We start from the raw sequence: 111,691 nt of genomic DNA on the forward strand, positions 1-111,691 counted from the left end.
TCCTGTGTCATCTTCGCCACCGTCAGTCGAGTCCGGCTGATGGCAGCATACGCCAAGTTAAAGTAAATAATTCAGAATCATCTGTACATCATTGATATTTGTGGGTAATTGCAAGCCGGCCAGTACCGCCTTGCTGGCGGCACGCTAATCCGGACAATAGGTTCCAATCAAAAACAGGTTGGAACCAATGCCCGCCGCACAGATTGACAGTCGTTCATATCGGAACCAGCCTCGTCGCCGGTTTGCTCAGGCCTACAAGGAGCAGGTCGTCGAGCAGCTTCTGGCCGATCAGAGTTTGACGGTCGCGCAGGTGGCCCGCGAGCACGATGTCCATCCCAATCAGTTGTGCCGCTGGCGTCGGGAATACCATGCAGCGAACCCACTCGCGCTGACCAAGCCTGTTCGCGCACGATCAGATGCGTGTTCCGGGGTCGAGCTGGTGCCGGTGAGCATCATCACCGAGGCGCAGGCACCAGAGCAGTCCGTTGTCCGGCCGGTGGCGCCAGATGCCGTGGTGCTACGCATCACCGTGGCCAAGGGTACGATTGAGATCACCCACGCCTGCGACCCGGTGCGGCTGGAGGCCGTTTTGCAGGTGCTGCGGTGATTGGCTTGCCGGTCGGCACACGGGTCTGGCTGGCTGCCGGGGTGACCGACATGCGTCGGGGCTTTGATGGCCTGGCCGCCATCGTGCAAAGCAAGTTGTCCGAGGACCCCTTCAGCGGCCATGTGTTTGTGTTCCGGGGCCGCAAGGGCGATCGCCTCAAGGTGCTGTGGTGGAGTGGCGATGGCATGTGCCTGCTGGCCAAGCGCCTGGAACACGGCCACTTCGTGTGGCCCAACGCCGAGTCGGGCTCGGTGCACTTGAGCCCGGCGCAGCTCTCGATGCTGCTGGAAGGCATTGATTGGCGACGCCCGGCGCGCACCCACCAGCCGACTCAGATTTAACACGTGAAATATGCGCTGGAAGGCGCATATTTATTGGGTTTGCGCTCCAATTGATACTCCACGTTTGGTAAAATAGCGGCTATGCTCAGCCGTGCGCAACTGCCCGACAATATCGACGCCCTGAAGGCGTTGTTGCTCGCGCATTTGAATCAGACGCAGGCCTTGCGCGAGGCGCACGACACGCTCAAGGACGCGCATCGCGCGCTTCGTGTTGAACGGGATTTGCTGCGTGAGGAAAAGCAGTTCGACAAGCAGGAAATCCAGCGCCTGATGCTGCTGTTATTCAAGCTCAAACGTCAGATGTTTGGTCAGCGCTCGGAGAAGCTGCAGTCCCAGATCGATCAGCTCGAGCTTGAACTCGAAGATCTGCATATCAATCAGGGTGAGCGCGCGCAAAAGGTGGAACCGGTCGAGCCGGCACCACGCAAAGCCCCGACGCGCCGGCCTCTGCCCGGGCACTTGCCGCGCGACATTCAAGAACACTGGCCCGAGGCGTCGGCCTGTCCTGACTGTGGTGGCGCCTGGCAGCGTCTTGGCGAGGATGTCAGCGAAGTGTTGGAATACATTCCATCCAGCCTGCGCGTCGTGCGCCACGTACGCCCCCGTTTGAGCTGCCGCTGCTGCGAGCGGATGGCACAGGCCCCGGCGCCCAGTCGCCCGATCGCCCGCAGCTTCGCGGGCCCTGGGCTGCTCAGCCATATCGTGGTCAGCAAGTATCTGGATCATCAGCCGCTATACCGGCAATGCCAGATTCTCGGGCGCGAGGATGTGGACTTGAGTGAAAGCACGATGGGCGATTGGGTAGGCGGCGTGCATCACCTGCTGCGCCCCTTGCTCGATGCGCTGCAATGTTACGTGTTCCAGGCCGAGAAGCTGCATACGGACGACACGCCGATCAAGGTGCTGGCCCCGGGCACTGGCAAAACCCGCCAGGCGCGGCTGTGGGTCTACACCCGTGACGATCGCGCGAGCGGCGATGTCGCCGCGCCGGCGGTGTGGTTCCGCTATTCGCCCGATCGGCGTGGCATTCATCCGCAAACGCATCTGAAAGACTACGCCGGCATCCTGCAGGCTGACGCGTTTGCTGGCTACGATCAGGTCTATGCGAACGGCCAAGTCATCGAGGCTGGGTGCTGGGCACATGCCAGACGCAAGTTCCACGACATCCATGCGAGGCAGGCCACGCCCATCACGACCCATGTGCTCGAAAGCATCGCTGCGCTTTACAGGATCGAGTCTGAAATCCGGGGCAGCCCGCCCGAGGCCAGGCGCGCCGCACGTCAAGAGCGGGCCGTACCCATTGTGACCGCCTTGCACGCGTGGTTACGCGAGCAGTTGCCCAGCGTATCGCGCAAATCCGAGACGGCTGATGCCATCGGCTATGCCATGAACCAGTGGCGGGCGCTTGCGCGCTATCTGGATGATGGGCGCATCGAGATCGACAATAACGCGGCCGAGCGCGCCTTGCGCGGGATAAGCCTGGGTCGAAAGAATTATTTGTTCCTGGGTTCGGATACCGGTGGCGAGCGCGCCGCCACGATGTACAGTCTGCTGGGCTCGGCCAAGCTCAACGGCATCAATCCCGAGGCGTACCTTCGCCATGTATTGACCGTCATCGCCCCGACCATCCGGTCAATCGCGTCGATGAACTGTTGCCCTGGAACGTGACGCTTTAATCGTCGGCTTCACCCACTACCTTGGCAGGCTCGTCAATACGGCCCACACCGGATGCTTACGACTCGCGGGGGCTGTGTGGTGGAGGTGGGGCAGGGCGCTGGACATGAGAAAGCCCTCCGAAGAGGGCTTGGTGGGCTACCTGCCAAGGACTATATAGAGCTAGCGTCCACTGTGTTTTCAGATTCCATCATTGAGTCGTCCGGGTCCAGTCTAGCCAGCACTACGCCCTCAAGCACCACCAGGAGTGCTGGATAGGCCTTTTTTTCGTCCGGTTTATTGGCTGCGATCGCGCCGGTGCCAATCCGCGCATCGACAATCCAGTGACCCTCTTTTATGCCGTAATGCTTGAGCAGAACAATCAATAGGTCTTTCAGCGGAACATCGATATTTGCGGGAGTCTCTGCCGTCTTTAGGGAGGGGCTCTTTCTCGCTGCTGCCCTCTTGGCTGCTGGGGATTTAGAAGCTGTAGACTTCGTCGCCATGATGTTTCCTTACGATTCGATAGTCTGATTTTGGATGGTCCAGGCGAACTTTTGTCGCGCCGAGACTAACTTGGTACATATCGCGCACCAAGCCACCAATCCGCTCGCGCGTCGCCGTTGCTACGGTCGGTTTTGGCGCCGCCTGATAGGCCCCGAACACGCGCTCTGCTAGCGCCTCTGAAATTAACGTATTAAGGCTAACCTCTTCATGCTCTGCCATGAGGGAGGCGCGGTAGTGAAGAGATTTGCTCAGGCGCAATGTGACGCGACCGCTGTGCTCAGGACTGTGCTGCGGCAGCGCCGTAGGAAAACTCTGCCCCTGTTCTTTAGCCAGCGCATACAGCATTTGAATAGCCTCTCTGGCTTCTTCAAAGGCGTCTTGAGCGCAGTCCGCATACGAAGCAATTCCAGGAACCTCCTTGACTTTTGCTTCATACAGCATGCCATCTTCGGTCTCTACGCGTTTGATCTCAATGGTGTAAAGAGACGGATCAAACTCGTCTACGATCTTTTGCATAGAAATCCCTCCAAATCATCCTTGGCCCGCGAAAGTTCCGCTACTACGTTTCTGACATAAGCAGGGAGAACATGAGGATCCTTTCCGTGCCCACAATTGAAGTTTCCACCGCTATAGTTTTTGGTGCCGCTGTGACCGTAAACCTTATGATGAGGGGCCTTCTTCGGCGTCACCGTATACCCTAAAGACTCAAGAGCCTGCACTATGTCTAAGCATCGTAGGCCGGCCGGCCTGGACTTGAGCCTAGCAATGACTTCATCAACTAGACTCATATGACACCATATGTAGTGTCAAACCATGAGAGGATAGCACGCACACCGCTTCCTGTCGACCGCGAGGCTTTGCTCACAACTTCTGTCTGCGACCTGACCATTTGCAGTTGTCCCTCCTCTTTATCGCCGTTCCCGGACCCCACACATGCCCCACACAAAAGGCGTGGGGGCTATCTCACACCCCAATCCCACACCAGAAGGTTCTATCGACGTATCGCTGGCCAGCGTGCGAATGCGAACACCCAAAGCGCAATGATGCCCAGTCCTGGGATCACAAACGGGATCGACCACCATCGACTGTAGCCTGCCTTGTGCGTGATCATCGCCCAAGGGATGACCATTAAAAGCACAAAGACAAGAACGATCAACCAGTGCCAAACACTAAGGTGTCCCATGGTGCCCTCCGTGATCATCGACCGTATGAATTGCCGCGTTTCGTTCCTGGGGCGCCAGTCCTAGGATTGACATTTCCCTTGGTCGACCAGTTGTTATTGATCGATTTGTCAGCCCTTGAACGGGCATAGGGTGCGACGTATGTCCCGTTTCGCGTCGTGTAACCCCTGACGCTCGAGCTGCTTGACTTTGAGCCGGTGCCATAGCTGGGAGTCGAGGCTCTTGAGTGAGTACTGAAGCCGTGGCCGCGTGCCTGCACTGACGTTGTGTTGAACGTAAATGCCAAAGAAACCGTAAGTGCGAGCACCATTGCGAAGGTTTTCATGCGTACTGTCCTTTGTTCACATATCCATACGGTTAATAATGTTTTGTTACTTTCGCTGTTAAAGTAATCCTCGGTGGGCAGGATGTTCAATCAGGGTTTGCCACAATCCGAAGCCGCATCAGGAGCACGCCTCAATTCCCCTCAGCCTCAAGCCTTCTATCCTGCTGGGTCACGTTGAAGGTGTCGTCGGCTTGGGCTTGCCGCCTACGTGTTTGTTGGTGGTTGGTGCCAGGTTCGTCCACTAACGGTGGCTGGACGAAACCCCTTGATCGCTAGCGACGGAATCTTGCTCGCAGCTGATTTTCAGATGCGGGATTTTCCCGTATCTACGTTCCAGGCCGTCCCTGGCTGGTGGGCCTGGTGCCGACCAAGGCGGGGCTGTCGGCGCTGGTCGGTAGGTGACCAAAAAAAGGCAAGTGATGACGTTTGGGTACCATTTTGGGTACTTTAGAAAACGCAATCCTCTGAAAACCTCATAAAAGCTACACGTTCGGGTTTGACCTCGCACCATTTAAAATCAAGGCACTATAGGGCACCTCGATGCCGTGCGGCTTCAGGTAGGGGCGTCCATCTCATTGTTTGTGATGTAGAGCCACCTTCTGTCTCGTGTCAGGCAACAGCATGTTCCCTGAAGGACGTGACGGTGGGCCTAGGCTTTTGCTCGGCCTGCCATAGATCGTACTGGGCCTGCATGTTGACCCACATTTCGGCGCTGGTTCCAAGTGCGTCACGAAGACGCAAGGCCATGTCCGCTGAGATGCCAGCCGATCCGTTGAGGATGCGGGATAGGGCAGTGCGGGTGACGCCTAGACGTTCCGCCGCTTCTGTGACGGTCAGGTCGCCGAGGAATTCGCGCAGTGCCAGGCCTGGATGTGCTGGATTATGCATACGCATGGTGTTCTCCTAGTGATAGTCCTGGTAGTCCACCAGGATGGCATCCACACCCTCGAAGCAGAAGGTAAGGCGCCAGTTGCCGCTGACCGACACGGACCAGTGATCTTGGACTGACTGACCCTTTGGGTTGCTCCCAGAGAGCCTGTGCAGCTTCCATCCAGGAGCGCTCATGTCCTGAGGGTTTGTCGCTGCGTTCAAGGTGGTCAATTGCACATTCAGCCGCACGGCGTGCTTGGGTTGAATACCCGCTTTCGATCCGGTCTCGAAGAAGGCTTGGAGGCCCCTGTGTCGGAAGCTCTTGATCATTTGTGTAGTGTATAGCATCGCTACACGATGGACAAGGGGTGAACCGCCTACGGACGGCTGTTTTTGGGTGCTGGTATTGTTCCGTATTCAGCTCAGACTCGCACCAGAGGACGCACCCTACGTTGCCAGGTCGATCCCGAACATCATCCTGAGGCGATCAGCGAAGGCCGCCCGGTACTCCTCCGGCAACTGATCGCGCATGGCCTTGCATGCCGGCCGAAGATCCACGCCGGCGTCCTTGGCATGCTCCATCAGCCCGTAGACCACAGCTCTGAGCACGAGCACATCCATGGATACGTTGCGGATGTCCGTCCCCATGGAGTTGATGGAGCTACTGTGCCGTCCGAGAAGATCCAGGATCTGGCTGTCTTGGTCGTTTCCTTCCATCTATTCCTCCGGCGGGTTCGATAGGTTCCTTCAGGACCGGGGTCATAAAAGCGATGACCCGCGCTCGGCTGTGGCCCGCTTTGTATGTGACCATTGCTCAAGCGGACCATCGAAAGCACGAAAATAAGGACGGTCAGCCAGTGTCAGATACTGGAGCTTCCCATGATATCGCCTCTATGTTGCGTGTCTGTTGCTGTGTGGCTGACCGGGAGCCACGTTCACGATGGTGGCTTGCATGAGCGCAATCACCTTGTAGGCCGGGTCGCTCCCGGCAAACGCCCGGACTTCACCGGTACACACGGTGAGCGACTTGCCTGCGTTCTGCACCTTTCCGATTGCCAGAAAGCGTTCGCCTATCGCGGGCCGTAGAAAGTTGATCTTGAACTCGGCCGTCACGACTTCGTGGTCGAGCGGTGCTTTCGTCATGGCCGCATAGCCGCAGGCGCTGTCGACGACGCTGGTGATGGCGCCGGCATGCACAAAACCGTGTTGTTGCGAAAGATGCCTGGAAAACGGTAGCGCGATGTGCACTTCTCCGTCCGCGACCCACGCGAGCTCCGCGCCCAAGGTCTCCATCAACCCCTGTGCGGCAAAACTGCCGGCAATCCGTTCTCGGGTGTCACTCATGGTTGGCTCCTTTTGACGCTTGAGATGGCGCTCGCTGGAAACGCCGACCAGTGTACTGTGTGAGCCGAGTGAACACGGGGGAAAAACTTCTCTCATGCTGCGGATTGCTCTAAGCTGTCAGAACAGGTATCGGAGGATCGTAGGTGGCGCTATGGGATCAGGTATCTTGATTGTCGGGGCTAGTGGTTTGGTGGGACAGGGCGTGCTCAAAACGGTCCTGCAGGACGCATCGATCGACCGAATCGTTCTGCTGGTGCGGCGCCCGATCCGGATTGCGGATGGGCGAGTCGCGCTCTTGCAGGCTGACGTATTTTCTGACGATCACCTGCGCCGATTGGACTTGGGAGGGCTGGACGCCTGCTTTTATTGCGCCGGTCCATTGCCTCTGGGTTTGAGCGAGGCGGCCTACCGCGAGGTGACCGTTCAGATGACCGTCCGGGTCGCTGCCGCTTATGCCGCCGCCAAACCTAAGGGCAGATTTCTGTATGTCTCCGGCATGGGTGCCGATGTCAATAGCCGTCTGATGCCGTTCAGGATCAAGGGGGAGGCCGAACAGGCCCTGCGCGAACTGGGGGTTCCGGTGTGTTGCCTGCGCCCAGGCGGCGCCCGGCCGGTGCAAGGGGAAATTTCCCCTTATCCACTCCGCCGATGGGTTTACAGGCTTGGCGACCCGATTCTGGCACTGTTCTGTCGGCTGGCCCCGAAACAGTTCACCACGACCCGGGCAATCGGGCGAGCCATGTTGCAAGCCGCCCGTATGACACCCATGCCCACGGTGGTGGACAATATGACCATCAATGCGGCTGCAGTGGATCGTTTGAATCCCTGAGCCTTGTCACTGGGTTCTCAGTAGCCGTAGAACCCTTCCTCGCGGATGTCGTGATCCGCGATGCCCATTCGTTCGAGCAATTCGTAGGTGGCTCCGACCATGTCGGGAGGGCCCGCCAGATAGAACACCGGATCCGCCATCCCCTTGCGTGCCACTTCGATCTTTTGGGAGTCGATGTGACCGACTGCGCCGTTCCAGGGCCGAGCGGAATCCTGCATGCGCGTCATGGTGGCGATGAGATGGAAGTTTGGGTTATGGGCCTCCAACGCCTGCAGCTCGGGCAGGTAGGCGGCGTCTTCCGGACGACGGTTGACATAAAGAAGAGTCAGCAGGCGTGGGGATCTTTCGTGGGCAGCCTGCGTGGCCATGCTCGTGAAGGGGGTGATGCCGATGCCGCCCGCAATGAGGATGGCGGGGCGCTGGTGCTTCGGCGACAGTGTCAGCATTCCCGCAGGGCCTTCGATCGTGACTGTCGCACCGGGCATCAAGCGTTGCAAGGCCCGTTTGTAGCCGGTGTCGCGTATGCGCGTGGCGACGATCAGCTCTTCCTGGCAGGGCGCACTCGCGAGCGTGAGCGAGTGCAGCTGCGTCTGGGGGCTGTCGCCGGTGTCCGCAACATCGAGGTTTACGTCCACGAACTGGCCCGGCCTGAAGCTGAAGCCCTCGGGTTTTTGGAAGTGGAGCGCCAGTGTCTGGTGGGCGATTTCGGTGCAGCGGCGCAAGGCCACAGTGTGGGTGTATGTGCTCATGGTTGGGGGCTGTTGAGCCGTGTGAACGGACCCTAATGGGCCGCTGATAGCACGGCTTGTCCTGACACAGTAGGCAACCGGGCCGCATTGGCAGCGCGCGCGGCGTCGTATTCCATGACTTCAGCGATGCGGCGAGCGGCTTCGGCCCCATAGCGCCGCTCAATCAGGTAGAGCGTCGTGTCGATGCATAGCGTGACGCCGCCGCCAGTGATGACCTTGCCGTTGTCCACCAGCAGAGCGCGTCTCGACGCAATGGCCGGATTCTGCTTGAGCGTTTCGAGTGGCGAAGTTTCGGAGGCCAACACTCGGCATTTTGTGGTGGCCATCTTACCGTTCAGCACGCCGGCGGCAGCCAGGATCAGCGCCCCTGTGCAAATGGAAACCACTGTTGCGGTAGGGGCCCATCGGCGAATGAAATCCAGCGTGAGTGGATCTTTTGCCGCATTCTCGCAGCCCGAGCCGCCCGGAACCAGTAGCACGTCTACCTCTTGAACCTGGTCGAAGGTACAGTCAGGCAACACTCTGAGCCCATTGGACAACTTCACTGGCTCTAGAGTCGGGGCGACGAGCTGATAACCGAGCGACGGAATGACGCGCTTACCCATGGAACAGACCCCCAGTGGAGCCAGGTCTATGGGTTCTATTTCCGGGTACAGCAGATAAGTGATTTGCATTTCTCTTCATTCATCCAGAACTGGTTGTTTATGTTTTCTACATATTTAGGGGGAAACCCCATGTTTACTAATAGACAACCAGATACTACATTTTACCCATATAACCGTCAAGGTTTTAGGGTCTTTGTTTGGGTTTAGGTCCAGAGCCATGACGTTGTCATTCCGTGAAATCGGAACCTAATTGGAGATCTCTCATGCCCAGTACCGCATCACCCTTCGCCGAGCGTTTGCACGGCCACCTGGAACCGACGAAGAACGGATCCGTCTATGTCAAGCCGCAGGACATGGAGTGGAAGCCTTCGCAGTTCGAGGGCGTCCAGATCAAGGTTCTTTACGAAAACAAAGAAGCGGGTGAGCTCACCTGCCTTCTGAAGTGGGCACCGGGCGCCACGCTGCCGTTTCACAAGCACCCCGAAATCGAACAGTCCTGGGTGCTCGAAGGATCCTTCTCGGATCACGACGGTATCGCGCGGGCGGGTGAATACGTGTATCGCATCCCCGGTTCTTTGCATGAGACTCACAGCGCCGAGGGCTGCGTCATTCTTGCGATTTACCGCAAGCCCAATGTGTTCCGGGACAGCGCGGGGTACGACGCCAATTCGTGATCAGGAGGTGGTGAGTGGCGTGCGCATCGTCGTGCGTCACGGGTGCCGCCATTATCCGGGGCGACGCTCGTCAGGTGGTTGAAGCACAGAGCAGCATTCTCAAAATTATTAATCTCGGCTTCAAGGAGACAAAGTATGGCGACAGTAACACAGGGATCTGGTACCAAAGAGCCCGTATCCATACGCACCGTTGCAATGGCAAGCGCCATCGGTACGACGATCGAATGGTACGATTTTCTCATCTACGCGACGGCGGCGTCGCTGGTCTTGAATCATCTGTTCTTTCCCACGCACGACCCGCTAGTGGGCAAGCTCTTGTCCATCGGCACCATAGGCGTGGGTTTCTTTGCGCGGCCTCTCGGAGCCATCATCCTCAGTCACTTCGGCGACCGCACGGGCCGCAAGTCCATGCTCATCTTCACCCTGGTGGCGATGGGTGTGTCCACTATCTTGATCGGGCTGCTGCCCACTTATGCGACGATAGGCGTATGGGCGCCGATACTGTTGGTACTGTGCCGTCTGGTGCAGGGGCTGGCCGTCGGTGGTGAGTGGGGCGGTGCGGTCTTGATGGCGATCGAGCACTCGCCACCGGAAAAGCGCGGTTTCTATGGCAGCATTGTGCAGGTCGGTTTCCCCTTGGGGCTGGCACTCGGGACGCTCTCGTTCTTTGCGCTGGCGTTTCTGGATAATGCGCAGTTCGCGGCCTGGGGTTGGCGCATCCCCTTTCTGGCCAGTGCCATCCTGGTCGTCGTTGGGACATATATCCGGTTGCGTGTGGATGAAACCCCTGTGTTCGAAAACACCGTCAAGGCAGGCAAGATCGAGAAATTTCCGGTGTGGCAGACCATTGTTCAGCATCCCAAGGAAGTCATCATCGGCCTGGGAGCCCGCGTGACAGAGATCTCCTGGATCTACGTGATTACCATCTTTGGCCTGAGCTATGCCGTGACCAATCTCGGGATGTCGCGCAATCTTGTGCTGGGGGCGATTGCCCTGGGGGCCATCGGTGAGCTGGTTACCATCCCCGTCTTCGGCGCTCTATCCGACAAGATTGGCCGCCGGCCTGTTTATATGCTGGGCTGCGTGGCCGCCATTCTCCTGTCTTTTCCGATATTCTGGGGTATCGAATCCAAGGACAGCACGCTGGTCATCCTGTCCTTCGTGGTGGGCATGTCAGTGGGCCACGGGATCATGTACGGTGTACAGGCGAGCTTCCTGAGCGAGATGTTCCCGGCGAACTTGCGCTACAGCGGTTCGTCTCTGGGTTATCAGCTCGCGGCTCCCCTGGGAGGCGGCATAGTGCCGGTGTTGGCTGCCGCTGTCGTCGGGGTGACGCATGGCGCAACCTGGCCGGTGTCGCTGCTGATGATAGGCATCGCCATTATCACCATCCTGGCCGTCTGGTGGAGCAAGGAGACCGCGCCGCGCATCGTTTTGCACGAGCCCGCCGGCCATCATGTGCGGATCGCTGGTGCCGACTGAAGCACGGCCTCCGCGCATGGGTTTGCCATGCTGGGTTGCAAACGCTTGTGATGGCTGAAAGGCTAGCGCTGCAGTTTGTGGCCCGCTTGGCAAGCCTGTGCGTTCGGGTTCAAGTGTCCAGATTGATGAACTTGGACACTATGCCAGGCTGTCGTTCATGCCAGCTGGCGAGTACATCACCACCAGCGCTGTCGCCGGCCCCCCGAGGCTGCGGCCGCGGTGCGGAATGCGTGAATCAAAGTGCACCGTATCGCCTGATTCAAGCAGGAACTTCTGGGCACCGACTTGCCACTCCACCCGTCCGGTCAGTAGATGCAGCAGTTCTTCGCCTTCGTGCTGGAAGAACACGAATTTGTCGATCTGTTCCGGGAAGGTGAATAGAAAAGGCTGCAATGCCTGAGTGGGCGCGGAGTCGCTGAGGGCGAAATAATCGTAGCCGAAGGTTGTTCCGCCCAGCACCGCCGGGCGTTTTTCGTCGTGTCGCACGACGCTCACTCCGTGCCAGGGTTTCCTGGATCGCGGCGACATCAAAAGAGACGCAATTTCGAGGCCCAGGGCACCCGCCAGACGCGACAGGGTGGCAATGGGCGGTACCTTCTTGCCGTTTTCAATGCGTGAAAGATAACCCTTGCCGATGCCGGCCCGAGAAGCGAGCTGCTCCAGTGTGAAGCCCGCAGCAAGCCGATGGCGGCGCAGCCGCATCCCGAGCTCCGCCGGCAAGTTGGGCGTGGTCGACGCAACGGGTAGCCCTTCAGTCACCATAGTGGCGGTGTCGTTCATGCGTGGTTCCTGCGGGAAGCGGTAGAGGATGGGCCGGGGCTCCAGGGGCTCCATTATATTTGGTGAGGCCAGGGTTGCACGCCATGCCGTCGGGCTGGATGCGCAGCGTGCGTGATGGCCTCAGTGCGCGACGTTGATGGCCTTCCAGTCAGGATGGTCAAAGTATGTACCGTAGCTGTTCAATGCCTGGGCGATTTTGATCAGACCCGTTTCGGGTTGTTCGCCTGCAACCTTGCCGTCCATGGTTTCCGCCCCTTGGGCGATATTGCCCAGCAGGATGTGCAGTTGCGCATCAGCGTCCGGGGCCAGCTTGCAATTCTGGACAATGTAGGTGATTTGTCCCATGACCTTTCCGGACATCTGGCGATAATCGGCCGGTGTCGACTGATTTGCATGTGCGCCTGACAGCCCACTGGTGACGATTTCGTGCAGGGTACCCATGCCCTGGCGCAGCGGCGCGTCGGTTTGCCACTTTTGCCCATTGTTGAGTTCCATGGTCTGATGCGCGGCGCCGGCGTGGTCGTGTCCGGCCTCGACCGCGATGGCCTGACCGACCATCGCGCTCAGGGGGAACGCCAGCAGCACGGTGGCGAGAAGACGAGTGGTTGATTTCATGACTGACTCCTGATCGGATGATGTGTTGAAAATGACCGATCCGCATGTCGCCTTTCAGCATTGCGCATTGCCGCGGTCGGTACGGCAAATGTTAAATGGGGCGATCAATAAAAAAATTGACTGCAGTCAGGTTTGCATTCGATCCCGTCATTCTTTCTGGTGACCGTTTTGAAGTCATATTTTTGGGAACTTGTCCGCGGTCAATGTTGCCTGCGAATCCTTCTCCCTAACATGGAACCGTGATTCTCACGAATGAGATCGCAGCCTTCACAAAAGGGGGCACCCTCATAACCCTGTTATGGAGTTCAGTCATGAAAAAAGTCACTTTCAATATGGAGCCCTTCACCTGCCCATCCTGCGTCAAGAAAATCGAAAATGCTGTGGGCGGCGTTGGCGGCGTGCAGGAAGCAAGGGTCATGTTCAGTTCGGGCCGGGTTCATGTCGATTTTGACGAGTCCAGAGTGGATGTGAATGAACTGGAAAATACGATTGTCCGGTTAGGCTATCCGGTGCTGTCCAGCAAGGTCTCGTGAAACAGCCCGATGGGTGCGGCTGGTCTCGAAATCATGCCCTGCGGCTGCACCCGGATCGGGCTGAATACAGATGCAAGCCTGAACGTCTTGATCTGAATGTCTGGAGCATAAGATGAGCCCAATCAAAAACTCTCATATTGCGGGGGTGACCGGTCTGATGCTGGCGCTGGCATTTGCGCTGCATTGGATCGACCAGCCCCAATGGAAGGATTATGTCCTGATTGCTTCGACCCTCGTTGCAGGCTATGTCATTGCATTGAAGGCATTCAAGGCGTTGCGCATGAAGGCTTTCAGTATTGAACTGCTCGTGACCATCGCCGTGGTCGGCGCACTGATCATCGGTGAGTATGTCGAGTCTGCCGTGGTGACGTTCCTTTTTATCTTTGGCGCCTATCTCGAGGCACGCACACTGGAGAAGACCCGTTCGTCGCTGCGCAGCCTGATCGACATGGCCCCCACCGAGGCGACAGTCCTGCGCGCCGAAGGCCCGATCAAGGTACTTGCCGAGGAACTGGTGGCCGGGGATCGCGTGCTGGTGCGCTCTGGCGAGAAGATTGCGGTCGATGGCTCCATTGCGGCCGGGCAGGCGCTGATCGTCGAGGCGGCGATCACTGGCGAGTCGGTCCCGTCCAACAAGTCGGCGGGCGACCGGGTCTTTAGCGGCACTATTGTCGATGCCGGCTATATCGAAGTCGAGGCCACCCAGGTGGGCGATGACACGACCTTTTCCAAGATCATCGAGATGGTGGAAGAGGCGCAGGAATCCAAAACCACCACGCAGAAGTTCCTGGACCGCTTCGCCAATATCTACACGCCGGCGATCGTCATCCTCGCGGTGCTCGTGTACGCCGTTTCGCGCAATGTGGAGCTGGCACTGACCTTCCTGGTGATTGCCTGTCCGGGCGCCTTGGTCATTTCGGCCCCTGTTTCCATGGTGGCCGGGATCGGCAACGGCGCGCGTAATGGGATATTGGTGAAAGGCGGAGAGGCCATGGAGAAGCTCTCCCGGATCGATGCCGTCGTCTTTGACAAGACCGGCACGCTCACTCGGGGGCGCCCAGAGGTCACGGCGGTGCGGAGCTGGGGGCTGGATGAAGACACGCTGTTGCGTCTGGTCGCCGAGGCCGAGCTGGGGTCCGAGCATCACCTGGGGCGTGCCATGCTGGCCGAGGCCGCAAGGCGCGAATTGGCACCAGGTGATGGTCCGCAGGATGTCGATATCGTCAAGGGCGGCGGGCTGAGTGCAACGGTTGCCGGCCGGCGCCTGAACATTGGCAACCGCAAGATGATGGCCGATCTGGGTGTGGCGATCGACGATTCGGTCCTCGCTTATGCGGCGGATCGCGAGAAAGCGGGCAATACGGCTGTGCTGGTCGCGGTCGATGACCGTCTGGCGGGGGTTGTCTCGGTAGCCGACCAGGTCAAGCCCGAGGCCGCCATGGCTATCGAACAACTGCGCCGAGCCGGGGTAAAGCGGGCCATCATGCTGACTGGCGATAATCACCACGCCGCGCGGCGGGTGGGCGATGCGCTTGGGCTGGACGAAGTGCATGCCGAACTGCTGCCGCAGGACAAAGTCGCTTGGGTCAGTGCGCTCAAGCAGCAGGGGTACCGGGTGGCCATGGTCGGTGATGGCGTGAATGATGCCCCCGCGCTTGCCACGGCGGATGTTGGCCTGGCCATGGGCATCAGCGGTACGGATATCTCGATGGAAACCGCTGATGTCGTGCTGATGTCGGATCGGCTGGATCAGTTTGCGCACGCTTACACGCTGGCCAAGGCGACGGTTCGCAATATGAAGCAAAATACTACTGTCGCCATCGTGACGGTGGTGTTGCTGCTCGCCGGTGTGTTGCTGGGCAGGATATTCCTGGCTTCGGGGATGCTGGTGCACGAGTTGAGCGTATTGCTGGTGACGCTCAATGCAATCAGGCTGATCCGCTACCGTCAGTCGCGGCCCGTTTCTCATGCTGATGGGAGCCCTGCAGATGAGTCCCGACCTTCGCTCACCGCCTGAAAAGGTCCACGAACATGCCGTGGAGTCCTGTGTCGCGCGTGTACCGATCTTCAACCACTTGCCCGTAGACCAGCTCTCGGTCATCGCTGGCAAGGCGCTGATGCACACCTACGACCGAGGGCAGTTCATCCACCGCGCCGGCGATCCATCGGACAAGCTGTTCATCGTCCATCGCGGCCAGGTCAAGGTCTATCGCCTGGCCGACAATGGCAAGGAACAACTGGTGCGCATCCTGAGTGCGGGCGATTTTGCCGGCGAGCTGGCCCTCTTTGCGGCGACCAGTCAGGATTCGTACGCACAGGCCATGCAGCCATCGCAAGTCTGCACAATCTACCAGACTGATGTGCGTCGGCTACTGCTTCAGTATCCCGACATCAGCCTGCACGTCCTGGCCGAACTCTCCCGGCGCCTGGATACCAGCGAAAAACAGACGGCGGCGATTGCCACAGCCTCAATCAACGCCCGGCTGGCGCAGTACCTGGTCGATCAAGCGCATCACGCGGGCAGCGATGACTTCAGCCTGTCCATGAGCCGTCGGCACATGGCCTCGTTCTTGGGGACGACTCCGGAGACGGTCAGCCGCCGCCTGGGTGAATTCGAAGAGGCCGGGTGGATTTCGCAAAGCGGTCAGCGCCAGATAACGATTCTGGATCGTGCGGCTCTGCTGAGGGTCGAGTGAGTGTTACCTGCTGTGGGATGGGAGCTGTCTATGAATGAACCGGAGGATCTGCCATGAGTCGGTTGGAATTGCTCGTTCCGCCACCTGTCGTGATGCTGGTGGTCGCCTTGGCGATGTGGGCGGTATCGCGGACGTTTCCGATGCAGCTGCTGCCCGAGGCGAGTCGGCTCGTGCTGGGCATTATCCTGGGTCTGCTGGGAGTAGGGGCGGGTGTGGCCGGGATCCTGGCCTTCCGGCGCGCGCGTACGACGACTGACCCCAGGAAGCCGGCGCGTGCGACCGCATTGGTGACGTCGGGGATTTATCGCTACAGCCGTAATCCCATGTATCTGGGCGTGCTGCTTGTACTGGCGGGTTGGGCGGTGGTGCTTGGCAATCCGGTATCGGCGTTGGGCGTATTGATCTACGCCTTGTACATCACCCGCTACCAGATTTATCCAGAGGAGCGTCAATTGCTCAAGACCTTCGGCCCCGGGTTCCTCAGCTACAAGGCCGCCGTGCACCGGTGGATCTGAAGAAAGGGGGAAAGCGGAAAGGATGAAACCGCACATGAATGGCGCTCTCTACACCGGGTCACCCCGCCGTTGAGCGATATGACCGGAACCGCCAGCAGCTTTCGACCGGCCAGCCTGGCGCTGGCAACGGTGGGGCTGTCGCTGGGGACCTTCATGCAGGTCCTGGACATTACGATCGCCAATGTATCGTTGCCCACCATCGCGGGGAATCTGGGGGCCAGCCAGGATCAGTCCACCTGGGTGATCACCTCATTCACGGTCTGTCAGGCGATCACGCTGCCCATGACGGGCTTTCTGTCGCGCCGCTTCGGCCAGGTCCGGGTCTTCATTTCGGCCGTTCTGCTGTTCTCACTGTTTTCGCTGGCCTGTGGCCTGTCGGTCAGCCTGCCCATGCTGGTGATGTTCCGTGCCCTTCAGGGTGCAGTGTGCGGGCCCATGTACCCGATCACTCAGAGCCTGATGGTGTCGATATATCCGCACGAGAAGCGCGCCATGGCGCTGGCCATCATCAGCATGATCACGGTGGTGGCGCCCATTGTGGGGCCCGTCGCGGGTGGCTGGATTACCGACTCCTATTCCTGGCGATGGATCTTCTTCATCAACGTGCCCATCGGCATGGTGGCTGCGCTGCTGGTGGTGGTTCAGATGGGCAAGCGCATCGATGAACTGCGTCGGGGACGCATCGACTGGGTGGGCGTGGCCACCTTGATCCTGGGCGTGGGGTCATTGCAGATATTGCTGGATCGTGGCAACGAACTGGATTGGTTCAATTCCACGACGATTCGGCTGTTGGCGGCCGTCGCCGTCGTGGCGTTGACGGTCTTCGTCATCTGGGAGCTGACCGACGATCAACCCGTCGTGGATTTGCGGCTGTTCCGCCACCGCAATTTTGCGGCGGGCACGTTTGCGCTGGTGCTGGCCTTCGGCCTGTTTTTCGCGGTGTCGCTGCTGCTGCCGTTGTGGATGCAGAACACCCTGGGTTATACGGCATTGTGGTCGGGCCTGGCCGTCGCACCGATTGGCATCATCCCGGTTCTGCTGACGTTTTGGGTGGGCAAGTATGCAGCGCGGATGGACTTGCGCTGGCTGACCGCGCTTTCTTTCGCCGTCATGGGCTATGTGTGCTTGCGCATTGGCGGCTTCACCACAGAGGTGGGTTTCTGGAGCATCGCCTGGACCGAGCTGGTGATGGGGTTGGGGGTGGCGCTGTTCTTCATGCCTATCCTGACGATCCTGTTGTCTGACCTGGAGGGATCGGAGATCGCCGAGGGGTCCGGGTCGGCGACCTTTCTGCGCACGGTCGGTGCGAGCTTCGCTGTTTCCATCATCACTTATCTGTGGACGCGTGGGGCGTCGGCCAGCCATGCACACCTGGTCGAGTTCATCACGGTCTCCAGTGCCCAGGTACGCCAGGGGATCGAGGCAGCTGGTTCCGTGGACCGGTATGCGGCCATGATGAACGGCATCATCACCCAGCAGTCCATGCAGATTTCCTTCAACCAGATGTTCAACGCCTTGGGCTTCTGTTTTTTTGCCCTGATTGCCGTGGTGTGGTTGTCCCGGCCGCCGTTCGTGCGCCAGCGGGCACGGCCGCCGTAGCCGGCACGATAAAATCACTCCGACGACAACCTTCGGAAGCACAAACATGGATCAACTGCAGACTTTATGGCCATCGCTGCCCGGCATGGGCGGGGTGGCGGTCAATTTCGTGATCGCATTAGCGATCCTGGTGATCGGCTGGCTGGTGTCCAATCTGCTGGGGCGCTGGGTCCGGCATCTGGCGGGTCGTTCGTCGCGCATCGATCCTACTGTTGTGCCGATTGCACGCAGCGTGACCGTCTGGACGGTCCGCATCGTGGTGTTGCTGGCGGTGTTGGCGCGCCTGGGGGTGCAGACGGCAAGCCTGGTGGCCATGCTGGGTGCGTCGGCCTTGGCCATCGGTCTGGCTTTGCAGGGGACACTGCAGAATTTTGCCGCCGGCATCATGCTGCTGTTGCTGCGGCCGATCAGGGCGGGAGAAGCCGTCTCGATCGAGGGAAAGGGCGCGGGGACGGTGGACGAAATCGGCTTGTTCATGACGCGTTTCCTGCAGGCCGATGGGACCCATCTGCTGTTGCCCAACACCCTGGTGTGGGGCAGTCCGATCGTCAACTACAGTCGCAACAAGACGCGGCGTCTGGACATGATGCTTGGCGTGCGCTATGACGATGACTTGGAGGCCGCGTTGGCCGCCCTGCGAAATCTGGTGGCTCACCACGCCGGCGTGCTGGATGACCCGGCACCGCAGGTCATGGTGATGGAATATCGTGACAGCACCATCATGGTGAACCTGCGCCTGTGGGCACGGGTGGAGGACTACTGGGACGTGTCTTTCGATCTGTACCGCCAGGCGCCGCAGGCGCTGCGCGAGGCGGGCCTGCGATCGCCCATTCCCTTGCGTGAGGTGCGTGCCGTCAGCGTCCCGCCCACATCAGAGGACGCCGCATAGGCCTGTCGCATCGACGGGGCGCCTGGGGCGGCCTTATGCCTTAGTCCACCATGCGGTTGAGCCGATCGGCGTCCAGCGGACGCTGGCCGTTCTCGACGCGTTGACCCAGCTCTTCCATCGCCTCGCACAGTCGGTGAATGTGGGCGTCCTGTTCGGCTGTGTGGTTGATGAGCTCGTGCAGGACTTTCACCAGCGGGTCGTCGTCCGTGCGGGCCACCCCGTAGGGCGCAAAGTCGTCCTGATTGTTCGGGGCCGGCTCGGCGGTGTTGCTGTTGCGCCCGCCCTGCAGCAGGTCCTGCAGCGGCTTGGCCGACCACGCCGAGGCCGTTGAGTCGGGACCGCACAGCGGACCGGGGCCGCCTGGCTGCCAGCGTGGGCTGGATGCCGGGGTGTCAGCAGTCTGGGACTCGACCGCCAGATGGCCTGGGGGCTGGGTGGCGTCCGTCGTGTTCGGGGTGATCCCGGCCTGGTTGGAGGTATCGCCAATGGGGGCGGCATGGCGGTCCTCGCGCAGGATCACGCGGGCGGGGTTGCCCACTGCTGTGGCGCCGGCCGGCACCGGCTTGATGACGACGGCATTGGATCCGATGCGCGCATGCGCGCCGACCGTGAAGCCGCCCAGGATCTGCGCGCCGGCTCCCACGACGACGCCTTCTCCTAGCGTCGGGTGGCGCTTCTCGCCCTTGTACAGGCGCGTTCCACCCAGCGTGACCCCCTGGTAGATCGTGCAGTCGTCGCCGACTTCAGCGGTTTCGCCGATCACCACACCGAAGCCGTGGTCGATGAAGACGCGGCGTCCAATGTGCGCGCCCGGGTGGATCTCGATGCCGGTGAACAGCCGGCCCAGGTGCGAGGTGAAGCGCCCCGGCCAGTGCCAGCCCTGGACCCACAGCCGATGGGCCAGTCGGTAGATGAGGATGGCGTGCAGGCCTGGGTAGCAGGTCAGGATCTCGATGCGGCTGCGGGCTGCCGGGTCTCGTTCCAGAATGCAGGCGATGTCTTCGCGGAGTTGTTTGAACATGGGTGAGCGGGTCAGTTTGCGGGGTCTGGAATGTCGGCAGCGTGCGCTGCCGAGTGGATCATGGCCGTGCATACCCCGCGCATCATGTCGACTTCGTCCAGGCTCAGGCGGTTGCGGGTCCACATCTGCCGCATGCGCGGGACGAGCTTCTTGGGGTGTTTCGGGTCTAGAAAGCCTACTGCCACCAGGGCCTGTTCGAAGTGGTCCAGCATCGCCTGCACGTGTTCGCCGTCGGCCGGGTCGGCGCCGGGGTCGTGATGGTGAGCGTGCGTGTCAGGAAGGCGGGCCTCGCCGGTGAGCGGCAGCAGAGCATAGCGCATCTCCCAGGCAGCCAGTTGGAGCGCCTGCGAGACGTTGAGCGAGCTGTACGCCGGGTTGGCTGGAATATGGCAGACCTGCTGGCACAGCGTGATGTCTTCGTTGGACAGGCCTGAGCGTTCCGTGCCCAGCACCATCGCGACCTCGGTGCCGGGTTGCGTCAGTTGCTGCGCAGATTGTGCGGCCGCCTCGCGGATGTCACAGGGCGGTGGGCCAATCGCCCGTGCCCGCGCCGTCAGCGCGAAGGCGAGGGTCACCGGGCCCAGCGCATCGGCCAGGCTGTCGTGAATGCGTGCCTGCTCCAGGATGTCGCCCGCGCCACTGGCCAGGGCCTGCGCATCGGGATGGTGCAGGACGTCGGGGTCGTGAGGGGTGACCAGATGCAGTGCGCCGAACCCCATGGTTTTGATGGCGCGTGCCGCCGACCCGACGTTGCCGGGGTGGCTGGGGCTGACCATGATGAAGCGGACATGGGCAAAAGGATCCACCCCATCGAGCGCCGAATCGGAAGAATGCGTCAGAGTCATTTAGAATAAGGCCTGATTACCCGTGATCTTTGGAAACCTATGCATCCGATGCTCAACACCGCCATCAAGGCGGCGCGCCGTGCTGGCGCCATCATCAACCGTGCCAGTCTGGATCTGGAGCGCCTGAACGTGGCGCGCAAGGGTCCCAAGGACTATGTCACTGAAGTCGATCGGGCTGCCGAGGAATCCATCATCGACATTTTACGCACAGCCTATCCCGAGCACAGCTTCCTGGGCGAAGAAACGGGTGAGCATGCGGCAGGCGGCGACCATCCGACGCCTGAATTCCGCTGGGTGATCGATCCGCTGGACGGCACCACCAACTTCATCCATGGGTTTGCCCATTACGCGGTGTCCATTGCCCTGATGCACCGGGGCCAGGCTGCGCATGCCGTCGTCTACGATCCTACCCGCAACGAGATGTTCACGGCCAGCCGTGGCAGCGGCGCTTTTCTCAACGACCGCCGGGTCCGCGTGTCATCGTGCATGCGTTACCACGATGCGTTGTTGTCTTCCCACATTCCGCAATCCACGGCGTTGCCTGCGACTTCGCCCTTCGTCTCCCTGCTGGCTGACTGCGCGGCGGCACGCCGTACCGGCTCCACGGTTCTCGATCTGGCGTGGGTTTCGTGCGGACGCCTGGACGGGTTCTGCGGCGTTGGCCTCAAGCCCTGGGACATGGCTGCGGGTGGCCTGCTGGCGCAGGAAGCGGGCGGGCTGGTCGCTGATTTTCAGGGCGAGCAGGGCTGGATGGCGTCGGGCAACGTGCTGGCGGCGGGCCCCAAACTGTTTACCCAGATGCTGTCGCATCTGCAGAACTGACGAGACTGCTTTATGGAATGGTTGCTGGATCCGGCAGCCTGGGTAGGCCTGTTCACCCTGATCGTCCTGGAAATCGTTCTGGGGATCGACAATCTGGTGTTCATTGCCATCCTGGTGGACAAGCTGCCGCCAAAGGAACGCGATCACGCGCGTGTGCTCGGCCTGAGCCTTGCGCTGCTCATGCGGCTGGTGATGCTCACCGTCATGTCGTGGCTGGTCTTGCTGACCGATCCGCTCCTGCATCTGGGCGCCTTTGCGTTGTCGGGCCGGGATCTGATCCTGATCGGCGGGGGTTTCTTCCTGCTGTTCAAGGGCACGTTCGAACTTCACGATCGCCTGGAAGGGCGCACGCAGCGCGCGACCGGATCGCGTCTGCATGCGAGCTTCTGGGTCATCGTCACGCAGATCGTGGTTCTGGACGCAGTCTTCTCGATCGACTCGGTGATCACAGCGGTGGGTATGGTGGACCACCTGGCGATCATGATGGCGGCCGTGATCGTGGCCATGGGCATCATGCTGGTCGCCTCCAAGCCGCTCACCGTCTTCGTGAACGCGCACCAGACCGTGGTCATCCTGTGCCTGGGTTTCCTGCTCACAATTGGTTTTTCGCTGATTGCCGAAGGCTTCAGCTTCCCGGTTCCCAAGGGCTATCTGTATGTGGCGATCGCCTTTTCGGTCCTCATCGAGACGCTGAACCAGTGGGCCAGGCGCAACGTGCGCCGGGCCGAGATGCGCCGCCCGTTGCGCGAACGGACGGCCGAGGCGGTCCTGCTCATGCTGGGCCGCAAACCGCTGGCGGGGCTGGAGCCCGAGGGCGAAAAGGCCGCGCCGCCTGCCACTGCATTTGGCGATGAGGAACGCAACATGGTGAGCGGGGTGCTCACGCTCAGCGACCGCAACGTGCATTCGGTGATGACGCCGCGCACTGACGTGTCCTGGATCAATCTGGAGTCCCCGACCGATGAACTGCGGGCGCAGATCATTCGGGAGCCGCACAGCTTCTTTCCGGTATGCCGCGGAACGCTGGACGAGGTCGTGGGCATCGGCCGCGCCAAAGAGTTGTTGCTGGATCTGATCGAGTATGGCCATATCCGCGAGACACGGCTGCGCGAGCCCATCATCGTGCACGAGACCATCCAGATCCTGCCGCTCATGGAGACGCTGAAGCGCTCCCACGGGCTGCTGGTCATGGTGGCCGACGAGTTCGGATCCATCGTCGGTGTCGTCACGCCCATCGACATCTTCGAGGCCATTGCCGGTGAATTCCCGGACGAGGACGAGGCCCCCGACATCATCGACCAGGGCAACGGCCGCTGGCGCGTGGACGGCGCCGCCGACCTGCACCATCTGGAGCAGGTACTGCACACCGACGGACTGGTCGATGACCACGAGGAATACTCCACCATCGCGGGCTACCTGCTCAGCCGTTTCGGGCGGTTGCCCGCAGTGGGCGATTCCTGCGAGCTGACGCATGATTACGGTGGTTTCCGCTTTACTGTCGCAGCGCTCAAAGGCCGCCGCATTGCCGCCGTGCAGATCGAGCAGATCAGTCCGGCGGATCCCGAGGCGGAACTTGAGCAATTAGCCTGATGCCTCGTGCGTCCACCTCGATCCATCCGCCGCGCACGGGGTCGGCCTGATCGCACTCCCAGTCGGGCAGCACATAGCGGCGGGCGGCGCGTCCGTCCACCAGAATGTCGTGCACCGCGGGGCGATGCGTGTGGCCGTGGATCATCTGCGTGCAGCCGGCCTCGCGCAGCGCCCGCTCGATCGCCTGCGGCTGCACATCCATGATTCGTAGAGTCTTCCGGTAGCGTGCCTGCCGGCTGCGGGCGCGCGCCCCGCGTGCGATGGCGCGGCGCAGGCCCAGCGGCAGCGCCAGAAAGACGGACTGGACCCATGGCGTATGGACGACGCGGCGGAAGCGCTGGTAGTGCACGTCGTCCGTGCAGTATTCGTCACCGTGGGCGAGCAAAATGTTGCCGGCGTCCGTGTCCAGGTGAGTGGGGGCGGTCAGGAGCCGTGCGCCCAGAGCCTGGACCAGTGCCGGCCCCATGAGAAAATCGCGGTTGCCGTGTGCCAGCCACAGCGGGATCGCCTGTGCTGTGGCCCGCAGTTGCTCGATCGCCTGTGCCAGCCATGCCGGTGGCCGCCTGAGCGCATGGTCGTCGCCGATCCAGGCATCGAAAATGTCGCCGCACAGAATGAGTGCGTCGGCATCGCGCCGCGCGCGAGCCAGGAACTCGTAGAAGGCCTGGGCTGTCCGGGGGACGTTCTCGCCCAGGTGGATGTCCGAGGCAATCCAGAGGGTGCCCCGGATGCTGATCTTATTCAACCAGTGTGGCGCTTTCGAGAATCACGTCTTCAACGGGCACGTCTTGGTGGAAGCCCTTGTTGCCGGTCTTCACTTTCTTGATCTCGTCGACCACGTCCGTGCCTTCGATCACCCGGCCGAAGACGGCATAGCCCCAGCCGTTGGAGGTTGGTGCTGTGAAGTTCAGGAAATCGTTGTTCGCGACATTGATGAAGAACTGGGCGGTTGCCGAATGCGGATCAGCCGTGCGGGCCATGGCCAGCGTGTAGCGGTCGTTCTTCAGCCCGTTATTGGCTTCGTTTTCGATCGGCGCATGCGTCTGCTTCTGCTTCATGCCCGGCTCGAACCCGCCGCCCTGGATCATGAAGTTGTTGATGACGCGGTGAAAGATCGTACCGTCGTAGAAGCCTTCCTTCACATAGGTGAGAAAGTTTTCGACGGTCTTGGGTGCCTTGTCGGCATCCAGTTCAATGAGCATGTCGCCCTTGTTGGTGTGCAGTTTGACGTGCGGATGAGAGCTCATGGATGTGCCTTGAGTGGAATTGATAGGGGCGGACGCTGCGCTCGCCGGACCGGCGGCGAGGGCCAAGACGCAGCCCAGGCTGAAAAGACGCATCCAGCCAAGCAGAATGCGTGAAGAAGTCATGGCCATATTCGCCTGCAAAAACTGTTATTGTGCCGCAGGTTGGGGTTTCGTGCCGCCTTTTGCAGGGGAGTGGGCAGAGGCCGGCTGTGCAGCCGCGGGTTGGCCGGGCCGTGCGGCGCGGGCACGGGCGAAGGATTCCTGTGCGAGCTGCGTCTGCACGCGGCCCAGATTTTCCAGCGCCGGGGCGAAGTTCGGCACCGAGACCAGCGCCATATTCAACGCGTCACGCGCCTGTTCGAGTGACCCTCGGCGGGCGTATTCGATGGCCAGCGCGTTCCAGGGTTCGGGGAGTTCCGGGAAGTCGGTCGTCATCTGGCGCCAGACGGCCATGGCTTGGTCATGTTCGCCTAGTGCATCCAGTGCGCGGCCTCGCTGGTATTCGAGCTGCACATCCGTGCCGATGGCACCGGATTCCGCACGTGCCTTGCTGCGTTGTTCGATCAGCTTGAGTGCTGCTTGGGGTTTCCCGGCATCGGTCAGCGCCGCGATGTGGCTGGTGACCTGGGACGGCGTGAGCGGAATGGAGGTGTTGACAGAGGGCGTGATTTTGTCCAGCAGGTTTGCGAATGCCTGCCAGCCGCCTTCCGGGGGTACGGGTTCGGTGAAGGTGCCTGTCTGGGCGTCGTAGATCAGACCTGTGTCGGTGCGGGCACCGGCAGCGGGTGTAGCCGGGCTAGCTGTGGTGTGCGGCCCGGCGCTCAGCGCCGGCGTGGTTGCAAGGCAGGCACACAGGGTCGCCAAGGTGAGTGAGAGACGGATCACGGCACGCCTATGAGGTTCTGGGTTCGAGTCGGAGGGCAGTATACTTAGAGCCTCATTTTACATCCCCAGTCGTGGCCGAATTCGTATGGCGCACGGGGGCTTGTTCGCACCTTTCCGATCCGGCATGCTTCACGTCCACGATACTCTCACTCGCCAGAAGACTCCGCTCAAGACTGCACAGCCCGGTGTGGTGCGCATGTACGTCTGCGGCATGACGGTTTACGACTTCTGCCATCTGGGCCATGCGCGCATGTTGGTCAGCTTCGACGTGGTGCAGCGCTGGCTGCGCGTCTCCGGCTACCAGGTGCAGTACGTGCGCAACATCACCGATATCGACGACAAGATCATCCGCCGCGCGGTGGAGCGGTCCCAGCCGATCCGCGAGTTGACGGATTTCTTCATCGCCGCCATGCACGCCGACGAACGCGCCCTGGGGGTGCAGGCTCCTGATTTCGAGCCACGGGCCACGGAACATGTGGCCGGCATGCTGGACATCATCGGCATCCTGGAGTCCAAGGGGCTGGCCTATCGTGGCGCCGATGGCGACGTGAACTTCTCGGTGCGCAAATTTCCGGGATACGGCAAGCTCTCGGGAAAGTCGCTGGACGACCTGCGCGCCGGAGAGCGGGTCGCCGTATCTGCCGGAAAACAGGATCCGCTGGATTTCGTGCTCTGGAAGTCCGCCAAGCCGGACGAGCCTGCCGACACACGCTGGGATTCCGCATACGGCCCCGGCCGGCCAGGCTGGCACATCGAATGTTCCGCCATGAGTCATGGCCTGCTGGGCATGCCGCTGGACATCCATGGGGGTGGTCCGGATCTGAAGTTCCCGCACCACGAAAACGAGATCGCCCAGAGCGAGGGCGCCTTTGGCGGTACGCTGGCCACGACCTGGATGCATTGCGGCCCCATGATGGTGGACGCCGAAAAGATGTCCAAGTCCCTGGGCAATTTCCGCCGCATCCGCGATACGGTGGCCCAGGCAGGCCAGGACGACGCGCAGGCGGATTACGCCGTCAATCCGCGCGAGGCCGAGATGCTGCGGTTCTTCCTGGTGCGTAGCCACTACCGCAGCATGCAGAATTACGCGCCCGACAATCTGCGCGATGCTCAGCACGCGCTGGATCGCCTGTATCAGACGCTGGTGAACGTGCCGGCCGACCCCGTCTCGATCGACTGGGCGGCGCCGGCGGCGCAGGCATTTAAGGCTGCCATGGACGACGACTTCAATACCGCCGGGGCCGTTGCCGTGCTGTTCGACCTGGCCGTCCAGGCCAATCGCGAGTCCGATCACCAGGCCAGTGGCCTGATGCGGTCGCTGGCCGGTATCCTGGGCCTGCTTCAGCACGATCCCGTGGCCTACCTGCAGTCGCCCACACGCTTTCTGTCTGAAGGCACCCAGGCCGATTCGGCCGCGCTGTCGTCGACAGCGATCGATGCGCTGGTGGCCGAGCGCACACAGGCCAAGGCCGCCCGTGATTTCGTGCGTGCCGATCAGATCCGGGACAAGCTCAAGCACCAAGGCATCGAACTGGCGGACGTCCAGGGCGGGGCCACTCAGTGGCGGCGGGTATAGCCGTGGACGCCCAAAGACCTGAACAGACACTGGCGCAGCCTGCGTATTGGTCCCAGGCTTGCGAGTCCCTGGTGCAGCGCGACCGCATCCTGCGCCGGCTCATCCCCGTCTACGGCCATGAAAGCATGCAGGCCAGCCACGGGCCGTTCCAGACGCTCATCCGCATCATCGTTGGCCAGCAGATTTCCCTGAAGCTGGGCCGCACCCTGTGGGCCCGTCTGGTACAGGCGTGCGGCAACGACATGCAGCCCGACTGCGTCGGCCGTTTCTCCCAGGCCGACCTGCGCGCGCTGGGCTTGTCATTACGCAAGGCCCAGTACCTGCATGATGCGGTCGTCTTCTTCGGCGAATCTGAGCGGCTGGATGCGGCCTGGTGGCACAATCAGGAAGACGCAGCCGTCGTGTCGCAGTTGTGCGAGATCCGCGGGGTGGGGCGGTGGACCGCGGAAATGTTCCTGATTTTCTTCCTGGGGCGGCCCGATGTGTTGCCGCTGGACGATACGGCTTTATTGAAGGCGATCTCGCACCATTATTTCAGCGGTGAGCCTGTTTCGCGCTTCGAGGCGCGCGAGGTTTCGCAGGCCTGGGCGCCGTGGCGAACGGTGGCGAGCTGGTACTTGTGGCGCAGCATGGACGCTGCGGCCGTCGAATATTGATTTTCCCACTGGAATTCCCGCACACATGCGAAATACCTTTCTAGAATTCGAACAGCCCCTGGCGGAACTCGACCAGAAGATCGAGGAACTGCGGTATGTCCAGACCGATTCGGCGGTGGACATTTCCGAAGAGGTTGGGCGTCTTCAGCAAAAGAGCCAGTCCCTGGCCAAGAGCATCTATTCCAAGCTCACTCCCTGGCAGACGGCCCAGGTGGCGCGCCATCCGCAGCGCCCCTATACCATGGACTACGTCGGGACGGTATTCACCGATTTTCACGAACTGCACGGCGACCGCATGTACGCCGACGACCAGTCCATCGTGGGGGGCCTGGCGCGCTTCAACGGCACCGCCTGCATGGTGATCGGGCATCAGAAAGGCCGCGACACCAAGGAACGCGCCATGCGCAACTTCGGCATGCCGCTGCCCGAGGGCTATCGCAAGGCGCGGCGCCTGATGAAGATTGCCGAGAAATTCGGCCTTCCGGTCTTCACCTTCGTGGATACGCCGGGCGCCTATCCGGGGGTGGGTGCCGAAGAGCGGGGCCAGTCCGAGGCCATCGGTCACAATCTGTACACCATGGCGGGTCTGCGGGTGCCCATCATCACCACCATCATCGGCGAGGGTGGCTCGGGCGGCGCATTGGCCATTGCCGTGGCCGACACGGTCATGATGCTGCAGTATGCCACCTATTCCGTGATCTCTCCCGAAGGCTGCGCCTCGATCTTGTGGCGCAGTGCCGACAAGGCCTCCACGGCAGCCGAGGCGTTGGCCATCACGGCGCCGCGCCTCAAGGAACTCGATCTGATCGACCGTATCGTCAACGAGCCCGTGGGCGGCGCACATCGCGACCCCGCCACGATGGCGCGCCAGTTGCATCGTGCGCTCGCGGATGCGCTGCGCGAACTCTCCGGCCTGGATGTGGACGAGCTGCTGCGCCGGCGGCACGCCAGAATCGCGGCGTACGGGCGCTATACCGAGGCCCGCTGATCGCGTCGGTTGCACTCGATTTGTCACCCGGATGCGGCCGTGAACTCCATAGATATTGCTTCAGCCTGTGATCCCCGACTGCTGCGGGACTTGCAGGGGGCGCTGCCGCGTTTGCCGGCCGGCACTGCCGTCGGCGTGGCGCTCAGTGCGGGCGCAGATTCGGCCATGCTGGCCCTGCATGCGGCACAGGCGGCGCGCGCCCGGGGTTGGATGATTCACTGTTTTCACGTTCATCATGGGCTTCAGACAGAGGCGGATGCCTGGCTCTGCCAGGCCCATCGGCTTGCCGCCTTGTTGCGGGTCTCCTGCCACAGCCGTCGCGTGCGGGTCGATGCCCAGGGACTGGGGATGGAAGCGGCCGCGCGCGAGGCACGCTACGAGGCGCTGGCCGAACTGGCTTCGCTGGCGGGCGTTGGGCATGTGCTGCTGGCCCACCATCTGGACGATCAGGCCGAGACTGTCCTGCTGCGCTTGCTGCGCGGGGCCGGGCCCGAGGGACTGGCCGCCATGGCGCCCGTCACGCTGCGCGATGGACTGGTCTATCACCGGCCCTGGCTGGATGAACCCAGGGCCCGGATTCTGGCTTGTGCCGCACGCTTCGCGGCGGAGACGGGCTGGCGACCCGTGCAGGACCCCAGCAATGGTGACACCCGCTTTGCGCGGGCGATGGTGCGCGCGCAGCTTGCTCCCTTGCTGGATACCCGTTGGCCGGCCTGGCGCCGAACCCTGGGCCGCCATGCGCGCCAGGCGCGCGAACTTGCGTCGTGGCAGGCCGATGTGTCTGCGCAGGATTTCGCCGGGCTGGATCCCGCTCCCGATGGCCGCAGCTTCTCCTTGTTGGCCTGGCGGGCGCTGCCGGCCGTTCGCCAGGCGCCCGTTCTGCGCTACTGGTTGCGGCGACTGGGCCTGCGCATGCCCGCCGATGCGCGCCTGCAGGCCTGGCTACGCCAGTTCCGGGAGGTCCACGCGCTGGGCCATGACCGCGCCGTGCAGCTTCGGCACGTGGATGTCTGGATCGTGGTGCGGCGCGGGCGTGTCACGGTCGTGAATGCGTCCTGAAGCCGCTGGTGGCGTGGGCCTGAGTTCCGTAGCGGAAATCGCAGGTAGAATAAACGGTTTTTATCCTGGTACAACCGTCTTGGCGGCCATTTCTCCCCAACCCTGATTCATCATGCTGATCGTCCAGAAATACGGTGGCACCTCCATGGGGTCCATCGAACGCATCCAGAACGTCGCCCGGCGCGTCGCCAAATGGCATGCCGCCGGCCACCAGGTCGTGGTCGTGCCTTCGGCCATGTCAGGGGAAACCAACCGCCTGCTGGGCCTGGCCCGGGAACTGTCTCCGCAGCCTGACCCGCGCGAGCTGGACATGCTGGCCGCGACCGGCGAACAGGCGAGCAGCGCGCTGCTGGCGATTGCCCTGATGCGCCAGAGCGTATCCGCGCGCAGCTACACTGGTTGGCAGGTACCGGTCCTGACCGACAGCGCCTACACCAAGGCGCGGATCCAGTCGATCGACGACAGCCGCATCCGTGCGGATCTGGATGCCGGGCGCGTGGTCATCGTCACGGGGTTTCAGGGCGTGGACGCCGACGGCCACATCACGACCTTGGGCCGGGGCGGCTCGGATACTTCCGCCGTTGCCGTTGCGGCTGCCATGAAGGCCGACGAGTGTCTGATCTTCACCGACGTGGACGGCGTCTACACCACGGATCCGCGCGTGGTCCCCGAGGCGCGCCGCATGAATGTGATCTCCTTTGAGGAAATGCTGGAAATGGCCTCGCTGGGGTCAAAGGTCCTGCAGATCCGCTCGGTGGAGTTCGCGGGCAAATACCAGGTGCCGTTGCGGGTGCTGTCGTCGCTCACCGATCCCATGGTCCCGGTGGACGTAGAAATGCACTCGGGCACCCTGATTACTTTCGAGGAAGACCAGAAAATGGAAACCGCCGTTGTCTCCGGCATCGCTTTCAGCCGCGACGAAGCTAAAGTCACCCTGCGCAACGTGCCCGATACCCCGGGTGTGGCCTATTCGATTCTGGGGCCGGTGGCAGCCGCCAACATTGATGTGGACATGATCCTGCAGAACATCTCCCAGCAGGGCATGACCGACTTCTCGTTCACGGTCAACCGCAACGATTTCACCCGCACGCTGGAGCTGCTCAAGCACCAGATCGGTCCCACGGTGGGCGCGGGCGAAGTCGTCTCCGACGACAAGGTCGCAAAGGTCTCCATCGTCGGCATCGGCATGCGCAGCCACGTCGGGGTGGCCAGCCTGATGTTCCGCACGCTGGCCGAGGAAGGCATCAACATCCTGATGATCAGCACGTCCGAGATCAAGACCTCGGTCCTGATTCACGACAAGTACATGGAACTGGCTGTGCGCGCTTTGCACAAGGCCTTCGAACTGGATCAGGCCGCTGTTCACCCTGAGGCCTGACCTTCCGTTGTGCCGTGACCGAAGCGGCCAACACCCGCGTTGAGCAAGGCGCAATGCGGGTCTTCAAGCTGGTCGGCTCGGGCTTACCGGTAAATTTTCTATGCTAGAATGCCCGTCTTGCTGGAGACATGGCCGAGTGGTTGAAGGTACTCCCCTGCTAAGGGAGCATGCGGCTTATACCCGCATCGAGGGTTCGAATCCCTCTGTCTCCGCCAGCTAACCCCTTATTAAGTAAGGGGTTTTATTTTTATGCTTCTTCCAATTGGCATTCATTTGGCATCTGGCCAAGTATGGCTAGCGACAATTGGGCGCGGTAGCCCCTAAGCTGGCGGGCGAAAAACACCGCATCATGCAACGATTCCGTCCTGGTAACGCTTGACGATACTAACGATATACGTTAGTATTAGTTCATGCTCGATTCGTTCAAGTGCCAAGACACCCAAGCTCTGTACGAGGGACGTCGCGTAGCGCGATTCGTCAACATCGAGCGGGTGGTGCTGCGCAAGCTGCGTCAGCTGGATATCGCGTCGAGACTGGATGATCTACGCGTTCCGCCGCAAAACCGCCTTGAATCACTCAAGGGCGACAGGAAAGGGCAGTACAGCATCAGGATCAACGATCAATGGCGGCTGTGCTTCGTGTGGCGTGATGGACGTGCGCTGAACGTCGAAATTGTGGACTATCACTAGGAGATAACTATGGTCCGAGAAATCATCCCGGTTACGCCCGGCGAATTGCTCGCAGAAGAATTTTTGCTGCCGATGGGAATCACTCAGTACCGGCTAGCCAAGGAGATTGGCGTATCGCAGCGTCGTATCGGCGAAGTCGTCAACGGCGTGCGTGGGATCACCGCTGATACCGATCTGCGTCTGTGCCGGTTTTTCGGCCTGTCCGATGGATACTGGCTGCGGGCGCAGGCTGCCTATGACACGGAAGTCGCACGCGAAAAGATGCACGATGTGCTGGCCGGGATCAAGCAGTGGCAGCCGCAGTGTCACGCACCAGCCTGAATGCTTCATGGATAAACTCAGGCTCGACAAATGGTTATGGGCCGCGCGCTTTTACAAGACGCGCAGCCTGGCCGTGCAGGCCATCACGGCTGGCCGGGTGAAACTGAACGATCAGATCGTGGCGAAGCCTGCGCGCGAGGTGGCCGTCGGGGATCTCGTCCGGATCCGCAAGCCGAATTTCGATGCCGAAGTCCAGGTTCTGGCGTTGAGCGCCATCCGCGGACCGGCCCCTCAGGCGGCGCTGCTGTTTCAGGAAACGCTGGCCAGCATCACTGCGCGTGAACGATTGGCCGAGCAGCGGCGCCTGGCGCCGGAACCCGCGTTGGACTACGCCGCCGGCCGGCCCACCAAACGCGACCGGCGCCTCGTCGACGAATTGCGCGGGCGCTGAGTGGGCGCGGGCGGTTCACGCCGTCCTACAGATAGCAACTCGTGCCCCGGATCGGACTCGTTCCGCGTCCGCAATCCCCCTCAACGCAGCAATCTGACTTGGTCGCGGGCTTGCTTGGCCAAATAGAGCGCTCGGTCGGCGCGAGAAGACAGCATCTCGAAATTCGGGTCGTCGTGCCGCAAGGTGGCCACGCCCAGGCTGGCCGTGACGCGAAGTTCAGGGTGCTGGGCACTGACCGTCCGTTCGGCCACCAGTGACCGGATACGCTCGGCGACGGCTGCTCCCGTGTCGATGCTGGTCCCGGGTAGCAGCACGGCGAACTCCTCGCCGCCGGTTCGGGCAAACAGGTCTTCGTCGCGAAGCGCGCTGCGGCCGCAGGCCACCAGATCCTTCAGGACGGTGTCCCCGATCGGGTGTCCATAGCGATCATTGACGGCCTTGAAGTGATCCACGTCGAGCGCAATGATCGTCAGGGGGATGTCGTGGCGATGACAGTGGGTGAACTCATATTCCGCGTGCTCCACGAACGAGCGCAGGTTCGGGGCGCCGGTCAGGCTGTCGGTGCGCGCTTCCTCGCGCAGTTGCTCGCGCAGGTTGCTCAGTTCCGTGATGTCGGTGTTCACGCCGATCAGCGCCGGGGTGCCATCCGCGCATTGCCAGGGAACCTTCACCGCCCAGTAGTGGTGCATCTGGCCGTCCGATCCCACGAATGATTCTTCGCCGACCTGCCGTTCCTTCGACTCGAAGACCCTGCGATCCAGCACCCGATGTGTTTCCACGGCCTCAAGCGGCATGACCTCGGTGTCCAGCTTCCCGATGATGGACTCCGCCGTCCGGCCGAAGGTCTCGGCAACGCGCCGATTCACGTAGAGCATGCAGCCGTTGGCATCCTTGATGTAGACGTGCGCGTCCATGCTGTCGAGGATTGTGTCCAGCAGAGACTTTTGCTCACGAGCCTGGTCGCGTAGCGGGCGCAGGTCGTCGGCCGTCGCCTGGCCCCGGTCGAGGAAGCGGTCCATGTTGTCGCTTGGCGAGGACATCGGTTGAGTCTCGGGCATGGGCTGCTCGCTTTTGATTCGACGGGGTGGTGGGGGGGACTGATTGGTTGTGAATCAGAAGTCGCCGAATTTCCGGTCGTGCTCGTACATGGGGTCTGGCCCTGGGTTGAATTGCGTCACGTGGCGGCCGTCATGGCCAAAGTACACGAACATCAGGGAATTCCAGACGTGGTCTTGTTTGTAGCGGTAGTTCCAGACCGTCTGGCGCACGCTGGGCAGCCCGATCTGATCGATGAAAGCAGGCGGCCCGAATTCGCAGCGAACCTGCTCGGGCGTCCAGGTTCCCTGGCGCAGGACTTCAAAGTGTTCGTCGGTGAGAATCGGCGTGACGGCCTGTACACGCCCCTGAGCGTCCAGGTTGCCGCCCCAGGCGTATTGCCCCAGCGGCTGCTGGGACCAGATGACCCGCTGCTGGCCGTTCCGGTTGGTGCACTGTAGTGTGGGCGCACCGAATTGCGCAGTGATCGTTGCGAGCGGTGTGTCGGGCGGGGTGTGCCCGATGTCTGCACAGCCAGTCAACGCTGCGCAGAACAGGATCGGTATCAGCGTACGCATCATGACATCCAAGGGGTACGGACGAATGTATGCTTATGTTACTACGTCCTCATGATCATCCAAAGAACCAATAACACACCCCGATGGAGGCCAGTACTCCGGCCAGATCGGCGAGCAAGGCGCAGCCCACAGTGTGGCGTACGCGCTGCACGCCCACTGCGCCGTAGTACACGGCCAGCACATAGAACGTGGTTTCCGTGCTGCCCTGGACGGTGGCCGCGAGCAGCGCCGGGAAGCTGTCGGGGCCGTAGTGTTGCATGGTTTCTATCATCAGGGCGCGTGCCGCGCTGCCGGAAAAGGGCTTCACCAGCGCCGTGGGCAGCGCGTCGACGAAGCGCGCGTCCAGTCCGATCGTGTGCACGCCCCAGCGGATGCCCTCCAGCAGCACATCCAGCGCGCCCGAGGCGCGCAACACGCCTACGGCGCACAGCATGGCGACCAGATAGGGCAGCAGGTTCTTGCAGACCTCGAAGCCGTCCTTGGCGCCTTCGATGAAGCTTTCGTAGACGGGGATGCGGCGCATGGCCCCCGCGATCAGAAAGGCCACGATGACGGCAAACAGCACCAGGTTGCCCAGCAGCGACGACAACGATGCCACCGCTGCGGTGCTCATCGACGCCAGCAGCGCCATGAAGCCGCCCAGCAGCAGCGCCCCGCTACCCAGCCAGGCGAGCACCACCGGATCCTGCAGTCGCAGCCGCTGCATGAAGGCTACCGACAGCAGCCCGACCAGCGTGGATGCCGATGTTGCCAGCAGAATCGGCAGGAACACCAGCGTAGGGTCGGAGGCTCCCTGCTGTGCCCGGTACATGAAGATCGTGACGGGCAGCAGGGTCAGCGACGAGGAATTCAGCACCAGAAACAGGATCTGCGCGTTGGTTGCGGTGCCTGGGTCCTGGTTGAGCGTCTGCAGTTCCCGCATGGCGCGCAGTCCGATGGGTGTGGCCGCATTGTCCAGCCCGAGTGCATTGGCGGCGAAATTCAGCGTGATCAGGCCCAGCGCGGGGTGGCCGGCCGGCACGCCCGGCATCAGCCGCCGGAAGAGCGGCCCCAGCAGCCGCGCCAGCCCGCCCACCAGGCCCGCCGATTCTGCGATGCGCAGGAAGCCCATCCACAGCGTCAGCGTGCCGAACAGCAGCAACATGATCTTGACCGACAGGTCGGCCATGTCGAACAGGCTGGTGATCAGCCGCTCGAATACGCCTGGGTCGCCCAGAATCCACCACTGGAACAGCGCCGCGACAGCGGCGATCAGGAAAAACGCGAGCCAGAGGGCGTTCAGCATGAGCGTGGGGCTGCAGCGGCGGCGCTTCGCGCGTCGTGGCCGCGCTGATTACGCATCGACCAGCACGCTTTCATCCACGTCGCGGATGTCGGTACGTCCGCAGAACGCCATGGTGATGTCCAGTTCTTTGGCGATGATTTCCAGGCATCGGGTGACACCCGCTTCGCCATAGGCGCCCAGCCCGTACAGGAACGGGCGGCCGATCAGTGTGCCGCGTGCTCTCAGCGCGATGGCGCGCAGCACGTCCTGGCCGCTGCGGATGCCGCCGTCCATCCAGACCTCGATCTGGTCGCCCACCGCTTCGGCGATGGCCGGCAACGCAGTGATGGATGAAGGTGCGCCATCCAGTTGCCGCCCGCCGTGGTTGGAGACGATGAGCGCATCCGCTCCCGCGTCCACCGCCAGCCGGGCGTCCTGGGCATCCAGAATGCCCTTCACGATGATCTTGCCGCCCCAGCGTTCCTTGATCCACGCCAGGTCGCTCCAGTTCAGCGTCGGGTCGAACTGCTCCGCCGTCCAGGAGGCGAGCGAGCTCATGTCCGACACCCCGCGCGCGTGCCCGACGATATTGCCGAAGCTGCGCCGTTGCGTGCGCAGCATCTGCAGGCACCATTGCGGCTTGATGGCCAGGTCCAGCAGGTTCAGGAGCGTGGGCCGCGGCGGCGTGGACAGGCCGTTCTTGATGTCCTTGTGGCGCTGCCCCATGACCTGCAGGTCCAGCGTCACCATCAGCGCCGAGCAGTGCGCCGCCCGGGCGCGGTCGATCAGCCGCCCGATGAAGTCGCGGTCGCGCATCACATAGAGCTGGAACCAGAAGGGTTGCGTGGTATGCGCCGCCACGTCCTCGATGGAGCAGATGCTCATGGTGGACAAGGTGAACGGCACCCCGAAGCGTTCGGCGGCCCGCGCAGCCAGAATTTCGCCATCGGCGTGCTGCATGCCGGTCAGGCCGGTTGGCGCCAATGCCGCCGGCATGGACACGTCGCGCCCCAGCATCTGGGTGCGGATGCTGCGGTGAGAAATGTCCACCGCCACCCGCTGGCGGAACTTCAGCCGCTGCAGGTCGGCTTCGTTGGCCCGGTAGGTGGATTCCGTCCATGAGCCCGAGTCCGCGTAGTCATAGAACATGTGCGGCACACGCCAGCGCGCCACCCGGCGCAGGTCTTCGATGCAGGTGATCTTGCTCAACGGTGTAAAGAGGGGACACATGGTGGTAGGGTTCGGGGATGAGGGTGGTGTGGCGCCTTCCGGTCCGTGTTCTTCAGTGTGCGGACGAAGGGCTTCTGAAATTCTTCGCGTAGTATAGGCACAAAGCCGCGTAAAATCGTCTCGCCGAGAGGCCTCACCCGCATCTGGGGTAAGTCCTGAAGCCGGCGCTGCGGGTGTTGCGGCTTGTTGTGGGATTGCAACGCTTCCCTCACAAACTGGGCGGTTTACCCGGTACGACATGGCGCCAGCCTCGATTTTTTGATGCAATACCTACAACTTCCCTTCGCGGAGTTGGAAGAGCAGCAGCAAAGGATGTTGTTGGCCTGCTCTGATTCACATAAATCTACGGAGATTTCTTACATGAAAAAGACTCTGCTCGCTGCTGCTCTGCTGGCCGGTTTCGCCACCGCCGGCGTTGCTCAAGCAGAAACGTCCGTGACGCTGTACGGTATCCTGGATACCGGCTACGGCTACCAAAATTTCAAGAACAACCATGAAGGCGCTGATTACCGCGCTCGTTCCTCCGGTCTGCGCAGCGGCTTTGTCGACGGCAACCGCTGGGGCCTGAAGGGCGCCGAAGATCTGGGCGGCGGTCTGAGCGCCATCTTCACATTGGAAAACGGCTTCAACATCGGAACCGGTTCCCTGGACGGCGGCAACATGTTCAACCGCCAAGCCTTCGTGGGTCTGTCCAGTGATCAGTGGGGTGCTCTGACCCTGGGCCGCCAATACAGCGCCGGCGTGGATACGTCGATGGGCGAAGAAATGAACGGCCTGGGCAACTTTGATAAGGTCGCCGGCGGCATGGGCCTGGGCTCTGGCACTCGCGTCAACAACTCGTTCAAGTACACCACGCCGTCCTTCAGCGGCTTCAAGGGCGTGCTGATGTACGGCACGGGCAGCACGGCCAACTCCAACAGCACCTGGGTCATCCGTGACGGCAATTTGCCCAATACGGACGTGAAGGATCGTGGCGCGCGCCTGTCGGTGGGTGCTTCGTACTCCAACGGCCCCCTGGGCATTGGTGCCGCCTATGATCGTCAAAGCGTTTATGGTCAGGACGTGAATGGCCGGAACGTCAACGCCATGACGGCGTGGGACATCAACGGTTCCTACGACTTCGAAGTCGTGAAGCTGTCCCTGATGTTCGGTCAGGACCGCAACGGCAAGATCAACTGGAACGGCGATGCGACTGATCTTTCCGGCTATGCAGTTCCCAACCTGGCCAATGGCTACCAGGATTTCAAGTCGAACAACTGGGGCGTGACCCTGAGCGCGCCGGTAGGCCCGGGCCGCTTGTTCGCCGTCTACAACGGTTCGCACTCGAACCTGAAGGACGACGACAAGTGGGGCTCCAAGGCTGGCAACATCAACGCCTACCAGCTGCAATACCAATACCCGCTGTCCAAGCGCACCAAGATCTACACGTACGCTTCGTACATGCAGAATGTTGGCTACGTGAAGGATCTGAAGGGTACGGAAGCCGGTATCGGTATCAACCACCGCTTCTGATCGCGGCGCGTGGCTTGTCCACGCTTGCGATGCGGCCTGATTCGTCAGGCCGTCACGAATACCGGAGGCGCAAGTCTCCGAATACAAGAACCACCCTTCGGGGTGGTTTTTGTGTTTCTGTTCGGGGCTGATAGACTGAGAACGCCTGGCACAGCCTGTTGAATCATGTGCGCGTCTTCAGGCCTTTGAAAGCCATTTTGTGCTGTGCTCGGCGACGTCGGCGGCACGGTCCCCAACATGTTTCAGACCCGCACCAGTGGCCGCGAAGGGGTCTGTCGAAATGCTACAATCCCGTAGTTTTGTCATTCGCAACTGGGGCATTTCATGAACCTGCAACAGTACTTTCCCGTGCTGCTTTTCATCGTGGTCGCGGTCCTGATCGGCGGAGCCCTGATTGCGGCCGGCCGGTTCCTAAGCCCTAATGACCCGGATTCTGAAAAGCTGTCCGCGTACGAATGCGGGTTCGAATCGTTCGACGATTCGCGCATGAAATTCGACGTGCGCTATTACCTGGTTGCCATCCTGTTCATCATGTTCGATCTGGAAATCGCATTCCTGTTTCCCTGGGCTATTGCCAACGGGGCGCTGGGCATGGTGGGCTTCTGGGCGGTGGCCATCTTCCTGACGGTGCTCACGGTGGGCTTCATCTACGAATGGCGCCGGGGCGCGCTGGACTGGGAATAATCTGGGGGTTTGATCATGGCAGAAGGTGTGATGGAAAAAGGCTTTATGACCACCAGTGCGGACAAGTTCCTGAACTGGGCGCGGACGGGGTCGATGTGGCCCATGACGTTTGGTCTGGCCTGTTGCGCGGTCGAAATGATGCATGCCGGCGCCGCGCGCTATGACCTGGATCAGTTCGGCATCATCTTCCGTCCCAGCCCGCGTCAGTCCGACCTGATGATCGTGGCCGGCACGCTATGCAACAAGATGGCCCCGGCGCTGCGGAAGGTCTATGACCAGATGCCGGAACCGCGCTGGGTGGTGTCCATGGGGTCCTGTGCCAACGGCGGCGGCTATTACCACTATTCCTATTCGGTGGTGCGCGGTTGCGACCGCATCGTGCCGGTGGATGTCTACGTGCCGGGCTGCCCGCCCACGGCGGAAGCCCTGGTGTACGGGCTGCTGCAGATGCAGAACAAGATCCGCCTGAACAACACCATCCATCGCGGCTAGGCCGGCGGGTTCCTCGACAGATATCGCTATGACACGGCTACAGACATTACACGACAACCTGCGCTCGGTGCTGGGCGATTCGGTCGATCTGACCGAATCGCTGGGTGAGCTGACCCTCCAGGTCCCGGCCAGCGCCTGGCTGGAAACCTGCCGCACCCTGCGCGACCATGCCGATCTGCGCTTCGAGCAGAACATGGACCTGTGCGCGGTGGACTATTCCGCCTGGAAGGCCCCTACCTACACGCCCGATCACGTTGCGCACCCCAAGCGCTTTGCGGTGGTGATCCAGCTGCTGTCGGTGACGCACAACTGGCGCCTGCGCGTGCGCGCCTACGCGGATAACGACGAGTTTCCGATGATGGCGTCTCTGGTGGACGTCTGGCCGTCGGTGAACTGGTACGAACGGGAAGCCTTCGACCTGTTCGGCGTGGTCTTCGAGGGCCACCCCGACCTGCGCCGCATCCTCACGGACTATGGCTTCATCGGTCATCCGTTCCGCAAGGACTTCCCGATCTCCGGCCATGTGGAGATGCGCTACGACGCCGAGCAGAAGCGCGTCATTTACCAACCGGTCACCATCGAGCCGCGCGAGGTCGTCCCGCGCATCGTGCGCGAGGATCACTACGGAATAGAGCGGTACTGACATGGCAGAAATCCAGAACTACAACCTGAACTTCGGCCCGCAGCACCCGGCCGCGCACGGGGTGCTGCGCCTGGTGCTGGAACTGGACGGTGAAGTCGTCCAGCGTGCGGATCCGCACATCGGACTGCTGCACCGCGCGACCGAAAAACTGGCCGAGACCCGCACCTTCCTGCAGACGCTGCCGTACATGGACCGCCTGGACTACGTGTCCATGATGTGCAACGAGCATGCCTACTGCATGGCGGTGGAACGCCTGCTGGGCGTCGAGGTGCCGCTGCGCGGGCAGTACATCCGCGTGATGTTCGACGAGATCACGCGCGTCCTGAACCACTTGATGTCGCTGGGTTCGCACGCGCTGGATGTGGGTGCGATGGCGGTGTTCCTGTACGCCTTCCGCGAGCGGGAAGACCTGATGGACTGCTACGAGGCGGTGTCGGGCGCGCGCATGCATGCGGCCTACTACCGGCCGGGTGGTGTGTACCGCGATCTGCCGGATTCCATGCCGCAGTACAAGCCGTCCAAATACCGCTCGGACAAGGAAATGCGCGTCATGAACGAGGCGCGCCAGGGCTCCTTGCTGGATTTCATCGAGGACTTCACGAACCGTTTCCCGAACTGCGTGGACGAATACGAGACGCTGCTGACCGACAACCGGATCTGGAAGCAGCGTCTGGTGGATGTCGGTGTGGTGTCTCCAGAGCGTGCGCTGGCGCTGGGTTTCACCGGCCCCATGCTGCGCGGCTCGGGCATCGAATGGGATCTGCGCAAGAAGCAGCCCTACGAAGTCTACGACCGCATGGATTTCGACATCCCGGTGGGGGTGAATGGCGACTGCTACGACCGCTATCTGTGCCGCATCGCCGAGATGCGCGAGTCCAACCGCATCATCCGCCAGTGCGTGGAGTGGCTGCGCAACAATCCCGGCCCGGTGATCACGGACAACCACAAGGTTGCTCCGCCGAAGCGGGCCAAGATGAAAGAGGGGATGGAAGACATGATCCATCACTTCAAGCTGTTCTCCGAAGGCATGCACGTGCCCGAAGGCGAGGCCTACGCCGCCATCGAGCACCCCAAGGGCGAATTCGGCATCTATCTGATCTCCGACGGGGCCAACAAGCCTTATCGCCTGAAGATCCGGGCGCCGGGCTTTGCGCACTTGCACTCTCTCGAAGAAATGTCCAGGGGCCACATGATTTCCGATGTGGTGACCATCATCGGCACCCAGGACATCGTGTTTGGCGAGATCGATCGCTAGTCGGTCGGTTCACAGGAATAGGCATATGTTGCTTTCTGAAGAAGCGTACCGGGAAATCGACCGGGCAATCTCGAAGTACCCGCCGGAACAGAAGCGCTCCGCCGTGATGGCGGCGCTCACGGTGGCCCAGGACGAAAAGGGCTGGATCTCGCCCGAGGTCATTCGCGACGTGGCGGCGTATCTGGGTATGCCGCCCATCGCCGTGCAGGAATGCGCGACTTTCTACAACATGTACAACACCCAGAAGGTGGGCAAATACACGCTCACCATCTGCACCAACCTGCCCTGTGCGCTGCAGGGCAGCGTGAAAGCCGCCGAATACCTCAAGGAAAAGCTGGGCGTGGATTTCCACGAAACCACGGCGGATGGCCTGTTCACGCTCATCGAGGGCGAATGCATGGGGGCCTGTGGCGATGCGCCGGTGGTGATCGCCAATGGCAAGCACATGTGCTGCCGCATGCAGCCCGAAAGGATCGACGCGTTGATCGCTGAACTGAAACAGCAGGAGTCGGCATGAGCGGGCTGGACGTATTGCAGAAATTCTCCACCGACGCGCTGTCGCCGGATCTGGGCAACGACCCGTCGCTCAGCATGATCTTTCATGGCCGTCACATCAGCCCCCAGATCCTGGCCGGGCTGGATGGCCATAACTGGGGCATCCAGGATTACATGGCACGCGGCGGCTACGAGTCGCTGAAGAAGATCCTGACCACCGGCATGACGCCGGATGACGTGATCGCCGAACTGAAGGCGTCCAGCCTGCGCGGCCGCGGCGGGGCGGGTTTTCCGACGGGCCTGAAGTGGTCCTTCATGCCGCGCAATTTCCCGGGCCAGAAGTACGTGGTCTGCAATTCCGACGAGGGTGAACCGGGCACGTTCAAGGACCGCGACATCCTGCGCTTCAACCCGCATTCGGTGATCGAAGGCATGATCATCGGCGGCTACGCCATGGGCGCGTCGGTGGGCTACAACTACATCCACGGCGAAATCTTCCAGATCTACGAGCGTTTCGAGGAAGCCCTGGAACAAGCGCGCGCGGCCGGGTTCCTGGGCGAGAACATTCTGGGCTCGGGCTTTAGCTACGAGCTCCACGCCCACCACGGCTATGGGGCCTACATCTGCGGCGAGGAAACGGCACTGCTCGAATCGCTGGAGGGCAAAAAGGGCCAGCCTCGATTCAAGCCGCCGTTCCCGGCAAGCTACGGGCTGTACGGCAAGCCTACGACGATCAACAACACGGAAACCTTCGCGGCCGTGCCGTTCGTCTTCAAGCTGGGCGCACAGGCCTATCTGGAGCTGGGCATCGAAAAGGCCGGGGGGACGAAGATCTTCTCCATCTCCGGTGACGTGGAACGTCCCGGCAACTACGAAATTCCGCTGGGCACGCCATTCCCCAAGCTGCTGGAACTTGCAGGCGGCGTGAAGGGCGGGCGCAAGCTGAAGGCCGTGGTTCCGGGCGGATCGTCTTCGCCCGTGCTGCCGGCCGACATCATGATGCAGACCAACATGGACTACGACTCGATCGCCAAGGCCGGATCCATGCTGGGGTCGGGCGCGGTGATCGTGCTCGACGACACGCGTTGCATGGTGAAGTCGCTCATGCGGCTGTCGTATTTCTACTTCGAGGAATCCTGTGGCCAGTGCACGCCCTGTCGCGAGGGCACAGGCTGGCTGTACCGCATGATGAACCGCATGGAACACGGCCGGGGCACGATGGAAGACATCGCGACCCTGGATTCGGCCGCCAGCAACATGATGGGCCGCACCATTTGCGCCCTGGCCGATGCTGCCGCAATGCCCGTGCGCAGCTTCATCAAGCATTTCCGCGACGAATTCGTCTACCACGTTGACCACAAGGATTGTGTGGTCTCCAAATATCTGTAGGTCGCACACGCCATGGTAGAACTCACCATCGACGGTCTGAAGGTCGAAGCCGAAGAAGGCAGCATGATCATCCAGGCTGCACACCGCGCCGGTATCTACATCCCGCACTTCTGTTATCACAAGAAGCTCAGCATTGCGGCCAACTGCCGCATGTGTCTGGTGGAAATCGAGAAGCAGCGCAAGGAAATGCCCGCCTGCGCCACGCCGGTCACCAACGGCATGGTGGTGTACACCAAGTCCGAAAAGGCCGTCGCCGCACAGCGCGCCGTGATGGAATTCCTGCTCATCAACCACCCGCTGGATTGCCCGGTGTGCGATCAGGGCGGCGAATGTCAGCTCCAGGATCTGGCCGTGGGCTACGGGGAATCGGCCTCGCGCTATCACGAGCCCAAGCGGGTCGTGTTCCACAAGCCCATGGGGCCGTTGATTTCGGCCGAACAAATGCAGCGCTGCATTCATTGCACGCGCTGCATCCGGGTGGGCCAGGAAATCGGCGGCATCATGGAAATTGGCATGCTCAACCGTGGCGAATATTCCGAGATCACCACCTTCGTGGGCGAGGCAGTGGAATCCGAGCTCTCCGGCAACATGATCGATGTCTGTCCGGTGGGGGCGCTGTTGTCAAAGCCCTTCACCATGAAGGCGCGGACCTGGGAACTGGCGCGCCGCCGTTCCATCAGCCCGCACGACAGCGTGGGCGCCAACTTGGTCGTGCAGAGCAAGATGGACCGGGTGCTGCGCGTGGTGCCGTTCGAGAACGAACCCGTCAACGAATGCTGGATCAGCGACCGCGACCGCTTTGCCTATTGCGGTCTGTACACCGACGACCGGCTGCAGCACCCCATGGTGCGCGCCTGCGACGGCGAATGGCACGAGGCTACCTGGGCGGAAGCCCTGCAATCCGTGGTCACCGGGCTGACCCAGGTGCGCGAAGACGGCGCAGGCGCCCAGATGGGGTTCCTCGCGGCCGAGACGGCGACGCTCGAAGAAATGGCGTTGCTCTCGAGGCTGGCGCGGGCCCTGGGATCGGACAACATCGATTTTCGCCTGCGGGGAGATGGCGCGGCACTGGATGCGGTGCGCACGGGCGCGCCGTGGCTGGGCATGCCGATCGCCGACCTGAACAAGCTCGATCGCACGCTGGTGGTGGGATCGTTCCTGCGCAAGGACCATCCGCTCATGGCGCAGCGCCTGCGCCAGGCGGCCAAGCGCGGCATGCAGCTTTCGCTGGTGGACAGCGTGGCGGTGGATCCGCTGGTACCGGTGGCGGCCCACATGACGGTCAAGCCATCGGCAGTGGTCGATGCGTTGGCGCAGATCGTGGTGGCGCTGGCTGGTCTCAAGTCGCAGCCGGTACCGGAAGGTCTGGCGGGTGTGCAGGCGGGTGACTCCGCACGCGCCGTCGCGGCCAGCCTGGCTTCGGGCGAGCGCGTCGCGGTCTTCATGGGTAATCTGGCGGTCAGCGATGACCAGGTCGCGCAGCTCGCCGCCAATGCCCAGGCCATTGCCAGGCTGGCGGGCGGCCGGTTCGGGTTCCTGACCTCGGGTGGCAACACGGTGGGTGGTTACCTGGCCGGTGTCGTCCCCGGTAAGGGCGGGCGCGATGCACGCCAAATGCTCTCTGGTGATCCTCTGAAGGCTTATGTGGTGCTGCATGCCGAGCCGCTGCTCGACAGCGAGCTGGGCGAGCAGGCCGTCGATACCCTGAAGGGTTCGGCCATGGCGGTGGCGCTGACCCCGTTCAAATCAGCTGCGCAGGACTGGGCCGATGTGATGCTGCCGATCGCACCGTTCACTGAGACTTCCGGCACGTTTGTGAATGCCGAAGGCCGCGCCCAGAGCTTCAAGGGCGTAGCGGCCACGGTGGGCGACACACGCCCGGCCTGGAAGGTGCTGCGGGTGCTGGGCAATCTGATGGGGTTGCAGGGGTTCGATGACGAGACCTCCGAATCAGTGCGCGATACGGTGATGGTGGGCAGCCTGGAAGACCGGCTGTCCAACGACATCAACCTGACCCCGGCCACGGTAGCGGTGGGTGCCGGCCTGGAACGTGTGGCCGAGCTTCCCATCTACCGCACGGACGCGCTGGTACGTCGTTCGCAACCACTGCAAGAGCACATCAACTCGGCGCCGCCGCGCGCTGCCATGAACGCGGCCACGTTGCAGACGCTGGGGCTGTCGGCGGGCGACACTGTGCGGGTGACCGCCACCCATGGTTCGGTGGATCTGGAGGCCGCGCTGGACGAGGCCGTGGCCGACGGCGCCGTGCGCATCGCGGGTGCGTTTGAACAGACAGCTGCTTTGGGCATGGGCTCGGGCGAAATCAAGGTGGAGCGTCTCTGATGGACTGGTTGAACACCCTGAACGCCTACGGCGTGGATCTGATCGGCCAGGCCCCGTGGCTGGTGGTCTGGACGCTGGTGAAGATCCTGGTCATCGCCGTTCCCATCATTCTGTGCGTGGCCTACCTGACGTACTGGGAACGCAAGATGATCGGCTTCATGCACGTACGCCTGGGGCCCAATCGCGTGGGTTATCGCGGGCTGCTGCAGCCGTTCGCCGACGTCTTCAAACTGTTGTTCAAGGAACTGATTGTTCCGGCCAAGGCCAACAATGTGCTGTATATCGTTGCGCCCATCGTCACGTTGACGCCTGCGCTGGCCGCCTGGGCCGTGATTCCGTTCCAGCCCGAGGTGGTGCTGGCCAACGTGAACGCCGGCCTGCTGTATGTGATGGCGATCACGTCCGTCGGCGTGTATGGTGTCATCGTCGCGGGCTGGGCGTCCAACTCCAAATACGCGCTGCTGGGCGCGCTGCGGGCCTCGGCCCAGATGGTGTCTTACGAGCTGGCCATCGGCTTCGTGATGGTGACGATCCTGCTGGTATCCGGTTCGCTGAACCTGTCCACCATCGTCTCGGGCCAGGGTCATGGGTTTTTTGCGGGCCATGGGCTGACCTTCCTGTCCTGGAACTGGCTGCCGCTGCTGCCGCTGTTCATCATTTATGTGGTGTCGGCCGTGGCCGAGACCAACCGGCTGCCGTTCGACGTGGTGGAAGGTGAATCCGAAATCGTGGCCGGGCACATGGTGGAATATTCCGGCATGGGTTTTGCGCTGTTTTTCCTGGCTGAGTACGCGAACATGATTCTGCTCTCGGCCATGGCGTCGGTCATGTTCCTGGGCGGCTGGATGGCGCCTCTGGACATCGCACCGTTCACCTGGATTCCGGGCTGGATCTGGCTGGGCATCAAGACATTCATCGTGGTCTCGATGTTCATCTGGTTCCGTGCCACCTTCCCGCGTTATCGCTATGACCAGATCATGCGCCTGGGCTGGAAGGTTTTCATCCCGCTGACGGGGATCTGGCTGGTCGTGGTGGCCATCTGGATGCAGACGCCCTGGAATATCTGGCAGTAAGGAGAGCGACATGGAAGCGATCAAGGATTTCTTCGGCAGCCTGATGCTGAAGGAAATGTTCGAGGGCATGCGCCTGACGGGCAAATATTTCTTCAAGCGCAAGATCACCATTCGGTATCCGATGGAGAAGACGCCCACGTCGCCCCGGTTCCGCGGGCTGCACGCGCTGCGCCGCTACGAAAACGGCGAGGAACGCTGCATTGCCTGCAAGCTGTGCGAAGCCGTCTGCCCGGCGCTGGCCATCACCATCGAATCCGAGCAGCGCGAGGACGGCACGCGCCGCACCACGCGCTACGACATCGATCTGGCCAAGTGCATTTTCTGCGGGTTCTGCGAAGAGGCCTGTCCCACGGATTCCATCGTGGAAACCCATCTGCACGAATATCACGGCGAAAAGCGCGGCGATCTCTACTACACCAAAGACATGCTGCTGGCGGTGGGCGACCGGTACGAGCCGGAAATCGCCGCACGCCGCGCTGCCGACGCGCCTTATCGTTGAAGCCGGGACACCGACCATGAGTTTCGATATCTTTCTGTTCTACCTGCTGTCCATCGTGCTGGTGGTGGCGGCGTTCCGCGTCATCACGGCGACCAGCCCCGTGACCGGCGTGCTGCATCTGATCCTGACGTTCTTCACGGCATCGATGATGTGGATGCTGATCCAGGCGGAGTTTCTCGCGCTGGTGCTGGTCATCGTCTACGTCGGAGCAGTGCTGGTGCTGTTCCTGTTCGTGGTGATGATGCTGGACATGCGTCTGGAAGGTCTGAAGCAGGGCATGAAGGTCTACCTGCCGCTGGGGCTGACCATTGGCGGCATCATGGTGGCCGAGATGGTCTTCGTGGTGGTGCGCGCCTGGGGGCATGTCGGGGATGCGCCTGTTCCGGCGGCGGATTTCGACAATACCCGGGCGCTGGGCGTGGCCATGTACACGCACTTTCCGTATGCGGTGGAAATCGGCGGCGTCATTCTGCTGCTGGGCATGATTTCCGCGATCGCGCTCACCATGCGCAAGCGTACTGACTACAAACGTACCAATCCGGACCGCCAGACTCGCGTGAAGTCCTACGACCGCGTCCGCCTGGTGAGCATGCCATCAGAGGCCGAGACCGCCGAATCCAAGCCGTCTGCCGAAGGAGCCAAGCAATGATGACCCTGAGCCTCAGCCATTACCTGATCATCGGGGCCATCCTGTTCGCCATCGGCGTCTTTGGCTTCTTCCTGAACCGCCGCAACCTGATCGTGCTGCTGATGTCCATCGAGCTGATCCTGTTGTCGGCCAACATGAATTTCGTCGCCTTTTCCATCTGGTCGGGCAATCCCGCCGGACAGGTCTTCGTGTTCTTCGTGCTGACGGTGGCGGCCTCCGAGGCCGCGATCGGCCTGGCCATCCTGGTGCTGCTGTTCCGCAACCTGAGCACGATCGCCGTCGACAAACTCGACCATCTGAAGGGGTGATGGGGTCATGAGTCCACAGAGTCTTTATCTACTGATCGCGCTGGCGCCGCTGGCAACCGCCGTCGTGGCGGGCTTTTTCGCGACTGGCTTCATGGGGTCCTGGATCAGCCGCCGGGGCGCCCATCTGCTCACCATTCTGGGTGTGGCGGTGTCCTTCATCGGGTCGCTGGTGGTCCTGCAGCAGGTCATGGGCGGCCACACGTTCGACGGCACCATCTATGTCTGGTCCATGATCGGCACAGTCAAGTTCGAGGTCGGCTTCCTGATCGATCCGCTGACGGCGCTGATGATGGTGGTGGTCACCTTCGTCTCGCTCATGGTGCACGTCTACACCATCGGCTACATGGCGGACGACCGGGGCTACAACCGCTTCTTTTCGTACATTTCGCTGTTCACGTTCTCCATGCTGATGCTGGTCATGTCCAACAACATGATGCAGATCTTCTTCGGCTGGGAGGCCGTGGGCCTGGTGTCGTACCTGCTGATCGGCTTTTATTACGGGCGGCCCTCGTCGGTGTTTGCAAGCCTGAAGGCATTCCTGGTGAATCGGGTGGGCGACGTGGGGTTCGTGCTGGGGATCGGGCTGCTGTATGCCTATTCCGGGACGCTGCACTACGCCGACATCTTTGCTCAGGCCGACAAGCTTGCCGCGATCACTTTTCCAGGCACGGACTGGCACATGCTGACGGTCGCGTGCCTGTGCCTGTTCGTCGGTGCGATGGGTAAATCGGCGCTGGCGCCGCTGCATGTGTGGCTGCCGGATTCCATGGAAGGCCCCACACCGATCTCGGCGCTGATCCACGCCGCTACCATGGTGACGGCCGGCATCTTCATGGTGGCGCGCTTCTCGCCCGTGTTCGAGCATGCACAGAACGTGCTGTCCTTCATCCTCATCATCGGTGCTTTCGGCGCGCTGTTCCTGGGGCTGATCGCGCTGGTCCAGACCGACATCAAGAAAGTGGTGGCCTATTCGACGCTGTCTCAGCTTGGCTACATGGCGGTGGCGCTGGGCGCATCGGCGTATCAAGTCGCGATCTTCCATCTGATGACACATGCTTTCTTCAAGGCGTTGCTGTTCCTGACGGCAGGGTCCGTCATCCTGGGCATGCACCACGACCAGGACATGCGCCACATGGGCGGCTTGCGCAAATACATGCCCATCACCTGGATCACCACGCTGATCGGGTCCCTCGCGCTGGCTGGCATGCCGTTCTTCTCGGGGTTCTATTCCAAGGAACACATCGTGGAGGCCGCTGGTGCCGCCGGCATCTGGGGCGCGAACTTCGCCTATTTCTGCACGTTCGCGGGGCTGTTCGTCACCTCGCTCTATTCGTTCCGCCTGTATTTCCTGGTGTTCCACGGCAAAGAGCGCTTCGATCTGGAACACGGCCCCAAGGCGCTGGTGCACGAAGAAGACTTCGAACCGCTGGAGGGTGAAGCCCGCGAGCATGCCATCGCCGAGCAGGCCCACCATCACGGTCTGCCCAAGGAATCCCCGTGGGTGGTGACCGTCCCGCTGATCGCGCTCGCCTTCATGTCGGTGGTCGCGGGCGTATGGTTCATCCAGCCGCTGCTTTTTGGCGACTTCTTCGGCCATTCCATCACGGTGCTGCCGCAGCACCCGGCCATGGCCGATATGGCTGGCGAATGGCACGGCTGGGTCGCGTTTGGCCTGCATGGGCTCACCAGTGTGCCGTTCCTGCTGCTGGTGGCGGGTTTCGTGGTCGCCTGGTATTGCTGGCTCATCAATCCGCGCGTCCCAGAGGCTTTTGCGCGCAGTCTGGCCTGGGTCTATCGGGCGCTGGTTGAAAAGCTCTATTTCGACTGGTTCAACGAGCAGGTCGTGGCGCGTGCCATCCGTGGGCTGGGCCACGGGCTGTGGCAGCGCGGTGACCGCCACCTCATCGACGGCATCATGGTCAACGGCACCGCGCGCATGGTCGGGTTGGCGGCCGCCACTGGGCGCCTGCTGCAGTCGGGCTACATCTACCATTACGCCTTCGCCATGATCATCGGCATCATGGTGTTTCTCACATTCTTCGTCTTGATGGTTCACTGATGACTAGCGAAATGGCGACTTCGTCACTGCCCTGGCTGACTCTATCGATCTTCGTTCCGATCGTCTTCGGATTGCTGGTGCTGCTGATCGGCCGGGATGACAATCCCGGACCCGCGCGGGTCCTGTCGCTGATCGGCTCCATCGCCGGCTTTCTGGTGACGTTGCCGCTGTACACGGGTTTCAACCCGCACACGGCCGACATGCAGTTCGTCGAGAACAGGCCCTGGATCGAGACCTTCAACCTGAACTATCACCTGGGGATCGACGGGATATCGGTCTGGTTCATCCTGCTCACCTCCTTCATCACCATCATCGTGGTGCTGGCGGGCTGGGAGGTCATCAAATCCCGCGTGGCGCAGTACATGGCGGCATTCCTGATTCTGTCGGGACTCATGATCGGCGTGTTCTGCGCGCTGGACGGGATGCTGTTCTACGTTTTCTTCGAGGCCACGCTGATCCCGATGTACATCATCATCGGCGCCTGGGGGGGACCGAATCGCGTCTATGCGGCGCTGAAGTTCTTCCTCTACACGCTGATGGGGTCGCTGCTCACGCTGATTGCCTACATCTACCTGTGGCACGAATCGAATGGCTCGTTCGATGTGGCCACCTGGCAGCACCTGAAGCTGAATTATTCGCAGCAGATCTTCATCTTCATTGCGCTGCTGGCCGCCTTTGCGGTGAAGGTCCCCATGTGGCCCATTCACACCTGGCTGCCGGATGCGCACGTCGAGGCGCCTACGGGCGGTTCCATCGTCCTGGCGGCGGTCATGCTGAAACTGGGCTGCTACGCGTTCCTGCGCTTCCTGCTGCCCATCGCGCCGGACGCCTCGCACAGCCTGGCCGGACTCATGATCGTGCTCTCGCTGATTGCGATTGTCTACATCGGGCTGGTGGCCATCGTCCAGGACGACATGAAGAAGCTGGTGGCGTATTCATCGGTCGCCCACATGGGGTATGTGACCCTGGGCTTCTTCCTGTTCAACGTCACCGGCATGGAAGGCGCCATCATCCAGATGCTGTCGCACGGTTTCGTGTCGGGCGCCATGTTCATGTGCATCGGCGTGATGTACGACCGGCTGCACACGCGGCGCATCGATGCCTATGGCGGGATCATCAACCGCATGCCCAAGTTCGTGACCTTCTTCGTGCTGTTTTCGATGGCCAATGCCGGCCTGCCGGGCACCAGCGGGTTCGTGGGCGAATTCACCGTGATCCTGGGCGCCGTCCAGTTCAACTTCTGGGTCGGGCTACTGGCCGCGACGGCGCTGATGTGGGGGGCGGGCTATTCGCTGTGGATGCTCAAGCGCGTGGCCTACGGGCCGGTCGCCAACGAGAATGTCTCGGGCATGAAGGACATCAACGGGCGCGAATATCTGGTGCTGGGGCTGCTGGCCATCATGGTGTTGTTCCTGGGGATCTTCCCGAGCTTCTTCACTGATTTGATGCACCCCTCGGTCAATGCGCTGATGCAGCACGTGGCCATCTCGAAACTGTAGGCCTGACTAACCATGCATACTCTATTTGACTTCGCACTGGCGGCCCCCGAGATCGTGCTGCTGGCGCTGACCTGCCTGGTCCTGCTGCTGGATGCCTTCGATCGCGATTCGGGGCGTCGCATGACCTTCACGCTGACCATGGCGACGCTGGTGATCGTGATCCTGGTGTCCTGGGGGCAATGGCGCAGCGGCCTGCACGGGCGCACCTTCAGCAGCCTGTATGTGGCGGATTCGCTGGGGCATTTCCTGAAGATCCTGTCGGCCGTCGCCGTGGGCGTGACCCTGATCTACGGTCGTTCATATTCCGAGAAGCGTGACATGACGTCGCGTGGCGGGGAGCTTTACTCACTCACGCTCATCATGCTGCTGGGTGAATTCGTGATGATCTCGGCCGGCAGCATGCTGACCGTGTACTTGGGTGTGGAGTTGATGTCGTTTGCGCTTTACGCGCTGGTGGCGCTGCGCCGCGACCATCTGGCGTCCACCGAAGCCGCGATGAAGTACTACGTACTGGGCTGCCTGGCTTCTGGCATCCTGCTCTACGGTATGTCCATGATCTATGGCGCGACCGGCGAAGTCGGGCTGGCCGAGATCGCCCAGGTGATTCGCGGGGGTCACGCCCAGAGTCTGCCGCTGGCCTTTGGCGTTGTCTTCATCGTTGCCGGCCTGGGGTTCAAGCTGACGGCCGCACCATTTCACATGTGGACGCCGGATGTCTACCAGGGTGCTCCGACCACGGTCACGCTGCTGGTGGGGGCGGCCCCGAAGTTCGCGGCCTTCTGCATCACGCTGCGGCTGCTCATCGAGGCGCTGCACGGTATTGCCGTGGACTGGCAGCCCATGCTGCTCATCATGGCTGTGCTGTCGCTGGCGCTGGGCAACATCGTGGCCATCGCGCAGACCAACTTCAAGCGCATGCTGGCGTATTCGGCTATCGGGCAGATGGGCTATGTATTTCTGGGACTGCTGTCGGGGGTATCCAGCGGCCATGCCGGGACCAACGCGGCCGCTTATGGCGCGTCACTGTTCTACGTCGTGATCTATGTGCTGACCACGCTGTCCACGTTCGGCCTGATCCTGCTGCTCTCGCGCCAGGGTTTCGAAGCCGAAGAGATCGCCGATCTGAAAGGCTTGAATCGGCGCAATCCGTTGCTGGCGGGTGTGCTGCTGCTGTCCATGTTCTCGCTGGCCGGCATCCCGCCGCTGTCGGGTTTCTATGCCAAGCTCATCGTGCTGCAGGCGGTGGTGAGCGCCGGTTATGTGTGGCTGGCGGTGTTTGCCGTGATGTGCTCGCTGATTGGCGCCTTCTACTACCTGCGCGTGGTGAAGATGGCGTATTTTGACGAACCCGAGGATGGCGTGGTGCTCAGCACGGGCACTTTTGCCACGCGCAGCGTCATGTCGCTCAACGGCCTGCTGGTGATCGGCCTGGGCATTCTGCCGGGCGGCCTGATTGCGCTGTGCGAACGCGTCATCACGCAGTCGCTGGTGTTCTGAGTTTCCAAACGGCTGAGCGGGACGCGTCATGACCTTGTCGGTAGCAGTTTGGCTGGTTATTTTCAGTGCATTGGTGATGGCGAACCTGCCGTTCGTTCTGGACCGGCCACTGGCAGCTTGGGGGTGGGCAGCCACCCAGGGCAGCGGCAGTGGTTTGCGCTGGGTGCGTTGTCTGGTCTTTTTGGCTGGGGTGGCGCTGTGGTCCTATGGGACGCTGACCCTGGTTGGCGGCGCGTTCGCCGGCGGCGGCAGCACGGCGGCGCTGTTTTTCGTCAAGCTGTTGATCAGCGTGTTGATCATGGCGGCCTGGCTGTACTGGCCGGGAGTGTCGGGGCGTTCAGCGGATGCTGCCAGCGGCGCCGGTGCGCCATCAGCAGCTACCCCGCCGACCCCGGTCCGGGCTGCCGTGCGCCGGTCCGTGGAGCCGGTCAAACCGTTCATCGACCGCCTCCTGGAAGTCCTGGTCAGCTATGTACTGGTCGGGACGCTGGGCAATTCGCTGGAACTCAATCTGGGCAATGGCTTCACCCAGGGCTGGGAATTCTATGCCGTGACGCTGGCGCTGTTTGTGGTGCTGGCCTACCCGGGCTTCGTCTGGCGCTATATGCTCAAGGCCCGGCGCCACCATTAGCTCTGGAGATTCCCGCGTGGCTCACGTGATTCTGCAGGCCCCGCGCCTGATGCGCGACGACATCGAGCGGCTGGCCGCCGTTGCCTGTGCCAGCGGCGTGCAGGAGCTGACCCCAACCGCCGTACGTCTGCTGGGCGTGGCGTCCGATACGCAGGCCGAGGTGATGGCGCTTGCGCAGGCGGCCCACATGGATGCGGCCTGGCTGGAGTCCATCAGACGACTGGCCGACTGCAAGCTGCTGGCGATGGACATGGATTCCACGCTGGTCAATATCGAATGCATCGACGAGATTGCGGCGGCCGTCGGCCGCAAGGCTGAGGTGGCGGCGATCACCGAGGCTGCGATGCGCGGCGAACTGAAAGACTTCTCGGAGAGCCTGCGCCGGCGCGTGGCGTTGCTGAAGGGTGTCCCGCAGTCTGCCCTGGAACAGGTTTTCACCCAGCGGCTGCGGCTCAATCCGGGCGCCGAAGCGTTGATACAGGCCGTGCAGAAACATGGCATCCGTGTGGTGCTGGTGTCGGGGGGCTTCACGTTCTTCACGGAACGCCTGCGGCGAGGCCTGATGCTGGACGAAGCGCATGCCAATACGTTGGAAATCGTCGATGGCGTGCTGACCGGGCGTGTACTGGGCGAGATCGTGGACGGCGCGGTAAAAGCACGTCATGTTCAGGCGGCAGCTCAGACGCTGGGGGCTGTGCCTGAGCAGATCATCGTGCTGGGCGACGGCTCCAACGATCTCCCCATGATGGCTCTTGCGCACTATTCGGTCGCCTACCGGGCCAAGCCCGTCGTGCGGGCGCAGGCGCGCTTCGCGCTGGATGTCAGTCCGCTGGATGCTGTCCTGAACTGGTTTCGGCGGCAGCATTAGCCGGTACCTGGGCCGGCTGTTACGTCCCACGGCCCGTGGGTGCCACTACCCCCGTCGATCAGGTATGGCCCGGGAATCAGGCGGCCAGCTTCTGCAGCAGTCCGCGCAGTTGCTGCACGCGGCCGGGCACGTCGACCGTGCCTCCGTAGGACACCTTGAGGCGGTCGGGGCCGTTCAGGCGGATCTGGCGGTCCTGTTGCACCAGTTCGATGATGCGTAGCGGCTCCACGCTGGGCTGGGCGGAAAACTGGATCGATGCCTGGGTTTCGCCGGCATCGATCTTGATGACGCCCAGCGGTTCGGCCAAGAGCCGCAGCCGGTGCAATGACAGCAGCGTCTGGCCCGCCTCGGGCAGCTTTCCATAGCGGTCGATCAGTTCTTCCTGGATCTCGGTCAGGCCGTCCGCGTCCTTGGCGTGCGCCAGACGCTTGTACAGGCCCAGGCGAGCCTGCACGTCGCCGCAGTAGTCAGAGGGCAGCAGGGCCGGCGCATGTAGATTGACTTCACATTGCGCGTCCAATGACCCGTCCAGGTCCGGTTCCTCACCCGATTTGAGCGCCCGCACGGCGGCGGCCAGCATATCGTTGTAGAGCGAGTATCCAACCTCCTGGATGTTGCCCGACTGGGATTCGCCCAGGATCTCGCCGCTGCCGCGGATCTCCAGATCGTGCATCGCCAGAAAGAACCCGGCGCCCAGCTCTTCCATTGACTGGATGGCCTCCAGCCGCTTCTTGGCGTTGGCAGTGATCGCGTCCTCGCCTGGCGTGAGCAGGTAGGCGTAGGCCTGGTGGTGCGAGCGCCCGACGCGCCCGCGCAACTGGTGGAGCTGGGCCAGCCCCAGCTTGTCGGCTCGGTGGATCAGGATGGTGTTGGCCGTGGGGACGTCGATGCCGGTCTCGATGATGGTGGTGCACAGCAGCACGTTGCTGCGTTGCTGATAGAAGCCCTTCATGACTTCTTCCAGTTCCCGCTCGCCCATCTGGCCGTGGGCCACGGCAATGCGTGCCTCGGGCACCAGCTCTTCCAGCCGTGCGCGGCGGTTGTGGATGGTCTCCACTTCGTTGTGCAGGAAGTAGACCTGGCCGCCGCGCTTGAGTTCGCGCAGGATGGCCTCCCGAATGGTGCTGCCGTCTTCCCGGCGCACGAAGGTCTTGATGGCCAGACGCTTCTGCGGCGCTGTGGCGATGACGGAGAAGTCGCGGATGCCTTCCAGGGACATGCCCAGTGTCCGGGGGATCGGCGTGGCCGTGAGAGTGAGCACGTCGACTTCGGCCCGCAGCGCCTTCAGGGCTTCCTTCTGGCGCACGCCGAAGCGGTGTTCCTCGTCGATCACGACCAGCCCGAGCTGCTTGTAACGGATCTCTTTGGACAGCAGCTTGTGCGTGCCGATGACAATGTCCACCGATCCGTCGGACAGCCCGGCGATGGCTTTCGCCGCCTCCTTGCTCGTCCGGAAGCGTGACAGTTCGGCGATGCGCACCGGCCAGTCCGCAAAGCGGGTGATGAAGTTCTGGGCGTGTTGCTCGGCCAGCAGCGTCGTGGGGCAAAGCAGCGCCACCTGCCGACCGTTCATGACTGCCAGGAAGGCGGCCCGCAATGCGACCTCGGTCTTGCCGAAGCCCACGTCGCCACAGACCAGGCGGTCCATGGGGCGGCCAGAGGTCATGTCCTGGATGACGGCTTCGATGGCGGCAGCCTGGTCCGGCGTCTCCTCGAAGCCGAAGCCTTCGGTGAAGGCCTGGTAGTCCCTGGCCGGAAGCTGGAAGTGCAGGCCTTCGCGCGCGGCGCGCTGGGCATAGAGCGCGAGCAGCTCGGCGGCCGTGTCGCGCGCCTGGCGGGCTGCTTTGCGGCGCAGCTTTTCCCACTGGCCCGAACCCAGAGGATGCAGAGGGGCGTGTTCCGGGTCGGCACCGCTGTATCGGGCGATCAGGTGAAGCTGCGAGACGGGTACATAGAGGGTGGCCTCGTGGGCGTACTCCAGGTGCAGCAGTTCGATGGGGCCTTCGCCCAGATCCATGCTGACCAGGCCTCGGTAGCGCCCGATGCCGTGCTGCGCATGCACCACAGGATCACCGACGTGCAGCTCGGCCAGGTCCCGCACCATGGAGTCGATGTTGCTGCTGTGTTCGGCGCGGCGTCGGCGTGTGGTGGCCAGGCGCCCCGACTGGCTGGGGTAGAGGTCGTTCTCCGTCAGGATGGCCAGCCCGGCTGGCGGCAGCAGGAATCCACCAGCGAGCGGTGCGATGACCAGCGCGAAACGAGACTCTCCAGCCAGGTAATCCTGCCAGGTGTCGAACGCGGCGTCGGGAGGCAGGCGGTAGTCCTCCAGCATTTCCGTGATGGTTTCACGGCGGCCGGCGGAATCTACGCAGATGACCGTGCGCAGCGGGCTCTGTGCCAGGTGGCGGCGCAGGCTGGCCAACGGATCTTCGGCCCGCCGGTTGACGGCGACGTCGGGGCTGGCGGCGAAATCGGGGTGTGGCTGATCATTGATCAGTGCCAGGCGCGCAGTATCCTTCAGGTGCGTGTGGAACTCATCGTCGCCCAGGAACAGCACGTCGGGAGCCAGCACCGGGCGTTCCGGGTCAGACTTCAGGAATTGCCAGCGGTTGTGCGCATCCTGGTGGAAGCGCGTGATGGCGGTGGATACGTCGCCCAGCGTGAGCGTGATCGCATCGTCGGGAAGATAGTCGAACAGCGATGCCGTGTGTTCGAAAAACAGTGGCAGATAGTATTCGATGCCTGCGAACGCGATGCCGTTGCCGATGTCCTTGTAGGGCAGCGCGCGTGACGGGTCGCCCTCGAAGACTTCGCGGAAGCGGGCGCGAAAGCGGTTGCGCGCGGCCTCGTCCATTGGGAACTCGCGCCCGGGCAGCAGTTCGATTTCGCGCACCGGGTACAGGCTGCGTTGTGTGTCGATGTCGAAGCTACGGATGGATTCGATCTCGCGGTCGAACAGGTCGATGCGGTAGGGTAGTGCCGACCCCATGGGAAACAGGTCGATCAATCCGCCGCGGATGCAGAATTCCCCCGGCGCGCTCACCTGGGTGACGTGGCTGTAATTGGCCAGCGTCAGTTGGGCGCGCAGGCGGTCCTCAACCAGTGTGTCGCCTTGACGGAAGGCAAAAGTGTAGGCTGCCAGAAACGAAGTGGGTGCGAGGCGCACCAGGGCGGTCGTGACGGGCACCACCAGCACGTCCACAGCGTTCTGAGTCAGCGAATGGAGGGTGCGCAGCCGCTCCGAAATCAGGTCCTGGTGCGGCGAGAAGCTGTCATAGGGCAGCGTCTCCCAGTCCGGCAGGAAACGCACACGCAAATCGGGGTCGAATAGCGCGATTTCTTCCGCCAGGCGCTGTGCGGCCAGCGGGTCGGCGCAGAACGTCGCCAGCGTGTGGCCGGCCTCGCGGGCCAGTGCCGCCAGCAGGCAGGCATCCCCTGAACCGGGCGGTCGCGGCTGGGCGTAGCGTTGGCCGGGCTTCAGCGCCGCCAGCGTGGTCGCGACCGACGGAATGAGAAGTGAGGAAGCAGCAGAATCCATGAAGGCGATAGTATAGGAGAGCTGGCCTTCAGCCGCATGCCGCGTGCGCCGTCATGCGGAGACATCGTACCTTTGCAGTACACTCTTGAACCAGTTTCATGCCGGTTTTACCGGGCGCCATGCCCAATCATATCAAGGAGACACCGTATGTTTACTCGTCGTACCCTGCGCGGCATCGTCGGTGCTGCCGTACTGACCGCCACAGCGTCGCTGGGCCTGGGGCTGGCTCCTGTGGCCCAAGCCGAAACCATTGACCAGGTCAAGCAAAAAGGCGAACTCACGATCGGGATGCTGGTGGACTTTCCACCCTACGGCATCATGAACACGGAGAACAAGCCCGACGGCTATGATGCCGACGTCGCTCGCGTCCTGGCCAAGGATCTGGGCGTCAAGCTCAAGATCGTGCCGGTGACTGGGCCGAACAGGATCCCCTATCTGTTGACGGGCAAGGTCGATCTGCTGGTGGCGTCGCTTGCCATCACGGCAGAGCGTGCCAAACAGGTGCAGTTTTCGCACCCGTATTCGGCTGCGCAGATCGTCGTCTTCGGCGGCAAGAACCTGAAGGTTTCGGGCCCCAAGGGCCTGTCGGGCCTGAGGATTGGCGTGGCCCGGGCCAGCACCCAGGATATCGCGGTCACCAAGATCACTCCCAAGGACGCGAAGATCCAGCGCTTTGACGATGATGCATCGGCCATGCAGGCTCTGCTCTCGGGACAGGTGGATGCCATCGGCTGCTCCACCACCGTTGCTGCCGGGATCGCCAAGCGCGCGCCGAACCGCTTCAATCAGAAGTTCGTGCTGCTGCAGCAGGAAATGGCTGTTGCGATGCGCCAGGGTGAGCCCAATACGCTCAAGACGGTCAATGATTTGATCGACCGCAACATTCAGAACGGCGAATTCAGCAAGCTTTATGAAAAGTGGCTGGGCACGCCACTGCCGGCGCTGAAGCATTCCTGACGGTTCCTGCTTTCCCTTCCTGGCTGAACTCATTTCGGGTCGATGATGACTGAATCCTGCGTTGCGATGATTTCGCTGACGGCGTTTGGTGCGTCTGAAGTCCGGCGCCATGGACAGGCTTGGTTTGCCCGCCTGTCCCATGAGGCCGGGGCCGATGGCGTGGAGGTGCGCGGCGAGCTGTTGCGCGGTGATCCGGACGAACTCGGCGAACTGTCGAGGATCGTGGCGGACACCGGCATGAGGTGCGTCTATTCGAGCCCGCGTGCCATGTGGGACGAGTCCGGCCGGTTTTCACACGAAGCAGTGGCCGAAGGCCTGGATCGTGCGCGGGTGTTGGGGGCTGCAACCCTGAAGATGTCCATCGGCGGTTTCCCGCCGGGGGATGCGGTGGGCTGGCGGGCGCTGAAGTCGTTGCTGGCGGGAAGCCCGGCTGCGCTGCTGGTGGAAAACGACCAGCGGGCCTGCTCGGGCACCCAGCCTGCGCTGGAAGCCTTTTTCCGCGAGTCCCAGGCCTGGGACGTGCCGCTGGGCATGACCTTCGATGTGGGAAACTGGCACTGGGTGGGTGAATCCCCCCTGGAGATGGCCCGGGTCTTCGCCGGCCATGTGCAGTACATCCACTGCAAGGGCGTCTTTCGCCGGCCCGACAAATGGGTGGCGGTTCCGCTGGAACAATCCTCGGCTCCGTGGCGCGCGATTCTGCGGGCGCTGCCGGCGGATGCCGCGCGCGCGATCGAATACCCGCTCGTGGGCGAGGATCTCTGCGCGGTGACGCGCCAGGCCCTGGATGAGTTGCGCCATGCCCGGTGACACCGCCGTGTCCCGGTCGCTGGATGTGGTGGCCTTTGGTGAGGCCATGATGATGCTGGTCGCCGCCCGGCCAGGGCCTCTGGAGTCGGTCGATCTGTTTCACAAGAGGACAGCGGGCGCTGAAACCAACGTGGCAATCGGTCTGGCGCGCCTGGGGCTGCGCGTGGGCTGGGCGAGCCGCCTGGGTCAGGACACCGTGGGCCGCTATCTGCTGGAGAGCATCGGTGCGGAAGGCGTGGACTGCTCGCGGGTGGTCTGCGTGGCCGGTGAATCCACCGGCATGCTGTTCAAGGGCAAGGTCACGGACGGTAGCGATCCGTTCGTCGAATATCATCGCCAGGGATCCGCAGCGAGCCGCATGACGGTGGCCGATGTGGACGAGTCCTGGCTGCTGTCGGCGCGCCATCTGCACGCCACCGGGGTGTTCGCGGCGGTGTCCGCCACGACCCATGAGCTCACGAAGCACACCATGAGTCTGATGCGAGCAGCCGGCCGGACGGTGTCCTTTGACCCGAACCTTCGGCCTTCGTTATGGGCATCACCCGAATCCATGCGCGCCGGCATCAACGGGCTTGCTGCCTTGGCCGACTGGGTGCTGCCGGGACTGGCCGAGGGCCGGCTGTTGACGGGCCTGGAGTCACCGCAGGACATCGCGCGCTTCTACTTGGACCAGGGTGCGAAGCTGGTGGCCGTGAAACTGGGTGATGCAGGGGCCTATTTTGACGATGGGCGCCAGCACGGGACGGTGCCTGCCGTCCCGGTGGCTCAGGTGGTGGACACGGTGGGCGCCGGTGATGGCTTCGCGGTTGGCGTGGTCAGCGGGCTGCTCGAGGGTTGTTCGCTGGAGCGGGCCGTGGCCCGTGGCACATGGATCGGCGCCCGGGCGGTGCAGGTCATGGGTGATACCGAAGGTCTGCCCACGCGCGATATTCTGGACGCCGCCGGGTTCTGAGCGGCGCGCGGACAGTCCCGCCTGGCCGTGCACGCAGATCCCGGTCGGCTTATCATGGCCTCACATTGTCAAGTCATTGGAGTTCGGTCCATGAGCCGTCAGTCTGTCTTGTTGTACCGCAAGATTCCAGCCGAGCAGCTGGAACGCCTGCGCCAGGAACATGAGGTGGTCGAGGTCTACGATCACGGCGAGGCGGGGCGTCAGGCCTTCCTGGCCACTCTGCCACAGGCTCGTGGGCTGATCGGGTCCGGCGTGGAGATCGACGAGTCCATGCTGGACCGTGCCCCCCATCTGCGGGTGATTTCCAGCATCTCGGTTGGTGTGGATCATTATCCGCTGGCAGCCCTGAACCGGCGGTCCATCGTGCTGTGCCATACTCCCGACGTGCTGACCGAATCGGTGGCTGATCTGTTGTTCGGCATGGTGATTGCAACCAGCCGCCGGATGTTCGAGATGGCGCGCATGGTGCGCGAGGGACGTTGGCGCCAAAGCCTGGAGTCCGCCGACTATGGCTGGGACGTTCACGGCAAGACGCTGGGCATCATCGGGTATGGCCGCATTGGCCGTGCCGTCGCGCAGCGCGCGGCACTGGGGTTCGGCATGCCGGTGCTCTATCACACCCGGCGTCCGGTGGACAGCGGCCTGCCCGCCAACGCGGCGCGGGCCGTCGAACTGGATGAGTTGTTGGCACAATCCGATTTCGTCGTCGTGATGGTGCCGTTGACGGAGCAGACGCGGGGCATGATAGGCCCACAGGCGCTGGCGAAAATGAAGCGGGGGTCCATTCTCATCAATGCGGCGCGCGGACCCATCGTGCAGGAACCGGCTTTGCTGGATGCGCTCGATAGCGGGCATCTGCGGGCTGCCGGGCTGGACGTCTTCGCGGTCGAACCATTGCCCCTGGATTCACGCCTTCGGGATCACCCCAGGGTTCTGGCGCTGCCGCACATGGGGTCCGCCACGCATGAAACCCGTACGGCGATGGCCGACATGGCCGTGAGCAATCTGCTCAGTGTGCTGCGTGGCGACCCGCCGTTGGCGGCCTTCCCGACGGCGTAAGACTTCAGGCGAGAGGCTTGCCCGCTGCTGTTCGGGCGAGTTCCACAGCCTGCGCGGCGAGCGCCGTCACTGCGCCCCAGTCGTGGTCCCGGACGGCGGCGTGCGGCGTCAGCCAGGATCCGCCCACGCACCGGACATTGGGCAGCGCCAGATACGCCGCCATGTTGCCGGCGTGGATGCCGCCGGTGGGGCAGAACATCAGGTCAGGCAGGGGGCCAAACCAGGATTTCAGCAATGCTGCGCCGCCGACGGCCTCGGCCGGGAACAGCTTGAGTGCGCCGAACCCGAGCTCAGCCGCGCGCATGGCTTCCGAAGCGGTGGCTACACCCGGCAGAAACGGTACGCCCGAAGTGGCGGCCGCTCGCGCCACCTCTTCCGTCAGGCCGGGGCTGACGCCGAAGCGGGCGCCCGCGCGCAGGGCCGCGTCCAGTTGGGCAGGGGTGCGCACGGTACCGACGCCCACCACCGCGTCGGGTACCTGATCGTGGATGGCGCGAATGGCATCTAGCGCGGCCGGCGAGCGCAAGGTGACCTCGAGCGCCCGGACCTGACCGGCCACCAACGCACGCGCCAGGTCCACTGCCGTAGCAATGTCGTCAATGACGATGACGGGGATGACAGGGCTGATTTCCAGCAGTTCCAGGGTGTTCATGGCGTTGCGCTGCTCCGTGACCGGATTCGGACGAGTCCACATGGCTCTGGGGAATTATGGCATTGAACGGCGGTACGCGTCGTCGATGGGGGTGGGTTCCAGACCGGACGGGTGAGCGGCTGCGGGCGGCGCTGGTCTACAATCGGCGTCCATGACTCCTCCAACTCTGGTGGCCATCGTGCCTGCGGCGGGCGTGGGCGCGCGCGCGGCGGCAAACGGGCAACCCAAGCAGTACCGGCTGCTCGCGGGCCAGCCCATGTTGCGCCTGGCCGTGCGTGCTTTGCTGGCCGACTCCCGCATCGCCCAGATCCGCGTGGCCGTCTCGGCTGCCGACGTGTGGGCGGAGGCAGCCCTGAGAGGCTTGCCGCGTACTGTGATACGGCGCTGCGGCGGGCCGGCACGGGCTGATACGGTGCGCGCTGCGTTGCTGGATGCTGATCTGCCCGAGGCGGCCTGGGTGCTGGTGCATGATGCGGCGCGCCCCGGGCTGCCTGCCGATGCGCTGGGACGATTGATCGATACCTGTCTTCGGACGGGGCGCGGCGGCATTCTGGCCTTGCCGGTGGACGATACCGTCAAACAGGGCCGCCCGGCGCCTGCCGCTGTTCCGGCGGAGCCGGCCAGGGGTTCCCGGGAGCTTGCCGCGCCGGACAGCTTGTGCGAGATCGCGGCGACGCGTTCGCGCGAATCTTTGTGGCTGGCGCAGACGCCGCAGATGTTTCGGGTAGGCGAGCTGCTGCCGGCGCTGCGGGCCTGCGCCGGCGATGTCCAGGTCACGGACGAGGCCTCGGCCGTTGAACGGTTGGCCGGGCAGGGTCGCACTCCTCTTCTGGTGCGCGGCGCGCGCGAAAACTTCAAGCTTACCTGGCCGGAAGACTTCGCCTGGTTCGAGAAACATGCAACGGGAGACCGGACATGATTGACTTAGTGCCTTTCCGGGTGGGGCAAGGCCATGACCTGCATCGCCTGGTCGCCGGCCGGCCGCTGATCATCGGCGGCGTGACGATCCCTTTCGATCAGGGCCTTGCAGGGCATTCGGATGCGGACGTACTCCTGCACGCCGTGACCGATGCCGTGCTGGGTGCGGCGGGCCTGGGGGATATCGGCCGCCATTTTCCGGATCGGGATCCTCGCTGGTCGGACGCCGACAGCCGCCTGTTTTTGCGCGAATCGGTGCGGATGGCTCGTGAGGCGGGCTGGGCGGTGGTGAACGTGGATGCCACGGTGCATGCCCAGACCCCCAGAATCGCTCCGCACGCCGCCGCGATGGCGGCCTGTATCGCGGCGGAACTGGGGATCCAGCCGGCCGATGTGAACGTCAAGGGCAAGACGGCCGAAGGCCTGGGCCCCGTGGGCCGCAACGAGGGCATTGCCGCCGACGCTGTGGTGTTGCTGGCGCGCCGTTAGCGCCACGCGCAGATCAGAGCGTGCTTCCGCCGATGGCCCGGTTGCAGGCGCACAGCCCGTCCGTGAGCAGGCCGTCCAGGATCCGCAGAGTTTCCTGGGGGTTGCGCCCGACCTTCAGGCTGTTGACCGATACATGCTGGATAACGTTGTCCGGGTCCACGATGAAGGTGGCGCGCAGCGCCACCCCTGCCGTGCGGTCGCGGATGCCGAGCTGGTCGATGAGCGCTCCGGGTGTGTCGCTGAACTGGTAGTGGTTCAGCCGGCTCAGTTCCGGGCTGTCTCGCCGCCACGCGAGCTTGACGAATTCGTTGTCCGTCGATCCGCCCATGAGGACCGTGTCGCGTTCTTCAAAATCCCTCACGAGCGCGTTGAAGCCCACGATCTCGGTGGGGCAGACTCGCGTGAAGTCCTTGGGGTAGAAATAGATGACCTTCCATTTGCCTGGGAAGGACGATTCCGTGATGTCTTCGAAGGCCGAGACGCCGTTTTCCTCGTGTTCGTTGAATCCGGGCTTGACGCCAATGACACGGAAGGCCTCGAGCTTGTCGCCTATGGTCTTCATCGGGGCTCCTTTTGTGACATCGGTCGGTGCGACCGATCACCCCATTCTACGCCACGGGTTTGTCGGCCGGACGAGCCTTGATCTTGGGGATCTCGATGCGTGCGAGCAGACCCTGGGAAGGGTTCGAAATCAGCTCGAACTTGCCGCCCACCTGGCCGAGCAGCCGCTCGACGATGGCCAGCCCCAGCCCGGCGCCGCTCACGCCAGTGCGGGCTGTCTCGCCGCGGGCAAAGGGACGCAGCAGCCGCTGGATGTCGCCGTGCGGGATGCCTACACCCTGATCCTGCACCTCGATGCGCAGCAGGTTGCCGAGCTGATAGGCGCTCAGGGTGATGTGCGCGCGGTCATCTCCGGCACTTCGGCCGTAGCGGCGTGCGTTCTCGATCAGATTGCTGACGATGCGCTTGAGGTCGTTGGCGCTGATGCGGGCCTGCAGGCCTGGCGCGATGTCGGCCTTGAGCTCGCTACCCAGAGATTCCGTGTGGCTGCGCTCGCGTTCGAACAGGTCCTGCAGCACCCGTGAGACGTCGATGCCGGCTTCCGGGACCTGTCCAGCCGGCCGCGCATACTCCATGAGCTGGCCGATGCTGTGGTTGATCTGGGCGAGGTCTTCGTCGATCGCCTGGCGCGCGTCGTCGGTCATGTGGCTCATTTCGATTTCCAGCCGCATGCGTGCCAGCGGCGTGCGCAGGTCATGGGAGATGCCAGCCAGCATGAGCTCGCGGTCTGCCTCGTTCTGGCGCAGGTCGCGCGCCATGCGGTTGAAGGCGGTGTTCAGGTCGCGGATTTCGGTCGGCCCCTTTTCCGACAGAGGCGTGGGCATTTCTCCGCGGGCGAGCTGCTGGGTGACTTTTGCGAGTCTAGCCAGCGGCTGGTTGATGAAGCGGACACTGATGGCGGCGCCCAGCAGCGCCAGCAGCAGCGAAGCGCTGATCCACCCCAGCCATTCACGGCCGGTGGTCAGGCGCAACTGGTCGCGGTCGAACACCAGCCAATACTGGTCACGATCGATGTGGAAGCTGATCCAGATGCCGGGCACTTGATTCACGGACCACATCATCACGGTCTGTCCACCCAGACGGTTGCGGATCTCTCTCGATACCTGGTCCCAGTACGAGGTGTGCGGCAGCGCCTCGAGGACATCGCTGGCTGCGCGCGGCTGGACGCGCAGGCTTTCCTTGGTGGCCAAGTCCAGCAGCAGTGCCGGGCGCACCTGGGGCGGCGCATAAACCAGCGCTGAACGGGTGATGCTGACGGTGGAGGCCACGCGCTCGGCCATCTGGGCCGCGCGTGGGCTCTCTTCGATGTTGAAGACGACCTGCAGCCAGGCACCCAGACTCACCAGCATCAGTGATGCGATGAGCAGGAAGGACCGGCTGAACAGTCCCAGTCGGGGACGAAAGCCGTGGCCCGATTGCTTCATAGGCGTCGTCATGAACACGGCCGGCAGCCCCGGGCCTGCTGGGCGGCAGAGAGGTTACTGACCGCCGTCAGGGACGAACACATAGCCCAGACCCCAGACCGTCTGGATGAAGACGGGCTTGGAAGGATTGGGCTCGATGAGTTTGCGCAGGCGCGAAATCTGTACGTCCAGGCTACGGTCGAAGGCCTCGTATTCGCGGCCCCGGGCAAGTTCCATGAGTTTGTCGCGAGACAGCGGGACCTTGGGGTGGCGGGCGAAGACCTTGAGGACGGAAAATTCGCCCGTGGTGATTGGCACGGATTCGGTATTGCGCGTCAGTGTGCGTGTGGACAGATTCAGCACATAGGGGCCGAACTCGATGGATTCGTTTTCCTGGCTGGGCGCCCCCGGGTGTTCATCAGCCCCCCGGCGCCGCAGGATGGCGTTGACCCGGGCAAGCAGTTCGCGCGGGTTGAATGGCTTGGTCAGGTAGTCGTCGGCGCCCATCTCCAGCCCGACGATACGGTCGATTTCCTCGGCCTTCGCGGTGAGCATGATGATGGGGGTGTTGTCATGGTTCCCGCGCAGTCGACGGCAGATGGACAGCCCGTCTTCGCCTGGGAGCATCAGATCCAGCACCAGCAGATCGAAGTGTTCGCGCTGCCAGAGTTTGGCCATTTCCTTGGCGTCTTCGGCAACGTAGACGTTGAAGCCTTGTTCGGTCAGGTAGCGGCGGAGCAAATCGCGCAGCCTGGGATCGTCATCGACGATCAGGATTTTGCGCGTGAGAGTCTGGTTTTGAGTATTCATGCGAAAAATGTAACAGGGACAAGAAGGAGGTGCCAGTGCTTATCACAACAAATTACACAAAAAACATTGGAGGGGCAGAGAACGGAATGGTTCCCCGCAAACGGCAGGGTGATGCATACACCTGCATTGTCGCGTACTGCGCGGGCCCGGGCAGCTGTCATTCCGCGTGGCATCGGTCGATTCGGGCAGACGGGGAATTCATGCCTCCATTAAAATGGTTTGGCCATGGACGATTTTCACATTCTTGCATTTGAATCATCAAGCACTTTGTGCGGTGCGGCGCTGTTTTCGCGTGTCGCCGGCCGGATACGGCTGCGGTCGGCGCAGCATGACGGGCGCAGCGAGCATACGGAACACATTCTGCCCATCGCTCATGGTCTGCTGGCCGATGCCGGGCTGCGGCCCGGCGATCTGTCGGCCGTGGCCTTCGGCCAAGGACCTGGTGGCTTCACGGGGCTGCGGGTGTCCTGTGGCGTGGCTCAGGGCATGGCGGTGGCGCTGGGTCTGCCGGTGATCCCTGTAGATTCTCTGTGTGCGATTGCGGTACAGGGCGCCGGTCGGGACGCGGCGGGCGTGCAGGTGGTCCTGCAAGATGCCCGCATGAACGAGCTCTACGCGGCCGCCTACCGGGCGAACGGCTCGGAATGGTCCACCTTGCAGGCGCCGGCGCTGCTGGCGCGAGCGGATGCGGCCGCCTGGGTGGCCGGTGAATCGGCGGGGTGGGGCATGCGGGCTGGCGGTGGCTGGCAGGTGCACGGCGACGCGGTTGGCGTGTTCGAGGGGCTGGCCGACGAACTGGCGGCATTGGGCGCGGACCTGACGACCGCCTCGGGGCCCGTCACGGTACAGGCGTCGACCATTGCCCGGCTCGCGGCCCGGTCCTGGCAGGCGGGCTTGGGTGTGGATGCACAGTATGCCGCACCGGCGTATGTGCGCGACAAGGTCGCCTATACGACGCAGGAACGCATGACTGGCTTGGGCGGCAATCCGGCGGTGGACGCACAGACACTGACTGTCCATGACATGACCGCAACCGATCTGGACGAGGTGGCCGCGATCGAGCGCCAAGTGCAGTCCTTTCCCTGGACGCACCAGAATTTCGCGGACAGCCTGTCGGCGGGTCAGCATGGATGGGTGGTTCGTCGCATGGGCGGCATGCAGGGTTTCGCGCTGGTGCTGGACGCGCCAGACATGGCACATCTGCTGGTGATCGGCGTGCGTCCGGATGCGCAGCGCCAGGGGGTGGGGGCGTTGTTGCTGAAGTACTGCACCGACCATTGCCGGCGGGCAGACCTGCCCGCGCTCACGCTCGAGGTCCGCCAGAGCAACACCAGAGCCATCCGCTTCTACCACGGACATGGTTTCAAGCAGGTGGGTGTGCGACGGGGGTATTACCCTGCGGGTCAGGGCAAGCGCGAAGATGCCTGGCTCATGACGCTTTCCTTGACAGAATCCGCGCCATGACGCCCCGCCGCCTGTTGCCGCCGCAGCTTGCCTGGCTCAACGAAATGGGGGCCGATACCCACTGGCTGACCGCGCGGGAACTGTCCGTGCAGCCGCCGTCCGTGCGGCCGCCATCGGTGCTCCAGCCGCCCGTGCAGCCGCCCGTGCTCCGGCCATCCGTGCCGCAGCCGCGCAGAGCGGATGGTGCGACGCAAGCCCCGCCGGTGGAGGCGCCCTCGCTGGCGACCGTGGACCTGGATGCCCTCGCGCAGGCCGTCGGGACCTGCACCCGCTGTCCGTTGCATGCGCAGCGCACTCAGGCGGTCCCGGGCGCTGGCGTGCGGGTGAAACCGCTGTATTTCATCGTGGGCGAGCAGCCTGGGATCGAGGACGATGCCTCCGGGCAGCCCTTCCAGGGTGATGCTGGAAACCTGCTGCGAGCCATGATGGTGGCTGCCCGCCTGCCGGAGGCGGAGTCCGCCTATCTGACGAACGTCGTCAAATGCCGTGCGCTGGGCGGTCGCGCGCCCAGTGCCGAGGAGATTGCGGCCTGTCTGCCTTACTTGCATCGGGAGATCATGCTGGTGCGGCCGCGCTGGATTCTGGCGCTGGGGAAGACGGCCGCGCAGGCGATCCTGGGGGTATCTGGCGACATGGACGCGCTGCGCGGCGGGCCGCATGCCTGGACTGCCCCGGACGGCACGAGAATCCCGGTATGGGTGACGCATCACCCGTCTTCGCTGCTGGTCCGCTCGACCGGCAAGCCCGAGGCCTGGCGGGACCTGGCGGCTCTGGCGCAGGCCATACGGACCGCCGGGGATTGACCCCGTGGGGTTTCGCTGGTTGTAGCTCGTTAGCGCAGTGCCGTGCCGTGACTGGTCTGGCCGATCAGCTTGCCCAGTTCGGGGTTGGCCAGGTGATTCAGCCGGTTCCAGCGCATGAAGGCGAGCATCAGGCAGGCTACCAGGATGCCGAAGAGGGCAATGATGCCGTTGATGGGGAGCCCCAGCCAGAGCATCAGGCTGTAGGCGGCCAGCATCAGCAGGATGTTGAGCTGCTCATTGAAGTTCTGCACGGCGATGGAGTGGCCCGCCGACAGCAGGACGTGTCCGCGATGCTGAAGCAACGCGTTCATGGGCACCACGAAGAACCCCGACAGTGCACCGATCAGAAGCAGCAGCACGTACACGGCCCATGGGTTGTAAACCAGCGGCATGAGCAGGACCACCAGTCCCATGGCCACGCCGACAGGCAATACGGCCAGCGCCCTGCGCAGCGGCACACGTCCGGCCGTGACCGCCCCGATGACGGTTCCGAAGGCGGCCACCCCCATCAGGATCGAGGCCTGGTCCAGGCGGTACCCCAGTTGTTGAGCCCCCCATTCGATGACGATGAACTGCAGGGTAGCGCCGGCTCCCCAGAACAGGGTGGTGACAGCCAGTGAGATCTGCCCGAGCTTGTCCGACCAGAGAATATGCACATAGCGCCGGAAATTATGGATCAGCGCGATCGGGTGCGTCTGTTGGCGCGGGTAGAAGGCATGGGTGTCGGGGATGAGCAGATTGCAGATGGCGGCTGCGATGTAGACCAGCCCGATGACCAGAATGGCGCTTTGCGCGCTGTTGTTGGCGAGGGTGTCCACCCAGTTGAAGGACATCAGCCAGGCTGAGACCTGCGGGCTGATGAGCAACCCGCCCAGCACCGTCCCCACGATGACTGACAGCACGGTCAGACCTTCGATCCAGCTGTTGCCCTTGACGAGCAGATCCGGCGGCAGCATCTCGGTGACGATGCCGTATTTGGCCGGTGAGTATGCCGCCGCACCTACGCCCACCACGGTATAGGCCACGAAAATCAGCATGAGCTGGTGCAGGTGGTCCAGGCCGAACGCGCCGTAGCTGAACATCATCAGGCATCCCAGCGTCTTCAGGGCGTTGGTGGCAAACATGACGCGGCCCTTGGGGAAGGAGTCGGCGAACGCGCCCACGAAGGCGGCCAGCACCACATAGGCCAGCGCGAACCACCACTTCATCATGGGGGCCATCCAGTCCGGCCCGCTGAGGTCGGCGATCAGCCCAATGGCCGCGATGAGCAGGGCATTGTCCGCAACGGAGGACAATGCCTGCGCAGCCATGACCATGAAAAAGCCCTTGTTCAATCGCGAACCTCGAGGAGTTGGACGACTCGGCCGCATTGTCGTGACGCAGCCGTAAAAAAGAGTTGCAGTATAGCGGGTTGCCGCCCTCGGCCCTGCAGGGTAAATACTTGACTTGGAGGTCGGGACGCTAATCTGGTGCGTTATCATACGCTGGTCAAACGAGACACTAACTTACCGTGCGCCTCACGCAGATCAAACTTGCCGGATTCAAGTCTTTCGTGGATCCGACCGTGATTCCCACGCCCAGTGAATTGGTCGGCGTGGTGGGTCCCAACGGCTGCGGGAAGTCGAACATCATCGACGCCGTGCGTTGGGTGCTCGGAGAGACCCGGGCCTCGGAACTGCGGGGGGCTTCCATGCAGGACGTGATCTTCAACGGATCCGGCCAGCGCAAGGCAGCGGCGCGCGCCTCTGTGGAACTCGTCTTCGACAACAGCCTGGGACGTGCGGCGGGCCAGTGGGCGACCTTTGCCGAAATCGCGGTGCGGCGCGTGCTGACACGCGATGGCGCGAGCAGCTACAGCATCAACAATCAGCCGGTGCGCCGCCGCGATGTGCATGACATCTTTCTGGGAACCGGCCTGGGTACGCGCGGCTACGCCATCATCGGCCAGGGCATGATCAATCGCCTGATCGAGGCTCGGCCGGAAGAACTGCGCGTCTATCTTGAGGAAGCTGCCGGTGTCTCGCGCTATAAAGAGCGCCGCCGTGAAACCGAGAATCGACTGAGTGACACGCGCGAGAACCTGGTTCGCCTGGATGACATTCTTCGCGAACTCTCTGCCCAGCTGGACAAGCTGGGGTCTCAGGCCGAGGTCGCTGCAACCTATCGTGCCCTGCAGGCTGAAGGCGAACTCAAGCAGAATGCGTTGTGGCTGCTGCGTGAGCAGGCCGCGCGGGAAAGCCGTCAGACCCTGGCCGTGGAGACTGAACAGGCCCAGGCTGCACTGGAGGCGGCCGTTGCCAGGGTGCGTGCACTGGAGTCCGATCTGGAGGCGCATCGCGCCCGCCACTTCGATGCCAGCGAACAGGTCCATCAGGCGCAGGGGCGCCTCTACGAAGCTGGCGCCCAGGTCAGCCGCCTGGAGGCCGAGATTCATCACGTCGTGGATGCGCGTCAGCGGCTGCAGGCGCGCCGCCTTCAGTTGCAGGCCCAGATCCAGGAGTGGGGCGACCAGCAGACACGCAGCCAGGCGTCGATCGAAGACATCCAGGCACAGATCGAGGAAGCCGGGGCGCGGGCGGAACAACTGTCCGAAGACCTGCGGGCGTCGCAGGATGGGCTGCCGGCCCTGGATGCCAGCCTGCGCGATCTGAATGAACAGCGCGAGGCGGGCCGGCGCACGTTGGCACGCACGGAACAGGACCTGGCCCTGCTCGCGCAATCCCAACGGGATGCCGATGGCCAGTGGCGCAGCCTGGATGAGCGCCGTGAGCGTCTGGAGGCCGACCGTCGTGGTCTGGGAGCACCAGACCCAGGCGAGCTGGAGCGTCTGGAGAGCGAATGCGCTGTGGCGTCTGCCCGGCTGGAAGAGGCCCAGGCACGGCTGCTGGAACTGGAAGACCGGCAGCCGGAGCTGGAGGCGCGCCGCGCACAGGCATTGCAGGCCAGCCAGGCAGCCCGGGCCGAGCTGGAACGGCTGGATGCCCGCCGTCAGGCGCTGCTGGCGCTCCAGGAAAAGATTCAGTCTGAGGACGCGCTGGTACCGTGGCTGGAGCGCCAGGGTCTGTCTGCCCTGGGCCGCCTGTGGCAGCAGCTCGAGGTAGATCCAGGGTGGGAAACGGCGCTGGAAGCGGTGCTGCTCGAGCGCATGAATGCCTTGGGGTTGCGTACGCTGGATCATGTGCGCGCGTTTGCTCAGGACGCGCCGCCGGCTCGGCTGGCCTTTTTTCAGGCGCCCGCCCAGGCGGCGGCGCTGCCGCCGGGCCCGCCGGGTGCGCGCCGCCTGCTGGAATGGGTACGGGTCCGGGACGCCGCCTTGCAATCCATCCTGCAGGTTTGGCTGCGCGACATCTATGTGGCAGACAACCTGACCGAAGCGCTGTCGCGCCGCGCCGAGCTGTCCGACGGCGCGACCTGGGTGGTCGCGGCCGGACACCTGGTGACGGCTCATTCCGTGCGCTTCTATGCCGCCGAGTCCGAGCAGGCCGGTCTGCTGGCCCGTCGTCAGCAGATCGAAAACCTGTCCCGCGAGTTGAAGGCGGCGCAGCTCATCGTCGACGAGGCGGTGGATTCGCACGCGCGTGCAGAGGCCGAGGTGCGAGCGCTGACGGCCGAGCTCCAGCCGGCCCGCCAGCGGATCGGAGAACTCATGCGGACCCAGCACGAGGCTGAGCTGCAGCATCATCGCCTGGCCCAGCAATTGGCGCAGTCCGACGAGCAGTCACGCCGCATTGCCCGGGATCTGGAGGAATTGCAGGCCCAGCAGGAAGCGCTGTCCGTGCGTCGGGACGAGGCCGAGGCGCGTTTCGAGACGCTCGACGAGACGCTGGCGGGCCAGCAACAGCAGGTGGCGGACCTGGATCTGCAGATCGAGGATGTCGCCCGGCATGCCGAGCAGGCGCGCCAGCAGGGTCGCGATCGCGAGCGGGCCGCACAGGACGCGGGTTACGCGGTGCGCGCGCTGCGCAGCCGCCTGGAGGAACTGCACCGAACGCTGCAACTTGCTGGCGAGCAGGCACACCGCTCGGGCGCCGAGCTGGAGTCCTTGCAAGGCGAACTCTTCGAGCTCGACGAGACGGCGGCCCAGGCCGGGCTGCAGGATGCGCTGGAGGCGCGGCTGGCCTGCGAGAACGCCTTGCGCGTCGCGCGGACCACTCAGGACGAATTGGCCGCCGTGCTGCGTCAAACCGACGAAAGCCGTTTGACGCTGGAGCGTGACCTGGATCCGTTGCGCGCGCGCATCACCGAATTGCAGTTGAAGGAGCAGGCCTCGCGGTTGGCGGTGGAGCAGTTTGCCGAGCAGCTGGATGCCCGGCAGGTGGACCGTGCCGCCTTGCAGCGCCACTTGGCTGAGCAGCCCGAGTCCTGGCAGCGCCTGGACTGGCTGCAGTCCGAGGTGCAGCGCGTGACTCGGCGCGTCGAAGCGCTGGGGGCCGTCAATCTTGCCGCACTGGATGAACTGTCGGCGGCGCGCGAGCGCAAGGGCTTCCTGGATGATCAACGGGCGGATCTGATGTCGGCGATCGACACGCTGGAAAACGCGATCCGCAAGATAGACCGCGAAACCCGCGAGCTGCTGTCGCAGACCTTCGAGACGGTCAATCAGCATTTTGGCGATCTCTTCCCGCAGCTGTTCGGCGGCGGCGAGGCCCGGCTGACCATGACCGGAGACGAAATCCTGGATGCGGGTGTGCAGGTGATGGCGCAGCCACCCGGCAAGCGCAACAGCACCATACAGTTGCTGTCCGGGGGGGAAAAGGCGCTCACGGCGACGGCGCTGGTGTTTGCGCTGTTCAAGCTCAACCCCGCGCCCTTCTGTCTGCTGGACGAAGTGGACGCGCCGCTGGATGATGCGAATACGGAACGTTACGCAAACTTGGTGAAGAGTATGAGCGATCAGACGCAGTTCCTGTTTATTTCCCACAATAAAATTGCGATGCAGATTGCGCGCCAGCTGATTGGCGTGACGATGCAGGAGCAAGGCGTGTCGCGCATCGTGGCCGTCGACATGGATGCTGCCCTGCAGTTGGCAACAGCAGACGCTTGACCGGTGGGGAGAGGATTTCTTATGAGCAATTTGCAGATTTTGCTGATTTCGATTGGGGTGGTGCTGATTGCCATCGTCCTGCTGTACAACGGCTGGCAGGACTGGCGGGTGCGGCGCAACATGCGCAGCACCCTGCCCGAGGCGGAGCACGACGTCCTGATGCAGGATGTCGCAGGACCGCGCCGCGAGCCGGGGTTGTGGTCGGGGGAACGTACGCCGGCCGCTGCGGCAGACGATAGCCCGGAGGTCGACCCGGCCTGCGAGGCCGTCATTGACATTTCTCTGACGCACCCGGCGACAGGCGAATCGCTGGCCGACGCGCTGCGGACCATCGCGCGGGTCGGGAAAAAGCCCGTCCGGGTATTCGCAGAGCGCGAAGGCGGCGGGCACCGCGCCGAGGTGCAGGCGGGGGAATCCTATGTGTCGCTGCAACTGGCCGTGGTGCTGGCCAATCGCAGCGGGCCTCTCACGGCAATCGAATGGTCCAACCTGTGGACCCTGGCACAGAATCTGGCAGAGCGTTTCGAAGGCGTGATCGAGGCCCCCGATCAGGATGCGGTCCTGAAACAGGCGGCGGAACTGGATGCGCGCTGCGCCGCGATGGATGCGCAGGTGGGCCTGCTGCTGCAGCTGGCCTCGCCACGTCCCATTGCCGGGATCCTGGAAGCGGCCCGGGACGTGGGTTTCGTGCAAGCGCGCGGCCAGTGGGCCTGGATGGCCGAAAACGGCATGCCGCGTTTCGTGCTCCAGGCCGGTGGCCCCGAGGGGGCTCCGCTGCATCGGGTGGATCTGGTGCTGGATGTGCCCAACAGTCTGCCGGATGATCAGGCCTTCAGCCGCATGGTGGCCGTCGCCCGTGACCTGGCCGCGCGTCTGGATGCGCATGTGCTCGACGACCAGGGGCGTACCTTCCAGGACAGCTCCGCGGCCGGCATCGACCGGCAGATCAGCGGGCTGTATGACCAGCTCGACCAGGCTGGGTTCTTGGCGGGAACCGAACGGGCTGCCCGGGTGTTCTCCTGATGATAGATGATCCGGAACGCCAGCGGCTGGCGGCGTTGCGGGCTGAGATCGAGGCGCACAACCGCCACTATTACGTCGATGACGACCCGCAGGTTTCCGACGCGCAGTATGACCGATTGATGGCGGAACTGCGGGTGCTGGAGTCTGCGCACCCCGACTGGGTGACGCCCGACTCGCCGACCCAGAGGGTGGGTGCCGCGCCACTGGCCAGTTTTCAGCCGGTGCATCATGTGGTCCGCATGCTGTCGTTGGGTAATGCATTCGAGGCGCAGGACGTTCGCGATTTCGACGAACGCATCCGGGGAATTCTTTTGCAGGCGGCCCTGCTGCCGCGCGCCAGCGGTCCGGCCCCGGGGCAGGGAGCCCTGTTCGGCGATGGATCGGCCGGCGTCGAGTACGTCGCGGAATACAAGTTCGATGGCCTGGCCGTCAGTCTGCGCTATGAAGACGGGTTGCTGGTTCAGGCGGCGACCCGGGGCGATGGGACCGACGGCGAGGACATCACCGCCAACATTCGCACCCTGCGTTCGGTGCCGCTGCGGCTGGTCGGTGGGTCGGTGCCCGCCGTGCTGGAAGCGCGCGGCGAGGTGCTGATGGCGCACGCGGATTTTGAGCGTCTGAATGCGGTCCAGGCAGCGCACGGCGAAAAACGCTTCGTCAATCCGCGCAATGCGGCCGCTGGCAGCCTGCGCCAACTCGATCCCAGGGTGACTGCCGCCCGTCCCCTGCGCTTCTATGCCTATGGCTGGGGACAGATCCAGGACGGTTCGGGCCAGGAGTGGGTGCCGCACGAGACACATGCGGGCATGCTGGACTGGCTGGCAGGATTCGGCTTTGCGGTGAGTCCCGGCCGTGCGGTGTGCCACGGGGCGGACGAGCTGTTGCGGTTTTACGAGGCCGTGGGTAGTCGGCGCGCCGGACTGCCTTTCGATATCGATGGGGTGGTCTACAAGGTCAATCTGCTGGCGGCGCAACAGGTCCTGGGGTTCGTGGCGCGGGCGCCGCGGTTTGCCATCGCCCACAAATTTCCCGCCCAGGAAGAGACCACCCGTCTGCTGGGGATCGACGTGCAGGTTGGCCGCACTGGCGCGCTCACACCGGTGGCGCGCCTGCAGCCGGTCTTTGTCGGCGGGGTGACGGTCACCAATGCCACCTTGCACAACGAGGACGAGATTCGCCGCAAGGATGTGCGGATCGGCGACACGGTCGTGGTGCGGCGCGCGGGCGACGTGATCCCGGAGGTTGTCGGGCCGGTGCTGGCGTTGCGGCCGGCCGATGCCGTGCCGTTTGATCTGCTGGCAGCCTGCCCGGTCTGTCCAGAATGTGGCTCGGCGGTGGAGCGTCCGGAGGGCGAGGCCGTGACCCGTTGCACGGGCGGGTTGTTCTGCCCGGCGCAGCGTAAGCAGACGTTGTGGCATGCGGCCAGCCGCAAGGCGCTGGATATCGATGGCTTGGGCGATAAACTGATCGACCAGCTCGTGGATAGCGGCCGTGTGCATATCCTCGCGGATCTTTACGGGCTCACGGAACTGGAGTTGTCCACCTACGATCGCATGGGCCGGAAGTCGGCGCAGAATCTGGTGGCTGCCATTGATCGCAGCCGGCGTCCCACGCTGTCGCGCCTGCTCTATGCGCTGGGGATCCGCCACGTGGGGGAGACCACGGCGCGCGATGTTGCCCGGCATTTTGGTTCGCTGCAGGCCGTGCTGGAGGCATCCGAAGACGATTTTCTGCGGGTTCCTGACGTGGGACCCGTGGTGGCCACATCGATTTTCCGGTTCTTTGCCGAGCCGCACAACCGCGAGGTTCTGGCGGCCCTGAAGGCGGCTGGCGTGGTGCCTTCGGCCGAGGTTGAGCCGGCGGGGCAAAAGCCGTTGGCCGGCAAGACGCTGGTCCTGACGGGGACCTTGCCCACGCTGTCGCGCGACGAGGCCTCGGCGCTCGTCCTGGCCGCAGGCGGCAAGGTCAGCGGCTCGGTGTCCCGCAAGACATCCTGGGTGGTAGCCGGGGAAGACGCCGGCAGCAAGCTCGCCCGCGCCCAGGAACTGGGCGTGCCCGTGATCGATGAAGCGGGCCTGAAGGCGCTTTTGGGTGTCGGTTGACACCCTATCTTTGCTCGTCTTGTCTAGTGATAGCTGGGTCTTCCTTGAGAAATAGCGGTGAACTCTGTCTTATCAGACGCTTTACTTTATGAGTTCAGGGTGAGAGTTCTTCAAGAGTGCGGCCTTTGGTTTCAATGGCGAACAGCGCGGTCATTATCCCTCCTGCAATAAGTATCACAGCGAAGACTCCGAAGACGACCTGGATATTGAAGTACGTCATGGTGAATCCGACCACGAGGGGACCCACTGACGAGCCGAGACGTAGCCAGGCACTTCCGATCCCTGTGCCGATGGTCCGCAAGCGGGTAGGGTAGATCTCCGCAGAGTACAGATAAAGAGAGAATGTGATGGTTTGGACGATTGCGTAGGCCAGACCTGCTCCTATCAGAACGTGAATGGGCGATGCTGCATGCAGGAGACTGAGGGCAACCAGAGGTACTGGGGCCAGCAGGAACGCACCAATGTACCAGCGCTTCCTGCCGATTTTGTCGATCAGCAGCGCGCAGACAAGTGATGCCACGACGCCAGCGGCGGACGTGAGCAGCCCAAAGAGAAGGCTTGTTTCGAGTGGTAGGTGGAACGTTTGCCGATACAGTGTAGGCAACCAGGTGATCATACCGTTGGCAACCACATACGAGCAAAACCACATGGCCCAGATTGTCAGTGTGCGTTGGCGATAGATTCCCTGGAAAAGCTCGCGCCAATCAGAGCCTGTGCGAACGGCTGACATGTTATTGGCAACGGGTTCACTGAGTGTATGTCCCTCTCTTCGCGCACTTTGTTCCAGTTGTGTCACGATGGCGTCGGCTTCTTTAAACCGCCCTTTTGATGCCAACCAGCGAGGGCTTTCCTTCATGAAGTAACGCAGCGGCAGCAGAAGGACGGCAGGGACGATTCCGACAATGAACATGGCCTTCCATCCGTAGGTGGGAACGAGGCCTCGGCCGATGAGGCCCGCACCCACCAGCCCAAAGAGAAACATGACTTCGTAAAGCAGGAAAAAACGGCCACGGCCTTTGGAGCTGATGAATTCGTTGATATAGGCACTTGCCACCGGGACTTCTCCGCCAGTACCTATGCCTTGAAAGAACCGAAGCATCATCATGATGAGAGCTCCAGTGGCGAAAAGGCATGCGATATCCATCGAGACGAAGACCAGAACTGTGAATAGCAAGATATGTAATCGGCCGAATTTTTCTGCTAACCAGCCGAAGAGGATCGCGCCGATGAGCTGGCCTATGTAACCCATGGATAAAATCATGCCTGTCTGGGTAGGGTTGAGGCCCCACTCGCGTACAAGAACAGGCATTGCATAGGCAATTGCGATGACGGTGTAGCCATCGAAGAATGTGGCTGCTCCAATGATGTTTCGTTTCCAGAATACGCGCCGGGTAATAGGCAGTCGTTCAATACGAGCGCTGATCTCGGCTTGGGTGCCGTTCATTCTTGTGCCGGGGTCGGCCAGATAAGGTTGGGTGTCCATTGTCTCCGCTCTTGTGGATTGCTTGTAGATGCAAGCATCTGGTGTATCCCAGATCCTTGCATTTCCGTATGTTGATCCTCGTGTTAGACCCTTCCGAGTCCGGCTGCTTCGAACGCGGCGTAGATTTCTTTTTCCGCTGCAGTGCCCAGTGGTTGTAATGGCTGACGAACGGTGGCGTGTTCAAGCAGGCCACGGTGTACCAGGCCGATCTTTAATGCAACGGTGCCCTCCATGTGAGATCCGCGATGGTAGACGGCGCGAGTAACGGGCATGAGCCGGTCGAAAATTTGTCTTGCTTTTGAGTAGTCCTTGGCTTTGCCCGCCTTAATGAGTTCAAGCAGCGGCTCGGGTGCGATCCCACCGTAGCCCACGAGCAGACCGTCGACGTCAAACATTGTGGGCAGTAGCCATTCGTCGTGACAACTCAGGATCTGCAACTGCGGGTTCGCCTGCTTCAGTGCCGGAATTTCCGTGTACCAGCGCTTCATGTTTCTTACGCCGTTCTTTGTCGCGACGACACCAGGTTGCGCTGCAATTGCGAGTTGCGTGTCCAAGTCGTAACTCGCCTTGGTCACGTCGGGGTATTGGAACAGAATGCATTGCAGTCCGGATTCCTCATAGATCGCACGATAGCGTTCCTGAGGCGCCCCCTTTTGGAACCCGAAGCGAAGCCACCCGTGGTTGGGGTAAACCAGCGCGCCGGTGGCTCCAGCTTCGCGTGCATGTCGAGCCTCGAGTGCTGCAATCTTTGTGCCCTCTCCTGTGATGCCGGCGATTACCGGAATCTTTCCATTGACGGCATCAACATAAGTGCGGATGAGCGTCAGCTGTTCATCTGATGTCAGGAAGGTGCCTTCTCCGGCGTGGCCAAGAATCACGAGGCTGGTTACACCTTCATGCGAAGCCAGCCACTTTGCGATGCGAGTATTCGCTTCCAGGTCCAACTCACCCTCTCGAGTGAACGCGGTGACAGGCGCTGGGTTCAGACCCCTGAGGTTCATGATATTCATAGGTATAATCTCCTTTGGGAACGTTAACGGGAACGTTCCCATAATAGAAGTGAAAATTTTGGGTGTCAACGAAAAAGTGATGTCTGTGGGTGTGTCCGGAATCGGTGGTACGCTCGCTGCCAGGTATCGCCGTCTGTAAAGGCTTCATCATGGGTGAAGTCCTAATCCATATGAGTGCCTGGAAAAGGGGCCAAGAATGAGTTCTGGAAAGACTACAGTGCGTGATGTCGCCGCTGCAGCTGGGGTATCCAAGTCCACGGTGTCCCGTGTCCTGGATGAGCGCCTGCCGCACTCTGACAGTGAGGCAGCCCGGCGTGTGCGTGAAGTGGCTGCCCGCCTTGGATATGTGCGAGACATATCGGCAGCGAGCCTCAGACGAGGCAACACCATGATGCTCGGGGTGGTAGTTCCACGTTTGACCGACACGGTGATGGCGATGTTGTATGAGGCGTTAGCCAGTTGTGCTCTTCAGTCGGGGAGGACAGCAATCGTTGCAACCAGCCAGGATGAGCCCCGTGCCGACCGTGCGGCCGCAGAGCTTTTGCTTCAGAGAGGTGTTGATGGCTTGATCCTGTCGACGGCTCGTAGAGGGGATTCGATGGTTGAGGAGTTGGCTGCTAGAGGGGTCCCTTATGTCCTGGCGCTGCGGACCGATGGGACAAGCCGCTCCGCAGTGGGGGATGATGTGCTAGGTGGGTATCTGGCGACCCGACACCTGCTCGATCTCGGGCACCGAAGGATAGGGCTGATTGCAGGGCCGGACTATGCGTCCAGTAGCCGTGGTCGTCAGCAGGGTTATCGTAATGCGCTGGCTGAAGCTGGGATTGATGTTGCGGAGGATCTTGTCATTCCATCGGCTTTCAGTATCGATGCTGGGGCGGAAGCGGCCGAAATACTGTTAGCGCTAGAACAGCGCCCGACGGCGATATTCGCCGTCAATGACAACTCGGCAATCGGCGCTCTGTCTGTGATCGGTCGCCACGGCCTCACAGTACCTGGCGATATCTCGCTGGTGGGTTACAACGATATTCCTATCGTTAGTCGTCTGCCTGTCCCGTTGACAACGGTTCGCGTTCCATTTGACCAGATTGCGTCGGCCGCGATCGACTTGCTGGATAATGTGCCCGCCCCAGAGGATCGGATTCGGGTGTTAAGCCCAACCCTCATCCCTCGCAAGTCGACGGCCACACCAAGGTTTTGATGTGGCCGGCGATTTGCACGTTCTTACAGTGGGCTGCAGGGGCTCGGTTGCTGTATTTGCGCGGCCCTGGACTTTCCCGTTAGGGTACGAACAAGTTACTTCTTCGTCGGTGCAGCAGGTGTGGCGGGTACCGCAGGAGTCGCCGCTTCAGCCGGTGGGGTGTTGTCCACGATCTTGGCGTCCTTCATCAGGCCCTTCTGGTAATCGGCCAGCGCCTGCTGGCGCATCATTTCCTGCAGTTGGGACTTGGCTTCGTCAAACGACGGGAAGGCTACGGCGCGCTCGTCCTCGACCTGGATCACGTGCCAGCCGAACTGTGTCTTCACCGGTGCGGCGCTGAGTTCACCCTTCTTCATGCTTTCGACAGCCTTGGCAAATTCCGGCACATAGTTGGTGGCCGGGCCCCAGCCCAGTTCGCCGCCGTTCTTGCCGCTGCCGGTGTCGATGGAGTCCTTCTTTGCGGCGGCTTCGAATGTGGTCTTCTTCGATTTGATCGCCTTGATGATGGTCTTGGCCTGGTCCTCGTCCTTCACCAGGATGTGGCGCAGCTTGTATTCCTTGCGGTCAGCCTGCTGAGCCTTCAGGGTGTCGTATTCCTTTTGCAGATCGGCATCGGTAACAGGATGGTCCTTCAGGTACTTGGCCATCAGGGCGCGCACCAGGATGCTCTGCTGGGCGAGCTGTGTTTCCTGCTGAACGGCGGCATCCTTCTGCAGGCCGGCTTTTTCGGCGGCCTGGACCGCTACCAGGCGGTTGATCATTTCCTGCTTGACCTGGGCGCGCAATTGGGGCGAGTCCTGGGCTCCCTGGCTGATGAGCAGGGCCACGAATTGATCAAACTGATCCTGGGTGATGCCTTGTCCGTTGACAGTGACGAGGTCCTTGGCGTAGACGGGCAGCGTCATGGCGCAGGCCAGAACCACAGCAGCAATACGTTTCATGAAATTCCTTAGGTTGGAGTAGTGCCCGCCACCGGGGCCTGGGCTTGGATCGGATGAGGCGACGAGTCTCGCCCGCCATCATACACAGTCGGCCGTCACGGCGTGTCGTCCTGTGCCGATTCGGTCTCGGTCTGGATGTGGCGCGCAAGCCACAGCGACTGTACGACGACGAAGAGGATGAGCAGGATCATCAGGCCGAAGACCTTGAAGTTTACCCACTGGGCCTCGGTGAACCGCCCGGAGAAGGCAACCCAGAGGTTGATCGCCCCCGAGGCCAGGAAGAATGCGGCCCAACTGTCGTTGAGCCGGTTCCAGGCGCGGTCCGGCATGACGATCTTCTCCCCCATCAGCTTGCGCATCAGGTTGCGGCCGGTGGTCCAGCGGGTCACCAGCAGGATGCCGGCAAACAGCCAGTACAGCACCGTAGGTTTCCACTTGATGAAGGTGTCGTCGTGAAACAGCAGTGTGGCACCGCCGAACACCACGATGACGGTGACGTTGATCCAGTGTGTCGCCTCGATTGTGCGTCCCGTGGCCTTCAGCCACAGGATCTGGATGATCGCCGCCGCAATGGCAGCACCTGTCGCGACATAGATGTCGGCGAACTTGAACGCCACGAAGAACAGGATCAGCGGAAACAGGTCGAAAAGAAACTTTTTCATTCGGCCGGGATGAACCTCATTGAAAGGGAGTTCATGCAGTAGCGCAGGCCCGTGGGTGGCGGGCCGTCGGGAAAGACGTGTCCCAGATGCGCTTGGCATGTGGCGCAAAGGACCTCGGTGCGGACCATGCCGTGGCTGGTGTCGCGCTGTTCGCGCACGCAGTCTGGTGTGACCGGCTGAAAATAGCTGGGCCAGCCGCAGCCGGCGTCAAATTTCGTGTCCGAGACGAATAGCGGTGTGCCGCAGCACACGCAGACATAGGTGCCGCGAAGGGCATTGTCCCAATAGCGCCCCGTGAAGGGCCTTTCGGTGTGCTTGAGCCGCGTGACCGCGTACTCTTCGGGCGATAATTGCGAACGCCACTGCGCGTCCGTACGGGTGACCTTGTCCACAAACAATCCATCTTCAGGTCGAATACTGCTCAATGATAATCGACTTGGGCGTGATTCGGCAGCAAATTGCATGCGCGTGCGATAAGATACCGCCGAAATGGAACTGGATGCCGCGACCATTGGGGTTCGTGGGCATGAATGGCACGTTCGCCCAAAAACACGGAGACAAATTATGAAGTTGAGTCACATCTTCCGCCCGACATTGATGGCGGCTGCCCTGGTGGCTGCGTTGCCGCTGGCCGTATCGGCGCAGGTCAAGGTCGGTATTTCCGTATCGGCCACGGGGCCGGCGGCGTCGCTTGGCATCCCGGAGCAGAAGACGGTGGCGCTGCTGCCCAAGGAGATCGGTGGGGAGTCCGTCCAGTACATCGTGCTGGACGATGCGACCGACACCACACAGGCCGTGAAGAACATCCGCAAGCTCACAGCGGATGACCATGTGGATGTGGTGCTGGGGTCCACCGTGACGCCGGCTTCGCTGGCGATGACTGACGTGGCGGCGGAAACGGGAACCCCGATGGTCAGCCTGGCGGCCAGCGCCAAGATCGTGGAACCGGTCGACGGTCCGCGCAAGTGGGCGTTCAAGACTCCACAGAATGACGCGCTGATGGCGCATGCACTGGCCGACGCGATGGTCAAGCAGCACATCAAGACGCTGGGTTTCATTGGCTTCAGCGATGCGTATGGGGATAGCTGGCTGCAGGAAATGAAGGCTGCGGCCGGCGCCAAGGGCATCAAGGTCGTTGCCGCCGAGCGGTTTGCGCGCCCCGACACCAGTGTGACCGGCCAGGTGCTGAAGCTGATGGCGGTGCACCCGGATGGCATCCTGATCGCCGCGTCGGGCACGCCGGTGGCGCTGCCCCAGCGCGAACTGGTCGATCGCGGCTACAAGGGTCAGATCTATCAGACCCACGGCGCGGCCAACAATGACGTGCTGCGGGTCTGCGGCAAGGCGTGCAATGGCATGATCCTGCCGGCCGGCCCGCTGCTGGTAGCCAGCCAGTTGCCCGACAGTAACCCCGTCAAGAAGAGCGCACTGGCCTACGTTCATACGTACGAGGCCAAATATGGCGCCGGTTCGGTGAACACCTTCGGCGGGCACATGTGGGACGCCGGCCAGCTCATCAACCGGGCCATCCCGGTTGCGCTGAAGTCGGGCGCCAAGCCCGGTACACCGGCCTTCCGCTCGGCCTTGCGCGGGGCGCTGGAAAACGTCAAGGAGCTGTCTGCTTCCCAGGGCGTATTCAACATGAGCCCGACGGACCACGCGGGTCTGGACAAGCGGGGGCGCGTCATCGTGAAGGTCGTGGACGGCAAGTGGACCTATCAGCCGGACCTGTGATGCGGCGGTCTGATGGAGGTGGCAGGGTGTCCGCGTGGATCTGACCGTCGCGCTCATCCTGCTGCAGGACGGCATCCTGAATGGTGCCATCTACGCCTTGCTGGGCCTGGCGCTGGTGCTGGTATTTCTGGTCACGCGGGTGATCTTCATCCCGCAGGGCGAGTTCGTGACCTTTGGTGCGCTGTCGCTCGCATTTCTGGCCAATGGCAAGGTTCCGGGGACGGCCCATCTGCTGCTGCTCATGGGTGTGCTAGTCTGCCTGGTCGAGGCCGTTTCGGCTTGGCGGGCCCGCCGCTGGCGCGGCTATGCGCGTACGCTCGCTTGGGCGCTGGTCCTTCCGCTGGTGCTGGAAGGCCTCGCCCCGCTGGCGGCCGGCCACGGGGTTCCATTGGCGCTTCGCGTGCTGTTTGCGCTGGCGCTGGTGATCCCCATGGGGCCCATGGTCTATCGCCTGGTCTATCAGCCGGTAGAGCAGGCCAGCGTGCTGGTGCTGCTCATCATTTCCGTGGCCGTGCATTTTGCGATGACGGGCCTGGGCCTATTGTTTTTTGGCGCCGAGGGCTGGCGCACCCCAGCCCTGGTTGAGGGCACCATCCAGCTTGGTCCCGTGTCCTGGACGGCACAGACCTTCGCGGTATTGGCCTTGACGGTGCTGCTGATCGGCGGACTCTGGCTCTTCTTTGGCCGTACCCTGTATGGCCGCGCGTTGCGGGCCACCGCCGTCAACCGCCGGGGCGCCCGGCTGGTGGGCATCAGCACGCGGGTGGCCGGCAGCCTGACCTTCACCCTGGCGGCGGCGATCGGCGCGCTCTCCGGCATGTTGATCGCGGCCATCACCACCATCTACTACGACACTGGGTTCATTATCGGACTGAAGGGGTTCGTCGCGGCCATTTTCGGGGGGCTCGTGAGCTATCCGGCGGCTGCCGCCGGCGCCTTGTTCGTGGGGTTGCTGGAATCCTTCTCTTCATTCTGGGCCAGCCCCTTCAAGGAAGCCATTGTGTTCACCCTGATCATCCCGGTGCTGCTATGGCGGTCGTTTGGCAGCGTCCACCTGGACGAGGATGACTGAGCCCATGCGCGTACGCCCGCTCCTGGTGCTGGTCGTCCTGGCGCTCGCGATCCTTCCGTGGTTGCCCGTATCCGCATTCTGGATCACGCAGATGAATTACATCGGACTCTATAGTCTGGTGGTGCTGGGCCTGTTGCTGCTGACGGGGGTGGGTGGGCTGACGTCATTTGGCCAGTCGGCATTCGTCGGCCTGGGGGCCTATTCGACGGCCTGGCTCACGACGGTCGTGGGGGTGTCGCCCTGGCTGGGCCTGGTCGCGGGGTTGCTGCTGACCTGGCTGGTTGCCTATGGCCTGGGCGCGATCACGCTGCGCCTGTCGGGCCACTATCTGCCTCTGTGCACGCTGGCCTGGTGTCTGGCGTTGTTCTATCTGTATGGCAATCTGGATTTCCTGGGCCGCTACGATGGCATCGCCAGCATCCCGCCGGTCACGGTGGGCGGCTGGTCGCTGGGGGCAGGCAATCGCATGTATGTGCTGATCTGGCTGATTTTGCTGCTGGCGCTGTGGGGCACCCACAATTTGCTGGATTCGCGAGCCGGCCGTGCGATTCGCGCGCTGCGCAGCGGCGCCATGGCCGAGTCCTTCGGTGTCGACCTGCGCCACTATAAGGTCGTGATCTTTGTGTATGCCGCCTTGCTGGGCGGGGTGTCTGGCTGGCTGTATGCGCACATGCAGCGGGCCGTGAGCCCCAGCCCCTTCGGCCTGGGCTACGGCATCGAGTATCTGTTCATGGCCGTGGTGGGAGGCTCGGGCAGTGTCTGGGGTGCCGTTGTGGGCACGGCCACCATCCTGATCGTGAAGGACCAGTTGCAGAACGTGCTGCCGGCGCTGATTGGCACCAGCGCGAATCTGGAGCTGCTGGCCTTCGGGGTGCTGATGATCCTGGTGCTGCAATTCGCCCGCGACGGCCTCTGGCCAGTGCTGGAGCGCGGCTGGGAACGCCTGGCAGGGCCGGCTCGCCCCCGGCGTGCCGCTGCTCCCGCCGGACTGGACGCGGCAGAGCTGCCGCGCCGCGAGCTGCCGCCGGTGGGCGATGTGGTCCTGCAAGTGCAGGGTGTGCGCAAGGACTTTGGCGGGCTGGTGGCAGTCAACGACATCAGTTTCGAACTGCGGGCCGGCGAGATCATGGGGCTCATCGGTCCCAACGGCGCCGGGAAGAGCACCATCTTCAACCTCATCAGCGGGGTGCAGGCACTGACGGCCGGCTCGGTGCGCTTCATGGGCGTGCGGATCGACGGTCGCCCGGCCCGGGAAATCGCCCGTTTGGGGTTGGCGCGCAGTTTCCAGCATGTCCAGCTCCTGCCGGACATGAGCGTGCTGGAGAACGTCATGCTGGGGGCACACCTGCGGGAGCGGGCAGGCGTGGTGGCCGCGGCGCTGCGGCTCGACCGGGCGGGTGAGGCCGCGCTGCGCCGCGAAGCAGCCCGTCAGCTGGAACGTGTCGGCCTGGCCGATGCCGCGGATCAGCCAGCGGGCAGCCTGCCCCTGGGGCGCCAGCGCGTCGTGGAGATCGCCCGTGCCCTGTGCTGCGATCCCATCCTGCTGCTGCTCGATGAGCCGGCCGCCGGCCTGCGCTATCAGGAGAAGCAGGCGCTGGCGGCGGTGCTCGATCAGTTGCGCCGCGAAGGCATGAGCTTGCTGTTGGTCGAGCATGACATGGATTTTGTCATGAAGCTCACCGACCATCTGTTGGTCATGGACTTCGGCACGCGCCTGGCCGAGGGCGTCCCGGCGGACATCCAGTCCAACCCGGCCGTGCTGGAAGCCTATCTCGGGGGGCTCGATGAGTTCTGACACACTGCTGTCGGTTGGACACCTGTCGGCCCATTATGGGAAGGTCGCTGCCCTGAATCCGATGGACCTGCGGGTCGATCGGGGGCAGATCGTCACCGTGATCGGCGCCAATGGTGCTGGCAAGTCGACGCTGCTCAACACCATCATGGGGGCGCTCCCGCAGCGCGGCCACAGTCATGGAACCATTCTGTTCCAGGGGGTTGACATCCAGGGCTGGGACATCGAGCGCCGTGTGGAGCAGGGGCTGTCGCTGGTGCCCGAGCGCCGCGAGCTCTTCGCCAGCATGTCGGTGCGGGACAATCTGCTGCTGGGCGGGTTCAGGCTGTACAGGGCCGGCGTCCGAGGATGGCGGGATACGCTGGACGAAGTCTACGCGCTGTTTCCGCGCCTGCGCGAGCGCGCGGCGCAGATCGCGGGCACACTGTCTGGCGGCGAGCGCCAGATGCTCGCGGTGGGCCGCGCGCTTATGGCGCGGCCGGCGCTGCTCATGCTGGACGAACCCAGCCTGGGTCTTGCGCCGCGCGTGGTGCGCGAGATCTTCCTGACGATCGCCCAGTTGCGCAGCACTGGCGTGTCCATTCTGCTGGTCGAGCAGAATGCGCGGGCGGCGCTGCACGTCGCGGATCGCGGCTATGTACTGGAAACTGGCGACCTGGTCCTGGAAGGCACTGCTGCAGAACTGGCTGGCAACCCCCGAATCATCGAGAGCTACCTGGGATTGGGCCGGACATGAAAGGAGCCACTGCGGCTCCTTTCGTGCCGGCTCAATCCGAGCGGCTTGCAAGCCGCGAGGTGGGGCTATTTGGGCCGCCCAACGCCGCCCGCATTCCCTGCGCAAGCATGATGTGCAGGTAGCCTGAGACAGTCGTGCACCAGGCGGGAGACTCCCTGAGCCTGTCCGGAAACAGGCCGGGCAGCGCCATCAGGCAAGCACACAGCGCCTGCGCGTCCCGTTCGTGTCCCTGGATGGCCAGAGCAATCTCGGCTTCGCGCGGGTCGCGCAGCGCGTACTGGTTTCCGGCGTCAGTCACACCCAGGCAATAGCGCATCCAGGCCGCCGTCACAAACGCAAATGGGCGAATGTCGCCCCCAGCGGCCACGCAGTCCAGGGCTGCCTGAAGAATGCGCTGCGGAAGCTTCTCCGTTCCATCCATGGCGATCTGCCAGCATTCGTGGGCGATCGCCGGGTTGGCAAATCGCGCGTGCAGCTCTGCGGCGTAGTCGTCGAAGTCCACTCCGGCCAGAGGCTGGAGCGTGCCAGCGGCGGCCCGCATGTGGCGGTCGGCTGCCTGTGCGAGGTGCGTGTCGCCCATGGCGTCACGTACATAGTGGTAGCCAGCCACGTGGCCGGCGTAGGCCAATAGTGAATGGGCGCCATTCAGCATCCTCAGCTTCATGTGTTCGTAGGGCGCCACGTCGTCCACCATCAGCGCACCCGCGTCTTCCCATGCGGGGCGCCCCATGGAGAAGTTGTCCTCCATCACCCACATGCTGAAGGGTTCGGTTTCGACTGCGGCGAGATCCTCGCACCCTGTGGCCAGCGCGGCATCGGCCAGAGTCTGCGCTGTGGATGCGGGCGTGATCCGGTCCACCATGGAGCAGGGGAAGGGCACCTGGGTGGAGATCCATGAAGCCAGCGCAGGATCCTGCCGCTGCGCCATGTCGCACACTCCGGCTTGCAGCAGCTTCCCGTTGCTGGGGAGGTTGTCGCAACACAGGACCGTGAAGGGCGCGACCCCCTGCGCGCGTCGCTGGCGGATCGCCCAGAGCAGCAGCCCGATGACGCCGCCGGGCGAATCGGGGTGAGCGAGGTCGTGCGCGATGGCCGGGTGGTCGCGCTGGATCTGGCGGGTCGCACGGTCGATTCCGTAAGCCTTTTCGGTCACCGTCGCCGTGACCACCCGAGTCTGGGGACTGGCGAGCACCGCCATTGCCGCCTGCGGGTTACGGCTGGCGGCAATGGCGGCCGCGACGCTGCCGATGACGCGGGCTCGGGTGGTCTGCCCGTCGCGCACCAGCACTGTATATAGGCCATCCTGCGCGGTAAGGTCGTCCACGACGGTGGTGCTGCGCAGGCTGATTTCGGTTGTCCGCCAATCACCGCCATGGCGGGCGAGCACCTCGTCGGTGTAGACGGCCTGATGGGCCCTGTGGAAGGCGCCCGGGCCCAGGTGCACGATACCGGCTCCGTGAGCATCGGGCCGGTAGTGCGGCAGCGCCAGGCCTGACGTGGGGTCGATGGCCTGTCGCGCGCGGGCCAGCCAGAGACTGTTCAGGCGTGGGCGAGTCATGTGGTTTTCTCCGTATCAGACCAGGGTGCAATAACGCCAGTGACCGCTTTCGATGAGGGTGCTGACGGTGGTGCGGGTCAGCTCCATCACCTTTTCGACGGCGGGGAGCACCGGCGCGTTCTTGTTGAAACACAAGCGGATCTCCCGCGACAGGCTGGGGTCCAGGTGGCGCGGCACGATCGTGCGGTCGTGGATCTCTCGATAGGCTGCCGAGTACGGCAGTATGGTCGTGGCCATCCCCTCGACGACGGACGGAATCAGGATGGCCGAGGTGCTGGCCTGCGCGAACAGGTTGTACGTCAGCCTGGCGTTCATGAAGGCGTAATCGATGCGCATGCGCAGCTTGTTGGGAGGGCGTGGCAAAATCATCGGAAGTCGAGCGAGCTCCGTGATCGGGACCGGCCCTTTGGGCAGATGCACGCCGGGATGCGTGAGCAGCAGTATCTCTTCCACCAGCAGCGGTTGTGTGACCAGGTCGTTCAGCTCTTCCTGGTCAGGCGACAGCGAGAAGTCCACACGTCCCTGCTGGACCATGAGTGTGAGGTCGGCACTCGGGATGTCCACGATTTCCACGACGATGGCGGGGTATTGCCGCTTCACGGCGCGCAGAAGCGGGAGCGCCAGGATGCGTGCCGTGCTGGACGCCATGGCGATGGAGACTGAGCCGGCCACGACATCGCCCGCCGTGCGCGTGAGGATGCTGCGCGTCGCGCCGACCTGGCGCAGGATGGTGTGGGCGTGGCGCAGGAGGAGCTCGCCTTCGGCGGTAAGGCGCACGCCCTTGGGTTCGCGGTCGAACAGCCGGACCTCGAGTTCTTCTTCGAGCAGGGCGATCTGCTGACTGAGGGCCGGCTGCGCAACGTGCAGCGTTTCGGCGGCGCGGGTCATATTGTGCATTTCGGCGACCCGCACGAAGTATCCGAGCTGGCGCAGGTTCATGGACGGGATCCGTCTGATCGGGGTGCGGCGGGCATGAGATATAAGCGATCGTTATTGCAATTAAGGGTAAACCCTTGATTCAGCTCGATGAAGTTGCCGATGCAGTCCTTTGCGGTCTCAAGATACCGGTCAGGAAGGCGGCGCCGCTGCTTTTCACACGAGTGGACTTGCATCGGCCTCTCGATAATAAAAAATTATGCCAGTATCAGCAAATCCTATTTGTCTTTGAGCAGGCAGCTTCCTAACATGAGATTCATCGCTTAGGAGACGAAAGATGAGTTTGCCGTTGGCCGGCCTGAAAGTACTGGATTTGTCGCGTGCGTTGTCGGGGCCGTTTTGCGCAATGATCCTGGCCGATATGGGGGCCGAAGTCATCAAGGTGGAGCCCTTGCCCAAAGGCGACATGGCTCGCGGCTGGGGGCCTGTGGATCGCGACGTCAGCGTTTATTATCTGAGCACCAATCGCAACAAGAAGGACATCAGCCTGAATTTCCGCCACCCCAGGGGCCTGGAAATCCTGCGGCGCCTCGCGGCAAAGGCCGACATCCTGATAGAGAATTTCAAGGTCGGCACCATGGAGTCCATGGGGCTTGGCTACGAAGAGCTGGCTGCGCAGAACCCCGGGCTGATCATGGCTTCGATTTCCGGGTTTGGCCGGACGGGCCCTGAAAAGAACACGGCAGGTTTCGATCAGATCGCGCAGGGCTATTCGGGGTTCATGAGTCTGACGGGTACCCCGGAAACCGGCGCCACGCGTGTCGGTACGCCCATCGGTGACCTGACGGCGGGGATGTGGCTGTCGATCGGGGTGCTGGCGGCTGTCGTGCAGCGCCAGCAGACCGGGCGTGGCCAGCATGTGGATACTTCATTGCTCGCCGGACTCATGAGCCTGCTGGTGGTCCAGGGACAGCGCTATCTGAACCTGGGCGAGGTGCCGCAACCGAATGGCAATGCCCATCCCGTGATTTCGCCTTATGGCACCTTCCAGACGGCCGACGGTCCCATCAATCTGGCGCCGGCCACCAGCGCCATGTGGGTGAAGCTCTGCGAGATTCTGGGCCTGCCCGGGCTCCCCACAGATCCCCGCTTTCTCACCAATACCGAGCGCATGGAAAATGGCGCGATCCTCAAGGAATTGCTGGAGTCCAGGCTTGCAGCCCGGGGCCGCGCCGAGTGGACCAGGATACTGGTCGACAACGGCATTCCGGCGGGTCCCATCAATGACATGAAGGATGCTTTCGCCGACGCGCAGGTTGCAGCAGTCGGCATCGTGGAAAAAATCGTCCATCCGCTGCTGGGCGAGATCTCCATGGTGGGATCTCCCGTCCATTTTTCCACGGCTCCCGACCACCACACGGTTCGTACTGCGCCTCCTGCTCTGGGAGAACACTCCGTCAGCGTGCTTCAGGCCTTTGGTTTCGGGGCCGATGAAATATCCTCGCTGTGCGAGGCCGGCATCGTCGGCACCCATGATCCCGACGCGTCAGGTTCCCGCAAGGCTGCGTCATGAACCTGGCCAGTCCGACTTCGCACGCCGTTGCGGCCGGCGACACGGCGCCGTCGCTGACCATCCACGGGCGGATTGCGACCATCGCGCTGCGCAACCCGGGCCGCAGCAATCGCCTGAGCCCGTCGGACCTGGATGCCCTGCGGCAGCACGTCCGGACGGTCGATGCGGCGTCTGAAGTCCTGGTTTTGCGCCTCGTGGCATCCGGCAAATACTTTTGCAGCGGCTACGACATTTCCTCGCTTGCCAGCAGCGACGCCCCCAGTTCGCTCTACTTTGGCGAAACCATCGATCTGATCGAGGCTGCCCGACCCGTCACCATTGCGGCAGTGAGTGGCGGTGCCTACGGCGGCGGGACGGACCTGTGCCTCGCGTGCGACTTCCGGATCGGTACGACGCAGGCCAACATGTTCATGCCGGCTGCCCGGCTGGGCCTGCATTTTTATCCGGGCGGCATGCGGCGCTATGTGTCCCGGATGGGGTTGAATCAGGCCAAGCGGCTGTTTCTGACGGCCGACAAAATCGGCGCCGATGAAATGCTTCGGATCGGCTTCCTGACTGAGCTGGTCGAGCCTGATGAACTGGCGCCCCGTGTCGAGGCGCTCAGCCTGCAATTGGCGAAGATGGCGCCCCTGGCACTCACGGGCATCAAGCAGGACTTGAACCGGCTGGTGCTCGGGACGCTGGATATCGAGGCCAACGCCCAGGCGGTGCGGCGGTCCGAGGCATCGGAAGACATGAAAGAGGGGGCGCTCGCCTGGAAGGAAAAGCGGGCGCCCAATTTTCGAGGTTGCTGACGGTGTTGGGCACTGTGTCCAGCAGGGTGACAAAAGTTGGCAGAAACATATTCCAGAAGGAGACTTACCGTGACTGAATCGAATCCCGCCATTGCGGCGGCCGTTGCCCACCTGCGCCGTCTGTCGAACAAGCATCTCTACGGTGGCAAGTTGCAGGACCCCATTTCGGGGATGGCTTTCCCGGTCGTGAGCCCCGCGACGCGCAAGGAAGTCGGCTCTGCCGCACAAGGCGATGCCAAGGACGTGGAAGCGGCCGTGCGCGCAGCTCGGGCAGCGCAGCCTGCCTGGGCTGCAATGAGCCCGCGGGCTCGCGGCCGGCAGCTGGTGGAAGCTGCCAAGCAACTCAACGACCACACAGAGGAAATCGCCGCCCTGCTGGCGCTGGAAACGGGCAAGGCGATCCGCACCGAATGCCGCGTCGAGGCCAAGGTCCTGGCGGATGCCTTCGAGTTCTACGGCGGGCTGGGCAGCGAGCTGAAGGGCGAGACCGTCCCTTTCGCCTCCAACATGCTGACCTTCACGCAGCGCGAGCCGATTGGCGTCGTGGCAGCGATCATTCCGTGGAATGTGCCGCTGCTGCTGATGGCCCTCAAGATTGCGCCGGCCATGGTGGCGGGCAATACGGTGATCGTCAAGTCGGCCGAAGAAGCGCCCATGTCCACCTTGTATGTGGTCGAAATTCTGAGCAAGCTGCTGCCGCCAGGGGTGGTGAACATCTTGTCCGGTGACGGCCCGACGTGCGGCACGCCGCTCATCTCGCATCCTAGTATCGGCAAGATCACGTTCACGGGGTCGGTCGCGACGGGCAAGATCATCGCCCATGCGGCGGCCGACCGCCTGATTCCCACGACGCTCGAGCTGGGTGGCAAAAGCCCCATGCTGGTCTTCAAGGATGCCGACCTGGAACGGACGGTGGCTGGCGCCGTTTCCGGCATGCGCTTCACGCGCCAGGGGCAGAGCTGCACGGCCGCTTCCCGGATATTCGTGCACAATTCCCTGCTGGACAAGTTCGTCCAGAGCCTGTCCGACAAGGTCAACGCCATGGTGATCGGCGATCCGCTGGACGAGAAGACTGACATCGGCACGATCATCTCCGATCAGCAATACGACCGGGTGAAGTCCTACATCGCGCTGGGCGAGCAATCCAAAGGCGTGCAGGCGCTGCACCTGTCCAGGCTGCCCCAGGCCCCCGAGCTCAAGAACGGCCTTTTCATCCAGCCGGTCATCTTCACGGGGGTCGGCAACGACGATCGTCTGGCGCGCGAAGAGATCTTCGGACCGGTCACATGCGTGATCGGCTTCGATGATGACGAAGACGCCATCCGCATGGCCAATGACTCGGATTTCGGGTTGGCGGCGACGGTCTGGACCAGTGACCTGAAGACGGCGCTGAATGCGACCAAGCGTTTGCAGGCCGGGTTCGTGCAGGTGAATCAGAACATCGTCGTGCAGCCCGGCCTGTCGTACGGCGGAGTCAAGCAGTCTGGCTTGGGCAAGGAGGCCTCCCTGGAGGCCATGCTGGATCATTTCACATCCAAGAAAACCATCATCATGAACATGGACTAATGTCCGGACGAACGGTGGCATCCATGGGAAGGTCACGATGGGTGCTGCCTTTTTAGGCAGACAAGGAGACAAGACATGAAAAAATTATTGCTGGGCTTGGCACTGGCCGCCGCGATTCCACAGATGGCAGGTGCAGCCGAACCACTGCGCATCGGGGTGCTCAACGATCAGTCGGGGTTGTATTCAGACTTTGGCGGCGTGACGTCGGTCACCGCAGCCAAGATGGCCGTGGACGATTTTGGCGACAAGGTGCTGGGTCGCAAGATCGAGGTCCTCTCGGCCGACCACCAGAACAAGACGGACGTCGGCACGGCCATCGCCCGGAAATGGTTCGACCTGGATCACGTGGAAATGATCGCCGGCCTGACCAATTCGGCGGTTGCGCTGGCGGTGCAGGCCATGGCGGCAGAAAAGGACAAGGTCACGATTGCCTCAGGGCCGTTCTCTTCGGCGCTCACGGGCAAGTCCTGCTCGCCGACCGGGTTCCACTGGACCTTTGATACCTATGCCGCGTCGGTCGGCACGGCCACAGGCCTGGTCAAGGAAGGCGCCAAGACCTGGTTCATTCTCGGGGCGGATTACGCCTTCGGAAAGCAGCTGGCCTCGGATCTGACCAAGGTCGTGGAAAAGAACGGTGGCAAGGTGGTCGGCGAAGTCTTCCACCCGGTGGGGGCGTCCGACTTTGCATCCTTCCTGCTGCAAGCCCAGTCCTCCAAAGCCAGTGCGATCGCGCTGGCCAACGGCGGGGCGGATACCAGCAACAGCATCAAGCAGGCTGCCGAGTTCGGGATTACCCAGGCGGGCCAGAAGCTGGTGGCGCTGGGCATCGTGATCAGCGACGTGCATGCGCTGGGTCTGCAGAAAGCCCAGGGCCTGGTGGCGACCACGCCGTTCTACTGGAATCGTGATGATGCGAGCCGGGCGTTTTCCAAGCGCTTCGAGAAGCTGACCCATCGCGAGCCGGGGATGGTGCAGGCCGGCGTGTATTCGTCTGTGATGCACTACCTCAAGGCTGTGAAGGCGGCTGGCACGACCGAGGGCAAGGCAGTGGCCAAGAAGATGCGCGAGATTCCCGTCAATGACTTCTTCGCCCATAACGGCAAGGTGCGTGCGGATGGCTGGATGGCTCACGACATGTATCTGGTCCAGGTCAAGACCCCGGCGGAATCCAAGGGCCCATGGGACTATTACAAGATCCTGCGCACGTTGCCTGCAAGCCTGGTGTCGGTTCCGTTGTCCGAATCTGCCTGCCCGCTGGTCAAAAAAGGCTGATGGCGCTTGATTGGAGACTGACATGACTGTTGCATTCATCGGTCTTGGGCACATGGGGACCCCATGAGTCGGAACCTGATCCGTGCGGGCCTGGATGTGGTGGGCTTCGACCTGTCACAAGAGGCCCTGCATGGGCTCGCCGAAGCCGGGGGCCGGGTGGCCGGCTCCATCGCAGAGGCCGTTGATGGCGCAGACACCGTCATCACCATGGTGCCTACCGCCTTGGCCTGGATGACCAGAAGGTCTACGACGTGATGACGCATGCATCCGGCAACTGCTGGATGCTGCAGTCGTATTGCCCGGTGCCAGGCCCGGTTCCGAGCGCCCCCTCGAATCGGGATTATGATCCAGGTTTCGCCATGGCCCTCATGCTCAAGGACATGCGCCTGTCTCAGGCGGCGGCCAAGGCGGTGGGGTACGAGACGCCCTTTGCGGCCCGCGCCACGCAGATGTATGAAGAGACCGTGGAGAAGGGGTATGGCGGGCGGGATTTCAGTTTCATGTTCAAGATCGTCTCGGGCGAAGTATCCTGACGCGGGCTGCCGCCCCGCCTGTGCGGGGAGGCAAACCCGGGGCTGGCAAATCGGGTGGCGGAAATGCTGATGGGCCGCCGTGTGCCGCTTCCGCTGGCGGGGCTGCTGTCCCTGGCCGTTGCGATGGGGATTGGCCGCTTCGCATTCACGCCGATGCTGCCCATGATGCAGGCTGACCTGGGCCTGTCGTTGTCCCAGGGCGGGTGGCTGGCCAGCTCCAACTATCTCGGCTATCTGCTGGGCGCGTTGCTGGGCACGCGGCTGCCTTGGTCTTCCGAAAAAATGCTGAAATGGGGCCTGTGGGCAGTCGTTCTCGCGACGGCCGCCATGGGCCTGGGCACGCTATGGTCAGGATGGGTACTGTGGCGTTTCCTGGCGGGAGTTGCCAGTGCCTGGGTCCTGATCGGCACTTCGGCCTTATGCGTTGCGCGCCTGGCGGCCAGTGGTCGTGGGGAAAAGACCGGCGTGGTGTTTGCCGGAGTGGGGTTCGGTATCGCTTTTGCAGGACTCGCCTGCATGGCGCTGACGCTACTGGGTGTCGGCTCCTCGCACGCCTGGCTATGGCTTGCACTGGCCTCACTGGCCGGGTTGCTGGGCGCTTCGATGCTGTGGCAGGTGCCGGCGGCCGCTGATTCTCCCACCCGCGTGGCATCCAGACAGGCGGCAGCGCCGTCGCTTCGCGCTCAACCCGAAGTGGGTTCCGGGCGCCTGCACTGGGGCCTCGTATGGTGCTACGGATTCTTTGGTTTTGGCTACATCCTGCCAGCCACTTTCCTGCCGGCTCAGGCGCGGCTGCTTGTGCCGGATGCGTGGCTCTTCAGTCTGGCCTGGCCGGTTTTTGGCTTGGCAGCAGCCGTTTCGACCCTGCTGGGGAGCCGTCTCACACGGTATTGCCGACGCCCCACGATCTGGGCGGCCGCCCAGCTGGTCATGGGAGTGGGCGTGCTGTTGCCGGTATTGTGGCAAAGCCTCGCGGCCATCCTGATTGCCGCGCTCTGCGTGGGCAGCACCTTCATGGTCATCACCATGGTGGGCCTTCAGGAGGCTCAGGTCCAGGTCGGCCCAACCATCATCAAGCGGCAAATCGCTGCCATGGTTGCTTCCTTTGCCTTCGGACAATTGGCGGGGCCGGTGTTCTTCAACCTCAGCCACGACTGGTTTGGCGCACCGCTGAGCCTGACGCTGGTTGCCGGAACCGTGGTGCTGGTCCTGGGTTCGGTGCCCGTGCTGCGCCTAAGGGCCTGAATCTGCCCCCGCTCTCCGGGCCATAGGGCCTCCCGCGTGTCTGGGGATAACACGGGCTTGAACCCACGGGACGACCATAGTACCTTGACAGTAATTATTAATTAATAATTACTGGCGTTTCCAAAATCGAGTTCTCGGAGACCATCAGACATGCCTCGGATTGCGCGGAAAATTCTCTACCAAGAGGTTGCCGACCAGATCAGGGACATGATTCGTTCGGGTGAGCTGGCGCCGGGCGATTGGGTCGACGAATCTTCGCTGACATCGGTTCTGGGGATATCCAGAACGCCTTTGCGCGAAGCGCTCAAGGTGCTCGTCTCTGAGGGGCTGTTGCGCATCGAATCCAGGCGGGGCTGCTTCGTCAATGAGCTGGCGGCGCAGGATCTGGAGAGCATCTTTCCGCTCATGGCGCTGCTGGAGGGCCGCTGCGCCTACGAGGCCGCGCTGAAGGCGCAGGAGTCGGACTGGGCCGCGCTTGTCCCACTGCATGCGGAACTGCAGCGTTTTGCGCAGGCCGGTGACATCGATGCGTACTATCGGGCCAATGCAAAGATACACGTCGCCGTGCAGGCGCTGGCGGCCAATCCCTGGCTTTCGGGCGTGCTCGACAATCTGCGTGGCGTCCTGGGGCTGTCCAGGCATCACAGCTTGGCCTTGCCGGGCCGCGTCAGGAAATCCTGCGCGGAACACTTGGCCATATTTGCCGCATTACGGGCGCGGGATGCACAAAGGGCGGAGAGCCTCACTCGCGAACACTTGATGCGCCAGCTCGAGGCGTTGCGGCTTCTCATCCAGCAGTCTGACGAGGTCCAGGCGCAGCCGCCGGATACTCGAACACCGGTGTTTGAACCAGGAGTGCCTCCAGATGTCTGATCAACAAAATGTGCCAGCAGTCACAACGGATGTGAATGATCCGCTCGCCAAGGTCCCCAAGGAGAGCGCCCTGCGGGGCCGGGCGGCCAAGCTGCTGGAGCGCCTGGGGCGCTGGCTGGATCGGGAGCAGCTCCCCGATACCGAGGCGCTCGGCAAGCTGTATACCGCCTCCTCCAAAGACAACGCTGCCAACGATCTTGCCCGGCAATGGGCCGATCGGTATCTGGCAGCTGACGCCGACGAGCGCCGTTCGCTCCTGGCGGCGCTGGTGCGTGCCGGGATCGAGTCGGACATGTCACAGAAGGAGCAGTTCTTCCGCCGGCTCTACGCGCAGAGTGACCGGCTGGGTCTCATGGTGGAGCTTCGCGCCGACATGCTGCGCTGGCGCAATCAGGTGGCGGGGCTGTCGGAACTCGAGCAGCCTCTGGCGAGGCTTCTGTCGAACTGGTTCGATGTAGGCATGCTCGAGCTCCGGCACATCAATTGGGATTCTCCGGCCTCGCTGCTCGAGAAGCTGATCAAGTACGAGGCCGTGCATGAGATCCGGTCCTGGGACGATATGCGCCGGCGCGTGGCGGACGATCGCCGCTGCTATGCGTTTTTTCATCCGCGCATGAGCGATGTGCCGCTGATTTTCGTCGAGGTCGCGTTCTCCGAGCACATTGCCGGCAACGTGCAGGCACTGTTGGACCCGGTGCAGCCTGTCGGGGGGCTCGAGAAATCCCGCTGGGCAATCTTCTATTCGATCACCAATACGCAGCCAGGCTTGCGTGGCATCAGTTTCGGAAATTTCCTGCTGCGCCGGGTGATTGATGACCTGCAGCGCGAACTGCCGCACGTGCGGTCGTACGCAACCTTGTCCCCCATCCCTGGGTTCGTTTCGTGGCTGGAGAAGCAGTCCGCAGATGAGGTCCGTGCGCTGCTGGAACGCCTGTCGGCCGATACGGAAACAGGCGTGACGGGGGCGGACTGGGTGGCGCGGCTGCGCACTGAAGCGGCCGTGACTCCCGATGGAGACGCGGCCGAAGGGCTGCGGCGCGTGGGTTTGCGGCTGGCGGCACGCTATCTGACGGCCCTGCACAATGATCAGCCGGTCGATCCGGTCGCCCGGTTTCATCTGGGGAATGGCGCGCGCATCGAGCATGTGAACTGGGCCGCCAACCTTTCGGTACGGGGCCTGACTCAGTCGTGCGGGATGATGGTGAACTACATGTACGAGCCCACCCAGCTCGACGAGAATCGGGCGCACTTGGCCGCCGGCAAGCCCAGTGTGTCCAGAAAGGTGCAGCGGCTGTAGCACTGCTGGCCATGCCTCGGGGTAGAGGCCTCCGCTGTCGTCGAGATGGTTGCGGCAGCGATTTTCTTTGGCACGGCATTTCCTTGGTGGAGACATTGGTCATGAGTTTGGCGTTGGCTGGGGTGAAGGTACTGGATCTGACGAGGGCCCTGGCTGGCCCGTTCTGCACGATGACGCTGGGTGACCTGGGGGCTGACGTCGTCAAGCTCGAGCCCATGCCGACGGGCGAGATGTCCCGCCAGTGGGGGCCCCGTGACAAGGACGTCACGGTCTATTTCCTGAGCGTCAACCGCAACAAGAAAGGCATTGCGGTCAACCTGCGCCAGCCGGAGGGGCTCGCTCTGGTCCGCCGGCTGGCGCTGGCATCCGACGTCGTGGTTGAGAACTTCAAGGCGGGTACCATGGAGAACATGGGCCTGGGCTATGAAGAGTTGGCACGTGAAAGGCCTGGCATCATCCTGGCGTCCATCTCGGGGTTCGGTCCGCAAGGGCCGGCGCGTTCTTGGGCGGGCTTCGACCAGATCGCTCAGGGGTATTCGGGCGTGATGAGCCTGAACGGTACGGCCGAGTCGGGGCCCATGCGGACTGGCGTGGCCATTGGCGATCTGACCTCGGGGATGTGGCTCACCACGGCTGTGCTGGCCGCGCTATTTGAGCGTCAGCGCACCGGCAGGGGGCAGCATGTGCAGACTTCCCTACTGGCGAGTCTCATGTCTCTGCTGACCTTCCAGGGCCAGCGTTACCTGAGTCTGGGGCAGGTGCCGGAGGCCACGGGCAACGACCACCCCGTGATCACGCCCTATGGCACGTTTGAAGCCGCTGATGGTCCGATGAACCTGGCGCCCGCCACGCCGGCGATGTGGGTCAAGCTGTGTTCCCTGCTGGGGCTGGAAGCGCTCGTAGAAGATCCCCGCTTCATCGGGAACGCCGAACGGACCAAGAACCGGGCTGCCTTGAAGGCGCTGATCGAGGGTGCACTGAGCGCCAGGACACGGATGGAGTGGACGCGCATCATGCTGGACAACGGAATTCCGGCCGGACCCATCAACGATCTGGCCGACGTGTTTGAGGATGCCCAGGTCGAGGCCTGCAATCTCGTGCAGTCAATCACGCACCCCGTCGTGGGGGACCTGAAGCTCGTGGCATCTCCCATGATGTTCTCGGGCCATCCGTCTGGGGAGACCTTCCGCAGCCCGCCACCGGTGTTTGGGCAGCATACGGCCCAGGTGCTGGGCGACTTCGGCCTGTCCGACGATGAGGTCGCACGCCTGCTTGACCAAGGGGCGGTGTATCAGGCCGCCGACGAGCCGGCGGCCGGGCGGGCTTAGGCCTTGGCGGCTCCTCGGGTCTGCCGCCAGTGCTGCCATTCGCCCACGATACCCCGGCGGAAGGAGAGCACGCAGATGACGAAGATGAGCCCGATCACGATCGTGACCGACTCACCCAGCACGCGGAACCATTGGATGCCGGTTTCGTGCATCAGCCAGCGGCCCCAGTCGCCCACTTTGTTTTCCAGGGCGACATAGATGATGGCACCCAGCACCGGACCCGAGAGCGTGCCTACGCCGCCGATCAGGACCATCAGGATGAGCGTGCCGGACATCTGCCAGGTGGCATCCGACAGCGTGGCTGAAGCGAAGACCAGGGACTTGGTGGCCCCAGCCAGGCCGCAGAGCGCCGCCGAGAGCACGAAGGCCAGCAGCTTGAAGCGGTTGACGTCGTAGCCCAGCGAAACCATGCGTGGTTCGTTTTCGCGGATGGCCTTCAGCGCCTGGCCGAACGGCGAGTGTACGGTGCGCCAGATGAGTGCGTAGCTGAGGACGAAGATCGCCGTCACCACATAGTACAGGTTGATGTCCTGTTTCAGGCTCAGTCCCAGGATGCTGCCGCGCGGGATGTTCTGCAGGCCGTCCTCGCCGCCTGTGAAATGGGCTTGCAGGAAGTAGAAGAACAGCATCTGGGCGAGCGCCAGCGTGATCATGGCAAAGTAGATGCCGCTACGGCGGATCGACAGCACGCCGAAGATCAGGCCCAGCAGCGCCGCGCAGGCGGTCCCGAAGATCAGGCCGCCCAGCGTGGGCCATGCCCAGGAGGTGAGCGCCAGGCCGCACATGTAGCCGGCCAGCCCGACGAAGGCCGCGTGGCCGAAGGAGAGCAACCCCGTGTAGCCCAGCAGCAGATTGAAGGCGCAGGCAAACAGGGCGTAGCACATGACCTTCATGAGGAAGATCGGGTAGCCGCCCAGAGCCGGCAGGGCCGCGATCACGATGATCGCGATCAGAGAGGCAAGTAGTTGACGATTCATGATTCCTTCCCGAACAGCCCGGCCGGACGCAGCAGCAATACGATCACCATGATGATGAACACCACGGTGCTGGACGCTTCGGGCCAGAAAACCTTGGTGAAGCCCTCGATGATGCCCAGGCCCAGACCAGTGAGGATGGAGCCCAGGATGGAGCCCATGCCGCCGATCACGACCACGGCGAAGACGACGATGATGAGGTTTGAACCCATCAGCGGCGACACCTGGAAGATGGGGGCGGCCAGAACACCGGCAAACGCCGCCAAGCCTACGCCGAGCCCGAAGGTGAGCGAGATCATGAGCGGTACGTTGACGCCGAAGGCCTCGACGAGCTTGGGGTTTTCCGTGCCGGCTCGCAGCAGTGCGCCCAGGCGGGTCTTTTCAATCAGGAACCACGTGAGAAGGCAGGCGACGATCGATGCCACCACGACCCAACCGCGATAGATCGGCAGGTACATGAAGCCCAGATTCACGCCGCCGCTGAGTAATGTGGGGGTGGAGTAGGGCTGGCCCGAGACCCCGTAGATACTTCGAAAAAGGCCTTCGATGAGCAGCGCCAGGCCGAAAGTCAGTAGCAGGCCGTAGAGAGGGTCAAGCTTATAGAGGCGCCGCAGAAAGAGCCGTTCGAGGATGATGCCGAACAGGCCCACCACGATGGGCGAGAGGATGAGCATCCACCAGTAGTTCAGACCCAGGTATTGCAGCCCCAGCCAGGCGACGAACGCCCCCAGCATGTAGAGTGCACCGTGGGTGAAGTTGATGATATTGAGCAGGCCAAAGATGATGGCCAACCCAAGCGAGAGGACGGCGTAGAAGGAGCCGTTCACCAGCCCCAGCAGAAGCTGGCCGAACAAGGCCTGGATGGGGACACCGAAGAGTGTGGTCATAGGGCTGCAGCAGAAGCGAACAAAAAGGGAATCGACGGTTTGGAACAGCCCTGCGGGGCAGGGCTGTTCCAGTCAGGCGTCGCGCTTAGTGCTTGAGCAGCGAGCAGGTGGATTCAGACTCGGGTCCGTAGACGGACTCGGCCGGCAGCGTGCGCACGATGTTGTAGTAGTCCCAGAGCGCCTTGGACTCCGCCGGGGTCTTGACTTGGGCCAGGTACATGTCGTGCATCATCAGGCCGTCCTTGCGAACGTGGCCGTTCTTCACGAACATGTCGTTGATTTTGTGCGACTTCAGATACGCCATGATGGTGTCGCCATCATCGGTACCGGTCGCTTTGACGGCTTCCAGGTAGGTGTGGGCCACGGAGTAGTCACCCGCCTGCAGGAACGATGGAGCGCGTTTATGTTGGTCGAAGAACCGTTTGGACCAGGCGCGCGAGGCGTCGTTCTGGTTCCAGTACCAGGGGGTGGTCAGGAACAGTCCGGCAGTGTTCGCCAGACCCAGCGAATGGATGTCGTTGATGAACACCAGCAGCCCGGCGAGCTTCATGGTCTTGGTGATGCCGAATTCTTTGGCGGCCTTGGCGGAATTGATGAAATCGCCACCCGCGTTGGCCAGTCCCAGAACCTGGGCGCCGGAGCTTTGTGCCTGCAGCAGGAAGGACGAGAAATCGGTCGTCGCCAGCGGCGCGCGGACTTCACCCAGCACCTTGCCGCCTTGTTTCTTGACCACTGCAGCGGTGTCCTGTTCCAGCGAATGACCGAAAGCGTAGTCTGCGGTCAGGAAGAACCAGGTCTTGCCGCCTTCGCGAACGACTGCCGAGCCCGTGCCGCGCGCCAGCGCGACCGTGTTGTAGGCGTAGTGCACGGTGTAGGGAGTGCACTTGGCATTCGTGAGCGCCGACGAGCCCGGGCCCACGGCCATGAAGGGCTTTTTCTTTTCGGCCGCGACGGTGGCCATGGCCAGTGCGGTGGCTGAGTTGGTGCCGCCGATCAACATGTCGAGATGCTGCTGGTCGAACCATTCGCGCGCCTTGGAGGACGCGATGTCGGCCTTGTTCTGGTGGTCTGCGGTCAGGAGTTCGATCTTTTTGCCGTTGATTTCGCCCCCCATGTCGGCAATGGCCATGCGGATCGCATCTGCACCCGCGTTGCCGTCGATGTCTGCGTACACGCCGGACATGTCGGCGATGAATCCGATGCGGATCACATTATCGGAAATCCCAGCCGCATGAGCCGATAGGCCCATCCCTAGCGTAAGGCCCGTGGCCGCCAGTGCGGCGGATAGGGTGCGTAGTTTCATAGAAAGTCTCCTGTGGTTGCCGGGATATCCGGCTGGAAGGAAGAAAACCGGGCGTCAGAAGTCAGACACCAAGCAGGCTATCGAGCGTGGATTGCTTTTCCTGCAGTTGGCTGGCGGGGAATTCTTCGATGATCTGGCCGTGCTCCATGACGTAGAAGTGGTCGGCCAGGGGGGCAGCGAAACGGAAGTTCTGCTCGACCATGACGATGGTATAGCCTTTGGTCTTGAGGGTGCGGATCATGCGCGCCAGTGCCTGGACGATGACCGGGGCCAGGCCCTCGGAGATTTCGTCGAGCAGCAGCAGGTTGGCGCCCGTGCGCAGGATGCGGGCTACGGCCAGCATCTGCTGTTCGCCGCCCGACAGGCGCGTACCCGGCGAATGACGGCGTTCGAGCAGGTTGGGGAACATGTCGTAGATTTCGGTCAGCGACATGCCCCCGCCCAGCGTGTCGCCCACGGTGGGTGGCAACAGCAGGTTTTCCTCGCAGGACAGCGAAGCGAAGATGCCGCGTTCCTCGGGACAGTAGCCGATGCCCAGGTGGGCAATGCGGTAGGTGGGCAGATGAATGGATTCTGTGCCCTGGATGCGGATCGAACCCGTGCGTTTGCCGGTCAGCCCCAGAAGGGCGCGCAGCGTGGTGGTGCGCCCGGCGCCATTGCGGCCCAGCAAGGTCACGACCTGGCCCTGGTCCACGCTCATGTTCACGCCGTGCAGGACGTGCGATTCGCCGTACCAGGCGTGCAGGTCGGAGATTTCGAGAGCAGCGCTCATGCTTGGGCTCCTTCCAGTTCGCCCTGGGTGGTCCCCATGTAGGCTTCCATGACGTCGGGGTTATGGGAGACGGTATCGTAATCGCCTTCGGCCAAGACGGCGCCACGCGCCAGCACGGTGATCCGGTCGGCGATCGAGGAGACGACTTTCATGTTGTGTTCGACCATCAGGATCGTGCGCCCCGCGCCGACCTGCTTGATCAGTTGCGTGACGCGGTCCACGTCTTCGTGGCCCATGCCCTGGGTGGGTTCATCGAGCAGCATCAGGCTGGGTTCCATGGCCAGCGTGGTGGCGATTTCCAGCGCGCGCTTGCGCCCGTAGGGCAGATTGACAGTGGTTTCGTCGGCAAATTCGGCCAGACCGACTTCGTCCAGCAATTCCATGGCCCGGGGATTGAGGTGATCGAGGGCGGATTCGCTGCGCCAGAAATGAAACGACGAACCGGTGCCGCGCTGCAGTGCGATCCGGACGTTGTCGCGCACCGAGAGCTGCGGAAACACGGCAGAGATCTGGAACGATCGGATGATGCCTCGGCGGGCGATCTCGGCAGGTTTGTCGCCGGTGATCTCCTGGCCGTCGAAGAAGATCTGGCCGGCCGAGGGGGTCAGGAATTTGGTCAACAGGTTGAAGCATGTGGTCTTGCCGGCGCCGTTGGGGCCGATCAGCGCGTGGATGTGGCCGCGTTGGACCTTCAGGTCCACGGAGTCGACCGCCACGAAGCCCAGGAAGGTCTTGGTGAGTTGGCGTGTTTCCAGAATGACAGATTGCTCGGTGACCATGTTACGTACGTGTCCATGCCGCAGTGCGGCGCCTGTTGGCAAGTGGGCACAGTATGAAACCAGGTGTGTGCAATCTCCATAGGGGTTTTACAGGATTTTTTTCTGCGTCCGGGTTGTTGCTGCTTTGCAGCAAAAGATCCTTTCGAATGGGATTTTCAGCCGTCAGGCCTTGTCTTGTGCGGATATTCACAAAGGTCGTTGATGGGGCATTGCGGGCACTTGGGCTTGCGCGCAACACAGACGTAGCGACCGTGCAGGATGAGCCAGTGGTGGGCGTTGAGGAGATAGGCCTTGGGGACCCGTCGTAGCAGCGCCCGCTCGACTTCCAGCACATTCTTGCCGGGTGCGATGCCGGTCCGGTTGGCCACGCGGAAAATATGTGTGTCTACGGCCATGGTCGGCTGATGGAAGGCCGTGTTAAGGACGACGTTGGCCGTTTTACGGCCCACGCCCGGTAGAGCTTCCAGATCCTCGCGGCGGTCGGGGACCTCGCCATCGTGGCGCTCCAACAGCAGCTCACAGGTGCGGATGACATTGCGCGCCTTGGTCTTGTAGAGGCCGATGGTGCGGATGAAGTCCGTCAGTCCTGCTTCACCCAGAGCCAGGATACCTTGTGGTGTGCCATGCCTGGGGAAGAATTGGCGGGTGGCGAGATTCACCGAGCGGTCTGTGGCCTGGGCCGAGAGCATCACGGCGATCAGGAGCTGAAAGGTGCTTCCATATTCCAGCTCCGTGCGGGGGTCGGCGTTCGCGGCCTGGAATCGCCGGAAGCACTCTTCGATCGCGCCGCGCTTCATGGTCGGCGGGCCCGTGCGCGCGCCAGGGCCTGGGCGATGCGGTCTTGCTTGGCGCTGGGGTCTGCCGGAGCGGCCAGCGTCGGCTTGTTCGCCAGCGTGCGGGCCGCCGGGCTGGCGGATTCGGCGTGCCGTGCGTGTAGCCGGTCGTTGCGGTTGTGGTAGTGGGCCCGGGCCAGGTCGGCGGCCTCGCGGGTCCATTCGCGTTCGGTTGGCACCATGGTGATGCAATCTACGGGACAGGGTGCGACGCAGAGTTCACAGCCGGTGCAATCAGCCTCAATGATGGTGTGCATGCATTGATTGGCTCCCAGGATGGCGTCCACCGGGCAGGCCTGGATGCATAGCGTGCAGCCGATGCAATGTTCTTCGTCAATCAGGGCGACCCGGAAAGGCCGGTACGAACCGCATTCGGGATCCAGCGGAAGTTCGGGTCGGTTCAGCAACCGCGCCAGCTTTGCGATCGTCTGCGGGCCTCCCGGCGGGCAGCGGTTGATGTCGGCACGGCCATCGGCGATGGCCTGTGCGTAGGGTCGGCAGCCATCGTAGCCGCATTGGGTGCATTGCGTCTGCGGCAATAGCGCATCAATCGCATCGACGAGGGAAGGCACGAAAAATCAGGCGTGAGCGCGGATGAAAGCAGAAATTTTAGGACAGATCTGCTGACGCCAGCGGCTACCGGCGAAGATCCCGTAGTGGCCGCAGTGTTTTGCCGTGTAGATTTCGCGCATCGATGGCGACAGATTGGCGCACAGGGCATGGGCAGCGTGGGTCTGGCCCTGGCCGGAGATGTCGTCCAGTTCGCCTTCGATGGTCAGGAGCGCGGTCTTGCGGATGGCAGCGGGTTCCACCAGGATGTCGTCCACGGTCCAGAGGCCGCGTGGCAGGCTGAATTCCTGGAATATGATGCGGATGGTGTCCAGGTAGAAGCGGGCCGGCATGTCCAGCACCGCGTTGTATTCGTCGTAGAAGCGGCGGTGCGCATCGGCATCGCTTTCGTCGCCGCGCAGCAGGTCAAGATAGAAGTCATAGTGTGACTTCAGGTGCCGGTCCGGATTCATGGCGACGAATCCCGCGTGTTGCAGGAAGCCCGGGTAGACCAGCCGGCCGGCTCCCGGATAACGGGTAGGCACCCGGTGGATCAGGGTGTCCTCGAACCACGAATAGGGCTTGGTGGTGGCCAGGCGGTTGACCTGGGTGGGCGATTTGCGCGCATCGATGGGCCCGCCCATCATGACCATGGATCGCGGCTGACAGGCGTCGTCCGCGCTGGCGAGCAGCGAGATCGCGGCCAGCACCGGGACGGTGGGCTGGCAGACCGACATGACGTGGGTGTCGGGCCCCAAATGACGCAGGAAGGTCTGGATGTAGTGGACGTAGTCGTCCAGCCCGAATGTACCGTCCTCAGCGGGCACCATGCGGGCGTCTACCCAGTCGGTCACATACACGTCGTGATCCGGCAACAGTGTGCGCACCGTGTCGCGCAATAGTGTTGCGTGATGACCCGAGAGCGGTGCCACGACCAGCACCACGGGGTCGTGGCGCTGGGTGTCGCGGCGGAAGTGCACCAGCCGGCAGAAGGGCTGTGCCAGCGCCGTGTCTTCGAACACCTGTACATCGCGACCGCCTATCGTGGTGCTGTGCAGGTTCCAGGACGGCTTTTCGTAATCCTTCCCCAGCCGGTTCGCGAGTTCGTAGGCGGCGGCGAACTGTCGTGACATCGGCGTATAGGCCAATGGGCTATAGGGGTTGGAAAACAGCTGGGAGCCAGTGCTGGTGAAGGCGGCCAGGGGCGCCAGAAAGGCGCGTTGGAGTTCGTGCAGGTCGTACAGCATGGATAGGTGCGTTCCGGTCGATCCGCCCCGGCGAAATTCATGACGTCGGGGTTAGGGTTATGCGAACTTAAGGTACCGGGGAATATTACGAGGCGCTACAGGAACTTCCCCGACAGGGGAATTCCTGAGGTCTTTTGTGGGGTTTAGGGCACAAATGGCTGATTTTTGTCAGCGTGGCGTCAGTCGGCTGTAATACGGGCTCTCAGGGCTTTTCCAGGTATTTGAGCTTGGCGGCGATGCCGTTCCAGTCATCCGCCCCGTCCAGGGCATCGATGGAACGGTTGATGGGCTTGAAGGTCGGGGCAAGTTCCGCATTCAAGGGGATGAAATCCACTTGGTCCTCGGGCACATCCTCCTCGGCAAAGATTGCGTTGGCCGGACATTCGGGGACGCAGACCGCGCAGTCTATGCATTCCTCGGGGTCGATCACCAGGAAGTTCGGACCCTCGCGAAAACAGTCCACCGGACAGACGTCGACACAGTCGGTGTACTTGCATTTGATACAGTTTTCGGTAACGACGTGGGTCATGAGGTACTCCGGCTTGAAACAGACCCGGACAGAGCCACGGAGGATTTTACCGAATTTGTTCCGGGTGGCCGGCAGTCCCCGATGTCCGGACGCGGGTTTGCAAGGCGGCGGGCGCCCTGAGTCCGCGGATGCATGCGGTGCGGTGGTGCGTCCGGCGGATTCCGCAGGGTATCCTCAAGTAGTATAGAGATCTGAACCGGTCTTTCGTCGAATATGCCGTACCATGAATCCAAGCCTAGTCTCTGATGCCGCCGATCCCCTGGGGCCGCAGTGGTTCCAGGCGGCCAGCCAGGGGCTGGATGCGCCAGGGGTGGCGCTGCTGGGCCAAGCGGTGGAATGGGTGCGGGAACCGTTGCGCGGCGCGCAGGCCAGCACCGGAGAGCCCCTGGCGGCGCATGGCGCCGGCCTGGTGCTGATCCTGCAGGAACTGGGAACCGATGCGATCACGCGTGCGGCGGCCCTGCTGGCCATCCAGCCGGTTCCCGTCGGCGAGGTCACCCGCGCGGATCCGTTGCACAAGGCCTTCGGCCCCGAAATCACGACGCTGGTCCAGGGCGTGCGCGCGCTGCTGCGCCTGGGGACCGTGGCCGGACAGGTGGGCAGCACGTCGGGTGCCGACCAGAAGGAAATGCAGCGCAAGATGTTGCTGGCCATGGCTGCCGACCTGCGCATCGTGCTCATGCGCCTGGCGTCGCGCCTGCAGTCGCTGCGCTGGTATGCGGCCAGCCACACACCCTGCCCGGAGGCGTTTGCCCAGGAAACCACGACGCTCTACACCCCGCTGGCCAATCGGCTGGGGATCTGGCAACTCAAGTGGGAAATGGAAGACCTCAGCTTCCGCTTCCTGCAGCCCGAGACCTACAAGGCGATCGCCCGCCAGCTCGAGGAAAAGCGCGCAGAGCGCGAAGCCTTCATTGACGATATCGTCGAGCGCCTGCGGGCGGCGCTGGCCGACGCCCACATCCAGGCCGAGATCAGCGGCCGCCCCAAGCATATCTACAGCATCTGGAACAAGATGCGCCTCAAGCATCTGGAATTCCACCAGTTGTTCGACCTGCGGGCGTTGCGCGTGATCGTGGCCGATGAGCGCACTTGCTACGCCGTGCTGGCGCTGGTGCATGCGATGTGGGCGCCGGTACCTGAGGAATTCGACGATTACATTGCGCGCCCCAAGCCCAACGGCTACCGGTCCCTGCACACTGTGGTGGCGGATGGTCAGGGGCGGGCCTTCGAGATTCAGATCCGTACACGCGACATGCACCAGTATGCCGAGTTCGGCATGGCTGCCCACTGGCGCTACAAGGAAGCCGGCGCACGCGGCGGTCAGGTGTCCGCGTCAGGCGATTACGATCAGAAGATTGCCTGGATGCGCCAGCTGCTCGCCTGGAAGGAAGAGGGCGGGCCAGCGCCGGCAGCGGCGCCTGCGGGTGGCGGGCGCATCTATGTGATGACGCCGCAGGCGCGCGTGCTGGAATTGCCCGAGGGCTCCACGCCCATTGATTTTGCCTACCTGTTGCATACCGACCTGGGACACCGTTGCCGCGGGGCAAAGGTCGACGGCCAGATGGTGCCGCTGTCCACGCCGCTGAAGACGGGGCAGACGGTGGAGATCGTTGCCGCCAAGTCGGGCGGACCTTCCCGCGACTGGCTCAATCCCGAGCTCGGCTATCTGGCCAGCCCGCGTGCGCGTTCCAAGGTGCGGGCCTGGTTCAATGCCGTGGAGCTGCAGCAGCGCATTGCCCAGGGCCAGGCGCTGGTGGAGAAGGAACTGCAGCGGCTCGGGCGCACGGCTGTCAATCAGGAGCATCTGGCGCAGGAGCTCGGGTTTGCGCGCGCGGACGACCTGTATGTAGCGGCTGCCAAGGAAGAATTCAGCCTGCGGCAGATTGAGCATGCCTTCCGGCAGCCGGAACCGGCGGGTCCCGAACCCGCTGGCGAGGCCAGGGTCTATCACCCGGATGTGGACAGCGTCGCGCATACCGGCAAGAGCGGGGTACTGGTGGTGGGCGTGGATTCGTTGCTCACGCAGCTGGCGCGCTGCTGCCGGCCGGCGCCGCCCGATCCCATCGAGGGCTTCGTCACACGCGGGCGGGGAGTGTCCATCCATCGGCGGGACTGCCCGTCCTGGCAGGCGTTGTCCAGGCGCCATCCGGAGCGCTGTATCGAGGTTGCCTGGGGCGAGACCGGGGATTCGACCTATCCGGTGGACATCACGATTCACGCCCAGGATAGGCCTGCATTGTTGCGTGATCTGTCAGAGGTCTTCGCCAGGCTGCGGTTGCGTGTGGTGCGCGTGACCACCTACAGCCGCCAGTCGCTGGCGCATATGGTGTTCACGATCGAGGTGCGTGACGGGTCACAGATCCGCCTGGCTCTGGATGCGGCCAATGAGCTGTCCGGGGTGCGTGCCACGCGGCACTGAAAAGCCGGGCGGTGGCCGCCTCGGGCGGTGTGAGCTTCACACCGGGGCGGCTGCTAAAATGCTGGTTTGGCTGGCGCTTGTGGCGCGCAGATTGCGCCGCCTGCTGTTCTGTATGGAGCGAGTCTAGATTTGAAACCCTATCATTTGCCGGATGCCCAGGGGCATTTCGGAAAGTTTGGCGGTTCGTTCGTCGCCGAAACGCTCGTGCATGCGCTGGATGCGCTGCGTGATGCCTACGCTCATTATCGCGACGATCCCGAGTTCAAGCGCGAATTCGCGTATGAACTCGAACACTTCGTCGGGCGCCCCAGTCCGGTCTACCATGCCCGGCGCTGGTCGGAGCAGCTGGGCGGGGCCCAGATCTGGTTCAAGCGTGAAGACCTGAACCATACCGGGGCGCACAAGATCAACAATTGCATTGGCCAAGCCCTGCTCGCGCGGCGCATGGGCAAGCCGCGCATCATCGCCGAGACCGGCGCCGGCCAGCACGGCGTGGCCAGCGCCACGGTGGCAGCGCGCTATGGTCTGGAATGCGTGGTCTACATGGGCAGTGAAGACGTCCGCCGGCAGGCGTCCAACGTCTACCGGATGAAGCTGCTGGGCGCGCGCGTGGTGCCGGTCGAATCGGGCTCACGCACGCTGAAGGACGCCTTGAACGAGGCTATGCGCGACTGGGTCACGAATGTCGAGAACACGTTCTACATCATCGGAACGGTGGCCGGTCCTCATCCCTATCCGCAGATGGTGCGCGACTTCCAGACCGTCATCGGCCAGGAGTGCCGCGAGCAGATGCCGCGTGACGCGGGCCGCCAACCCGACTACGTGGTCGCCGCAGTGGGCGGTGGCTCCAACGCCATCGGGATTTTCTATCCCTATATTGAAGACGAATCCGTGCGGCTGATTGGCGTGGAAGCGGCCGGCGAGGGCCTGGATTCGGGGCACCACGCCGCGTCCCTGAATCGCGGCGTGGTGGGCGTATTGCACGGCAATCGCACCTACC

General features: G+C 62.8%; 107 protein-coding genes, 1 tRNA gene and 2 pseudogenes (1 of these 110 cut by a window edge). 69 read left to right on the plus strand and 41 right to left on the minus strand.

Translation table 11 applies throughout. The features are described 5' to 3' along the window. Positions 1-187 precede the first annotated feature (187 nt). The 3 genes and pseudogenes from EPN31_RS03415 (at position 188) to EPN31_RS03425 (ending at position 2,624) form a co-directional block, all read left to right on the plus strand. Positions 188-607 carry a transposase gene (locus EPN31_RS03415; protein ID WP_291769526.1) on the plus strand — a complete coding sequence of 140 codons (420 nt, stop codon included), beginning with the start codon at positions 188-190 and terminating at the stop codon, positions 605-607. After that, entirely contained in the window at positions 604-948 is a 345-nt protein-coding gene (tnpB, locus tag EPN31_RS03420) for an IS66 family insertion sequence element accessory protein TnpB (protein WP_291769529.1), read from the plus strand. Before EPN31_RS03415 ends, tnpB begins: the two co-directional genes overlap by 4 nt. 81 nt (positions 949-1,029) lie before the next feature. After that, a pseudogene (locus EPN31_RS03425) lies at positions 1,030-2,624 on the plus strand (IS66 family transposase). 150 nt (positions 2,625-2,774) lie between these two features. Here the strand turns inward: EPN31_RS03425 and EPN31_RS03430 are convergent. From EPN31_RS03430 to EPN31_RS03455, 6 genes are all read right to left on the minus strand, one after another. Then, positions 2,775-3,107: a hypothetical protein gene (locus EPN31_RS03430; RefSeq protein ID WP_291769532.1), complete on the minus strand. Its 333-nt coding sequence runs from the start codon at positions 3,105-3,107 to the stop codon at positions 2,775-2,777. Beyond that, the gene (locus EPN31_RS03435; protein WP_291769535.1) at positions 3,082-3,624 is read right to left on the minus strand and encodes a toxin-antitoxin system HicB family antitoxin; all 543 of its coding nucleotides are present in this window, start codon (positions 3,622-3,624) and stop codon (positions 3,082-3,084) included. The genes EPN31_RS03430 and EPN31_RS03435 overlap by 26 nt, the downstream gene beginning before the upstream one ends. A gap of 1,599 nt (positions 3,625-5,223) precedes the next feature. Next, positions 5,224-5,508, minus strand: coding sequence for a HigA family addiction module antitoxin (locus tag EPN31_RS03440; RefSeq protein ID WP_291769538.1), 285 nt, complete (start codon positions 5,506-5,508; stop codon positions 5,224-5,226). Between the two features lie 9 nt (positions 5,509-5,517). Continuing rightward, positions 5,518-5,814 carry a type II toxin-antitoxin system RelE/ParE family toxin gene (locus EPN31_RS03445; RefSeq protein WP_291769541.1) on the minus strand — a complete coding sequence of 99 codons (297 nt, stop codon included), beginning with the start codon at positions 5,812-5,814 and terminating at the stop codon, positions 5,518-5,520. Positions 5,815-5,931: 117 nt separating this feature from the next. Then, on the minus strand, positions 5,932-6,201 hold the full coding sequence (locus tag EPN31_RS03450) for a hypothetical protein (RefSeq protein WP_291769544.1): 270 nt from the start codon (positions 6,199-6,201) through the stop codon (positions 5,932-5,934). A 174-nt stretch (positions 6,202-6,375) separates the two neighbouring features. After that, positions 6,376-6,828, minus strand: a complete 453-nt coding sequence (locus EPN31_RS03455) for a PaaI family thioesterase (protein WP_291769547.1) — start codon at positions 6,826-6,828, stop codon at positions 6,376-6,378. 94 nt (positions 6,829-6,922) lie between these two features. On the opposite strand from EPN31_RS03455, the gene EPN31_RS03460 reads away from it, so the two are divergent. After that, positions 6,923-7,657 (plus strand): NAD(P)H-binding protein, encoded by a 735-nt coding sequence (locus EPN31_RS03460; RefSeq protein WP_291769550.1) that lies wholly within the window; start codon positions 6,923-6,925, stop codon positions 7,655-7,657. Positions 7,658-7,674: 17 nt separating this feature from the next. On the opposite strand, the gene EPN31_RS03465 is transcribed toward EPN31_RS03460, so the two are convergent. Both EPN31_RS03465 and EPN31_RS03470 read right to left on the minus strand, forming a co-directional pair. Beyond that, on the minus strand, positions 7,675-8,406 hold the full coding sequence (locus EPN31_RS03465) for a ferredoxin--NADP reductase (protein WP_291769553.1): 732 nt from the start codon (positions 8,404-8,406) through the stop codon (positions 7,675-7,677). A gap of 32 nt (positions 8,407-8,438) precedes the next feature. Further along, positions 8,439-9,080 (minus strand): DJ-1/PfpI family protein, encoded by a 642-nt coding sequence (locus EPN31_RS03470; RefSeq protein WP_291769557.1) that lies wholly within the window; start codon positions 9,078-9,080, stop codon positions 8,439-8,441. A 194-nt stretch (positions 9,081-9,274) separates the two neighbouring features. Here EPN31_RS03470 and EPN31_RS03475 point away from each other — a divergent pair, with 194 nt between their 5' ends. Further along, positions 9,275-9,685 carry a cupin domain-containing protein gene (locus EPN31_RS03475; protein WP_291769560.1) on the plus strand — a complete coding sequence of 137 codons (411 nt, stop codon included), beginning with the start codon at positions 9,275-9,277 and terminating at the stop codon, positions 9,683-9,685. 135 nt (positions 9,686-9,820) lie between these two features. After that, positions 9,821-11,167 carry an MFS transporter gene (locus tag EPN31_RS03480; protein ID WP_291769562.1) on the plus strand — a complete coding sequence of 449 codons (1,347 nt, stop codon included), beginning with the start codon at positions 9,821-9,823 and terminating at the stop codon, positions 11,165-11,167. A gap of 138 nt (positions 11,168-11,305) precedes the next feature. Here the strand turns inward: EPN31_RS03480 and EPN31_RS03485 are convergent, their stop codons facing one another. Continuing rightward, complete coding sequence (locus tag EPN31_RS03485; RefSeq protein ID WP_291769565.1) at positions 11,306-11,947, minus strand: helix-turn-helix domain-containing protein; 642 nt, start codon at positions 11,945-11,947, stop codon at positions 11,306-11,308. Positions 11,948-12,067: 120 nt separating this feature from the next. Further along, positions 12,068-12,562 carry a hypothetical protein gene (locus tag EPN31_RS03490; RefSeq protein ID WP_291769568.1) on the minus strand — a complete coding sequence of 165 codons (495 nt, stop codon included), beginning with the start codon at positions 12,560-12,562 and terminating at the stop codon, positions 12,068-12,070. Positions 12,563-12,873: 311 nt separating this feature from the next. Between EPN31_RS03490 and EPN31_RS03495 the strand changes: the two genes are divergently transcribed. The 6 genes from EPN31_RS03495 (at position 12,874) to EPN31_RS03520 (ending at position 18,794) form a co-directional block, all read left to right on the plus strand. Then, positions 12,874-13,095, plus strand: coding sequence for a heavy-metal-associated domain-containing protein (locus tag EPN31_RS03495; protein WP_291769571.1), 222 nt, complete (start codon positions 12,874-12,876; stop codon positions 13,093-13,095). Positions 13,096-13,207: 112 nt separating this feature from the next. Beyond that, positions 13,208-15,112, plus strand: a complete 1,905-nt coding sequence (locus EPN31_RS03500) for a cation-translocating P-type ATPase (protein WP_291769575.1) — start codon at positions 13,208-13,210, stop codon at positions 15,110-15,112. Further along, positions 15,084-15,791, plus strand: coding sequence for a Crp/Fnr family transcriptional regulator (locus tag EPN31_RS03505; protein ID WP_291769578.1), 708 nt, complete (start codon positions 15,084-15,086; stop codon positions 15,789-15,791). The genes EPN31_RS03500 and EPN31_RS03505 overlap by 29 nt, the downstream gene beginning before the upstream one ends. A 53-nt stretch (positions 15,792-15,844) precedes the next feature. Then, complete coding sequence (locus tag EPN31_RS03510) at positions 15,845-16,306, plus strand: isoprenylcysteine carboxylmethyltransferase family protein (protein WP_291769581.1); 462 nt, start codon at positions 15,845-15,847, stop codon at positions 16,304-16,306. Positions 16,307-16,384: 78 nt separating this feature from the next. Continuing rightward, entirely contained in the window at positions 16,385-17,905 is a 1,521-nt protein-coding gene (locus EPN31_RS03515) for a DHA2 family efflux MFS transporter permease subunit (RefSeq protein WP_291769584.1), read from the plus strand. 46 nt (positions 17,906-17,951) lie between these two features. Continuing rightward, positions 17,952-18,794 (plus strand): mechanosensitive ion channel domain-containing protein, encoded by an 843-nt coding sequence (locus EPN31_RS03520; RefSeq protein ID WP_291769587.1) that lies wholly within the window; start codon positions 17,952-17,954, stop codon positions 18,792-18,794. A gap of 40 nt (positions 18,795-18,834) precedes the next feature. On the opposite strand, the gene cysE is transcribed toward EPN31_RS03520, so the two are convergent. Both cysE and EPN31_RS03530 read right to left on the minus strand, forming a co-directional pair. Next, the gene (gene cysE, locus EPN31_RS03525; RefSeq protein WP_291769588.1) at positions 18,835-19,815 is read right to left on the minus strand and encodes a serine O-acetyltransferase; all 981 of its coding nucleotides are present in this window, start codon (positions 19,813-19,815) and stop codon (positions 18,835-18,837) included. A gap of 11 nt (positions 19,816-19,826) precedes the next feature. Continuing rightward, positions 19,827-20,660, minus strand: coding sequence for an RNA methyltransferase (locus tag EPN31_RS03530; protein WP_291769590.1), 834 nt, complete (start codon positions 20,658-20,660; stop codon positions 19,827-19,829). A 39-nt stretch (positions 20,661-20,699) separates the two neighbouring features. On the opposite strand from EPN31_RS03530, the gene EPN31_RS03535 reads away from it, so the two are divergent. Then, positions 20,700-21,482 (plus strand): inositol monophosphatase family protein, encoded by a 783-nt coding sequence (locus tag EPN31_RS03535; protein ID WP_291769593.1) that lies wholly within the window; start codon positions 20,700-20,702, stop codon positions 21,480-21,482. A gap of 12 nt (positions 21,483-21,494) precedes the next feature. After that, positions 21,495-23,072, plus strand: a complete 1,578-nt coding sequence (locus EPN31_RS03540) for a TerC family protein (RefSeq protein WP_291769597.1) — start codon at positions 21,495-21,497, stop codon at positions 23,070-23,072. Here EPN31_RS03540 and EPN31_RS03545 read toward each other — a convergent pair. The 3 genes from EPN31_RS03545 to EPN31_RS03555 all read right to left on the minus strand — a co-directional run bounded on the left by EPN31_RS03545 (position 23,029) and on the right by EPN31_RS03555 (position 25,204). Further along, entirely contained in the window at positions 23,029-23,817 is a 789-nt protein-coding gene (locus EPN31_RS03545; protein ID WP_291769599.1) for a UDP-2,3-diacylglucosamine diphosphatase, read from the minus strand. The genes EPN31_RS03540 and EPN31_RS03545 overlap by 44 nt on opposite strands. Next, positions 23,810-24,319: a peptidylprolyl isomerase gene (locus EPN31_RS03550; protein ID WP_367188289.1), complete on the minus strand. Its 510-nt coding sequence runs from the start codon at positions 24,317-24,319 to the stop codon at positions 23,810-23,812. The genes EPN31_RS03545 and EPN31_RS03550 overlap by 8 nt, the downstream gene beginning before the upstream one ends. Positions 24,320-24,466: 147 nt before the next feature. Next, on the minus strand, positions 24,467-25,204 hold the full coding sequence (locus tag EPN31_RS03555) for a tetratricopeptide repeat protein (protein ID WP_291769602.1): 738 nt from the start codon (positions 25,202-25,204) through the stop codon (positions 24,467-24,469). 124 nt (positions 25,205-25,328) lie between these two features. Between EPN31_RS03555 and cysS the strand changes: the two genes are divergently transcribed. The 9 genes from cysS (at position 25,329) to EPN31_RS03600 (ending at position 32,262) form a co-directional block, all read left to right on the plus strand. Beyond that, complete coding sequence (cysS, locus tag EPN31_RS03560; protein ID WP_291769604.1) at positions 25,329-26,780, plus strand: cysteine--tRNA ligase; 1,452 nt, start codon at positions 25,329-25,331, stop codon at positions 26,778-26,780. Between the two features lie 29 nt (positions 26,781-26,809). Then, positions 26,810-27,436 carry a DNA-3-methyladenine glycosylase 2 family protein gene (locus EPN31_RS03565; RefSeq protein ID WP_291770080.1) on the plus strand — a complete coding sequence of 209 codons (627 nt, stop codon included), beginning with the start codon at positions 26,810-26,812 and terminating at the stop codon, positions 27,434-27,436. A 25-nt stretch (positions 27,437-27,461) separates the two neighbouring features. Then, positions 27,462-28,424: an acetyl-CoA carboxylase carboxyltransferase subunit alpha gene (locus tag EPN31_RS03570; RefSeq protein WP_291769607.1), complete on the plus strand. Its 963-nt coding sequence runs from the start codon at positions 27,462-27,464 to the stop codon at positions 28,422-28,424. A 39-nt stretch (positions 28,425-28,463) separates the two neighbouring features. Then, entirely contained in the window at positions 28,464-29,483 is a 1,020-nt protein-coding gene (tilS, locus tag EPN31_RS03575) for a tRNA lysidine(34) synthetase TilS (protein WP_291769610.1), read from the plus strand. A gap of 109 nt (positions 29,484-29,592) precedes the next feature. Further along, positions 29,593-30,861 (plus strand): aspartate kinase, encoded by a 1,269-nt coding sequence (locus EPN31_RS03580; RefSeq protein ID WP_291770082.1) that lies wholly within the window; start codon positions 29,593-29,595, stop codon positions 30,859-30,861. 122 nt (positions 30,862-30,983) lie between these two features. Further along, positions 30,984-31,076 (plus strand) — tRNA-Ser (locus EPN31_RS03585). A gap of 195 nt (positions 31,077-31,271) precedes the next feature. Continuing rightward, complete coding sequence (locus tag EPN31_RS03590; protein WP_291769613.1) at positions 31,272-31,550, plus strand: type II toxin-antitoxin system RelE/ParE family toxin; 279 nt, start codon at positions 31,272-31,274, stop codon at positions 31,548-31,550. 9 nt (positions 31,551-31,559) lie between these two features. Further along, positions 31,560-31,871, plus strand: coding sequence for a HigA family addiction module antitoxin (locus tag EPN31_RS03595; RefSeq protein WP_291769615.1), 312 nt, complete (start codon positions 31,560-31,562; stop codon positions 31,869-31,871). A 7-nt stretch (positions 31,872-31,878) separates the two neighbouring features. Then, positions 31,879-32,262 (plus strand): RNA-binding S4 domain-containing protein, encoded by a 384-nt coding sequence (locus EPN31_RS03600; protein WP_291769619.1) that lies wholly within the window; start codon positions 31,879-31,881, stop codon positions 32,260-32,262. Between the two features lie 80 nt (positions 32,263-32,342). On the opposite strand, the gene EPN31_RS03605 is transcribed toward EPN31_RS03600, so the two are convergent. Genes EPN31_RS03605 through EPN31_RS03620 form a run of 4 tightly spaced genes read right to left on the minus strand, consistent with a single transcriptional unit; the run spans position 32,343 to position 36,369 of the window. After that, positions 32,343-33,320 carry a GGDEF domain-containing protein gene (locus EPN31_RS03605; protein ID WP_291769622.1) on the minus strand — a complete coding sequence of 326 codons (978 nt, stop codon included), beginning with the start codon at positions 33,318-33,320 and terminating at the stop codon, positions 32,343-32,345. A gap of 54 nt (positions 33,321-33,374) precedes the next feature. After that, positions 33,375-33,878, minus strand: a complete 504-nt coding sequence (locus EPN31_RS03610) for a hypothetical protein (RefSeq protein ID WP_291769624.1) — start codon at positions 33,876-33,878, stop codon at positions 33,375-33,377. Positions 33,879-33,930: 52 nt separating this feature from the next. Next, complete coding sequence (locus EPN31_RS03615) at positions 33,931-35,160, minus strand: nucleoside recognition domain-containing protein (protein ID WP_291769627.1); 1,230 nt, start codon at positions 35,158-35,160, stop codon at positions 33,931-33,933. A gap of 48 nt (positions 35,161-35,208) precedes the next feature. Next, positions 35,209-36,369: an alpha-hydroxy acid oxidase gene (locus tag EPN31_RS03620; RefSeq protein WP_291769630.1), complete on the minus strand. Its 1,161-nt coding sequence runs from the start codon at positions 36,367-36,369 to the stop codon at positions 35,209-35,211. A 360-nt stretch (positions 36,370-36,729) separates the two neighbouring features. Here EPN31_RS03620 and EPN31_RS03625 point away from each other — a divergent pair, with 360 nt between their 5' ends. The 17 genes from EPN31_RS03625 to serB all read left to right on the plus strand — a co-directional run bounded on the left by EPN31_RS03625 (position 36,730) and on the right by serB (position 54,265). After that, positions 36,730-37,881 (plus strand): porin, encoded by a 1,152-nt coding sequence (locus EPN31_RS03625; RefSeq protein WP_291769634.1) that lies wholly within the window; start codon positions 36,730-36,732, stop codon positions 37,879-37,881. Positions 37,882-38,205: 324 nt separating this feature from the next. Continuing rightward, positions 38,206-38,565: an NADH-quinone oxidoreductase subunit A gene (locus EPN31_RS03630; RefSeq protein ID WP_291769637.1), complete on the plus strand. Its 360-nt coding sequence runs from the start codon at positions 38,206-38,208 to the stop codon at positions 38,563-38,565. Positions 38,566-38,577: 12 nt separating this feature from the next. After that, positions 38,578-39,057 carry an NADH-quinone oxidoreductase subunit B family protein gene (locus EPN31_RS03635; RefSeq protein WP_291770084.1) on the plus strand — a complete coding sequence of 160 codons (480 nt, stop codon included), beginning with the start codon at positions 38,578-38,580 and terminating at the stop codon, positions 39,055-39,057. A 28-nt stretch (positions 39,058-39,085) separates the two neighbouring features. Beyond that, positions 39,086-39,700: an NADH-quinone oxidoreductase subunit C gene (locus EPN31_RS03640; RefSeq protein ID WP_291769640.1), complete on the plus strand. Its 615-nt coding sequence runs from the start codon at positions 39,086-39,088 to the stop codon at positions 39,698-39,700. 1 nt (position 39,701) lies between these two features. After that, positions 39,702-40,955 carry an NADH-quinone oxidoreductase subunit D gene (locus EPN31_RS03645; RefSeq protein ID WP_291769643.1) on the plus strand — a complete coding sequence of 418 codons (1,254 nt, stop codon included), beginning with the start codon at positions 39,702-39,704 and terminating at the stop codon, positions 40,953-40,955. A 25-nt stretch (positions 40,956-40,980) separates the two neighbouring features. Beyond that, positions 40,981-41,472: an NADH-quinone oxidoreductase subunit NuoE gene (nuoE, locus tag EPN31_RS03650; protein ID WP_291769646.1), complete on the plus strand. Its 492-nt coding sequence runs from the start codon at positions 40,981-40,983 to the stop codon at positions 41,470-41,472. Beyond that, entirely contained in the window at positions 41,469-42,839 is a 1,371-nt protein-coding gene (nuoF, locus tag EPN31_RS03655; RefSeq protein ID WP_291769649.1) for an NADH-quinone oxidoreductase subunit NuoF, read from the plus strand. Before nuoE ends, nuoF begins: the two co-directional genes overlap by 4 nt. Positions 42,840-42,851: 12 nt before the next feature. Next, a complete protein-coding gene (gene nuoG, locus EPN31_RS03660; protein WP_291769652.1) occupies positions 42,852-45,182 on the plus strand; it encodes an NADH-quinone oxidoreductase subunit NuoG in 2,331 nt (776 codons plus the stop codon). Continuing rightward, positions 45,182-46,255: an NADH-quinone oxidoreductase subunit NuoH gene (gene nuoH / locus EPN31_RS03665; RefSeq protein ID WP_291769655.1), complete on the plus strand. Its 1,074-nt coding sequence runs from the start codon at positions 45,182-45,184 to the stop codon at positions 46,253-46,255. Before nuoG ends, nuoH begins: the two co-directional genes overlap by 1 nt. Positions 46,256-46,265: 10 nt before the next feature. Continuing rightward, entirely contained in the window at positions 46,266-46,754 is a 489-nt protein-coding gene (gene nuoI, locus EPN31_RS03670; protein WP_291769658.1) for an NADH-quinone oxidoreductase subunit NuoI, read from the plus strand. 16 nt (positions 46,755-46,770) lie between these two features. After that, positions 46,771-47,403: an NADH-quinone oxidoreductase subunit J gene (locus EPN31_RS03675; RefSeq protein WP_291769661.1), complete on the plus strand. Its 633-nt coding sequence runs from the start codon at positions 46,771-46,773 to the stop codon at positions 47,401-47,403. Further along, positions 47,403-47,711 (plus strand): NADH-quinone oxidoreductase subunit NuoK, encoded by a 309-nt coding sequence (gene nuoK, locus EPN31_RS03680; RefSeq protein ID WP_291770086.1) that lies wholly within the window; start codon positions 47,403-47,405, stop codon positions 47,709-47,711. Before EPN31_RS03675 ends, nuoK begins: the two co-directional genes overlap by 1 nt. Before the next feature lie 7 nt (positions 47,712-47,718). Beyond that, positions 47,719-49,770, plus strand: coding sequence for an NADH-quinone oxidoreductase subunit L (gene nuoL, locus EPN31_RS03685; RefSeq protein WP_291769663.1), 2,052 nt, complete (start codon positions 47,719-47,721; stop codon positions 49,768-49,770). Between the two features lie 11 nt (positions 49,771-49,781). Next, the gene (locus EPN31_RS03690; RefSeq protein WP_291769666.1) at positions 49,782-51,269 is read left to right on the plus strand and encodes an NADH-quinone oxidoreductase subunit M; all 1,488 of its coding nucleotides are present in this window, start codon (positions 49,782-49,784) and stop codon (positions 51,267-51,269) included. Positions 51,270-51,281: 12 nt separating this feature from the next. After that, on the plus strand, positions 51,282-52,766 hold the full coding sequence (nuoN, locus tag EPN31_RS03695) for an NADH-quinone oxidoreductase subunit NuoN (RefSeq protein WP_291769670.1): 1,485 nt from the start codon (positions 51,282-51,284) through the stop codon (positions 52,764-52,766). Positions 52,767-53,064: 298 nt separating this feature from the next. Continuing rightward, a complete protein-coding gene (locus tag EPN31_RS16670; protein WP_367188290.1) occupies positions 53,065-53,397 on the plus strand; it encodes a DUF2818 family protein in 333 nt (110 codons plus the stop codon). Between the two features lie 16 nt (positions 53,398-53,413). Next, on the plus strand, positions 53,414-54,265 hold the full coding sequence (gene serB, locus EPN31_RS03705) for a phosphoserine phosphatase SerB (RefSeq protein ID WP_291769675.1): 852 nt from the start codon (positions 53,414-53,416) through the stop codon (positions 54,263-54,265). Between the two features lie 76 nt (positions 54,266-54,341). Here serB and mfd read toward each other — a convergent pair whose 3' ends face one another. Further along, positions 54,342-57,803, minus strand: coding sequence for a transcription-repair coupling factor (mfd, locus tag EPN31_RS03710; RefSeq protein WP_291769678.1), 3,462 nt, complete (start codon positions 57,801-57,803; stop codon positions 54,342-54,344). Positions 57,804-57,950: 147 nt separating this feature from the next. Here mfd and EPN31_RS03715 point away from each other — a divergent pair, with 147 nt between their 5' ends. The 4 genes from EPN31_RS03715 (at position 57,951) to EPN31_RS03730 (ending at position 61,581) form a co-directional block, all read left to right on the plus strand. Then, positions 57,951-58,760, plus strand: coding sequence for a transporter substrate-binding domain-containing protein (locus EPN31_RS03715; RefSeq protein WP_291769681.1), 810 nt, complete (start codon positions 57,951-57,953; stop codon positions 58,758-58,760). A gap of 42 nt (positions 58,761-58,802) precedes the next feature. Further along, positions 58,803-59,570 carry a TIM barrel protein gene (locus EPN31_RS03720; protein ID WP_291769684.1) on the plus strand — a complete coding sequence of 256 codons (768 nt, stop codon included), beginning with the start codon at positions 58,803-58,805 and terminating at the stop codon, positions 59,568-59,570. Next, positions 59,560-60,522 carry a sugar kinase gene (locus tag EPN31_RS03725; protein ID WP_291769686.1) on the plus strand — a complete coding sequence of 321 codons (963 nt, stop codon included), beginning with the start codon at positions 59,560-59,562 and terminating at the stop codon, positions 60,520-60,522. The genes EPN31_RS03720 and EPN31_RS03725 overlap by 11 nt, the downstream gene beginning before the upstream one ends. Before the next feature lie 90 nt (positions 60,523-60,612). Next, complete coding sequence (locus EPN31_RS03730; RefSeq protein ID WP_291769691.1) at positions 60,613-61,581, plus strand: D-glycerate dehydrogenase; 969 nt, start codon at positions 60,613-60,615, stop codon at positions 61,579-61,581. Positions 61,582-61,585: 4 nt separating this feature from the next. Here EPN31_RS03730 and eda read toward each other — a convergent pair whose 3' ends face one another. Beyond that, on the minus strand, positions 61,586-62,233 hold the full coding sequence (gene eda, locus EPN31_RS03735) for a bifunctional 4-hydroxy-2-oxoglutarate aldolase/2-dehydro-3-deoxy-phosphogluconate aldolase (protein ID WP_291769695.1): 648 nt from the start codon (positions 62,231-62,233) through the stop codon (positions 61,586-61,588). 151 nt (positions 62,234-62,384) lie between these two features. Between eda and EPN31_RS03740 the strand changes: the two genes are divergently transcribed. Together EPN31_RS03740 and ispF are read left to right on the plus strand one after the other, a co-directional pair. Further along, the gene (locus EPN31_RS03740) at positions 62,385-63,152 is read left to right on the plus strand and encodes a 2-C-methyl-D-erythritol 4-phosphate cytidylyltransferase (RefSeq protein ID WP_291769698.1); all 768 of its coding nucleotides are present in this window, start codon (positions 62,385-62,387) and stop codon (positions 63,150-63,152) included. Further along, positions 63,149-63,640, plus strand: a complete 492-nt coding sequence (gene ispF, locus EPN31_RS03745; RefSeq protein WP_291769700.1) for a 2-C-methyl-D-erythritol 2,4-cyclodiphosphate synthase — start codon at positions 63,149-63,151, stop codon at positions 63,638-63,640. The genes EPN31_RS03740 and ispF overlap by 4 nt, the downstream gene beginning before the upstream one ends. Positions 63,641-63,653: 13 nt before the next feature. On the opposite strand, the gene EPN31_RS03750 is transcribed toward ispF, so the two are convergent. The 3 genes from EPN31_RS03750 to ompR are packed head-to-tail and all read right to left on the minus strand — an operon-like array spanning position 63,654 to position 66,414. After that, complete coding sequence (locus tag EPN31_RS03750) at positions 63,654-64,202, minus strand: peroxiredoxin (protein ID WP_291769703.1); 549 nt, start codon at positions 64,200-64,202, stop codon at positions 63,654-63,656. Positions 64,203-64,248: 46 nt separating this feature from the next. After that, on the minus strand, positions 64,249-65,637 hold the full coding sequence (locus tag EPN31_RS03755; protein ID WP_291769706.1) for an ATP-binding protein: 1,389 nt from the start codon (positions 65,635-65,637) through the stop codon (positions 64,249-64,251). 42 nt (positions 65,638-65,679) lie between these two features. Next, positions 65,680-66,414: a two-component system response regulator OmpR gene (gene ompR, locus EPN31_RS03760; RefSeq protein ID WP_291769709.1), complete on the minus strand. Its 735-nt coding sequence runs from the start codon at positions 66,412-66,414 to the stop codon at positions 65,680-65,682. A gap of 225 nt (positions 66,415-66,639) precedes the next feature. On the opposite strand from ompR, the gene tsaB reads away from it, so the two are divergent. Further along, on the plus strand, positions 66,640-67,878 hold the full coding sequence (gene tsaB, locus EPN31_RS03765; RefSeq protein WP_291769712.1) for a tRNA (adenosine(37)-N6)-threonylcarbamoyltransferase complex dimerization subunit type 1 TsaB: 1,239 nt from the start codon (positions 66,640-66,642) through the stop codon (positions 67,876-67,878). Continuing rightward, positions 67,875-68,681, plus strand: a complete 807-nt coding sequence (locus EPN31_RS03770; RefSeq protein ID WP_291769715.1) for a uracil-DNA glycosylase family protein — start codon at positions 67,875-67,877, stop codon at positions 68,679-68,681. Before tsaB ends, EPN31_RS03770 begins: the two co-directional genes overlap by 4 nt. A gap of 29 nt (positions 68,682-68,710) precedes the next feature. Here the strand turns inward: EPN31_RS03770 and lplT are convergent, their stop codons facing one another. After that, positions 68,711-70,015 (minus strand): lysophospholipid transporter LplT, encoded by a 1,305-nt coding sequence (lplT, locus tag EPN31_RS03775; RefSeq protein WP_291769719.1) that lies wholly within the window; start codon positions 70,013-70,015, stop codon positions 68,711-68,713. A 176-nt stretch (positions 70,016-70,191) separates the two neighbouring features. On the opposite strand from lplT, the gene smc reads away from it, so the two are divergent. The 3 genes from smc to ligA are packed head-to-tail and all read left to right on the plus strand — an operon-like array spanning position 70,192 to position 76,850. After that, complete coding sequence (gene smc, locus EPN31_RS03780; protein ID WP_291769722.1) at positions 70,192-73,725, plus strand: chromosome segregation protein SMC; 3,534 nt, start codon at positions 70,192-70,194, stop codon at positions 73,723-73,725. A gap of 21 nt (positions 73,726-73,746) precedes the next feature. Then, positions 73,747-74,748 (plus strand): cell division protein ZipA C-terminal FtsZ-binding domain-containing protein, encoded by a 1,002-nt coding sequence (locus tag EPN31_RS03785; protein ID WP_291769725.1) that lies wholly within the window; start codon positions 73,747-73,749, stop codon positions 74,746-74,748. Beyond that, the gene (ligA, locus tag EPN31_RS03790) at positions 74,748-76,850 is read left to right on the plus strand and encodes an NAD-dependent DNA ligase LigA (protein WP_291769728.1); all 2,103 of its coding nucleotides are present in this window, start codon (positions 74,748-74,750) and stop codon (positions 76,848-76,850) included. The genes EPN31_RS03785 and ligA overlap by 1 nt, the downstream gene beginning before the upstream one ends. Positions 76,851-76,944: 94 nt before the next feature. Here ligA and EPN31_RS03795 read toward each other — a convergent pair whose 3' ends face one another. Next, positions 76,945-78,333 carry an MFS transporter gene (locus tag EPN31_RS03795; RefSeq protein WP_291769731.1) on the minus strand — a complete coding sequence of 463 codons (1,389 nt, stop codon included), beginning with the start codon at positions 78,331-78,333 and terminating at the stop codon, positions 76,945-76,947. Between the two features lie 83 nt (positions 78,334-78,416). Next, a complete protein-coding gene (locus EPN31_RS03800) occupies positions 78,417-79,343 on the minus strand; it encodes a dihydrodipicolinate synthase family protein (RefSeq protein WP_291769734.1) in 927 nt (308 codons plus the stop codon). Positions 79,344-79,539: 196 nt separating this feature from the next. Here EPN31_RS03800 and EPN31_RS16675 point away from each other — a divergent pair. Together EPN31_RS16675 and EPN31_RS03805 are read left to right on the plus strand one after the other, a co-directional pair. After that, positions 79,540-79,683: pseudogene (locus EPN31_RS16675) on the plus strand (LacI family DNA-binding transcriptional regulator); the annotation flags it as partial. A 48-nt stretch (positions 79,684-79,731) separates the two neighbouring features. Continuing rightward, positions 79,732-80,544, plus strand: coding sequence for a substrate-binding domain-containing protein (locus EPN31_RS03805; RefSeq protein ID WP_291769737.1), 813 nt, complete (start codon positions 79,732-79,734; stop codon positions 80,542-80,544). Positions 80,545-80,639: 95 nt separating this feature from the next. Here the strand turns inward: EPN31_RS03805 and EPN31_RS03810 are convergent, their stop codons facing one another. From EPN31_RS03810 to msrB, 3 genes are all read right to left on the minus strand, one after another. After that, positions 80,640-81,485: a peptidylprolyl isomerase gene (locus EPN31_RS03810; protein ID WP_291769740.1), complete on the minus strand. Its 846-nt coding sequence runs from the start codon at positions 81,483-81,485 to the stop codon at positions 80,640-80,642. 95 nt (positions 81,486-81,580) lie between these two features. Then, a complete protein-coding gene (locus EPN31_RS03815; RefSeq protein WP_291769743.1) occupies positions 81,581-82,147 on the minus strand; it encodes a septation protein A in 567 nt (188 codons plus the stop codon). Further along, a complete protein-coding gene (msrB, locus tag EPN31_RS03820) occupies positions 82,144-82,539 on the minus strand; it encodes a peptide-methionine (R)-S-oxide reductase MsrB (RefSeq protein WP_291769745.1) in 396 nt (131 codons plus the stop codon). The genes EPN31_RS03815 and msrB overlap by 4 nt, the downstream gene beginning before the upstream one ends. A gap of 205 nt (positions 82,540-82,744) precedes the next feature. Here msrB and EPN31_RS03825 point away from each other — a divergent pair, with 205 nt between their 5' ends. Genes EPN31_RS03825 through EPN31_RS03840 form a run of 4 tightly spaced genes read left to right on the plus strand, consistent with a single transcriptional unit; the run spans position 82,745 to position 87,481 of the window. Continuing rightward, on the plus strand, positions 82,745-83,881 hold the full coding sequence (locus EPN31_RS03825; RefSeq protein WP_291770089.1) for an ABC transporter substrate-binding protein: 1,137 nt from the start codon (positions 82,745-82,747) through the stop codon (positions 83,879-83,881). 34 nt (positions 83,882-83,915) lie between these two features. Then, positions 83,916-84,953, plus strand: coding sequence for a branched-chain amino acid ABC transporter permease (locus EPN31_RS03830; RefSeq protein ID WP_291769748.1), 1,038 nt, complete (start codon positions 83,916-83,918; stop codon positions 84,951-84,953). A 4-nt stretch (positions 84,954-84,957) separates the two neighbouring features. After that, on the plus strand, positions 84,958-86,748 hold the full coding sequence (locus tag EPN31_RS03835; RefSeq protein WP_291769751.1) for an ATP-binding cassette domain-containing protein: 1,791 nt from the start codon (positions 84,958-84,960) through the stop codon (positions 86,746-86,748). Beyond that, positions 86,738-87,481, plus strand: a complete 744-nt coding sequence (locus EPN31_RS03840) for an ABC transporter ATP-binding protein (RefSeq protein ID WP_291769754.1) — start codon at positions 86,738-86,740, stop codon at positions 87,479-87,481. The genes EPN31_RS03835 and EPN31_RS03840 overlap by 11 nt, the downstream gene beginning before the upstream one ends. Before the next feature lie 31 nt (positions 87,482-87,512). Here EPN31_RS03840 and EPN31_RS03845 read toward each other — a convergent pair whose 3' ends face one another. Next, complete coding sequence (locus tag EPN31_RS03845) at positions 87,513-89,039, minus strand: mannitol dehydrogenase family protein (RefSeq protein WP_291769757.1); 1,527 nt, start codon at positions 89,037-89,039, stop codon at positions 87,513-87,515. 15 nt (positions 89,040-89,054) lie between these two features. Next, the gene (locus EPN31_RS03850; RefSeq protein ID WP_291769759.1) at positions 89,055-89,978 is read right to left on the minus strand and encodes a LysR substrate-binding domain-containing protein; all 924 of its coding nucleotides are present in this window, start codon (positions 89,976-89,978) and stop codon (positions 89,055-89,057) included. A gap of 274 nt (positions 89,979-90,252) precedes the next feature. Between EPN31_RS03850 and EPN31_RS03855 the strand changes: the two genes are divergently transcribed. The 10 genes from EPN31_RS03855 (at position 90,253) to EPN31_RS03900 (ending at position 100,396) form a co-directional block, all read left to right on the plus strand. Beyond that, positions 90,253-91,488, plus strand: coding sequence for a CaiB/BaiF CoA-transferase family protein (locus EPN31_RS03855; protein WP_291769762.1), 1,236 nt, complete (start codon positions 90,253-90,255; stop codon positions 91,486-91,488). Next, positions 91,485-92,282, plus strand: coding sequence for an enoyl-CoA hydratase/isomerase family protein (locus tag EPN31_RS03860; protein ID WP_291769765.1), 798 nt, complete (start codon positions 91,485-91,487; stop codon positions 92,280-92,282). Before EPN31_RS03855 ends, EPN31_RS03860 begins: the two co-directional genes overlap by 4 nt. Positions 92,283-92,351: 69 nt before the next feature. Continuing rightward, positions 92,352-93,848: an aldehyde dehydrogenase family protein gene (locus EPN31_RS03865; RefSeq protein ID WP_291769767.1), complete on the plus strand. Its 1,497-nt coding sequence runs from the start codon at positions 92,352-92,354 to the stop codon at positions 93,846-93,848. A gap of 75 nt (positions 93,849-93,923) precedes the next feature. Beyond that, positions 93,924-95,120, plus strand: a complete 1,197-nt coding sequence (locus EPN31_RS03870) for an ABC transporter substrate-binding protein (RefSeq protein ID WP_291769770.1) — start codon at positions 93,924-93,926, stop codon at positions 95,118-95,120. A 63-nt stretch (positions 95,121-95,183) separates the two neighbouring features. Then, a complete protein-coding gene (locus EPN31_RS03875) occupies positions 95,184-95,375 on the plus strand; it encodes an NAD(P)-binding domain-containing protein (RefSeq protein ID WP_291769774.1) in 192 nt (63 codons plus the stop codon). Then, on the plus strand, positions 95,375-95,653 hold the full coding sequence (locus EPN31_RS03880) for an NAD-binding protein (RefSeq protein WP_291769777.1): 279 nt from the start codon (positions 95,375-95,377) through the stop codon (positions 95,651-95,653). The genes EPN31_RS03875 and EPN31_RS03880 overlap by 1 nt, the downstream gene beginning before the upstream one ends. A 69-nt stretch (positions 95,654-95,722) precedes the next feature. Then, positions 95,723-96,898, plus strand: coding sequence for a YbfB/YjiJ family MFS transporter (locus tag EPN31_RS03885; protein WP_291769780.1), 1,176 nt, complete (start codon positions 95,723-95,725; stop codon positions 96,896-96,898). 150 nt (positions 96,899-97,048) lie between these two features. Then, positions 97,049-97,771 carry a GntR family transcriptional regulator gene (locus tag EPN31_RS03890; protein ID WP_291769783.1) on the plus strand — a complete coding sequence of 241 codons (723 nt, stop codon included), beginning with the start codon at positions 97,049-97,051 and terminating at the stop codon, positions 97,769-97,771. Then, complete coding sequence (locus EPN31_RS03895; protein ID WP_291769785.1) at positions 97,764-99,068, plus strand: malonyl-CoA decarboxylase family protein; 1,305 nt, start codon at positions 97,764-97,766, stop codon at positions 99,066-99,068. Before EPN31_RS03890 ends, EPN31_RS03895 begins: the two co-directional genes overlap by 8 nt. A gap of 101 nt (positions 99,069-99,169) precedes the next feature. After that, the gene (locus EPN31_RS03900; RefSeq protein WP_291769788.1) at positions 99,170-100,396 is read left to right on the plus strand and encodes a CaiB/BaiF CoA-transferase family protein; all 1,227 of its coding nucleotides are present in this window, start codon (positions 99,170-99,172) and stop codon (positions 100,394-100,396) included. On the opposite strand, the gene EPN31_RS03905 is transcribed toward EPN31_RS03900, so the two are convergent. The 9 genes from EPN31_RS03905 to fdxA all read right to left on the minus strand — a co-directional run bounded on the left by EPN31_RS03905 (position 100,393) and on the right by fdxA (position 108,269). Next, entirely contained in the window at positions 100,393-101,373 is a 981-nt protein-coding gene (locus EPN31_RS03905; RefSeq protein WP_291769791.1) for a branched-chain amino acid ABC transporter permease, read from the minus strand. The two genes, EPN31_RS03900 and EPN31_RS03905, sit on opposite strands and share 4 nt — an antisense overlap. Then, positions 101,370-102,257 (minus strand): branched-chain amino acid ABC transporter permease, encoded by an 888-nt coding sequence (locus EPN31_RS03910; RefSeq protein ID WP_291769794.1) that lies wholly within the window; start codon positions 102,255-102,257, stop codon positions 101,370-101,372. Before EPN31_RS03910 ends, EPN31_RS03905 begins: the two co-directional genes overlap by 4 nt. Before the next feature lie 85 nt (positions 102,258-102,342). Continuing rightward, positions 102,343-103,560, minus strand: a complete 1,218-nt coding sequence (locus EPN31_RS03915; RefSeq protein ID WP_291769798.1) for an ABC transporter substrate-binding protein — start codon at positions 103,558-103,560, stop codon at positions 102,343-102,345. 61 nt (positions 103,561-103,621) lie between these two features. Further along, positions 103,622-104,332 carry an ABC transporter ATP-binding protein gene (locus EPN31_RS03920; RefSeq protein ID WP_291769801.1) on the minus strand — a complete coding sequence of 237 codons (711 nt, stop codon included), beginning with the start codon at positions 104,330-104,332 and terminating at the stop codon, positions 103,622-103,624. Continuing rightward, complete coding sequence (locus tag EPN31_RS03925; RefSeq protein ID WP_291769804.1) at positions 104,329-105,111, minus strand: ABC transporter ATP-binding protein; 783 nt, start codon at positions 105,109-105,111, stop codon at positions 104,329-104,331. The genes EPN31_RS03920 and EPN31_RS03925 overlap by 4 nt, the downstream gene beginning before the upstream one ends. A 155-nt stretch (positions 105,112-105,266) precedes the next feature. Next, positions 105,267-105,908, minus strand: coding sequence for an endonuclease III (gene nth, locus EPN31_RS03930; protein WP_291769807.1), 642 nt, complete (start codon positions 105,906-105,908; stop codon positions 105,267-105,269). After that, complete coding sequence (gene rsxB / locus EPN31_RS03935) at positions 105,905-106,516, minus strand: electron transport complex subunit RsxB (protein ID WP_291769810.1); 612 nt, start codon at positions 106,514-106,516, stop codon at positions 105,905-105,907. The genes nth and rsxB overlap by 4 nt, the downstream gene beginning before the upstream one ends. A gap of 6 nt (positions 106,517-106,522) precedes the next feature. Continuing rightward, on the minus strand, positions 106,523-107,740 hold the full coding sequence (locus EPN31_RS03940) for a polyhydroxyalkanoate depolymerase (protein ID WP_291769813.1): 1,218 nt from the start codon (positions 107,738-107,740) through the stop codon (positions 106,523-106,525). 202 nt (positions 107,741-107,942) lie between these two features. Beyond that, positions 107,943-108,269, minus strand: a complete 327-nt coding sequence (gene fdxA, locus EPN31_RS03945) for a ferredoxin FdxA (protein WP_291769816.1) — start codon at positions 108,267-108,269, stop codon at positions 107,943-107,945. Between the two features lie 223 nt (positions 108,270-108,492). Here fdxA and EPN31_RS03950 point away from each other — a divergent pair, with 223 nt between their 5' ends. Continuing rightward, positions 108,493-110,691 (plus strand): bifunctional (p)ppGpp synthetase/guanosine-3',5'-bis(diphosphate) 3'-pyrophosphohydrolase, encoded by a 2,199-nt coding sequence (locus EPN31_RS03950; protein ID WP_291769818.1) that lies wholly within the window; start codon positions 108,493-108,495, stop codon positions 110,689-110,691. Positions 110,692-110,820: 129 nt separating this feature from the next. Beyond that, a protein-coding gene (trpB, locus tag EPN31_RS03955) for a tryptophan synthase subunit beta (RefSeq protein ID WP_291769821.1) crosses the window boundary here: on the plus strand, positions 110,821-111,691 show its 5' portion. The gene runs 329 nt beyond the window's last position; 871 of the gene's 1,200 nt are visible here — the first part of the coding sequence; its start codon is at positions 110,821-110,823; the stop codon falls past the right edge of the window.

Source organism: Castellaniella sp., from assembly GCF_004321985.1.
Taxonomy (GTDB): domain Bacteria; phylum Pseudomonadota; class Gammaproteobacteria; order Burkholderiales; family Burkholderiaceae_B; genus Castellaniella.

What these genes read in the sequence shown, in the direction of transcription:
- EPN31_RS03590 (WP_291769613.1), top strand. Translation starts at nt 31,272, where the DNA reads ATGCTCGATTCGTTCAAGTGCCAAGACACCCAAGCTCTGTACGAGGGA.
- EPN31_RS03630 (WP_291769637.1), top strand. Translation starts at nt 38,206, where the DNA reads ATGAACCTGCAACAGTACTTTCCCGTGCTGCTTTTCATCGTGGTCGCG.
- ompR (WP_291769709.1), bottom strand. Translation starts at nt 66,414, where the DNA reads ATGAATACTCAAAACCAGACTCTCACGCGCAAAATCCTGATCGTCGAT.
- EPN31_RS03825 (WP_291770089.1), top strand. Translation starts at nt 82,745, where the DNA reads ATGGCGGCTGCCCTGGTGGCTGCGTTGCCGCTGGCCGTATCGGCGCAG.
- nuoI (WP_291769658.1), top strand. Translation starts at nt 46,266, where the DNA reads ATGGAAGCGATCAAGGATTTCTTCGGCAGCCTGATGCTGAAGGAAATG.
- EPN31_RS03770 (WP_291769715.1), top strand. Translation starts at nt 67,875, where the DNA reads ATGACGCCCCGCCGCCTGTTGCCGCCGCAGCTTGCCTGGCTCAACGAA.
- EPN31_RS03795 (WP_291769731.1), bottom strand. Translation starts at nt 78,333, where the DNA reads ATGGACACCCAACCTTATCTGGCCGACCCCGGCACAAGAATGAACGGC.
- EPN31_RS03415 (WP_291769526.1), top strand. Translation starts at nt 188, where the DNA reads ATGCCCGCCGCACAGATTGACAGTCGTTCATATCGGAACCAGCCTCGT.
- EPN31_RS03805 (WP_291769737.1), top strand. Translation starts at nt 79,732, where the DNA reads ATGATGCTCGGGGTGGTAGTTCCACGTTTGACCGACACGGTGATGGCG.
- EPN31_RS03675 (WP_291769661.1), top strand. Translation starts at nt 46,771, where the DNA reads ATGAGTTTCGATATCTTTCTGTTCTACCTGCTGTCCATCGTGCTGGTG.
- EPN31_RS03500 (WP_291769575.1), top strand. Translation starts at nt 13,208, where the DNA reads ATGAGCCCAATCAAAAACTCTCATATTGCGGGGGTGACCGGTCTGATG.
- EPN31_RS03480 (WP_291769562.1), top strand. Translation starts at nt 9,821, where the DNA reads ATGGCGACAGTAACACAGGGATCTGGTACCAAAGAGCCCGTATCCATA.
- EPN31_RS03600 (WP_291769619.1), top strand. Translation starts at nt 31,879, where the DNA reads ATGGATAAACTCAGGCTCGACAAATGGTTATGGGCCGCGCGCTTTTAC.
- EPN31_RS03595 (WP_291769615.1), top strand. Translation starts at nt 31,560, where the DNA reads ATGGTCCGAGAAATCATCCCGGTTACGCCCGGCGAATTGCTCGCAGAA.
- EPN31_RS03625 (WP_291769634.1), top strand. Translation starts at nt 36,730, where the DNA reads ATGAAAAAGACTCTGCTCGCTGCTGCTCTGCTGGCCGGTTTCGCCACC.
- ispF (WP_291769700.1), top strand. Translation starts at nt 63,149, where the DNA reads ATGATTGACTTAGTGCCTTTCCGGGTGGGGCAAGGCCATGACCTGCAT.
- nuoF (WP_291769649.1), top strand. Translation starts at nt 41,469, where the DNA reads ATGAGCGGGCTGGACGTATTGCAGAAATTCTCCACCGACGCGCTGTCG.
- nuoN (WP_291769670.1), top strand. Translation starts at nt 51,282, where the DNA reads ATGCATACTCTATTTGACTTCGCACTGGCGGCCCCCGAGATCGTGCTG.
- EPN31_RS03725 (WP_291769686.1), top strand. Translation starts at nt 59,560, where the DNA reads ATGCCCGGTGACACCGCCGTGTCCCGGTCGCTGGATGTGGTGGCCTTT.
- mfd (WP_291769678.1), bottom strand. Translation starts at nt 57,803, where the DNA reads ATGGATTCTGCTGCTTCCTCACTTCTCATTCCGTCGGTCGCGACCACG.
- EPN31_RS03510 (WP_291769581.1), top strand. Translation starts at nt 15,845, where the DNA reads ATGAGTCGGTTGGAATTGCTCGTTCCGCCACCTGTCGTGATGCTGGTG.
- EPN31_RS03920 (WP_291769801.1), bottom strand. Translation starts at nt 104,332, where the DNA reads ATGAGCGCTGCTCTCGAAATCTCCGACCTGCACGCCTGGTACGGCGAA.
- cysS (WP_291769604.1), top strand. Translation starts at nt 25,329, where the DNA reads ATGCTTCACGTCCACGATACTCTCACTCGCCAGAAGACTCCGCTCAAG.
- EPN31_RS03925 (WP_291769804.1), bottom strand. Translation starts at nt 105,111, where the DNA reads ATGGTCACCGAGCAATCTGTCATTCTGGAAACACGCCAACTCACCAAG.
- EPN31_RS03910 (WP_291769794.1), bottom strand. Translation starts at nt 102,257, where the DNA reads ATGACCACACTCTTCGGTGTCCCCATCCAGGCCTTGTTCGGCCAGCTT.
- EPN31_RS03620 (WP_291769630.1), bottom strand. Translation starts at nt 36,369, where the DNA reads ATGTGTCCCCTCTTTACACCGTTGAGCAAGATCACCTGCATCGAAGAC.
- EPN31_RS03690 (WP_291769666.1), top strand. Translation starts at nt 49,782, where the DNA reads ATGGCGACTTCGTCACTGCCCTGGCTGACTCTATCGATCTTCGTTCCG.
- EPN31_RS03550 (WP_367188289.1), bottom strand. Translation starts at nt 24,319, where the DNA reads ATGAGCTCTCATCCGCACGTCAAACTGCACACCAACAAGGGCGACATG.
- eda (WP_291769695.1), bottom strand. Translation starts at nt 62,233, where the DNA reads ATGAACACCCTGGAACTGCTGGAAATCAGCCCTGTCATCCCCGTCATC.
- EPN31_RS03715 (WP_291769681.1), top strand. Translation starts at nt 57,951, where the DNA reads ATGTTTACTCGTCGTACCCTGCGCGGCATCGTCGGTGCTGCCGTACTG.
- EPN31_RS03470 (WP_291769557.1), bottom strand. Translation starts at nt 9,080, where the DNA reads ATGCAAATCACTTATCTGCTGTACCCGGAAATAGAACCCATAGACCTG.
- EPN31_RS03895 (WP_291769785.1), top strand. Translation starts at nt 97,764, where the DNA reads ATGTCTGATCAACAAAATGTGCCAGCAGTCACAACGGATGTGAATGAT.
- EPN31_RS03835 (WP_291769751.1), top strand. Translation starts at nt 84,958, where the DNA reads ATGCGCGTACGCCCGCTCCTGGTGCTGGTCGTCCTGGCGCTCGCGATC.
- fdxA (WP_291769816.1), bottom strand. Translation starts at nt 108,269, where the DNA reads ATGACCCACGTCGTTACCGAAAACTGTATCAAATGCAAGTACACCGAC.
- EPN31_RS03485 (WP_291769565.1), bottom strand. Translation starts at nt 11,947, where the DNA reads ATGAACGACACCGCCACTATGGTGACTGAAGGGCTACCCGTTGCGTCG.
- EPN31_RS03445 (WP_291769541.1), bottom strand. Translation starts at nt 5,814, where the DNA reads ATGATCAAGAGCTTCCGACACAGGGGCCTCCAAGCCTTCTTCGAGACC.
- nuoG (WP_291769652.1), top strand. Translation starts at nt 42,852, where the DNA reads ATGGTAGAACTCACCATCGACGGTCTGAAGGTCGAAGCCGAAGAAGGC.
- EPN31_RS03430 (WP_291769532.1), bottom strand. Translation starts at nt 3,107, where the DNA reads ATGGCGACGAAGTCTACAGCTTCTAAATCCCCAGCAGCCAAGAGGGCA.
- EPN31_RS03515 (WP_291769584.1), top strand. Translation starts at nt 16,385, where the DNA reads ATGACCGGAACCGCCAGCAGCTTTCGACCGGCCAGCCTGGCGCTGGCA.
- ligA (WP_291769728.1), top strand. Translation starts at nt 74,748, where the DNA reads ATGATAGATGATCCGGAACGCCAGCGGCTGGCGGCGTTGCGGGCTGAG.
- EPN31_RS03540 (WP_291769597.1), top strand. Translation starts at nt 21,495, where the DNA reads ATGGAATGGTTGCTGGATCCGGCAGCCTGGGTAGGCCTGTTCACCCTG.
- nuoE (WP_291769646.1), top strand. Translation starts at nt 40,981, where the DNA reads ATGTTGCTTTCTGAAGAAGCGTACCGGGAAATCGACCGGGCAATCTCG.
- EPN31_RS03615 (WP_291769627.1), bottom strand. Translation starts at nt 35,160, where the DNA reads ATGCTGAACGCCCTCTGGCTCGCGTTTTTCCTGATCGCCGCTGTCGCG.
- EPN31_RS03520 (WP_291769587.1), top strand. Translation starts at nt 17,952, where the DNA reads ATGGATCAACTGCAGACTTTATGGCCATCGCTGCCCGGCATGGGCGGG.
- nuoH (WP_291769655.1), top strand. Translation starts at nt 45,182, where the DNA reads ATGGACTGGTTGAACACCCTGAACGCCTACGGCGTGGATCTGATCGGC.
- EPN31_RS03875 (WP_291769774.1), top strand. Translation starts at nt 95,184, where the DNA reads ATGAGTCGGAACCTGATCCGTGCGGGCCTGGATGTGGTGGGCTTCGAC.
- nth (WP_291769807.1), bottom strand. Translation starts at nt 105,908, where the DNA reads ATGAAGCGCGGCGCGATCGAAGAGTGCTTCCGGCGATTCCAGGCCGCG.
- EPN31_RS03750 (WP_291769703.1), bottom strand. Translation starts at nt 64,202, where the DNA reads ATGAAGACCATAGGCGACAAGCTCGAGGCCTTCCGTGTCATTGGCGTC.
- EPN31_RS03755 (WP_291769706.1), bottom strand. Translation starts at nt 65,637, where the DNA reads ATGACGACGCCTATGAAGCAATCGGGCCACGGCTTTCGTCCCCGACTG.
- EPN31_RS03460 (WP_291769550.1), top strand. Translation starts at nt 6,923, where the DNA reads ATGCTGCGGATTGCTCTAAGCTGTCAGAACAGGTATCGGAGGATCGTA.
- EPN31_RS03845 (WP_291769757.1), bottom strand. Translation starts at nt 89,039, where the DNA reads ATGACTCGCCCACGCCTGAACAGTCTCTGGCTGGCCCGCGCGCGACAG.
- nuoK (WP_291770086.1), top strand. Translation starts at nt 47,403, where the DNA reads ATGACCCTGAGCCTCAGCCATTACCTGATCATCGGGGCCATCCTGTTC.
- EPN31_RS03810 (WP_291769740.1), bottom strand. Translation starts at nt 81,485, where the DNA reads ATGAAACGTATTGCTGCTGTGGTTCTGGCCTGCGCCATGACGCTGCCC.
- EPN31_RS03855 (WP_291769762.1), top strand. Translation starts at nt 90,253, where the DNA reads ATGAGTTTGCCGTTGGCCGGCCTGAAAGTACTGGATTTGTCGCGTGCG.
- EPN31_RS03610 (WP_291769624.1), bottom strand. Translation starts at nt 33,878, where the DNA reads ATGATGCGTACGCTGATACCGATCCTGTTCTGCGCAGCGTTGACTGGC.
- EPN31_RS03475 (WP_291769560.1), top strand. Translation starts at nt 9,275, where the DNA reads ATGCCCAGTACCGCATCACCCTTCGCCGAGCGTTTGCACGGCCACCTG.
- EPN31_RS03880 (WP_291769777.1), top strand. Translation starts at nt 95,375, where the DNA reads ATGACGCATGCATCCGGCAACTGCTGGATGCTGCAGTCGTATTGCCCG.
- EPN31_RS03605 (WP_291769622.1), bottom strand. Translation starts at nt 33,320, where the DNA reads ATGCCCGAGACTCAACCGATGTCCTCGCCAAGCGACAACATGGACCGC.
- EPN31_RS03465 (WP_291769553.1), bottom strand. Translation starts at nt 8,406, where the DNA reads ATGAGCACATACACCCACACTGTGGCCTTGCGCCGCTGCACCGAAATC.
- EPN31_RS03870 (WP_291769770.1), top strand. Translation starts at nt 93,924, where the DNA reads ATGAAAAAATTATTGCTGGGCTTGGCACTGGCCGCCGCGATTCCACAG.
- EPN31_RS03800 (WP_291769734.1), bottom strand. Translation starts at nt 79,343, where the DNA reads ATGAATATCATGAACCTCAGGGGTCTGAACCCAGCGCCTGTCACCGCG.
- EPN31_RS03535 (WP_291769593.1), top strand. Translation starts at nt 20,700, where the DNA reads ATGCATCCGATGCTCAACACCGCCATCAAGGCGGCGCGCCGTGCTGGC.
- EPN31_RS03815 (WP_291769743.1), bottom strand. Translation starts at nt 82,147, where the DNA reads ATGAAAAAGTTTCTTTTCGACCTGTTTCCGCTGATCCTGTTCTTCGTG.
- EPN31_RS03530 (WP_291769590.1), bottom strand. Translation starts at nt 20,660, where the DNA reads ATGACTCTGACGCATTCTTCCGATTCGGCGCTCGATGGGGTGGATCCT.
- EPN31_RS03455 (WP_291769547.1), bottom strand. Translation starts at nt 6,828, where the DNA reads ATGAGTGACACCCGAGAACGGATTGCCGGCAGTTTTGCCGCACAGGGG.
- EPN31_RS03940 (WP_291769813.1), bottom strand. Translation starts at nt 107,740, where the DNA reads ATGCTGTACGACCTGCACGAACTCCAACGCGCCTTTCTGGCGCCCCTG.
- EPN31_RS16670 (WP_367188290.1), top strand. Translation starts at nt 53,065, where the DNA reads ATGGCGGCCTGGCTGTACTGGCCGGGAGTGTCGGGGCGTTCAGCGGAT.
- EPN31_RS03840 (WP_291769754.1), top strand. Translation starts at nt 86,738, where the DNA reads ATGAGTTCTGACACACTGCTGTCGGTTGGACACCTGTCGGCCCATTAT.
- EPN31_RS03900 (WP_291769788.1), top strand. Translation starts at nt 99,170, where the DNA reads ATGAGTTTGGCGTTGGCTGGGGTGAAGGTACTGGATCTGACGAGGGCC.
- EPN31_RS03645 (WP_291769643.1), top strand. Translation starts at nt 39,702, where the DNA reads ATGGCAGAAATCCAGAACTACAACCTGAACTTCGGCCCGCAGCACCCG.
- EPN31_RS03905 (WP_291769791.1), bottom strand. Translation starts at nt 101,373, where the DNA reads ATGAATCGTCAACTACTTGCCTCTCTGATCGCGATCATCGTGATCGCG.
- EPN31_RS03505 (WP_291769578.1), top strand. Translation starts at nt 15,084, where the DNA reads ATGAGTCCCGACCTTCGCTCACCGCCTGAAAAGGTCCACGAACATGCC.
- EPN31_RS03450 (WP_291769544.1), bottom strand. Translation starts at nt 6,201, where the DNA reads ATGGAAGGAAACGACCAAGACAGCCAGATCCTGGATCTTCTCGGACGG.
- tsaB (WP_291769712.1), top strand. Translation starts at nt 66,640, where the DNA reads ATGGACGATTTTCACATTCTTGCATTTGAATCATCAAGCACTTTGTGC.
- EPN31_RS03490 (WP_291769568.1), bottom strand. Translation starts at nt 12,562, where the DNA reads ATGAAATCAACCACTCGTCTTCTCGCCACCGTGCTGCTGGCGTTCCCC.
- cysE (WP_291769588.1), bottom strand. Translation starts at nt 19,815, where the DNA reads ATGTTCAAACAACTCCGCGAAGACATCGCCTGCATTCTGGAACGAGAC.
- nuoL (WP_291769663.1), top strand. Translation starts at nt 47,719, where the DNA reads ATGAGTCCACAGAGTCTTTATCTACTGATCGCGCTGGCGCCGCTGGCA.
- EPN31_RS03885 (WP_291769780.1), top strand. Translation starts at nt 95,723, where the DNA reads ATGGGCCGCCGTGTGCCGCTTCCGCTGGCGGGGCTGCTGTCCCTGGCC.
- EPN31_RS03860 (WP_291769765.1), top strand. Translation starts at nt 91,485, where the DNA reads ATGAACCTGGCCAGTCCGACTTCGCACGCCGTTGCGGCCGGCGACACG.
- EPN31_RS03640 (WP_291769640.1), top strand. Translation starts at nt 39,086, where the DNA reads ATGACACGGCTACAGACATTACACGACAACCTGCGCTCGGTGCTGGGC.
- EPN31_RS03435 (WP_291769535.1), bottom strand. Translation starts at nt 3,624, where the DNA reads ATGCAAAAGATCGTAGACGAGTTTGATCCGTCTCTTTACACCATTGAG.
- EPN31_RS03730 (WP_291769691.1), top strand. Translation starts at nt 60,613, where the DNA reads ATGAGCCGTCAGTCTGTCTTGTTGTACCGCAAGATTCCAGCCGAGCAG.
- EPN31_RS03850 (WP_291769759.1), bottom strand. Translation starts at nt 89,978, where the DNA reads ATGAACCTGCGCCAGCTCGGATACTTCGTGCGGGTCGCCGAAATGCAC.
- EPN31_RS03495 (WP_291769571.1), top strand. Translation starts at nt 12,874, where the DNA reads ATGAAAAAAGTCACTTTCAATATGGAGCCCTTCACCTGCCCATCCTGC.
- EPN31_RS03950 (WP_291769818.1), top strand. Translation starts at nt 108,493, where the DNA reads ATGAATCCAAGCCTAGTCTCTGATGCCGCCGATCCCCTGGGGCCGCAG.
- EPN31_RS03570 (WP_291769607.1), top strand. Translation starts at nt 27,462, where the DNA reads ATGCGAAATACCTTTCTAGAATTCGAACAGCCCCTGGCGGAACTCGAC.
- EPN31_RS03720 (WP_291769684.1), top strand. Translation starts at nt 58,803, where the DNA reads ATGATGACTGAATCCTGCGTTGCGATGATTTCGCTGACGGCGTTTGGT.
- EPN31_RS03440 (WP_291769538.1), bottom strand. Translation starts at nt 5,508, where the DNA reads ATGCGTATGCATAATCCAGCACATCCAGGCCTGGCACTGCGCGAATTC.
- EPN31_RS03915 (WP_291769798.1), bottom strand. Translation starts at nt 103,560, where the DNA reads ATGAAACTACGCACCCTATCCGCCGCACTGGCGGCCACGGGCCTTACG.
- EPN31_RS03740 (WP_291769698.1), top strand. Translation starts at nt 62,385, where the DNA reads ATGACTCCTCCAACTCTGGTGGCCATCGTGCCTGCGGCGGGCGTGGGC.
- EPN31_RS03785 (WP_291769725.1), top strand. Translation starts at nt 73,747, where the DNA reads ATGAGCAATTTGCAGATTTTGCTGATTTCGATTGGGGTGGTGCTGATT.
- EPN31_RS03890 (WP_291769783.1), top strand. Translation starts at nt 97,049, where the DNA reads ATGCCTCGGATTGCGCGGAAAATTCTCTACCAAGAGGTTGCCGACCAG.